Below are 110,567 nucleotides of genomic sequence, written 5' to 3'. Positions count from 1 at the left end.
CGCAGGCGCTGTCGCAGGTGGCGCCCGGCCCGACGGCGGTGCCCATGCCAAGGCCTGCCACCTGCCGCGCGATCTCCAGCGCCGCGCCATAGTCGCCGCCGGGACTGTCGAGGCAGAGCCTGCGGGTGCCGTAGACCTCGGCCTGCCAGCCCTGCTCGGCGGTAAAGGCGGCGAAGGCCTGCGCGCTCTCCGGGGTCAGCGGGCCCGAGAGGGTCGCGGTGCAGCCCATGGGCCCGGGCTCTTCGGACAGCGTCACGGCGGCGGTGACGGGGGCCGCGAGCGAGGCGGCGGCCAGCATCAGGGCAGGGAACAGGCGCATCACAGGGATTTCGCCTGCCCGCGCAGTTCGAACTTCTGGATCTTGCCGGTCGAGGTCTTGGGCAACTCCTGGAAGACCACCACCTTGGGGCACTTGAAGCCCGCCAGCCGCTCACGCGTGTAGGCGATCAGGTCCGCCTCGGACACGTCGTGCCCGTCCTTCAGCTCGACGAAGGCGCAGGGCACCTCTCCCCATTTCTCGTCGGGCTTGGCCACCACGGCACAAAGCAGCACCGCGTCATGCCCCATCAGGCAGCCTTCGACCTCGACAGACGAAATGTTCTCGCCGCCCGAGATGATGATGTCCTTGGCGCGGTCGGCGATCTGCACGTAGCTGTCGGGGTGCTGCACGGCGATGTCGCCGGAATGGAACCAGCCGCCCGCAAAGGCCTCTTGCGTGGCCTTGGGGTTCTTCAGGTAGCCCTTCATCACGCCGTTGCCGCGAAACATGATCTCGCCCTTGGTCTGCCCGTCCATGGGGATCGGCTGGCCCGCTTCGTCATGCACGGCGAGGCCTTCCATGAAGGGCATGGCGACCCCCTGACGGGCCTTGACGGCGGCGCGCTCGGCACCCTGCAACGGCTCCCACTGGGCCTGCCATGTGCATTCCGTGGCGGGGCCGTAGACCTCTGTCAGGCCGTAGACCTGCGTCACGTCGAAGCCCATGGGCTCGATCTTGGCCAGAGTCGCGGGGGCCGGGGGCGCGCCCGCGGTGAAGACGCTGACGCTGTGCGAGAAGGGGCGGCGCTGGTCCTCGGGCGCGTTCACCAGCATGTTCAGCACGATGGGAGCGCCGCCGAAATGGGTCGCGCCCTCGTCGGCGATGGCGTCGAAGATCGCCTTGGCGGTGATGTCGCGGCAGCAGACCACGGTGCCGCCGAGGGCGGGCATCATCCACGTGTGGCACCAGCCGTTGCAGTGGAACAGCGGCACGATGGTCAGGTACTTGGGATGCAGGGTCATGCGCCAGGACAGCACCTGCCCCATGGCGTTCAGATAGGCGCCGCGATGGTGGTAGACCACGCCCTTGGGCCGCCCCGTGGTCCCAGAGGTGTAGTTGAGCGCGATGCTCTCCCACTCGTCTTCGGGCAGCACCCAGCCGAAACCCGGATCGGCGCCCGCCAGAACGTCCTCGTATTGCGGATAATCCGAGTGCCGGTGCACGCCCGCGAAATCGTCGGGCACCTCGATTACCTGCGGGGACGTGCCCTCCATGCGGTCCATGGCCTCGGCCAGAACGGCCACGAACTGCGAGTCGCAGAGCACCACCTTCGCCTCGCCGTGGTCGAGGATATAGGCCACCGTATCGGGGTCGAGCCGGGTGTTGATGGCGTTCAGCACCGCGCCGCAGGCGGGCACACCGAAATGCGCCTCTGCCTGCGCGGGGATATTCGGCAGGATCGTGGCCACCACGTCGCCGGGCTGCACCCCCATCGCCGCCAGAGCCGAGGCAAGACGGGTGACGCGCTCGATATACTGCGCATAGGTCTTGCGGTGCGGGCCGTAGACCACCGCGGGGTGATCCGGCCAGACCTGCGCCGCGCGGGTCAGGAAGGACAGCGGTGTCAGCGGTACGTGGTTGGCGGCTGTCTTCTCCAGCCCGGTTTCGTCCTTCAGCCAACCCATCGCATACCCTCCTGCCTTGTGGTCGGCGCGATAATGGACAAGCTTGGGCGGGGTGAAAAGGGGCGTCGGAGGCGCGCATGATCATCTCGCCCGGGCGCGGCTATGTCTTTGTTCACATTCCCAAGACCGGCGGCACCTCGATGGCCGCCGCGCTGGAGGCGCGGGCGCATCGCGACGACATCCCGATCGGCGATACGGAAAAGGCGGTCCAGCGCCGGGGGCGGGTGGCGAAGCTGCGCGGGCAGGCAGCGGGGCGGCTGTGGAAGCACTCGACGCTGGCGGATATCGACGGGGTCGTGACGGCGGCGGACCTGGACCGGATGCTGTGCTTTTGCCTCGTGCGGAACCCCTGGGACCGGGTTGTCAGCTATTACCACTGGCTGCGCGGGCAGAGTTTCGACCACGCGGCGGTGCGGATCGCCAAGGCGGTGGATTTCGCGGCGTTCCTGCGCCACGCCCACACGCAAGAGAGCCTGCGCGCATGGCCCTACGGGCGTTACATGCGCGATGCTTCGGGGCGGGAAAGGGGGCTGTTCCTGCGGCTGGAACACCTTACCGAGGACTGGGCCCCGCTGGTGGACCATCTGGGCTTCACGCCCGGGATCGGACACCGGAACCGCTCTGACCGGGCGGCGGGTTGGCGCGGCTACTACGACGATGCGACGCGGGCCATCGTGGCGGATCTCTGCGCCGAGGATATCGCACGCTTCGGCTATCGCTTCTGACGGCTGGGGCCGGAACGATAATCGCCCCGCCTGAGTGAGGCGGGGCGGAAGAGGCGCAGGATCCCGGTTTAGGGAATGAATGGCGACCCCGCGCCCCTACCTCGTGCGGGCTTACATGTCCGAAGAGACAGCGAAGCCCGAGAAGCCGCCCATGCCGAGATCGCTCAGCATCGTCGCGGCGCCGGTTTCGAGGTCGATCATGTAGAGGCCCGCGCTCTCGGCGCCTTCCATCTGCAGGATCGCATAGGCCTGGTTCTCGTCTTCGGCGGGCGACAGGATGTCGAAGCCGCCCATGCCGGAGAGGTCGACCTCTTCGCCCTCGACCGTGACCTTGCCGATGGTTTCCAGCGTGCCCGCGTTGTTGGCGAGGCTCACCAGCGAGTCGGTGCCCGCGTCCAGCGCGTATTGGAAGGTGCTGCCCGCGACCGCGCCGTTGATGGCGTTGGTATAGGCATTGGCGAAGATCATCGGCGTCGCACCGGCGTTGGCGTCACCCTCGGCATAGGCGAGGTCGGTGAAGCGCATGACCTTGCCGGCCTTCTCGTCGCCGTCGCCGAAGCCCTCGGGGAAGTAGACGAGGTTGTCCCCGGTCGAGGACACGGCGCGCACGGCGTCGATGGCATTGTTGAAGTCGAAGGCGACCATGGCGTCGGCGCCGATCGTGGCATCCTCGGCGAAGGCCGCGCCAAGGTCGGTCATCTCGCCCGACATCGGGTCGAGGGTGTAGATCATGCCGTCGGCGAAGCCCAGAAGCGCGCCGGTCACCGGGCGGAAGGCGATGGCGTCGAGGGCGGAGTCCAGCGGGTAGGTCTGTGCCTCGCCGGGGGCCGCGATGTCGGCCATCACCACCAGCGTGGCGCCGTCATCGGCCAGAGCGTAGCCCATGTTCCCGGCATGGCCCATCGCCAGAAGCGGCGAAGCGGACAGGGTTGCAAGGGCGGTGGCGGTCAGGAAACGCTTGGTCATTGTAAGCCTCTCTGTCGGTTGCGGGGGCGTCGCGCCCCTCGATGCAACGGAAGACACGAAGAGGCCGCGAAAACGGTTTCACCGCGTGGTGCAAAAGTTTTGCCTGACCTTGCGGCATGGTGGTCTGCGGTGCCCCCGGGCGCCCGGCACCCGCAGGCCCGGTGCCCCCGTCGCGCCGTCGAGGGGGCTCTGTCACGGTATGCGGCAGGGCCTGGGCCTGCCTCGCAGGCCAGTCTCTGCGCCGTCCTGACGCGCCCGCCCCGGCCGTCCCGCCCGCGCTATTCCGGCAGAGCAGGGAGGCGCGCGCTCTTGCTGCCCTGCGGGTTTCGCAGGGGGGAGGCGCGGCGGGCTGGTCGCGCTGCCGGGTCTCTGGGGCCGCGCCTAGCGCAGCGGCGTGAACAGCGCGTCGGTCATCGTGCAATCGCGGATCGTGTCGCGCCCGCAGGGCACCGGGATCAGGTCGCGCGACAGGCAGACCCGCGCCTCCTGGATCATGCCGTCGCGGCAGGTGATGGTCAGCATATCGGCCTTCAGCCCCGGGTTGGCCTTCAGAAAGGCCTCTTCCACCACCGCCGCGGGCAGTTTCACCGCCTTGTCGAGGCTGCGGAAGACCTCGGGCCGGGTGATCGAGCCATAGGCCTGCCGCGACAGGTCGTAATAGGCCCGCGCCGAAAGCCCCGAACAGGCGCCGTGTTTCTTCCACTGGTGCCACGCCAGCCCGCCCGAGCCCATGATGTCCGCCATCGCGCCGGTCATCTGCCGCGAGGGCGCGCGTTCCACCGTCGGGCAGTAAGAGGGCCAGCCGCGATGGTACTGCGGCCAGAGCCCGTGCAGCACCCAGCCCGCGTCGGTGTCGCATTGCTCGGCCTCGCGGGCGTCGCCTTCCAGCCTGCACCAGTTCGGCGACCACGACAGCGCCATGACGTAGTAATCGAACGCGCCCGCCTTCTCGCCATCGGCAAAGGCCTGCGCGGGCAGGGCGGTCAGCAGGGCGGCGGCAAGGGTCGCGAGGCGCATTTTCTCTTCCTTTTTGGGTTCGGCGTCACTATATAGCGGCCAAGTTTCCCGACAACGGCAACCCGTCCCGGAGATCATCCGGGGCCTCCCGCGGCCCTCACCGGCCCGGGGTACGCGGAAGATTTGCCGTTCGCCAGACCGAGAAGGAGAAGAGAAAGATGTCCAAGCTGCTGCATCCCAAGGCGACCGCCGTCTGGCTGGTGGACAACACGACGCTGTCGTTCAAGCAGATCGCCGATTTCACCGGTTTCCACGAGCTCGAGATCCAGGGCATCGCCGATGGCGACGTGGCCACCGGGGTGAAGGGCTTTGACCCGGTCGCCAACAACCAGCTTGTGCAGGAAGAGATCGACAAGGCGGAGAAGGATCCGCTGTATAAGATGAAGGTCAAGTTCAACCCCGCCGCCCGGGACGAGGACAAGCGCCGTGGCCCGCGCTACACCCCGCTGTCCAAGCGGCAGGACCGCCCGAACGCGATCCTCTGGCTGGTGAAGTTCCACCCCGAGCTGACCGACGGCCAGATCTCGAAGCTGGTCGGCACCACCAAGCCGACGATCCAGTCGATCCGCGAGCGCACGCACTGGAACATCCAGAACATGCAGCCCATCGACCCCGTCGCCCTTGGCCTGTGCAAGCAGACCGAACTGGATGCCGCCGTTGCCAAGGCCGCGAAGGCCGTCGCCAGCGTCATGACCGACGACGAGCGCCGCAAGCTGGTCTCGACCGAGCAGAGCCTCGACATGGACGGAAACGAACCGCGCCTGCCCACCGCCATCGAGGGGCTGGAGACCTTCTCGCTGTCCGATCCGCGCGAGGATGACGAGGACGAGGACAAGAAGAGCGACGCCGATTATTCGGATGCCGACAGCTTCTTCAACCTGCCGGACAGCAGCGACGACGACGACGAAGAGGACGACGATCCGCGCGGCTGATCAGGCCCGGACCGACCCCAGTATGGCGCCCCGGTGGAGAGATCCGCCGGGGCGTCTTGCGTTTCGCACCGGACCTGTCGGGCCCACGGCCCCGGACCATGCGGCGACGGTCCCTGCGCCGTTCCGGGGGGCGCCTGCGTGATCCGGCACGGGGGGCGGTGCCGCGCGTGGCAGGTTTGCCCGTCCCGGCGTCCGTTCGCACCCTTTCACGGCAGGGGCAGGGGCAGGGGCAGGGGCAGGGGCAGGGGCAGGGGCAGTCCTGCCGGGCGTCAGAACCGTTTGCGCGCGTTCAGCGCCGCCGTGATGGTGCCGTCGTCGAGGTAGTCGAGTTCGCCGCCGATGGGCACGCCCTGCGCCAGCGAGGACAGCGCCACGCGCCCCTCCAGCCGGTCGGCGATGTAATGCGCCGTGGTCTGCCCGTCGACGGTGGCGTTCAGGGCAAGGATGACCTCGGTCACGTTCTCCGCCTCCAGCCGGGTCAGCAGTTGCGGGATGCGCAGCTGGTCCGGCCCGACGCCGTCCAGCGCCGAGAGCGTCCCGCCCAGCACGTGGTAGCGCCCGGTAAAGACATTCGCCCGCTCCATCGCCCAAAGGTCCGAGACATCCTCGACCACGCAGATCAGCCCGTTGCCGCGCGCCTCGGACCGGCAGATCTCGCAGATGTCCTCGGTGCCGACATTGCCGCAGTTCAGGCATTCGCGGGCGCTGTCGGCCACCGCCATCATGGCCTCGGCAAGGGGGCGCAGCAGGGCGGCGCGCTTGCGGATCAGGTGCAGCACCGCGCGCCGCGCCGAGCGCGGACCAAGGCCGGGCAGCCGCGCCATCAGCGCGATCAGCGCGTCGATGGGATCGTTGGGGCGGCTCACGGGGTCTGGACCTCTCCGGGGACGGCGACCCGCTCGACCCGGTAGCCCCGGTCGCGCAACAGCGCCACCATGCCCGCCTCTCCCGGCAGGTGAAAGCTGCCCACGGCGACAAAGGCCCCGCCTGCGTCGAGGGCGGGTGCCGCCGCCTCGACAAAGTCATGGTTGCGCTCGTCCAGAAGCCAGCTGTCGAGCGCGTCGAGCTGTTCCAGCCCGGCCTCGCCGAAGAGGGTCTCTATCCGCGCGCGGTCCTGCATCATGGCAATGGCGGAACGGCCCTGAAGATACAGGGCAAAGCCGGTGGCGCGGCCCTTCCAGTCCTCGACCGGGGCCAGATAGCTGCCGTAGATCGTCAGCATCGCCGCACCCATCGACCGCCCGCCGGTGCCGTCCAGCTTCTGGCGGATGCGCTGCGCCGGTTCCAGCCCGAGGATCCGCGCGCCCTTGATGTGGCCCAGCGTCTGGATCAGCGTGTCCTGCGTCGGATAGGTGCCCGAGGCGAAATCCTCGCAGGGTGACCAGAGCAGCACCTCCATCAGCGCGCCGAGGGTCAGGTAGTCGGTCGCCTCGCGCCCCCAGCCGATGCCGTCCAGCCGGTCGCGGATCCAGCCGTCGACACGCGGATCGAGCGAAAGCGTGTTGTACGCCGAGGGCTGGCCGTCGGCGATGTAGCGGCCCTGGTGGGTGACATCGGCGTAATAGGCGGCACGGCTGGGATAGACCGGGTCGATCTCCAGCGCGACGGTCTTCGCGCGCGCGATCTCGGCCAGCACCATGTCGGGCAGGTCCAGAACCTCGCGCTGGGTGCTGTGGAAGGTGCCCCACAGATGCGAGACGGCGCCGCCCGGCGCGGTGATCCGCCAGAACCGGCCAAGGCCGTTGGGGATCTCCGCGGCCTGCCGTTCCAGCTCTGCCAGCGGCGCGTCCAGCGTATCCTCGTAGAGCGCGACCTGCGGCACGTCGCAGACGTCGCGCGTGGCCCAATCCTGCGCCAGCGCGGGCCCGGCTGCCAGCGCGGCAAGGCCGACGGCAAGGGCTTTCAGGGGGAAGCGGGCAAGGGACATGGCGCGGGTTTCCTGCTCAACGACCCGCTTGCGGGGCCTGTTGCCGCCACTCTAGGGCCTTTTCGCACGATGCTGTATCGCTTTTCACAGCGGGCGGCGCCGGACCCGCAGCGGGGCCGCCGGTGCCGCGTCCCCAAGGCCGGTGGCCCGGGCAGGGCGCGGCGACCCAAGGGCCGCCCGCACAAGGGTCAGAACGGCAGCTTCATGTCCGCGGGCAGGCCCATCGCTTCGGTCAGCTTGCGCATTTCCTGCTCGGACCGCTCCGAGGCCCGGCTCTGCGCGTCCTTGATGGCGGCCAGGATCAGGTCCTCGACCACCTCTTTCTCGTTCGGGTCGAAGATCGTCGGAGAGATGTCCAGCGCGGTCAGCTCACCCTTGGCGGTGGCCGTCGCCTTGACCAGTCCCGCGCCGCTTTCGCCGGTGACTGTGATCGTGTTCAGGCTTTCCTGAAGCTCGGCCATCTTGGCCTGCATCTGCTGCGCCTGTTTCATCATCTTGGCCATGTCGCCAAGGCCGCCGAGACCTTTGAGCATTGGTATTCTCCGCTAGGGCTGAAGTTGCGGGTTTATCGCAGGGCTGACGAGAGGGGGCAAGGGGCGGGCTGCCAGGGCCATTGCCCGCCCGGACCTCATGGCGAAATCTGCGCGGTTTCGATACGTTCGATCAGGGCGTCGAGGTCATGCGAGAGGCTGCCGGGATCGCAGGTCAGCGTGGCGACTTCGGTCGCGCCCTTCATCACGGTGATCCCGCCCGTCTCGCCCGAGGACCAGACGTCGTAACGATAGTCGCCGCCCGGCGCGTTGAAGGTGACGCTGGACCACGGCTCGCCACCCATGCCGTTCCAGGGGGTATAGTAAAGCGACGCCAGATCCTGCGTGATCGCCAGTTCCGGAGGCTGCCCGGGCCGGAAGAAGCCGTACTGTGCCTGATCGCCGTCCAGCCAGAAGGCATCGCAGACCTCTACCGCCTTGGCACCGCCATCGAAAGTGCAGGCAAACCGGACGGATTCGTCCAGCTCGCAGAACTGTTCGGCAAGAAGGGGCAGGGCGCTTGCAGCCAGCATGGCCGCAGCCAGAAGGGGGGGCTTTGTCATGGTCTTTCCGTGTCTCATCATCATTCCCGCGACGCCAGCCGTCCGCAGAAGGGTCACTCTTCCTCGAAGGGATCCCATTCGTCCTCGACCTCGGGCAGGGCGTCCAGTTCCGCCTCGACCTGCGCCTCTTCGGCGGTCTTGACCGACTTGATCCGCGCCTTGGGGAAGGCCATCAGCGCGGCCTGCACCAGCGGGTGCTGGCGGGCCTCTTCCTCGATTGCCAGCCGCGCGGCGTCGCGCCGCTCGAAGACCGTCTGCGCCTCGCAGCCGTTGACCACCGAGACGCCCCAGCGGTTGCCGGTCCAGCGTTGCAGGGCGGTGCCGAGACGCTGGGCAAGATCGGCGGGCGCGGTTTCGGTCGGGGTGAACTCGATCCGGCCGGGCTGGTAGGCGGCAAGGCGCAAGCCGCTTTCGACCTCGACCAGAAGCTGCACGTCGCGGTTGGCGCGGATCAGGTCCAGCACATGCTCGAAGGTCGGATAGCGCGCCAGCGCCTGATCGGCGGCCAGCGCCACCACGGTGTTGCCATAAGACGCGGAGGGACCGCGCGGGCCGGGATGCGTGGGCTGGGGCACGCCCTGCGCCTGCACCTCGCCGCCGTGGCCATGGGCCATGCCGCCGCCGCCGCTGCCGGGAGCGGGCGGGGGCGGGCTGTCCTGCAACCGGCGCAGCAATTCCTCGGGCGAGGGCAGTTCCGCCACATGGGTCAGCCGGATCACCGCCATCTCGGCGGCCATCATGGCCGAGGGCGCGTTCGCGACCTCTTCGATGGCCTTCAGCAGCATCTGCCAGGCCCGGCTGAGGGGCCGCATCCCGAGACCATCGGCAAAGGCCAGCCCGCGCGCGCGTTCGTCCGGCGAGATCGTCGGGTCCTCGGCGGCGTCCGGGGTGATCTTCACCACGCTCACCCAATGGGTCAACTCGGCAAGGTCGCGCAGCACCGCCAGCGGGTCGGCGCCGTCGGAATACTGCGCCGAGAGCTCGGTCAGGGCGCCCGCCGCATCGCCGCGCATGATGCGCTCGAACAGGTCCATGACCCGGCCCCGATCAGCGAGGCCCAGCATGGCGCGCACCTGGTCGGCGCCGGTTTCGCCTGCGCCGTGGGAAATCGCCTGATCCAGAAGCGAGGTCGCGTCGCGGGCCGAGCCTTCGGCGGCGCGGGTGATCAGCGCCAGCGCCTCGTCGGTGATCTCGGCCCCTTCGGCGCCCGCGATCTTGCGCAAGAGACCGATCATCACCTCGGGCTCGATCCGGCGCAGGTCGAAGCGCTGGCAGCGCGACAGGACCGTCACCGGCACCTTGCGGATTTCCGTCGTGGCGAAGATGAATTTGACGTGGGCGGGCGGCTCTTCCAGCGTCTTGAGCAGGCCGTTGAAGGCCTGCGTCGACAGCATGTGCACCTCGTCGATGATGTAGATCTTGTAGCGCGCCGAGGCGGCCCGGTAGTGCACGCTTTCGATGATCTCGCGGATGTCGCCGATGCCGGTGCGGCTGGCGGCGTCCATCTCCATCACGTCGACGTGGCGGCCCTCCATGATGGCCGTACAGTGCTCGCACTGGCCGCAGGGTTCGGTTGTCGGGCCGCCGTTGCCGTCCGGGCCGATGCAGTTCATGCCCTTGGCGATGATCCGGGCGGTCGTCGTCTTGCCGGTGCCCCGGATGCCGGTCATGATGAAGGCCTGCGCGATGCGGTCGGCCTTGAAGGCGTTGCGCAGGGTGCGCACCATGGCATCCTGCCCGACGAGGTCGGCGAAGGTTTCCGGGCGGTACTTGCGGGCAAGCACCTGATAGGCGGGCGAGTCGGTCATGGGCTGTCCTCGGTCGGGCAGGCGCAGGGTATCGGCTGCATGGCATCGGGTGCAAGCCGAAGGGCGTGACGGCCCCGCCGTTGCCGGGCAAGGCCGGGCGGGCCGGGAACCGCTCGCGGGAATGTGACGTTGGGGCATCATGCGCGGCATGGAGGGCAGGCGATGCGGTTGAGGAACATCCGGGGCAGCCGGAACGTCGAGGATCGGCGCGGACGCGGGGGCGGCGGCGCTGCCGTGGGAGGTCTGGGCATCGGCGGGGTGCTGCTGGTGCTGGCCATCGGCTATTTCACCGGCATCGACGTGACACCGCTGCTGAACGGCGGCGCGCCCCAGTCGCAAGGCGCCCCGCGCGAACTGACGGAGGCCGAGAAGCAGGCCGGAGAATTCAGCGCCCGCGTGCTGGCCACCACCGAAGAGGTCTGGTCGGACGTCTTCCCCGACAGTTTCGGCGGTCCCTACGATCCGCCCACGCTGGTGTTGTTCTCGGGTGTGACCTCCAGCCCCTGCGGCGGCGCCTCGGGCGCCACCGGGCCGTTCTACTGCCCGGCGGACGAAAAGGCCTATCTGGACACGGAATTCTTCGCCACCATGCGGTCGCAGCTTGGCGCCGGGGGCGATTTCGCCGCCGCCTACGTAATCGCCCACGAGGTCGCCCACCATGTCCAGAACGAGCTGGGCATCCTCGGCGAGGTCAACGCCCTGCGCCAGCGGGCGGGCCAGCGCGAGGCCAATGCGCTGACGGTGCGGCTGGAGTTGCAGGCCGATTGCCTGTCGGGCGTCTGGGCCAGCAAGGTGCAGGGCCTGATGGAAAAGGGCGACCTTGACGAGGCGCTGAACGCGGCCCGGCAGATCGGCGACGACACGCTGCAACGGCGCGCCGGGCGGGTGCCGCAGCCGCATACCTTCACCCATGGCACCTCGGAGCAGCGGCAGCGCTGGTTCGCGACGGGCTTCGACAGCGGCGATCCGCAGGCCTGCGATACCTTCGGGACCGATACCCTGTAGGCCACACGCCGCGCTTGTGTGAGAGGCGGCGCTGCGCAGCTTCGGCTTCGCCCCATCCCGGGCGCTCCGCGGTATCTTCCAAATCAAAGGAGGGCAGGGGCCTGTGGTCCTGTCGTGCCTCTGGCGGGTGTGCGGTTGCGTGGCACCGGCAGGCGCGCGCGGGGCTTGCGCTGCGGGCGCGATTCGTGGTCTTTGGCGGCAAGGGCCATCGCAGGGGGCCTCCTGATCCGCGGAAAGCGTGATGCACCTGCCCAAGGACGACCGACAGCATTCTTCGGTTCTCTCTTGCCCGACAGGCGGATCACGGGCGTTGACGGAGGAACCCTCATGCCCGACCTTTCCCTCGATTCCCTGCGCCGAGAGGCGAAGCTGTTGCAGCGCGCGTGGATCGCGCGCGACCCTCAGGCCGTGATACGGCTGAAAGAGCACCCGCCGCGCGGCAGGCAGGATCTTGTTCGCGCGGATTTTCTGCATGTGATCGCGCAGGAAAACGGCTTTGCCAGCTGGCCCCGGCTGAAACTGGCGGCCGAGACCATGGGCCTTGACCGGGCCACCGCGCTGCAACGGCTGAAGATCGCGCTTTTTCACGGCCGCAACGCGCTGGTGGAAGAGTTGCTGTTGCAGTGGCCGGATCTGGCGGACGGGATGTTCGGTCTGGAATGCGCGCTCTACCGGCGAGAGGCCGTTGCGGCGGCCCTTGCACGGAACCCGGCGCTTGCGGTGACAGAGGCGGGCGGACGGCGCCCCATCCTGCACCTTGCCTTCTCGCGCTGGTTTCAGGGGCGGCCCGGCGTGGCGGCGGAGATGCTGGCGGTGGCGGAACTGCTGCTGGCGCATGGCGCGGATGTGAACGACGGCTTTGCCATGACCCCGGGCGAGCCGCATCTTCTGTCGGCGCTCTACGGCGCCGTGGGGCACGCGGGCAACATGGTGCTGGCGCGCTGGCTGCTGGATCACGGCGCCGATCCGAACGACGGCGAGTCGCTGTATCACGCCACGGAACTGGGCCACCGCGAGGGACTGCGCATGCTGCTGGAGGCAGGCGCCGACCCGCGCGGGACCAATGCGCTGCTGCGGGCGATGGATTTCAACGATCACGAGGCGGTGGCGCTTCTGCTGGCCCATGGCGCGCAGGCCGATGACTTCAACGATGCGACGGTGGCGGGCGAGGCACCGGTGGTGGTGCCTGCGCTGCATCAGGCGGCGCGGCGGGGGTGCGACCGGCGCATGGCAGAGCTGGTGCTGACGGCGGGCGCCGATCCCGACCGGCGGCACGCGGGCGTCACAGCCTATGCGCTTGCGCGGGTCTTCGGCTCGACGGCGGTGGCAGAGGCGATCGCGGATGCGGGCGGCAGCACCGAGCTGACCCGCGAAGAGGCGCTGATGGCCCGGGCGGCAGAGGGGCAGGACTCTCCGGGCGCCTATATCGACCCGGCGCGGCTGGCCCCGGCCTACGCCGACCTGATGCGCGAGCTGGTGCATCTGCCGGGGCGGCTGGCGCAGATGAAGCGGCTTGTCGACCTTGGCGTTCCCTTCGACAGGCCCGATCCGCATGAGCAGGTCACGCCGACCCATGTGGCGGGCTGGGCCGGGAAGGCCGAGGTCCTGAAGTGGCTGCTGACCCTGCGGCCCGACCTGAGCCATGTGAACGGCCATGGCGGCACCCTGCTGGGGACCATCCTGCACGGGGCCGCGAACAATCCCGACCGGGCGGCGGGGGATTACCTCGGGTGCCTCGAACTGGCCCTGCGGCAGGGCGTGGCGCTGCCCCGGCGCGAGATCCCGCTGGCCCCCGAGCCCCTGCGCGACTTCCTTGAAGACTGGGCCGAGGCGCGGCCCGGGCAGGTGGTCTGAGGCGCGGGCGTCGCCCGGCTGCCTGGCGTCCTGCGCTCTCTGGGCGCTGCCGCGCAAGTGTGTATCATCGGGCGATTCGTGTTGGATGGCCGGAAGGGACTGCATGGCGGAAGCGGAACAGAGGGGCGCGGCGGTGCTGCATGTGCTGCCGGTGGGCGGCGGGATCGTGGCCCTGTCGCCGCTGCCGGGCGCCGCGGGGGATTTCCGGGGCAATCTGGAGCATGTCACCAGCCTGCGGCCCGCTTTCGTGGTCTGTCTCGCCACCCAGGCCGAGATGGAAGAGGTCGGCGCGCGCAGCCTGCCGCAGGCGGTGCAGGACAAGGGCACGCGCTGGCTGCATGTGCCCGTGATGGCCGCAGAGGCGCCTTCCGCCGAGACCCTGTCCGCCTGGACCGAGGCCAGCGCGGCCCTGCGGCGCGCGCTGGCGGGAGGCGGGCGCGTGGTTGTCTACAGCCGTGCGGGCGCCGGGCGCGCCGGGATGCTGGTCTTGCGGCTGATGATCGAGGCCGGAGAGGCGCCGGACGAGGCCGAGACACGGCTTGTGGCGGTGCATCCGGGGGCGGTGGTTCCGGGCCCGCAGCGGGACTGGGCGCTGGCGGCCCCGCGCGAGGCGGTGGAGTTCCGCAGGCACCCGGACGAGGCGCGGCGCGCCGGGCCGGGCAGCGGCAAAAAGCCGTGAGTGAGGGGGCGATTCACAGCGCGGCCCGCTGACGAGCGCGTTGCGATGTATAGGAGAGGGCTGACCGCTTTAGGCAGCTTTCCTGCGGAAAGCGCCTGTCGCTTTGCGACTTGTGCAAGGCACAAATCGCTGGGTGAGAGATTGCAACGACCCAAGCGGGGCTCGTTACGGCTGCTTCCTTCCGGACCTGACCGGGTTGGCGAGGCGCTTGCCCGCACAACCTCTCAAGAGGGCATGTAGGACAGACGAGCGGCTTTTGCAATGGGGGCAGGTGCGCTAAGGGCTGCGGATGGACACGCGTTTCGAGATATTCCTGAGCGCCCCCCCGGGGCTGGAGCCGGTGCTGCTGGATGAGGTGGCCGAGGCGGGCTTTGCCGAGCCGCAGGCGGTGCCCGGCGGTGTGACCGTCATGGGCGGCTGGCCCGAGGTGCGGCGCGCCAACCTGGTGCTGCGCGGCGCCGGGCGGGTGCTGGCGCGGGTCGGTGAATTCCGCGCCTTCCACCTTGCGCAGCTGGACAAGCGGGCGCGCAAGTTCCCCTGGGCCGGGGTGCTGCGCCCGGATGTGCCGGTCCGGGTCGACGTGACCTGCCGGAACTCCAGGATCTACCACGATCGCGCGGCCCGGCAGCGGGTCGAACGGGCGATCACCGAGACGCTGGGCTCCCCCATCGAGGCAGAGGCGCCGCTGCGCGTCATGGTGCGGATCGAGGACGACCTCGTGACCATCTCGGTCGATACCTCGGGTGAGCCGCTGCACCGGCGCGGCTTCAAGGAGGCGGTCGGCAAGGCGCCCATGCGCGAGACCCTTGCCGCGCTGTTCCTGCGCCAGTGCGGCTACAGCGGGACAGAGCCGGTGGTGGACCCGATGTGCGGCTCGGGCACCTTCGTGATCGAGGCGGCAGAGATGGCCGCGGGGCTGGCGCCGGGGCGCGGGCGGGGCTTTGCCTTCGAGACGCTGGCAGGCTTCGATGCCGCAGAATGGGCGGCGGAGAAGGCCGGGTTGCCGCGGCGGGAGACGACGCTTGTCTTTCGCGGATCGGACCGCGACGACGGGGCGATCCGGGCGAGCCTTGCCAATGCCAAGCGGGCCGGAGTGGCCGGGATCTGCGCCTTCGACCGCCACGCCGTCAGCGACCTGAAGCGGCCCGACGGGCCGCCGGGACTGGTGATCGTGAACCCGCCCTACGGCGCGCGGATCGGCGACCGCAAGCTGCTCTTCGCGCTCTACGGCGCGCTTGGCGCGCGGCTGCGCGAGGATTTCGCGGGCTGGCGGCTGGGCATGGTCACCAGCGACGGCGGGCTGGCCAAGGCCACCGGGCTGGCGCTGGAGGCCGGGCCGCCGGTGGCCTTCGGCGGGCTGGCGGTGAAGCTCTACCAGGCGCGTATCTAGCCTGTCGGCGTGGCGGCTCTGTTTGCGCTTCGCGCAAAGGCGCCCGCCCGCCGACCCCGAGCCGGTGCAATGCCGGTCCGGGCCCTGCGCTGCGCGGCCGCGTCGGAATGGATATTTGTAGACAGAAGAAACAGGCACGCGCTCCTTGTTTCTTCTGTCCGGAAATATCCCGGGGAGCGCGAGGGGCTGGCCCCTCGATCCCGTCCGTGAAACCAGGTCCGGCGGTGAGGCCGGGGCGCCATGCGCCGCCGCTCCCCCCCCCGGACCGTCAGAGCGTCATGCGGAAGAGCGCGAAGCCGTTCTCCCCCTCGCCGGCGTCCTCGATCCGGACCGCCTTCACATCGGCCGCATGGTTGCGCGCGCTGGGGCCGGTCTCGAAGAGCACCGTGGTGTCCTTGTCCATCGGGGCGAAGGACCAGTTGGCATCCGCCGCGGGGTTGATCGTGCCCTGATCGACAATGAAGCGCACGATGACGTCGCGGTTGGTGTCGGGGGCCTCGAAGATGATCGTGTCGCCTCCCGCGCCGGGGAAGCTGCCGCCGCCCGAGGCGCGGTAGTTGTTGGTGGCGATGACGAACTCCTGCCCCGGATCGATCGGCGCGCCTTCGAATTGCAGGTTGACGATGCGATTGGCCCCGGGGTTCATCTCTTCGCCCTTGGGCCCGTATTTCGACGGCTGCGAGAGGTCGATCTGGTAGGTCACCCCGTCGATCACGTCGAAGTTGTAGGAGGGGAAGTCCGGGTTCAGCAGGGGCGCGTCAGAGGCGCCGGGATCGACCTGGTTGAACATGCCCGCCGAGCGTTCCAGCCAGTCCTTGACCTGCGCGCCCGTCACCTTCACCGCGCGCACCGTGTTGGGATACAGGTACAGGTCGGCGACGTTCTTGATCGCCACCGGGCCGGGCGCCACGTCGGTGTAGTAATCCGGCCCGCCGCGACCGCCGGCCTTGAAGGGGGCGGCGGCGGACAGCACCGGCAGGCCCGCGTATTCGGTCCCGGCCAGCATCTCTTCGATGTACCACTTCTGCGCCTGCGACACGATCTGCACCGAGGGGTCGTCGGCCACCAGCGCGAAGTAGCTGTGCAGCGGGGCCGCGGTCTCGCCGACGGCGCGGCGCACGTAGTCCAGCGTCTGCTGGTGGATGTCCTCGACCGAGGCCAGCACCTCTGCGTCGTCCTCGACCAATGCGGTGATGGAGCGGTCTTCGCCGCGCTCGTAGATCGGGCGCGCCTCGCTGGTGGCGCTGACCACGCGCCAGGTATTGCCGTCGCGTTCCAGCAGCAGGTCGATCAGCCCCATGTGCGACCCCCAGAAGCCGCCCATCACGGCGGGCTTGCCCTGCAGCGTGCCCGCCGCCAGGTCGACGCCCGCGACATCCGCGTAGGCGGGCGAGGGGAAGACGAGGTGGCTGTGCCCGGTGGCCAGCGCATCGATGCCCTCGACCCCGGCCAGCGCGGTCGAGGCGTTCTCCATCCCGTCGCTGGCCTCGGCGGCGCCGATGCCGGAATGCGACAGCGCGATGATGATCTCGGCGCCCTCTTCGCGCATCTGCGGCACATAGGCCTTGGCCGTTGCGACGATGTCGCGCGCGGTCACGTTGCCCTCGAGGTGCTTGCGGTCCCAGTTCATCACCTGCGGCGGGGTGAAGCCGATCACGCCGATGCGGATGGGGTGGGTCTCTCCGGCGCCGTCGGTCAGCTGGCGGTCGAGGATCACGTAGGGCTTGAACAGCGTCTCGTCCTTCGTCGGGTCGGCGCCCTCGGACTTGGCCACGTTTGCCAGCACCAGCGGGAAGTCCGCGCCCGCCGCCGCCTTCATCAGGAAGTCGAGGCCGTAGTTGAACTCGTGGTTGCCGATGGTGGCCACGTCGAAGCCCACGGTGTTCATCGCGGTGATGACCGGGTGCATGTCCCCCTCTTTCATGCCGCGCTCGTAGGCGATGTAATCGCCCATCGGATTGCCCTGCAGGAAGTCGCCGTTGTCGACGGTCAGCGTGTTGGTCGCCTCGGCGCGGATCCCGTCGATGATCGAGGCGGTGCGCGACAGGCCCACGGTGTCGACGGGTTTGTCGGCGTAGTAGTCATAGGGGTAGACATGCACGTGCAGGTCCGTCGTTTCGAGGATGCGCAGATGCGCCTGATTGGCGGCGGCGCGGGCCGAATAGGGGTGCAGCGCGATCAGGGCCGCCCCGGCGGCGGTGGTGGTCAGGAACTGGCGGCGCGAAAGGCCTTGGCGTGTCTTCTGTGGCATGGGGTTCCCCTGTCGGTTCGAGTGCTTGGCGCAGCATGGACTTGTTCGGCGACGGTAGCATGACAGCGACACGACTCGGCCCCTGCGCCGGGACAGCATAGCACCGGAGCGGGTCCCGCAACCCACGAGTTGATTGCATCGCCCCGGCGGGCGGGGCATTGCTGAGGCTCCGGGCAGGGGAGGGGCCATGAAACATGCGGAAGAGGTGACGTTCGGCGGGTCTGCGCTGGACCGCGCGGCAGAGATCCGGGGCGATATCCCGGCGCTGGCCGCCGCCCTGCAGGACCCCCGGGCGCGGGTGATCGTGCTGTGGCGGGGCAAGCCGCTGATCGCGGGCGAGGACCCGCTGGCCCTGCTGCGCCTGCCGCTGACCCATCCGATCCTGTCCGAGGCCCGCGCCGCGCCGATCCTGCTGGGCCGCGAGGACGGTGCGGCGGTCTTTGCCCATGACCTCTCTGCATGGGCGCCCGAGACCGGCGAGATGCCGGAGGCAGGCTTCAGCGACGCGACAGAGCAGGTCCACCCCGGCTGCCCGGAGGGCCGCTTTGCCGAGCTGCGGCGCGTGATGACGCGGCTCTCCGCCCGCGATGCGGAACTGGCGGCGACCGCCAAGGCGATGCAATCGTGGCACGCCAGCCACGGGTTCTGCGCGCGCTGCGGCGCCGCCTCCGAGATCCATCAGGCGGGCTGGCAGCGCATCTGCCCGGCCTGCGGGGCGCATCACTTCCCGCGCACGGACCCGGTTGTGATCATGCTGATCACGCGGGGCAACCGCGCGCTTCTGGGCCGCTCTCCGGGCTGGCCCGAGGGCATGTATTCCTGCCTCGCGGGCTTCGTCGAGCCGGGCGAGACCATGGAGGCCGCCGTGCGCCGCGAGGTCATGGAAGAGGCGGGCGTGCCGGTTGGCCCGGTGCGCTACCTGGCCAGCCAGCCCTGGGCCTTCCCCTCTTCGCTGATGATGGGCTGCCATGGCGAGGCGCTGGCAGAGACCGTCACCGTCGACCCGATGGAGCTGGAGGACGCGCGCTGGTTCACCCGCGAAGAGGTGGCCGAGGCCTACGCGGGCCTGAACCCGGCGCTGATGCCCGCCCGCCGGGGGGCCATCGCGCAGTTCATGCTGCGCAACTGGCTGGCGGACCGGCTGGACTGACGGCGCGCGGCCCGCGACGGTGTCGCGGGCGCATCATTGCCGCTCTGCGCGACCGGCGGCGCTAGGATCGGCAGGGGCTTTCCTGTAGCTTCCGCCGGGATCGCCCCGGGGCGGTCGAGGCAAATCAGGCAGGAACAGGCAGAGACCCGATGCAACTGACCGCAACCGAAGACATTGAGGCCCCGCTCGACCGCGTGTTCGCCGAGCTTGCCGATTTCGAGACGCTGGAACGGCAGGCGATGCGGCGTGGCATCGAGGTGCGGCGCACCGGCGATCATAGCGCCCCCGCGCCCGGCATGGGCTGGCATGTGACCTTCCAGTTCCGGGGCAAGACGCGCACGGCAGAGATCGCGCTGACCGAATACGCCCCATCCGAGCGGATCGCCTTCCACACCGTCTCTGGCGGGCTGGAGATCGACACCGGGATTGACCTGATCGCGCTGGCGCGGGCGCGCACCCGGATCAACATGGCCGCAGAGCTGAAGCCGAAGACCCTGTCGGCGCGGCTGCTGGTGCAATCGCTGAAGCTGGCCAAGGGCGGCATCGACAAGCGCTTTCGTCACCGGATCGCGGGGCTTGCCACGGATCTCGAAGGGCGGTTGCAGCGCAGCGCGTGAATGCTGGCCTGCGGGCGCGGCTGGGCTATGCTGTACCGGTGAGGGCGTCGGGAGGACTGTGCTTGAGACTTTCGGGAATGGCATTCGTGCTGGCGGCTCTGGTGGCGCCGGGGCCCTTGGCGGCGCATGAGTTCTGGATCGAACCGCAGGCCTTTGCGGTCGCGCCCGGGGCGCCGCTGGTCGCCGATCTGCTGGTCGGCGAGAGGCTGGAGGGCGCGCGCTACGGCTACGTGCCGCCGAATTTCACGCGCTTCGACGTGCTGCTGGGGGGCGCCGCGCATCCGGTCGAGGGCCGCCCCGGCGACAGGCCGGCCCTGTCCATGGCGGTCGAGGGCAGCGGGCTGGCCGTGGTGGTGCATGTCACCCGCGACTACAAGCTGACCTACAACAGCTGGGACAAGTTCGAGAGCTTCCTTGCGGACAAGGATCTTTCCTGGGTGGCGGCGCGCCATGACGCACGCGGCCTGCCGCGCGACAGCCTGCGGGAGCGCTATTCGCGCCACGCCAAGAGCCTGATCGCGGTGGGCGACGGGCAGGGCGCCGACCGCGAGGCGGGGCTGCTGACAGAGATCGTGGCGCAGGCCAATCCCTACACCGACGACCTGTCCGGAGGCCTGCCGGTTCGTGTGCTGTACCGCGGCGCGCCCCGGGCGGACACGCAGGTCACGGTCTTTGCCCGCGATCCCGGCGGCGCGGTTTCCGTCGCGACCTACCGGACCGACGCCGGGGGCCGCGCGGTGATCGAGGTGGCGCCGGGGCATGTCTACCTCGTCGACAGCGTCGTGATGCGCGAGCTGGAGGTTGCCGGCCCGAACGATCCGGCCTGGGAAAGCCTTTGGGCCTCTCTGACCTTCCGGGTGCCGGAATGAGTGTGATCCAGTCCCTGCGCGGGGCGCTTGGCGAGGACCGGGTGCTGACCGGAGACGACATGGCGGCCTGGTCCACGGACTGGACCGGGCGCTACCGCTGGACGCCGCTTTGCGTTGTCCGGCCCGGATCGACCGAGGAGGTCTGTGCCGTGATGCGCATCGCCCATGCGGCGGCGGTGCCCGTTGTGCCGGTCTCGGGCCATACCGGGCTGGCGGGCGGCACCCATGGCGACGGCGCGGTGATGCTGTCGCTGGAGCGGCTGAACGCCATCGAAGAGATCCGCCCCGAGGCGCGCGTCGCGGTGGTTGGCGCGGGGGTGGTCCTGTCCGCGCTGCACGAGGCGGCAGAGGCGCAGGGCCTGAGTTTCCCGATAACCTTCGGCGCCCGCGGCTCTGCCCGGGTCGGCGGCCTTCTGGCGACCAATGCGGGCGGTTCCAACGTGCTGCGCTACGGCAATACGCGCGATCTGGTGCTGGGGCTCGAAGCGGTGACGGCGGAGGGGCGCGTGCTGGACCTGATGACGGCGCTGCACAAGAACAACGCGGGCTACGACCTGCGCCACCTGCTGATCGGATCGGAAGGCACGCTGGCGGTGATCACCCGGGCGGTGCTGAAGCTGGTGCGTCAGCCCCGTGCCCATGCCACCGCAATGGTGGCCGCGCGCTCGGTAAGCGAGGCGCTGGTGCTGCTCAACCGCCTGCAGGACGTGACGGGCGGCGCGGTGGAGGCCTTCGAATACATGCCCGCCGCCTATATGGACACCTATCTTGCCCTGCACCCGGAGGCGCGCGCGCCCTTCGACAGCCCGCAGGCGGTGAACATCCTGCTGGAGCTTGGCGTCACGTCACCGCGCGACAGCACCCCGGGCGAGGACGGCCTTGTGCCGGTGGTTGCTGCCCTCCAGGAAACGCTGATCGACCTGATGGAACAGGGGCTGGTGCTGGATGCGGTGGTGGCGCGTTCCGAGGCGCAGCGGGCCGAGATGTGGGCGCGCCGCGAGGCGGCGGCCGAGGTCTCGCTGTCGCGGGGCGGCGCGCTGGTCAATGACGTCGCCGTGCCGCTGGACGCGGTCGAGACCTTCCTGACGGAGGCGGGCGCGCGCTGCCGCGCGCTCGACCCGGATGTGCAGGAGATGGTGGTCGCGCATCTGGGCGACGGCAATGTCCACTACACGCTCTGGCCCTCTGGTGCGGCGGAGGGCGGGGCGCTGATCGAGGCGGTCGAAGAGGTGGTGCGGGCCCTGGGTGGCAGCTTTTCCGCCGAACATGGCATCGGGCTGCACAAGAAGGCCTCGATGGCCCGGCACCGCGATCCGGTGGCGCTGGAGGTGATGCGCGCGGTGAAGACGGCGCTCGATCCGAAAGGCATCCTCAACCCGGGCAAGGTCCTGCCCTGAGCAGGGGCCTTGCGGGGGCGGCGTCGCGCCCTCTGGTGGTGTCCGCCCTCTGGTGGCGCTGCTCGCCGCGACGGGGCGCGGTGCCAGGAGGCCCGCTGCGTGATCCCGGCAGAGGCGCCCGTCCGGGGGCGTGCAGGCAGGTGTTTGCGGTGGCAAGGCGGCGTTCCGTTGCCATGGGGCCGCGCAGGTCGTCCCTTTGGCCGGGTTCCCTGCGGGCGCGGGCCGAACCGCAGCGCCTGCCGGGACAGGCGCGGCCACGGGGGCGCATCCGGGAGGGTTCAGTCGCTACCGTCGCGCGGCTGGTAGTCCTTCGGGTCGAAGATGGCGAAGAACTGGTAGCCGCACCAGCCCCCGATCGCGGCAAAGACCAGCGCCCAGAGCGGATTGCCCAGAACCAGCTCCATCAGGGCCCAGCCGCCGCAGAGGGCAACCAGGGCAACCCGCCGCCAGAGCGGCAGGAAGAAGGGGTGGCGGACGTCGAGTATGCTTTGCAGGGACATGCGGAACCCGGTGTTGCGAGAAGGCCCTTGTGCCACGCCGCCGCCGTCGGGGAAAGGGGCGGCGGCCCGCGCTCAACCGAGGCCGGGATCCTCTGCGGCCTGTTCCAGCTTGTCGAGGGTTGCGAGGAAAGCCCTGACCTCTTCCTCGTCGAGCCGGTCGCGCAATGCGTTCTGGCGCGCCTGCATGCGGGGCAGGGTGCTGTCGAACAGGGCGCGGCCCTCTGCGGTCAGTTCAAGGTGCTGCAGGCGATTGTCCTCGGTGTCGCGGATGATCCGCACGAGGTTCTCTTCGCCAAGCGCCTTGAGGTTGCGGCTGATCAGCCCCTTGTCCATCGCGGCGTAGCGCGACAACTGGGCCGCCGTGCTGCGACCGGTGGCGCCGATCAGGGCGATAAGCCGCCACTGGGTCAGCGTCAGTCCTGCGCAGTCCTTCACGAGGCGGTTGGCCTGTGCATTCAGTTTGGCCTGTACCCTGGCCAATCGATACGTCAAAAACTGTCCGATGGGGGTATCGGGCGGACGTGGTGTCCCGATGTTGTCTTTCATCTTGTCTCCGTACTGAGGGTGCCAATCAAGTGGTTGCTTTGTCAACGTTTGAAAATTTATCAACCTCAGGGATGAATGTGAGGCTCCCGTCTTGTCAAGAAAATCGGCCTATCCGAGGCGCCGCCAAGAGTCGCAGGCGGCCTAAAACCGCCGGTCTTTTAAGCCTATGCATGTCTGCGCGTACGGGGCGCAACCTTTAGGGGAAAAGAAAGCGCCGAGGGCCGCGCCCGTGTCGGATCGCAGCCGGAGGTCTTCGGGTCGTTTCCCGGCTGGAGCGCGGTGGGGGCGGGATCCTCGGGCCGTCACCCGACTGGCGATTCTGCCCGGCGGTGCGGGAATTCGGGCGCCTGATCCGACGGCGCGCCTTGCGGCGCAGAGGGTCGATTTGCGTTCAGGCCACGCAGGCCCCGGGGAGGGCGCTGCCCTCCCCGAACCCCACCCGCGGTATTTGCAGACCAGAGAAGGACGGGGCGGACCCCCTGCCCGAGGGCGGGGGCGGGCCGGGTCATGGGCAGAGGGCGCTGACGGTCTGCTGCACCGCGCCCGGGCTGTCGGGCATGCGCAGGAAGGTCACGCGGCGGTGTTGCGGCGCGCGGGGGTCGTATCCGGGTTTCAGGACCTGTTCGCCGAAGCCCACCGGGTAGAGCGGCAGGGTGACGGCGCTGGTCTGAAGCATCCGCGTCACGGACGCGGCGCGGCGCACGGACAGGTCGCAATTGTAGATATCCGACCCGATGGCGTCGGTATGGCCGATCACCGCATAGGCGGTGCCCGCCAGCGCCGGATCGCGCAGCGCCGCCACCAGCTGGTCGATCTTGCCGCGCTGGTCGTGGCGCACCCGGTCGCTGTCGTAGTCGAACTCGATGGTCACGGCCACCGAGGGATAAGCCACCGTGCCATGCCGGGCGGGCTGCGGGTCGTCGTATCGCGGCGGCGCGGGGGGCGGCGTCTTGGCGACGGTCACCGTCTTGGTGTCGAGGTCCAGCACAAGCGTCTCGAACTGCACGTCGGAGGCCCCCGGCACCGCGCTTTCCAGCGCCAGCCCGTCCGGGTCGACGGTGACGCCGCCGCAGGTGCCGGCGTTGGGGTTGAGCAGACATCCGGCCAGCCGGTTGGCGGGCTGCGGTGCGCGCTGCACCGCGGGGGTGTCGTCGGCCCCGGGGATGAAGATCTCGCCCTGCGCAAGGCCTGCATGGGGCAGGCCGAGGCAGAGAGCGAGGGCAAGGGGTGCGGTCAGTCGCATCGCTCTCTCCTTTCTCAATACTGTTCGTTGTGGACGACGACCGAGATCTGGGCCTTCGTCACGTCGGGATTGTGGTCGCTGACGGCGCGGTAATCGGCGCCCGACAGGGTGGTCTTCCTGTCCGGCGCGCCGCCGTTCAGGTCCAGCACCAGCGTCTCGTTCACCACCGCCTCGTAGTGGTCCTTCGAGATCGGCTTGTGATCCGCCGCGCAGGAGACCTGCGTGGTGTCGCGGGTCACGGTGTCGATGGCCTTCTGGCCGCCGTTGCAGATCGCGAGGATCGTTTCCAGCCCCGGCTCGGAGGTGCGCAGCGATCCCTGCGGCGGGAAGACATACTGCGTGCCGCCCCTGATCACCACGTCGTCCAGTCCCGGGAAGGGATAGAGCACGCAGCTGTCGTGGTCGTCGTCGATCGAGATCAGCGTCAGGCGGCAATCGTGGCGCGGCTCGACGAAGATCTGCATACCCTCACCCACCTTGTAGGCCGGTTTGTCGGTATAGACCGTCAGGTGGCTTTGCGCCGGGACCGAGTGCTGCGTGGGCACGTAGTCGTTCCTGGCCGGGGTCCTGGCCAGATCGGCATGGGTGGTGGGCGCGGCGTGGGTCTTGGCCGGGGCGGGGGTGTCGTAGACATCCGCAGGCGGTTCGTGGGCGGTGCCCTTCACGACCTGCTTGACCGAATGCGGCAGCGCCGTCGTCACCCTGTAGTCGGTCTTCAGCGGGCGGTAGTCGGTCAGCTTCTCCAGCAGCACCGGGTAGGCCGCGTTCCATTCGTCCCGCGCGATGGGCGAGATGTCCAGCCGGGTCAGCAGGCTGGCGTTCTCGTGGCCCGCAAAGGCCATGCGCCCGCGCAGGTCCTCTTCGGTCAGGCCCAGTTCATTGGCGGCCTGCTCGAAGTCGATGAAGTAGTCGACGTGGTAGACGAAGAGCCCGCGCACCGGTTCCAGCCCGGCGGCCTTGGTGTCGGGGTCGATGCCCGCAAGGGTGAGCGTCTCGAAGAAGGCATTCATGTCCTTCTCGAAGAAGCCGTTCACCACATCCTTGCCCGGGTAGATCGCGTCGATGGTCTGTCGCGCCGAGGGCGGCAGAGACAGGTTGTTCATCGCGACCTCGCGCACCGAGTCGTCGTTGAAGCGCATGCCCTTGATGTGGCACGAGATGCAGGAGATCCCGTTGACCACCTCGCCGGTGCCGTCGGGATAGTCGGTGTCGCGCACGATGGCGGTGGGGCCGACGTTCAGCCGCGCGCCGTCGGCGGTGTTCAGGTAATAGGCGTGGAAGCCGTTCGGCAGGGTGAAGATCGACTCGCCGCCGTCATGGTGAAAGGCAAGCTCGTCGCCATAGGCCGAGGTCGGCCCAAGCGGATATTCGAAGAAGCTCTGCCGCCCCTTCGATCCGGCGAAGTCGTAGGAGGTCCAGAAGAACCCGGTTCCCAGCGCGTGCCGCTCGATCAGGCGGTTGTGGGTCGAGACGCCCGAGTCCTGGAACCCGGCGCGCACCACCTGTTCGTTCAGGATGTTGCGGTTCATGTCGAGGCCAAGCTGGCGTTCCAGCCCCTGCACCGTATCCGCCAGCCCCAGCATGTCGTAGTAAAGCGGCGAGACAGAGGCGGTGGCGGTGAACCAGTCGGCCCGGATGACCGGCACCCTGGTGCCCGACAGGTGCTGAAGCGGCCCGAGATAGGGGTCGGTGTCGCTTTCCATGGCGTAGGGATACTCGGCCTCCAGCAGGCTCCAGCGGTCGTGCGACCATTCCAGGTCGGGCAGGAAGACGCGCAGCAGCACGCCGTGCTCGTCGACCTTTTCGTACTTGTAGACATTGGGGTTGAAGCTGAGCGCGTTCATCAGCTTGACCGTCGCGGCGAGATAGGCCTCGTAGTTGGCGTCGGTGACCTCGCTGTCGTTCCACAGTTCCCGCATCGAGAAGTAGCGGATGCGGTCGCGGCGGTTCGTGGGCTGCTGTTGCAGGTCTGCATGGGCCATGGCGAAGAGGTCCGACAGCGGGATGAACTCGCGCGGCTCGGGCGCGGTCTCGCCCAGCTTGACGATCCATCTGTCCAGCGCCGCCAGTTCCTCTGCAGAGGGGGTGCAGGAGGGGTCCCAGCAGTTGTCGGGCATGGCCGGCGCGCCGCCCGCGATGACGTTGTAGAGCTTTGACTTCGCGCTGTCGCCCGCGACCACGAACTTCGGGTCGTTGGCCAGGCGGCGCATGTCCAGAACGTGGCCGAAGCCGGATTTGGGTGTGGTCAGCCCCTCTTCCAGCCGGCCCTCCTGGTGGCACTCGGCGCAATACTTGTCGAGGACCGCGTAGGCGGCGCTTTCCTCGGCGGTGGCATCGGCGGGCAGGGGCATGCCCCCGGCGGCTTCATCCTGGGCCATGGCGGGCCCGGCCAGCGTGGCCGCAAGGGCCAGGGCGCTCACCTTGATCAGATCACTTGGGGTCATAATGCGTTTCCTCTGCAAATGATGTCCTGTTCGGGCGGTGTCCGTGCCGCCGGGTTATTGGCACCTGATCGACAGGTATGTCTTCGAGGCCCAACCCGTGGCACCGCCGGTGCCCCGGTAGGGAGAATTGCATAGGCCCGAGATGCAGCGGACCCGGGCCCAGCTGCCCTTTTGCGCCAGCACCTTCAGCTGGTCGCCAAGGTAGGCCTCTGACAGGATGCGCGAGCGGGGGCTGTCGTCGGCGCGGATGTTCAGAAAGCCCTGCCCGTTGGCGCGCGAGGCGTTGGAATATGGCTGCAGGTTCACCACCCGGGCCGTGCACTGGCGGACATGCGGCGTCGCGCTGGTCAGCAGCGGGCGGTAGACCCAGCCGGTCTGGCCGTCGGGCAGGCGGATGTTCGACCAGTCGCCCTGATCGCGCAGCACGGTCACCTGCGTGCCCGGCGCGATCTCGGTGAAGTCGCCGTAGTTGGTGCCCGGCCCGCGCCGCACGTTCAGCCCGCCCGAGGCATTGTTGTCGACATACATGGTGTAGCTGCCCGGCGCAGGCGCGCTGTCGCCGCGCAGCACTTCCAGCACGTAGCGGCTGCCGGTCGAGCAATAGCTGTCCGCCGGCACCTGTCGCCCGCTGACAAGGCTGGCGATCCGCGCCTCGGCAGAGCCGCGCGGCGTCGTGCCGATGATCACGCCGTAATAGCCGTTGTCAGAGCCGAAGATGCGGATGCCGCGGCGGTTCGGGAACCACTCTTGCGCAAAGGCGATGGCGGCCTCGACCGAGGGGCGCGAGGCGGTGACGATGTAGCACTCGCCATTGGTCAGCGCGTGGTTGCCCCGGACGATGCGGTAGCCCTTGCCGCTGTCGGGCCGGGGCGCGGGGGGTGTTTCCAGATAGGCGATGCGGTCGATCATGGCGCGGCTCAGGCAGGACGCGTTCGACCCGCAGGCGTCGCGCGTGCCGGTCCGCCAGGCGTTTTGCTGCGACGCGGTGCTGACACCGGACTGGCTGCCGTAGGCGCGTTCCAGCTTTTCGTCCAGACCGGCAAGGTAGGCATCGCCGCAGATCGTGCGCTCGGCGGTGTTCAGCACCGAGGCGTTGCACCACGGGCGCAGGGGGCCATGGTCCACGACCGGATCGTTGCCCGGGGGCGGGGCGATGGGGTCATCGGCCGGGTCCGAGCATTCCGCCGTCACGTAGGATCGGGCGAAGATGGCATAGCTGTGCTGGGCGCAGGTTTCCAGATAGGCCTCGTAGGCGAAGCATTGACCGAAGGCCTTGGCCTCGTTGTAGAGCGCATCGCACAGCCGGGCCGCCTCGATCACCGGGTCGGTGGTGTCGATGGGATCGACCGGATCCACGGGATCGGCCGTGTCGACCGGGTCGGGCGCGGTGTTGGGGCCGGGGTCCTCGACGGGCCCCTCGACAGGCGCGTCCGCCAGCGCCGCCTTCAGCACCTGCGACTGTTCGAGGATCGCGGTCATCGGGATGGCGAAGTTGACCGAGTCCTTCTTGGACCCGGCGTGGTGCAGCCCCACGACCATCTGAAGCCCCGCGTCGATCACCGGAGAGCCGGAGTTGCCCGGCAGCGTGTCGCAGGTGTGCAGCAGCCGCTGGTTCGAGATCGCGGGCGCATTGGCGCGGCACTTCTCTCGGCTGATCCGCTGCGCCTCGCCCATCGGGTGGCCGATCACAAGGTAGGGGTCGTTGTCGTGGTGCTGGGCAGAGGCCAGCCGCAGGTGCCCGAAGTCCGCGCTAGGGTCGCCGATGACCTCGAGCACCGAGTAATCCAGGTCCTTCGAGGTCTCGACCGGCGTCGGGATCACGGTGTAGCGCTGGGTGCCTTCCTCGACGCCCTGCTGAACGTAGCCCGCCACGAACATGACCGAGTCGATGCGCGTGGCCTTGGCCCGCTCGTTGTCCAGAATGCCCGGCACGCAGTGGTGGTTGGTCAGCAGGTGCTTTTCGTCGACGATGAAGGCGGTGCAGGGAAAGACGCCGTTGTCGGTCAGGATGTCCAGCCGCCCGACCGACAGGCCCATCTTGCGGAAGATGCTGGTGGGCGAATAGGTCTGGATCGGCTCGTTGTTGTAATCGCCGACCGAGAGCTCGAACTCGATATCGTCGATCCCGGCGGATTCCGTGCGGTTCAGTACCACCCGGCCAAAGCTCGCCCGGTCGAAGCCCACGAAATCCTGCGCGTGCCCGGGGTCGGGCAGGCCGATCGAGGTTGCCAGAATTGCCAGTGCCGCCAGCGCGCGCATCGGAAGTCCCTTTCGGAAAAAAGCATTGTCATTAAGATGCTTTCATGTTCCCCGGCGGATGGTTTTGAGTCAACGTGGGAATACCGGACCAAGGAATACCCGACCCCGAAGGGGCGGGTCTGCGCAACCCGTGCGGTGTCTGGGTGGTCTTACAGCACGCGAGAGAGGAACACGCGCGTCCGCTCCTGCTGCGGGGCGCCAAAAAGCCTGTCCGGCGGCCCCTGTTCCAGAATGCGCCCCTGATCGAGGAAACACACCGTATCCGCCAGATCGCGGGCAAAGCCCATTTCATGCGTGGCAAGAACCATGGTCATGCCCTCGGCGCGCAACTGGCGCAGCACGTCCAGCACTTCGCCCACCAGTTCGGGGTCGAGCGCCGAGGTGATCTCGTCGAAGAGCATCAGGCGCGGTTGCATCGCCAGCGCCCGCACGATGGCGACGCGCTGTTGCTGCCCGCCCGACAGCTGGTCGGGGTAGTGATGCATCCGGTCGCGCAGCCCGAACCGCGCAAAGAGTGCCTCGACCGGGGGCAGCAGGGCGGCCTTGGACAGGCGCTTGATCCGGCGCGGCGCCAGCAGCGCGTTGTCCAGCGCGGTCATGTGCGGAAACAGGTTGTAGCTTTGAAAGACCATGCCGATCTGCTGGCGGACCGGCTGCGGGTTCAGTCCCGGCTCGGAGATATCCGTGCCGTCCAGCAGGATCTGCCCGTCGTCGATGGGCTCCAGCAGGTTCATGCAGCGCAGAAGCGTCGATTTGCCGGACCCAGAGGCGCCGATCAGGCAGACCATCTGCCCGGCCTCCACGGTCAGGTCGATGCCCTGCAAGACGGAGGTGCCGCCAAAGCTCTTGCGGATGTCGCGCAGCACCAGCATCAGGCGGTGCGCCGGTTCTGCCGCGCCATCAGGTGGTCGGCGTAGCGTGTGGCGGGAATGGTCAGCGCAAGGAAGATCAGCGCGGCGCCAACATAGGGCGTGAAGTTCGCCATCAGCGATTTGTAGACGCCCGCCTGCCGGAAGATCTCGACCGGGCCGATGAAGGACAGAAGCGCCACGTCCTTCTGCAGGGCGATGAAGAGGTTCATGTTTGCGGGCACGACGCGGCGGATCGCCTGCGGCAGGATCACGAAGCGCATGCTGTCCGAGGGTGACAGACCCAGCGACAGCGCGGCGGAGCGTTGCGAGGCGTGGATCGACTCGATGCCCGAACGCAGGACCTCTGCCACATAGGCGGAATAGACGAGGATCAGTGCCAGAGACCCCCAGAGGTAAGGCGAATTCCACGGGCGCGGCAGGCCGAGACCCGGGATGCCGAAGCCGATCAGGTAGATCACAAGGATCACCGGCAGGCCCCGGAAGATGTCGGTAAAGGCCACCGCCGCCAGCCTGAGCGGCGTCAGCGCCGGGTTGCGCAGGTCGCGGGCGATGGCCACGGCCAGCCCCAGCGCGGCGATCAGCGGCGCGCACCAGAGGAAGATCGCGATATCCAGAAGGAAGGCGTTCAGCAGCCCCGGAAAGGTCTTGGCGAAGACCTCTGCGTTGAAGAACACACGCTTGACCGCGGCCCAGCCGGGCGCCAGCGGGATCAGCACGTAAAGCGCGATGACAACCGCCGCCGTCGATCCGGCGGCGATCAGGTTGGCCCGGCGGCGCTGCCGGGCCTCGTAGATCTGTCTGCGGGTGGTCATGCCTGCGCGGTTACTCGATCACCGGTACGCCGGTGGTTTCCTGCAACCACTGGGCCTCTAGCTCTGCCAACCTGCCGCTGTCCTTCAGGGCCGTCAGCGCAGAATCGACGCAGTCCTTCAGCGGGCTGCCGTCTTCCATCAGGATGCCGAACTGGTCCGGGTTCTCGGTCCGCTCGGGCGGGAACTGGCCCAGCAGCACCCCGTCCGGGACCGCCACAGCAGCAAGGTACAGCGCCGTCGGCAGGTCGAACAGCGCGGCGTCGATCTGGCCCGCCTGCATGGCCGCCGTCACGTCGACATTGTCGTTGTACAGCATCGGCTGCGTCTCGGGCCCGATCAGGTCGGTCAGCATCGGCACGGCGGTGGTGTTTGCATCGGCGCCCCAGACCAGCCCCTTCAGGCTGTCGAGCGCCGGTGTCGCGCCCGCCTCCACCACGCGCTGCGTCGTCAGCACCGCCATGGCCGAGGTGTAATAGGGTGCCGAGAAATCCACGATCTGCTCGCGCTCGGGGGTGATGGAAAACTGCTGCATGTTCAGGTCGAAATCCTTCGCGCCGGGCTGGATCGCCTGATCGAAGGAGGACCGGACCCAGGTCACCGCCTCGGCGTCAAAGCCCATCTCTGCCGCCAGCGCATAGGCCACGGCGGCCTCGAAGCCTTCGCCCGATTCCGGGTTGTCGTCGATCACCCAGGGAAAATAGGCCGGGTTGCCGGTGGCGATGGTCAGCGTGCCTTCTGTCAGGGTCTTGCCCGCGGCACAGTCCTGGGCGGCGGTGGCGGCGGAGGCAAGCGCAAGAAGGCTGGCGGCGGTTGCGAGGCGAAGCATGACGGGGGCCTTTCGGAGGAGTGACGGCGCCAGAGTTGCCGCCCGCGCGCGGCTTGTCAATTTGCCGCCCGCAGGTGGGCGGGAATTGTTGCGCTGTCGTATCCCCGTGACAAAATCCGTCTAGGCTGCGGCAGAGTCGCATGAAAGGGACGCGGACGTGAAGTTCATCCATATGTCGGACATCCATCTTGGCGTGCCCGGTCGCCTGATCGAGGGGATCGACCCGCATGCCCGGCTTGCCCGCGCCTTCGGCCATATCGCCGAGCATCATCGCGACGCGCAGCGGCTGGTGATCACCGGCGACCTGACCGACCGCGCCGATCCCGAGGCCTATGTCGCCCTGCGGCAGGCTCTGCAGGTTCTGCCGATGCCGGTCCGGCTGATGATCGGCAACCACGATTGCCGGCCCGGCTTCCTTGCCGCCTTTCCCGGCCATCCGGTCGATGCGCATGGCTTCGTCAACCACGCCGAGGACCTGCCCGAGGGCCGCTTTGTCTATTGCGACACGACCCGCGCGCAGACCCATCGCGGGCATTTCTGCGACAAGCGGCGCAGCTGGCTGGCGGCCCAGCTTGAGGGGGCAGAGCGCGCCTTCCTGTTCTTCCACCACAACCCGCTGCATCTTGGCGATCCGGCCACGGACCTGCTGTCGGTGGTGGACGAGGATCAGGCCCCGCTGCGCGCGATCCTGAAGGCGCACCGCGACCGCATCGCGCATATCTTCTTCGGCCACGTGCACGAACCGCTGTGCGGGACATTGGCGGGCATTCCCTTTTCGGGCGTGCCCTCGACGGTGCACCAGACCATTCCGACGCTGGCCAATGCCGATGTCAGCCTGTCCGGCCCGCTGGAGCCGTCCTATCGCGTCGTGCTCATCCGCGGCGAGGATGTGGTCATCCATCAGGTGCCTTTCGCATGGGACGGCGAGGTGGTGGAGCACGGCTGCGACTGGGAGGCCTGGGCCAGGCTGGCCTGAGCCCGTCGGCGCCCCGCCGCAGGGGCCGATCCAGCAGATGGGGGCAGCGCGCGCGCTCCCGGTCCGGCCGGGACAAACGCCGGTTTCACGCGGCGGCTCCGCCTTATCCGCCCCCGGCATGGCGTGAAGAGGCAGGCCGCAGTTGCCCCGGACCGGCCCCCTTGGCGGATGGATCAATCGTCAATCACTCGGGCGGGGCGGGTGGTCATGACGGTTGACCCCCGGCCAAAGCTTTTCCACACTCTCCCCAAGACCGGCCGCTGGGGCGGCACGACCAACCGGGAGGAGATACCAATGACTTTCATGCGCGCGGGCGTGGCCGCGTCGGTTTCGACGCTTGCCCTGCTGTCGGCTTCGGCGGGCTGGGCGGTGGAGATCGACCTGATGATCTCGGACGTCGACGGCAAGGCCGCCATCGTTCAGGAGTTCGCCGACCGCTACCAGGAACAGAACCCCGAGGTGGCGATCACGCTGAACGCGGTGGGCTACAACGTCATCCGCGAGCAGCTGCCGATCCAGCTGGAGGCCGGGACCGGCCCGGACCTGTCTTTTGTCACCAACCTCGGCGGTTTGCAGCCCTATTACGTCGACCTTACGCCCCATGTCGATGCCGCCGCATGGGAAGAGGCCTATGGCGCCGTCCTGCCGTGGTATCGCGCGGGCACCGAGGGCGGCATCTACGGCTTCCACACCGAGATGACGGTCACGGGGCCCTACGTGAACCTCACGATGTTCGAAGAGGCGGGCGTCGATCTGCCGGAACCGGGCGCGACTTGGGAGGACTGGGCCGAGGCGGCGCAGGCGGTGATGGATGCGACCGGCAGCTATGCCGGGATGGTCATGGACCGCTCGGGTCACCGCATGGCGGGCCCCGCCATGTCCTACGGGGCGGCCTATTACGACGATCAGGGGCATCTCGTGGTCGACGAGGGCTTTCGCAAGTTTTCGGAAATGATGATCGGCTGGCACGAAAGCGGGCTGATGCCGCCCGATATCTGGCCCGCCGCCTCGGGCGCCAAATACACCAACGGAAACGAGCTGTTCTTCAACCAGGAAGTGCCCTTCTACATGTCCGGCTCGTGGAACACCGCGAATGTGCACGACAACGTGGGCGATGCCTTCGACTGGGCCGTGGTGCCGGTGCCCTGCGGCCCCGAGGGCTGCGGCGTGATGCCGGGCGGGCAGGGTTTCGTTGCCTTCAAGTCGGGCGATGCCGCGCAGGAAGAGGCGGCGGCGCAGTTCGTCGCATGGATGGCCGAGGAAGAGCAGGCGCGCGAGTGGTACACCCGCACCTTCGCCATTCCCGCCCACGCGGGCCTGCAGGCCGAGGGGCTGGATTACCAGTCGGCGGGCGCCTCCGAGGCGGTGGCCAAGGCCCTGGCGCGCTTCACCGAGATGGCGGCGGCGGCAGCCGAACAGACCCCGCAGGCCTATGACCTGCAGGGCGACAAGTTCGGCTTTGTCATGTACAACGCCACGGTCCAGTACCTCTCTGCCGCGATGAACGGAGAGCTGACGCTGGACGAGGCGATGGACAAGATCGGCGAAGAGCTGGAAACCAACGCGCGCTGAGGCGTGAGGCGGCGGGCCGGTTTCTCCGGCCTGCCGTCACAGGGGGAGGGTCCGCTTGGCCGGTCTATTGTTGGCGGTGTTGGGGGCGGTCTGGCTGTTGGGCGGGTCGCTGTGGTTGCTGTCGCGCCGCCGCTACGGGCTGCGACAGACGCCGCAATTCGCCATGGACCTGCTGGGCGTCCCGGTCGACCTCGCGCAGCGGGTCTTTGGCCGGGGCGGGGTGCCCTATGCGCTGCTTCTGCCGAACCTGCTGATCTTCGGCTTCTTCACCTTCCTGCCGATGATCCTGAACCTCTACGTCTCGATGACCGGGGGCTCGTCCATCGCGCTCTTCGACCGGCCCTTCGTGGGCCTGCAGAAATTCGCGGAACTCTTCGACTGCGACAACCTGCTGATCCCCAAGACCTGCACGAATGCGGGCTATAACTTCTGGACGGGGATGTGGAACACGCTGCTGTTCGTGGTGGTGCAGGTGCCGGTGATGGTCGCGGCGGCCATGGTCACGGCGCTGGTGGTGAACCGCGACATAAGGGGGCGCGGCTTCTGGCGGGCGATGTTCTTCTACCCGGTGATGCTGTCGCCGGTGGTGATCGCCAACATCTGGAACTGGGTGCTGCACCGCAAGGGCGCGCTGAACGCGGTGGTGGGCGAGGCGCAGGGCGGCCTGACGGCGCTGGCCGGTATGGCCGGGTTCGATATCGTGATGACGGTGCTCATGGGCATCCTGCTGATGGTGGTCACCGAACGCGCCCTGCGCGCGGGGCAGGGGCCGTCGCTGGCCTGGGCGGCGGTCTTCGCGGGGCTCTTCACTCTGCTGGCGGCCTGGGCGCAGCCGCTGAGCCTGCTGGGCCTGCCGGGTTCGACGCTGGCCGGCGCGGTGCTGGCAGCCGGGCTGCTCTGGTGCGTGGCGGGCGAGCGCGCCGCGCGCTCGGCGCTGACGGTGGCGGCAGTGCTGGCGGCGGCCATGCTTCTGGCGATCCAGTTCGACGCGGTCTTCGACTTCGGCCGCTACCGCCCGACCAACTGGCTGGTCACGCCCAACACCGGCTGGCCGTTCTTCTGGCTGGTCTTCGTCTTCTGCTGGTCGCACATGGGCTTCTACATGCTGATCCTGCTGGCCGGGCTGCAGGCCATCCCCCGCGACCTCTACGAGGCCGCCCGCATGGATGCCACGACACCGTGGCGCGCCTTCTGGCGGATCACCCTGCCGCTGGTCATGCCGACGCTGACGGTGGTGATCGTGCTCAGCCTGATCCGCAGCTTCCAGATCTTCGACGAGGTCTACCTGCTGACCGGCGGCGGCCCGGGGCGCGAGACCTTCATGGTGGTGCAGAACATCTACGAGACGGCCTTTTCCTCGAACAATCCCGACTACGGGCAGGCGGCGGCGGGCTCGATCCTCATGGCGCTGGTGATCGCGGTCTTCACCTTCGTCCAGTTGTGGCTGACCAGAAGGCAATCCGAGCTATGATGGCAGGACGCGTAGAAGCCGTTTCGAAGCGCCTTTCGAAAGCGGCGTCGACGCCGCTTGAAAGCCGTTTCGAAACGGCTTCGGGGCGCCCGGCATGAGCGTCGCGCGCTTCCTCACCCGGACCGCGGGCAACTGCGAGACCGCGCAGCGCTTCGGCCTGCAGGATGTCCTCGCCTACGGCTACCTCGTCCTCGGCGTGCTGATGATCCTCGTGCCGGTGCTCTGGACGCTGTTCTCTTCGATCAAGTCCGAGACCGCCGTCGACAGCTTCGACACCCGCCTGCTGCCGCTGAGCCAGGTCACCGCAGAGATCGAGGGCGCGGGGGAGAAACCGCTCTGGGTGCTGACCGAGGAGGGGCAGGAGCGGCTGGTCTTCAAGGCCGGGCCGACGCGCAGGATCACCGAGGTCTCGCCGCTGGACGATCCCGACACCGTGCTCGAAGTTCCGCGCGACCAGCTGCGCCCGCACGAGGAAATCCGCATCGCGACGGAGAACTACCTGGACCCGATCCTGAAGCGGAACGGCCAGACCACCTTCGACTTCTTCACCTACCTCTGGAATTCGGTCTTCGTCACCGTCGCCGCCACGCTGATCACGCTGCTGATCAATGCCATGGCCGCCTTTGCCCTGTCGAAATACCGCTTTCGCGGGCGGCTGACCTTCACCATCCTCATCGTCGCGACCCTGCTGATCCCGCCTTCGATCATCCTCGTCTCGCTGTTTTTCGTGGTCTGGTCCTTCGGCATCTTCGGCAGCCTCTGGGGCGTCATCATCCCCGCCGCCGCCACGCCCACCGGCGTCTTCCTCTTGCGCCAATACATGCTGACCATCCCCGACGAGTTGCTGGAGGCGGCGCGCATGGATGCCGCCAGCGAATGGCTGATTTTCTGGCGCATCGTCATGCCGCTCTCGCTGCCCGCGCTGTCGGTGCTGGCCATCCTCAGCGTCATCTGGCGCTGGAACGACTTCCTCTGGCCGCTGATCGTGCTGATCTCTGACCCCACGAAACACACGCTGCAACTGGGGCTCACCCAGTTCGCCGGAGAGTTCAACTCCGACTTCCACTACATCCTTGCGATGACCGTGGTGACGCTGATCCCGATCACCCTCGTCTTCGTCTGGCTCCAGCGCTTCATCACCACCGGGATCGCCACGACTGGACTGAAATGACCCACGCGCTGGAACTTCGCGACATCCGCAAGAGCTTTGGCGATGTCGACGTGATCCACGGCATCGACCTGCATATGGAGGACGGCGAGTTCGTCGTCTTCGTCGGCCCCTCGGGCTGCGGCAAGTCCACGCTCTTGCGGCTGATCGCGGGGCTGGACGATCCGACTTCGGGGGACATCCTGCTGCAGGGCAGGCGGGTGAACGGTGTGCCCGCGTCCGAGCGCGGGCTGTCGATGGTCTTCCAGAGCTACGCGCTTTATCCGCATATGACCGTCCGGCAGAACCTGTCCTTCGGGCTGGAAAACATCCGCATGCCGCGCGCCGAGATCGACAGGCGTGTCGAGGATGCGGCAAGGCTGTTGCAGATCGACCAACTGCTGAAGCGCCGCCCCGGCCAGCTGTCGGGCGGCCAGCGCCAGCGCGTCGCCATCGGGCGGGCCATCGTGCGCGAGCCGGTGATCTTCCTCTTCGACGAGCCGCTGTCGAACCTAGACGCGGAACTGCGGCTTCAGATGCGGGTCGAGATCAGCGAGTTGCACGCCAAGCTGGGCAATACGATGATCTACGTCACCCACGACCAGATCGAGGCCATGACCATGGCCGACCGGATCGTCGTCCTGCGCGCCGGGCGGGTCGAGCAGGTGGGCAGGCCGCTGGACCTCTACAACCACCCGGCCAACCGCTTTGTCGCGGGCTTCCTCGGGGCGCCGCAGATGAACTTCCTTTCCGGCACGCTCGACGGCACCAGCCTGACGCTGGACTGCGGGCTGGTGCGGCAGGTGCCTGTCACACCCGCGCCCCGGCCCGTGCAGGTGACCTTCGGCATCCGGCCAGAGCGGGTCGCGGTCTCTCTCGACGGCGAGGGGGACATGACCGTGACGGTTGAGAACTACGAGCAGCTGGGCGCCGTGACCTACATCTACTGCGCCTTTCCGGGCGGCGAACGCCTGACCGTGCAGCATGCCCAACAGATCCCGCTGAGGCGCGGTCAGATCCTCGGCGTCCGCTTTCCGCCGGACGCCCTGCACCTCTTCGGCCCCGACGACACAGCGATGGAGATGACGCCATGAAATGCGCCCTGATCGGGCTGGGCATGGTCTCGAAGACCTATGCCGATGCCATTCGGAACAGCAAAGGCATCGACCTCTCGCTGGTCCACGCCCGCTCCGCCGACAGCCGCCGCGCCTTCCTGAACGCCTTCCCAGACCTCGGCGCGCGAGAGGCAACATGCGTCGAGGAGACCGCCGCCTCTGACGTGGATTTCGTCATCGTGACCACGCCGCCCAACGCGCGCGAGACCATCGTCCGGGCGCTGGTGGCGGCGGGCAAGCCGATCCTCATGGAAAAGCCCGTCGAGCGCACGCTGGCGGCGGCGACCGGGCTGGTGACGCTTTGCGAGGAGGGCGGCGTGCCGCTGGGCATCGTGTTGCAGCACCGCGCGCGGCCCGTGGTGGCCGACCTGCGCGCGCGGCTCGACGCGCTTGGCCCGTTGCACATGGTCGAGGCCAATATCCCGTGGTGGCGCCCGCAGGCCTACTACGACGAACCGGGCCGGGGCACCTACGCGCGTGACGGCGGCGGGGTCATGATCTCTCAGGCGATCCACACCATGGACCTGATGCTCTCGCTCACCGGGCCGGTGACAGAGGTCAGCGCCATGGCCGGGACCACCGCGCAGCACAGCATGGAGTCCGAGGATTTCGTCACCGCCGGGCTGCGCTTTGCGGGTGGCGCCCTGGGCAGCCTCTTTGCCACCACCGCCAGCTTCCCGGGCCGGGGCGAGACGATCACCCTGCATTGCGCCAGGGGCTCCGCCCGGCTTGAGGCCGACATGCTCGAGATCCACCGCCACGACGGCACCACCGAGACGGTCGGGCAGGCGGCGACCTCGAGCTCGGGCTCGGGGGCGGACCCCATGGCCTTTACCAGTGACTGGCACCGCTGGGTGATCGAGGATTTCGCCGCCGCTTTGACAGAGGGCCGCCCGCCCTTGGTGTCGGGCCGCGCGGCGCTGGAGGTGCACCGGCTGATCGCGGCACTGGAACGGGCGGGGGCCGAGGGGCGCACCGTTGCCTTGGACGAGGTCTGAGCCATGGCATTGAAACTGGGCATCCTCGGGATCGACCACGGCCATATCTTCGGGATGCTGGCGGGGATGATGGCCGAGGGCGCGACCTGCGCGCAGTACTGGACCGACGGCCCCGCCGTCACCGAGGCAAAATTCAACGCGACGCATCCCGGGGTGACCAGGGTCGCGGACCGTCGCGCGGTGCTGGAGTCCGACGTGGACATGATCCTGATCGCCGCCGTGCCGGAGGACCGCGCGGCGCTGGCCATCGAGGCGATGGAGGCGGGCAAGGACGTCATGGTCGACAAGCCCGGCTGCACCACGCTGGAGCAGTTGCAGGCGATCCGCGACTGCGTGGCACGCACGGGCCGCATCTGGTCGGTGAACTTCTCGGAACGCTTTCAGGTGCGCGCGGCGGCGAAGGCGTCAGAGCTGGTGGCCGAGGGCGCGGTGGGCCGCGTCGTGCAGGTGGTCACGCTGGCGCCGCACAAGCAGAACCTGAAGACCCGGCCCGACTGGTACTTTCAGCGCGAACGCTACGGCGGCATTCTGTGCGATATCGGCTCTCATCAGATCGACCAGGTGCTGCATTACACCGGCTCGACCGAGGCCACGATTGCCCATGCGCTGGTCGAGAACACCACTCATCCCGAATACCCGGGCTTTCAGGACTTCGGCGAGGCGACGCTGGTGGGCAACCGGGGCCATGGCTATGTGCGGCTGGACTGGTTCACGCCAGACGGGCTGCCGACATGGGGCGACGGGCGGCTCTTCATCCTCGGGACCGAGGGCAGCATCGAGTGCCGCAAGTACACAGAGATCGGGCAGGCGCATCGGACCGACAACCTGTATCTCGTGAACGGGACCGAGAACCTGCATATCGACTGCCGCGATGTGGCGCTGCCCTATTTCGCGCGGCTGGCGGCGGATGTTCAGGACCGGACAGAGACGGCGGGCAGGCAGGCGCATAGCTTCCTGACGATGGAGCTGGCGATCCGCGCCCAGATGAAGGCCGAAGGCATTGCATAGGGTCGCCATCGTCGGCGCCGGGATCGGGCGCGAACACCTTGCCGCCTACCGCACCCTGCCCGGGCGGTTCGAGGTCAGGGCGATCTGCGACCGCGACAGGGCCCGCGCCGAAAGCATTGCTCGGGGCATTCCGGTGACCGGGGACATGGCCACGGTGCTGGCCGATCCGGACATCGACCTGATCGACATCTGCCTGCCGCCGCACCTGCATTTCGAGGCCGTCATGGCGGCGCTGGAGGCGGGCAAGGCGGTGATCTGCGAAAAGCCGCTGGTGGCCTCGCTGGCCGAGGCCGATGCGCTGCTGGACAGGCTCGCGCAGGGTGGTCAGCTTTTCCCGGTGTTCCAGTACCGCTACGGCGTCGGCACCGCGCAGCTGCGGGCGCTGATCGAGGCGGGCCTGGCCGGGCCGCTGTTTGCCGGCACGATAGAGACGCACTGGAACCGCGACGCCGCCTATTACGCGGTGGACTGGCGCGGCACTTGGGCGGGCGAGCGGGGCGGCTGCATCCTCGGCCATGCCATCCACATCCACGACTTCCTGCCCGCCTTCCTTGGCCCCGTCGCACGGGTGCATGCGGAACTGGCGACGCGCGTGAACGAGATCGAGGTCGAGGACTGCGCCGCGCTGGCGATCCGCATGGAAAGCGGCGCGGTGCTGACCTCTTCGGTCACGCTGGGGGCGGCGCAGGACATGACGCGGATGCGGCTGGTGTTCCGGGGCTTCACCGCCGAAAGCGGGCTGGCGCCCTATGCGCCCGCCGCCAGCCCCTGGAGCTTTACCGCCCGCGCGCCGGTGGCACAGGCCGAGGTGGACGCGGTTCTGGCCGGGGTCGGGGCAGTGCCGACCGGCTTCGCGGGGTTCCTTACCGCGGTTTCAGAGGCGCTGGACGGCAGGCCCGGGGATGAGGTCACGGCGCTGGACGGGCGCCGGTCCATCGAGTTCGTGACGGCGGTCTATGCCTCGGCCCGCGCGGGCCAGCCGGAGGCGCTGCCGCTGGGCGAAGACCACCCGCTTTACCGCGGCTGGATGCCCTGACGCCGACCGGGTTCAGGCGACCCGTGCGGCGCCGTCACCCGCGCGCCCGTCCGCAGGGCCGGGCCCGTCGAGGTCAGCGCCTTTGGCCGGGGCAGGGGCGGGATCGGCCTGCGGCACCCTGAGGCTGCCAAGCTGCGCCATCAATCCCCTTGCCTCCTGGTTCATGCGGTCGGTCGCGGCGGTGGTTTGCTCGACCATGGCGGCGTTCTGCTGGGTGACGATGTCCATCTGCGCAATGGCGGAGTTCACCTCGGAGAGGGCGGTGGACTGTTCGTGGCTGGCCGCCGCGATCTCTGTCGAGAGATCCGCGACCTGATCGAAATTCGCCACGATGGCGCGCAGCGTCTCGGCGGCATGGTGGATCAGGTCGACACCGCTGGAGACCTCGCCCGAGCTTGCGTTGACCAGTTCCTTGATCTGGCGCGCGGCGTCCGAGGCATTGCCCGCAAGCTGGCGCACCTCTTCGGCGACCACGGCGAAGCCGCGCCCGGCGGCTCCGGCGCGCGCCGCCTCGACGCCGGCGTTCAGCGCCAGCAGGTTGGTCTGGAAGGCGATGTCGTCGATCATGCCGATGATCTGCGTGATCTTCTGCGACGAGGTCTGGATGCGCCCCATGGCATCCGAGGCCTCGGCCACCGTGCCGGCCCCGGCCTCGGCGGTGCGCGCCGCGTCAGAGGCCACGTCCCGCGCCCGCCCGGTATTGGCCGAGGATTGTTCGACGTTCCTGGTCAGTTCCTGCACCGCGGCGGCGGTTTCCTCCAGCGAGGCGGCCTGACTGGCGGTGCGGCTGGACAGGTTGTCGGTGGCACCGCCGACTTCCGCGATGATGCCCAGCAGCTGCTCCATGGTTCCGGTGACCGTGGCCAGCAGCGCGCCCAGCTTCCCGGTGGCGCCGTTCAGCTTGCGGCGCACCGGCTCGAACGAGGCGGGAAAGTCGCTGTCGTCGGGGGCGGGGATGACATGGGTCAGGTCGCCCTCCGCAAGCCGGTCGATGGCGCGGTTGATGTGGTCGAAGGCGCGGGTCTGCTCTTCGGCCTGCACGCGGAAGGTCGTGTCGACGACCCGCTCGATATCCATCGAGAAGGCCCGGTTCAGCGTGCAGACCTGATCGCGCACGCGGTCCATGTCAGAGGGCAGAAACCCGCGACGGCTTTTCTTCAGGAACAGCGTACTGAGGTCGGAGGCCGCCAGAGAATAGGCCGACATATAGGCCTCGATCGGCAGGGCGATGCGGGCGTGGACCCGACCGATCCGCTCTACCGAGGCAAGATATTCCTCGTCGAAACTGGCGGTCAGGATGCGCTTCCAGTGGGTCTTCTGCGCGCTGCGGGCGAAATCCATCCGTCCGGGACCGTCGAAGAAGGCGGCGAGTTCCGGCACCGCCGTGGCCCGCTTGTAAAAGGCGTCGAGCACCCCGTCGAGTTCCGGGATGAGGATGGCGCCGGCTTGTTTGAGAAGCTCTGTATTGGCGCCGTCCAGTTGATAGCTGTGCAGTTTCCTGCTGAGTTCGTCCGACATGTTCGGGTCCCGCTTTGCCCTTGGTTCCGCCGGGTGATGCTGCGGTGAAAGAGTAAAGAAACCGGTGACCTCTGCGGAGAGCAGCGGCGATTTATGCCGGGCATTTGTCACAAATCGCGGGCAGCAGCCGCCCCGAGAGACCCGGCGCGGCTGCTGCCGCCCGGCCTGTCAGACAAGGCATGGGGTCACGGCGGCGGCGCGTGCCGGGAAAGGCTCAGACAGAGACCTTCCCGAGCAGCAGCTCCCGGGGCGTGTCGGCGCGGGGGGCGTCATGGATCACGCGCCCGCGTTCCAGCGCCACGAAATGGTCGCCCAGCTCGAAGGCGAAATCGAAGAACTGTTCGACGAGGATGATCGCCATGTCGCCCCGGGACCGCAGGTATCTGATGACCTCGCCGATCTGCTTGATGATATTGGGCTGTATGCCCTCTGTCGGCTCGTCCAGCAGCAGCAGTTTCGGCTGGGCGATCATGGCCCGCGCGATGGCCAGCTGCTGCTGCTGCCCGCCTGACAGGTCGCCGCCGCGCCGGTTGAGGAAGTCCCTGAGGATCGGGAAGAGGGTGAAGACCTCGTCCGGGATCGTCCAGTCGCTTTTGGGGATGCAGGCGAAGCCGGTCATCAGGTTCTCGCGCACGGTCATCAGCGGAAAGATGTCGCGGCCCTGCGGCACGTAGCCGATCCCGGCACGGGCCCTGGCATGGGCCGGGGTGTTCGGCGCGATGTCCCGACCGTCGAGCACCATGGCGCCGCCAGAGCGCGGATGCGTGCCCGAGATCGCCTTGAGCAGGGAGGTCTTGCCCACCCCGTTGGTGCCCATCAGGCAGGTCACGGCGCCGGGCCGCGCCTCCATCGAGATGTCGTGCAGGATCTGGCTGTGGCCATAGTGCAGCGTCAGGTTGGACAGGCTCAGCATGGGCGGGTTCCTCTGCGCCGTTGAGGGTTGGGGCAGGCCGGGCATTTCGGTATTTGGACCAAGAAGAAACACAGGGGCATCGCCTTATCTCCCGAGGTAGACTTCGATGACCTGCGGGTCCGAGGTCACGTGGTCGATGGAGCCTTCGGCGAGGACGGAGCCCTCGTTCAGCACGGTGACCCGGCAGTCCAGGCGGCGGACGAATTCCATGTCATGCTCGACCACGACGACGGCGCGGGTCTTGGCGGCCTCGACCAGCATCTCCGTGGTCTTCTCGCGCTCTGCGGGGGTCATCCCGGCGGCGGGCTCGTCGACCAGCAGCAGGCGCGGTTCCTGTGCCAGCAGCATGCCGATTTCCAGCCATTGCTTCTGGCCGTGGCTGAGTTCGCCCGCGATGCGGGGCAGTTCACCCAGAAGGCCGATCTGCGCGGCGAGGGCCTCGATCTTCTCGGCGCCCTGCCTGGTCTTCCTGTGGAAGAGCACGTCGAAGGGGCCGCGGGGGTTCTTCAGCGCCATGGCGAGGTTCTCGCGTACGGTCTGGGCCTCGAAGACCGTGGGCTTCTGGAACTTGCGCCCGATGCCTGCGCGCGCGATGCGGCTTTCCGAGAGGCCCAGCAGCGAGATGCCGTCGTCGCCCCAGAGCACGCGACCCGCGTCGGGCCTGGTCTTGCCGGTGATGATGTCCATGAAGGTGGTCTTGCCCGCGCCATTGGGGCCTATGATGGCGCGCATCTCGGGCTCTGCGATCTGGAAGGACAGGTTGTTGATCGCCCTGAACCCGTCGAAGGAAACCGAGACACCGGACATTTCCAGCAGGGTCGGTTTCCGCCTGCGCGTCTCGGGGGGCTTTTGCGGCGTGGTCGCGGCGCTCATGTGCGGCTCTCCTCTTCGCGCGGGGCGCCGGCGTCGGGGCCTGCCTCCGCGCCGTGGCGGGCATGGGCGCGGCGATCGGTGATCAGGTCGACGAGGCCCCCGATGCCCTTGGGGGCGAACAATGTGACCGCGACGAAGCTGAGGCCCAGCAGCACCAGCCACCAGTCGGTCCACTGGAGGGTGTAGGACCCGAGGGTGATGTCGGGCGCGCCGCCGCCGGTGAACCAGCTGCTGAGCAGGGTCACGAAGACCGTGCCCAGCACCGCCCCATAAAGCCGCCCGCGCCCGCCGATGGCGACCCAGACCGCAAGGTAGATCGAGGCGATGGGCGCGATTTCCGCCGGGTTGATGATGCCCGCCTGCGGGTAGTAGAGCGCGCCCGCGATGCCCGAGACGACCGCCGTCAGGGTGAAGACGAAGAGCTTGTAGGCCTCGACGTCGTACCCCAGAAAGCGCACGCGGGTCTCGTTGTCGCGGATGGCGCGGATCACGCTGCCCATCTTGCCCGAGGTGACGAAGGCGAAAAGCACGTAGCCCAGGGCCAGCGCCAGCGCCGAGGCCCAGAAGAACCGGATCGAGATCAGCGCTTGCGGCACAGCCTCGGCGCCGGGGATGTTCTGCAGGCCGGAGAGGCCGTTGTTGCCCCTGAGCCCGCTGTCGTTCTGGAACAGGTAGAGCGACAGGGCCAGCGTCATCGCCTGCGTGAGGATCGACAGGTAGACGCCGGTGACGCGCGAGCGGAAGGCGAGCCAGCCGAAGACCAGCGCCAGAAGGCCGGGCACCAGCACCACCATCAGCAGTTGCAGCGGCAGCGAGTGGGCGAAGGCCCAGATCGGCGGAAACTCGGACGCGCCCACCACCCCGAAGATCTGGCTGGCAATGGCGTCCGAGACCTCCTGCGCGGTCGGCGGAATGATCTGGTTCGACAGGCTTTGCGCCACGATGGTCTCGGTCCGCGCATACATCAGCCACATGCCGACCGCGTAGCCGCCGATGCCGAAGAAGGCGAAGTGACCGAGGCTGAGGATGCCGCAGTAGCCCCAGACCACGTCCATGGCGATGGCGATCAGGCACAGGCACAGCGTCTTGCCCAGCGTCTTGACGAAAGAGGTGGAAATCGCGCCCGTCCCCGTCGCCTCTGCCAGCAGCGTCACCGCAAGGGTAAACAGCGCGAGGATGGCGATGAACCACAGGACAGAGGGGTTCCGGGCGAAGAAGCTGCGTCTCATGAGCGGTCTCCCGTCGGTCCTGGGGGCGGGCCGGGCCGGGGGCTCTGCCCCCTCTTCGCATGCGCGAATTCACCCCCGGGATACTTTTGGACAGAAGAAGCCGGGCGCGGAGTGCCGGTCGGGGCGAGGCGGCCTGTCTTCTTCTTGGTGAAAATACCTTCGCCGAAGGCAATCCCGAAGCCGATACCCGCGCTGGCGCGGCAGAATAAGGCGTGCATGGTCTCAGTCTCCCGCGGCGCGGCCCTTGAGGGCGATGATGCCCTTTGGCCGGACCTGGATGAAAAGGATGATGAAGAGGATCATGTAGGTCTGCGCCGCCAGCGTGTTGGACGGGTTGAACCACTCGATGCCCTTCTGCAGGACGCCGATCAGCGTGGCGCCCGCCAGTGTGCCCCAGACGTTGCCGACGCCGCCCACGACCACGGTCATGAAGCTTTGCACGATATAGTCCTGCCCCATTTCCGAGGTCACCTTGGCGTAAAGTCCGATGGCGACGCCCGCGATCCCGGCGATGCCGGATCCAAGGCCGAAGGTCAGCATCTTGATCCTGTCGGGGTTGATCCCCATCGAGGCCGCCATGCGCGGGTTCTGCGTCACCGCGCGCACTTCCAGCCCCAGCCGGGTCTTCTTGAGGATGAAGAGCAGCAGGCCGAGGAACAGCAGCGCCAGCACGAAGATCGCCACCCGGATGTAGCTGATCGAGATCACCTCGTTGAAGGCGAGGGTGCCGTCCAGCCAGGCCGGAGAAGTCAGCGGACGCGCCTGCGTGCCGAAGATGTTCTTGGCCAGCTGTTGCAGGGCGATGGACACCCCGAAGGTGGCCAGCAGCGTTTCCAGCGGGCGGTCGTAGAGCCAGCGGATCACCAGCCGCTCCATCGCCACACCGGCGCCGAAGGTCACGGCGAAGGCCAGCGGCAGGGCGACCATCAGCGACAGGGTGTAATCGGGGATGAACAGCTGCACCACGTAGCCGGTATAGGCGCCCATCATGATGAACTCGCCATGCGCCATGTTGATGACGCCCATGACGCCGAAGGTGATGGCAAGGCCGATGGCGGCGAGGAAGTAGATCGAGGCCAGCGACACCGCGTCCAACGCGAGGTCGGCGGTCTGGCTGAGGCCCACGCGGGTCTGCACCGCGCCCTGCGTGCGGCGGGCGGCCTCGGTGATGGCGGGGTTGTCCTCTTTGTAGACCTCGAAGATCGTATAGGCGGCGAGCGTCTCGTCGATGGTCTGCGCGCTGGCGCGGGGCGGCAGGGTGCCCGCGGCGGCGAGGCGGTCGTAGGCCTCGGCCCGTGCCTCCTGCGTGTCCAGACGGGCGATGGGCAGGCCCGCGATGACGCCGCCCTCGACGGTGGCCTCCAGCGCGGTGCGGATCCGGGCGGGCGACAGCACCGGCGGCGCGTCTGCCTCTGGCGCGACCAGGGCGTAGGCCTCGGCCCGGGGCAGGTCGCTGCCCGGCTCCAGCACGCGGGCCAGGTTGGCGCCCTCGGGTGCGGCCTGCGCGACCACGACATCGGTCGAGAGGATCTGCGACAGCACCGCGCGCCCGTCGACGCTGAGGTCGGTCGACAGCGCCTCGATGGCCGTGACGCGCTCTGCGGGCGTTTCGCCGAAGCGGGCCATGAGGTAGTTTGCCAGCCGCTCCTTGCGCAGCCGCAGGGCCGGGTCCTCCTCGTCCGCGATGGAATTGCGCAGCGGGCCGAGCTGCGCGGGGTCCAGATTGCGTGAAATCGCGTCCAGCGCGGCGCGGCGGCTGTCGATGTCGGGGTCCGACAGCTGGAACTGCACCAGCGCCTCGCCGATGACGCGGCGGACGCCGCCGTTGGGGCGGATCTGGGAGAGGGTCGCGGGATCGGCGCCTTCTTCGACGGGCTCCAGCGTGCCGGGATGCAGCAGGGTGACGGTGTCGCCGGTGCGTTCGATGCGGAAGAACAGGCCGTCCTCGTCGCGGATATAGAGGCCCTTGTCCTGCCAGGCCTCGAGGAAACCCTGCACGCCGGGCAGGCCGGAGGACAGCAGCGCCTCGATGGCCGGGCCGACCTTGGTGCGCGAGGGCCGGGCGATCTGCGCCTGATGCTCTTGCAGGACCGCCTGAAGGTCCGGGCCGACCTCCTGCGCGGTGCCGGCAGGTGGCAGCAACAGCAAGGCTAGGGCCGTGAGAAGGGCACGGAGCATGGGCAGACCTGTCGTGTCGATGAAGGAAAGGGGAAGGCGGGCGCTGCGGGCAGGACGGGGCGAGGCCCGCCCTGCCACAGGTGCGTCGTGCCGGATCAGTAGTTGGATTTGATCTGGACGCAGGTCGAGGTCTGGGTGTTGTACATACCGCAGTCGAGGTCCTTCCAGTCAGAGGTCAGCACGGCGGATTCCGGCAGGAAGTCGGTCCATGCGTCGCCCGGGACCGGGTCGGTCTGGCTGATAATGTCGAACTGGCCGTCGGCGCGGATCTCGCCGATCAGCACCGGCTTGGACAGGTGGTGGTTCACCAGCATCTCGGCGGTGCCGCCGGTCAGGTTCGGGAAGGTCTGGCCGTACATCGCGTCGCGCACGGCGTCGACATCGGTGGTGCCCGCTGCCTCGACCGCCTGCACCCACATGTTGAAGCCGATGTAATGGGCTTCCATCGGGTCGTTGGTCACGCGCTTCTCGTCGCCGATGAAGGCATGCCACTTCTCGATGAACGCGGCGTTCTCGGGCGTGTCGGCGGACATGAAGTAGTTCCACGCGGCGAGGTGGCCGACGAGGTTCGAGGTGTCGAGCCCCGACAGCTCTTCCTCACCGACCGAGAAGGCCACGACCGGGATGTCGTCAGCGGAGATGCCCGCCGCCGCCAGCTCCTTGTAAAAGCCGATGTTGGCGTCGCCGTTGATGGTCGAGATCACGCCGACCTGCTTGCCGTCCTCACCCAGCGCCACGACATCGGCGACGATGGTCGCCCAGTCGGAATGGCCGAAGGGCGTGTAGTTCACGAAGATGTCCTCTGCGGCGATGCCCTTCTCCTGAAGGTAGCTTTCGAGAATGTTGTTGGTGGTGCGCGGGTAGACGTAATCGGTGCCGAGCAGGGCGAATTTCTCGACGCCGAGCTCTTCGAGGAAGTAGTCGGTGGCCGGGATCGCCTGCTGGTTCGGCGCGGCGCCGGTGTAGAAGACGTTCTTCGAGGATTCTTCGCCTTCGTACTGGACCGGGTAGAACAGCAGCCCGTTCAGTTCCTCGATGACCGGCAGAACGGATTTGCGCGACACCGAGGTCCAGTTGCCGAAGATCACGTCGACCTCGTGCACGGTCAGCAACTCGCGCGCCTTCTCGGCAAAGAGCGGCCAGTCCGAGGCCGGGTCGACGACAACCGCCTCGAGATCGCAGCCCAGAAGGCCGCCGGCCTCGTTCTGGCTGGCGACCAGCATTTCCATCGTGTCCTTCAGAGTGGTTTCGGAAATGGCCATGGTGCCCGACAGCGAGTGCAGCACGCCGACCTTGATCGGGCCGTCCGCGCAGTCCTGCGCCTGTGCGGCCCCGGCCACCAGGGCGGCGACAGCGGCGCCCGACAGCAGTTTGGTGAAGTGTGTCATGATCTCTCCCCGCGGGTCTGATGCGTGACGCACAAAAAGGGCCGCGCGCCGGATCGTCCCGCAACCTTGGTGTTGCGTCCCATGCGATACGCGCGACGATGTCCAATCACCGGCGGCCGCATTGCTTCTTGATGTGCCCCGGACAGCCTGGCGTTGATCGCATCGACAGCCCCCCGTGCGGCCCTCAGATCTAGGCGGCGCGGTTGCCGATGGGTCAACGATCCGGCCTGCGCGGGTGGGGTCGCGGCGTGCGTGGCCTATTTATTGGGCCGCTTTGCGCAAGCCTGATGAAATGTTGTGCGAACTTGCGGGCGATCGGGCCGGAGAAGCCGGGAATCATTGGTGTCGCCGGGCCGAAGGGGGAGGAAAGAGGCAGGACTGCGAAAGGAGGCGCGGGCGGTGACGCGGCACATGCGCGAAGAACCGGCAGGGACGGAAAGGCGGGTGGTGCCCGTGCAGCCACGGGCCGAGGGGCATCTGAGCCTCGCGACCAAGGCGCGCGGCCGGACCTCTGCCATCGACCGCCTGCGCGCGCAGGGGGCCATGCAGGCGCTGTTTCCGCGCCGGGCGGATCGGGGTGTCGAGGCCATCGTCATCAACACCTCCGGCGGGCTGACCGGCGGCGACCGGCTGACGGTCGAGGCCCGGGCCGGGGCGGGCTCTTCGCTGTGCCTGACCTCGCAGGCGGCAGAGCGCGCCTACCGTGCCGCCTCTGGCGTGGCGCGGGTCGAGACGGTGCTGGCCGCCGAGGCGGGGGCCGAGATGCTCTGGCTGCCGCAGGAGCTGATCCTCTACGAGGGTGCGCGGCTGGAGCGGCGGCTGCGCGTCGCGCTTGCGCCCGACGCGCGGTTCCTGCTGGTGGAGCCGGTGATTTTCGGCCGCGCCGCCATGGGCGAGGTGCTGCGTGACGTGCGGTTCCGCGACCGGATCGAGATTTTCCGGGCCGGGCTGCCGCTATATGCCGACGGGCTGTTCCTGCGCGGCGACGTGGCGGCGCAGATGGCGCGGCCCGCTCTGGGCGGCGGCGCCGGGGCCATGGCGCAGGTCGTCTATGCGGCCCCCGACGCCGGGGCGCAGCTGGCGCCGGTGCGTGCGCTTCTGCCGGCCTCCGGCGGGGCCAGCCTGCCGGGGCCCGATCTTCTGGTGGTGCGCCTGCTGGCCGGGGACGGCCACGCGCTGCGCAGCACCCTTCTGCCCATCCTGGACCGGCTCAGCCGGGACCGGCTTCCGACGTCGTGGAGACTGTGACGAGATGAACCTGACCCCTCGCGAGAAAGACAAGCTGCTGGTGGCCATGGCCGCCGTGGTGGCCCGCAAGCGGCTGGAACGCGGCGTGAAGCTGAACCACCCCGAGGCGATCGCCCTGATCACCGACGCGGTGGTTGAGGGCGCGCGCGACGGGCGGTCGGTGGCCGACCTGATGCAGGCGGGGGCCGAGGTCGTCGGCCGGGAGCAGTGCATGGCGGGCATCGCCGAGATGATCCACGAGGTGCAGGTCGAGGCGACCTTTCCGGACGGAACCAAGCTGGTGACGGTGCACAACCCGATCCGGTGACGCCTGTTGCGGGCGTCGGAGCAGGTATTTGGACCAAGAAGAAGCACGAAAGGGGTGACAGGATGAGAACGGGTTTGATCGCGGCGGCTCTGGCGATGGCGGCTTCGGCGGCGGTGGCGCATGAGGGCGCGCATCTGCATCCGCATGGTGCGGGATCGTGGCTGACCTTGCTGGCGGCGGCGGCGCTGGTCGTGGTGGCGGTGGTTGTGGCGAGGACGGGCCGGTGATCCCCGGTGAGCTTCTGCCCGCCCCGGGGGTTCTGACGCTGAACGAGGGCCGCGCCGCCCTGACGCTGATGGTCGCCAATACCGGCGACCGCCCGGTGCAGGTGGGCAGCCATTACCATTTCGCCGAGGCCAACCCGGCGCTGGATTTCGACCGGGGTGCGGCGCGGGGCATGCGGCTGGACATCGCCGCCGGGACGGCGGTGCGCTTTGAACCCGGCCAGCGGCGCGAGGTGGTGCTGATCCCGATGGCGGGCGCGCGCCGGATCCATGGCTTCAACCAGCAGGTCATGGGCGCGCTCTAGACCTGCCGGCCCTTCCGGTTCCGGCGCGCGGTGCGGCGGGGCCGTCTTTCCCGAGGACCCGATTGCGATGACCAAGACACAGACCCGGGACCCCTTTGCCGTCATGCGGCTGTCGACCGACCTTGCCTGGATGACCGTCGAGGCGGGCGCCGTCATCTGGATGCGCTCGCTGGGCATGGTCGGCCTCTGGCGCATGTCCGAGAGCGAGCCGTTGCGCATGGTCGCCGAGAAGCAGGGCGCCTTTGCCGAGGCCGGGCGCGCGGCCTGTTCCGCCGCCTGGCGTGGCGCGGCGCCGGAGGCGGCGCTGGCCGCCGCCCTGCGTCCCTTGCGCATCGTCACCCGTTCCAACGCCCATCGGCTTGCCCGCCGCGATCCCGCGCCCCACGCGCCCCAGTAGAAAGGCCCCTGCGATGCCAGCCACGATCAAGCGTTCCGATTATGCCGCGATGTTCGGCCCCACCACCGGCGACCGGCTGCGGCTGGCGGATACGGAGCTGATCATCGAGGTCGAGCGCGATCTGACCGCCGAGGCGGCGGGCGGCTACGGTGAAGAGGTGAAGTTCGGCGGCGGCAAGGTGATCCGCGACGGCATGGGCCAGAGCCAGGCCACCCGCGCCGAGGGCGCCGTGGACACGGTCATCACCAACGCGCTGATCGTCGACTGGACCGGGGTCTACAAGGCCGACGTCGGCCTGCGCGACGGGCGGATCCACAGGATCGGCAAGGCGGGCAACCCGGACACCCAGCCGGGTGTGACCATCGTCGTCGGCCCGGGGACCGAATGCATCGCCGGCGAGGGGCGTATCCTGACGGCGGGCGGCATGGACAGCCACATCCACTACATCTGCCCGCAGCAGATCGAGGACGCGCTGCATTCCGGCGTGACCACCATGCTGGGCGGCGGCACCGGCCCCGCGCATGGCACGCTGGCCACGACCTGCACGCCGGGGCCCTGGCACATCGGGCGCATGCTGCAGGCCGCCGATGCCTTCCCGATGAACCTCGCCTTCGCGGGCAAGGGCAATGCCTCGCTGCCCGCCGCGCTGAAAGAGCAGATCCGGGCGGGGGCCTGCGCGCTGAAGCTGCACGAGGACTGGGGCACCACCCCCGCCGCCATCGACTGCTGCCTCTCGGTGGCGGATGCCTGGGACGTGCAGGTGATGATCCACACCGACACGCTGAACGAGAGCGGCTTTGTCGAGAACACGGTGAAGGCCATGAAGGGCCGCACCATCCATGCCTTCCACACCGAGGGCGCGGGCGGCGGTCACGCCCCCGACATCATCAAGATCTGCGGCGAGAGCTTTGTTCTGCCGTCCTCGACCAACCCGACCCGCCCCTTCACGGTGAACACCATCGAGGAACACCTCGACATGCTCATGGTCTGCCACCACCTCGACAAGTCGATCCCCGAGGACGTGGCCTTTGCCGAAAGCCGCATCCGGCGCGAGACCATCGCCGCAGAGGATATCCTGCACGATATGGGCGCCTTCTCGATCATCGCCTCCGACAGTCAGGCCATGGGTCGCGTCGGCGAGGTGCTGATCCGCACCTGGCAGACCGCCGACAAGATGAAGAAGCAGCGCGGGCGGCTGTCCGAGGAAACGGGCGACAACGACAACTTCCGCGTCCGCCGCTACATCGCCAAATACACGATCAACCCGGCCATCGCGCACGGGATCGGCCACGAGATCGGCAGCATCGAGGAAGGCAAGCGCGCCGATCTGGTGCTGTGGAACCCCGCCTTCTTCGGCGTGAAGCCCGAGATGGTGCTGATCGGCGGCACCATCGCCTGCGCGCAGATGGGCGACCCCAATGCCTCTATCCCGACGCCGCAGCCGGTCTATTCGCGGCCCATGTTCGGCGCCTACGGGCGCTCTGTCGAAAACTCGGCGGTGATCTTCGTGTCGGAGGCGGCGCAGGCCGAGGGGGTGCGGGCGCGGCTTGGCCTGGCCAAGCAGACGGTTGCGGTGACCAACACCCGCGGCATCGGCAAGGCGGACCTGAGGCTGAACGACGCGCTGCCCCGGGTCGAGGTCGACCCCGAGACCTACGAGGTGCGCGCGGACGGCGAGCTGCTGACCTGCCAGCCGGCGACAGAGCTGCCGATGGCGCAGCGGTATTTCCTGTTCTGAGCGATGACGGAACGGCTGCATGATGGCGATGGCCTCCACTGGTCCGCAGGCGGGGCTTTGGGCTTGCCGCACATGGTGAAGGACCGCGCGGAGGCCGCAGATGACCCGGCCATCCGGGTTGGCAAAACCCGCGCCGGGCAGGCTTGCCGGATGACCAGCCGGAATGCGGCGCCGTCGACCGGGATGATCCGGCCCGACGCCCGAAGGATCGGCAGCCGCAGGGGGCGCTTTCCTGTGCACCGCGCCCCGGGCCGGGTGCAGGGGGGCAGGACGCCGGGCAAGTCCGGGCAGGGCATCGGCTGGCGTCACGGGCAATTGGCTATCGAAGCCCGCGTGATCCGCGGTTAAGCTTTTCGTGAAGAACAACAGGGAGACCCCGCCATGAGACCGCTCATCCTGATGGCCGCGATGATCGGCACCGCCGCCTCGGCGCAGGCCTGCCCGACGCAGGCCGATCTCGACCGCGGCATCCGCTTTGGTGTCGATGGCGACAGCACAGAGGTCTTCACCCGGGGCGAGGGCCCGGGCATCGTGACGTCGATCTTCACCAATGGGGCGGGCGAGCGGACGCAGAGCCTGCTGGCGCAGGGGGTCTACCTGCTCGAAGCGCGCAGCCTCGAAGAGGGGGACGCGTGGCGCAGCGCCTATGCCTTCGAGATCAACGCCGACGAGATGCCGCTGCCCGTGCCCGGGGGGCAGGCCAGTTTCACGGTTATCTTCAGCGGCGACGGCAGTTTCTCGCAGGAGCGGCAGGTGTTCCGTTTCGGCCCGGCGACCCAGACGCAGATCGGCGCGTGCCGCTACGGGATGATCCCGGTCGAGGTCGAATACGGGTCGGACGAGGGGCTGACGGATGTCCTGCACTACCTGCCGGACCTCGGGCTCAGCCTGTTTGTCGAAAGCCGCTACGACGGCGGCGTGGATACCTACGATTACAACAGCGTGGAGGCCGTGGAATGAGCGGATTGCCGGTGGCGCAGGTCCTGCATCGCGCCGGATCATGGAGCGGCGCGGCGCAGAGCGTCGTGCTGGATTACGAGGCGCGGTTCCTGCGCCGCAAACGGCTGGTGACAGAGGCGGGGCTGTCCTTCGTGGTGGATCTGGCGCAGACGACCTCTCTGGACGAGGGCGACGCGCTGGAGCTGGCGGGGGGCGGCCTTGTGGCGGTGCGCGCGGCGGAAGAGCCGGTGCTGGAGGTGCGTGGCCCGCTGGCGCGGCTGGCATGGCATATCGGCAACCGGCACACGCCCTGCCAGCTGCTGGACGACTGCCTGCTGATCCAGCGCGACCCGGTGATCCGCCACATGCTGGAGCATCTCGGCGCCGATGTCACGGAGGCCATGCGCGCCTTCAGCCCCGAGGGCGGCGCCTATGGCCACGGACGCACCCATGCGCATGAACACGGCCACACGGCCCATGCGCAGGACCACGGGTCGGACAAGCCCGCGCAGGATCACGGCCACGACCATGGGCAGGCGCATCGTCACGGGCCTGCGCAGAGCCATGACCATCCGCACGGCCAGGGCCATGCGGAGGAGGGCGACGACCCCGCGCACCGGCATCGCCACGATACCGACCATGCCCATTGACGCCCGCCTGCTGACGCTGACGCAATGGCTTTCGCCGGCCTACCCGGTGGGGGCCTTTGCCTTCTCTCACGGGCTGGAAGCGGCGGTGGCAGAGGGCCGGGTCACAGAGGCCGCCTCGCTGGCGGCCTGGCTGCGGGATATTCTGGAAGAGGGCTCGGGGCGGACGGATGCCATCCTGATCGGACTGGCCGCCGAGGCCGGGGACATCACGACGGTTGAGGCTCTGGCCCGCGCATGGCAGCCTTCGGCGGAACGGCTGCGCGAGGCCGAGCGTCAGGGCGCGGCCTTCGCGCGGGTGACCGCAGAGGTCTGGGCACTGGACCTGCCGCCGCTGCTGCTGCCGGTGGCTTTGGGCCGGGCCGCGCGCCTGCAGGGGCTGGACACGGAGGCGGTGACGGCCTTGTACCTGCAGGCCTTCGCGGGCAATCTCGTGTCGGCGGCGCAGCGCCTGATGGGGCTGGGCCAGACCGGGGCGCAGGCGGTGCTGGCCGGTCTTGCGCCGCTCTGCCTGATGGTGGCGCGGCAGGCGCGCGGGCAGGGTGCCGGGGATCTGTGGTCGAACGCCTTTGCCTCGGACATCGCCTCGATGCGGCACGAGGTTCAGGAGCCGCGCCTGTTCCAGTCGTGACGGCTGCGGCGGGGGCGTTTTCCGTGACGGAAAACGGCCCGAATTCTTTGGAAGAATTCGGCACCGGCGGCGGTCGGGCCGGAAGGAAGGACAACGAGAGATGACAGGCATGAACGGCCCGCTCCGGATCGGCATCGGCGGACCGGTCGGCGCGGGCAAGACGACGCTTACCGCCCGGCTGGCGGAGCGGCTGAAGGATGCGTTTTCGATCGGGGTGATCACTAACGACATCTACACGCAGGAAGACGCAGAGGCGCTGATGCGCATGCAGATCCTGCCCGCCGACCGGGTGATCGGCGTCGAGACCGGCGGCTGCCCGCATACGGCGATCCGCGAGGATGCCTCGATCAACCTTGCCGCCGTGGCCGAGATGGTCCGGCGCCACCCCGAGGTCGAGATCGTGCTGATCGAGTCGGGCGGCGACAACCTGTCGGCCACCTTCAGCCCCGAGCTGGCCGACCTGACGGTCTACGTGATCGACGTGGCGGCGGGCGAAGAGATCCCGCGCAAGGGCGGACCGGCGATCCGGCGCTCGGATATCCTTGTCATCAACAAGACCGACCTTGCGCCGCATGTGGGTGCCTCGCTCGAGGTGATGGAGCGGGACGCGGCGCGGGTGCGCGACGGGCGGCCCTTCCTCTTCACCGCGCTGCGCGCCGGAGAGGGCGCCGACCGGGTGGTTGCCGAAATCCGCGCGCAGGCCGGGCTATGAGCGGGCCGCGGATCGTCGTCATCGGCGGAGGCATCGCCGGGATCAGCGCCGGGGCGGCGCTGGCCTCTGACGCGCAGGTGACCGTGCTCGAGACAGAGCCGCAGCCGGGCTATCATTCGACCGGGCGCTCGGCGGCGCTGTACATTCGCAACTACGGCAACGCGGTGCTGCGGGTGCTGAACGCCACCGCCGGACCGGCGCTGGAAGGCGGGCTGCTGGGCGAGAGCGTGCTGGGCCCGCGCGGCGCCCTGATGCTGGCGGGCCCCGAGGAGATGGCGGCGCTGGAGGACTATGCCGCCGGGTCCTCGGGGCTGGAGCGGATGACGGCGCGCGAGGCGGCCGAGATCGTGCCGATCCTGCGTGTCGAGCGGATCGAGGCGGTCGTGCTGGAGCGCGACGCGCAGGACATCGACGTGGACCGGCTGCTGCAGGGCTGTCTGCGGCTGATGCGGCAGCGCGGCGGCACGCTGATGACCGGGGCGCCGGTCACGGCGCTGGCGCGCGACGGCGCGGGCTGGCGCATCGAGGCGGGCGGCGAAGTGCTGACCGCCGATATCGTGGTCAACGCGGCGGGCGCCTGGGCCGACCGGGTGGCGGCGCTGGCCGGTCTTCCGCCGGTCGGGCTGGTGCCGAAGCGGCGCTCCGCCGTGCTGATGGCGGTGCCGAACCCGGCGGAGGAGGTCGGGCGCTGGCCGCTCTTCGGGTCGGTGGCGGACACCTGGTACGCCAAGCCCGACGGCGGGCGGCTGATGATCTCTCCGGCGGACGAGGACCCGGTGGAGCCGGGCGACGCCTGGCCCGACGACATGGTGCTGGCCGAGGGGCTGGACCGGTTTTCGCAGATGGTCGATGTGCCGCTGGTGCGGCCCTCGCATTCCTGGGCCGGGTTGCGGAGCTTCGTGGCCGACAAGACGCCGGTGGTGGGCATGGACCCGCTGGCGCCGGGGTTCTTCTGGCTGGCGGGGCAGGGCGGCTACGGGGTGCAGACCGCGCCCGCGCTGGCGGCGCTGGCGGCGGCGCTGTGCCTTGGCGGGAGGCCCGCGCTGGATGCGGACACGCTGGCGGCGCTGTCGCCGGAGCGCTTCGCCCGCGGCTGAGGGGGCGTTTCCGGGCGCAGGGCCACGCCCGGGGCCGCTGTCGGATTTCGGTATTTGGGCCAAGAAGAAACGCAAGGGGGTGGGCCGGGCGGCGATCCCTGCGCCTGGGCCGCGGTTGCGGGGGGCAGGGCATGCCGAGGCCTGCGCGTCTTTGCGGAGAAGAGGCCCGGAGAGGGGGGCGATGCGGTGGATTGGGCGGTCTGCGGGCGCCCTGTCCGGCGGGGCCGCGAGGGTTACTCCTTGATGAAACGCTGCATCATCCGGACCTCCTGTCCGCGCATCAGGCCCCAGGCGGTTTCCATGTGGGCGGTCATGATCGCGCGCGCCGCGCCGGCGTCGCCTGCGCGCAGCGCCATGACGAGGCGGGTCTGGTAATCGGTGCCGCGGCGCCAGAGTTCGGCATTGGGTGGCTCGTAGAGGTGGCGGTGCACGGTCAGGTCCGAGAGCAGGTTCACCATGAAGTCGATGATGAAGCCCAGGAGCGGGTTGTCGGACTGTTCCGCCAGCAGCGCGTGGAAGCGCAGCGAGGCGACGTGCTGGGCGGCCTCTTCCTCGAGCGTCTGCGAGGGTTCGGCGTATTCCGAGATGTTCTCTTCGAGCCGGGCCAGCGTGTCCTCGTCCAGCGTTCCGGCCAGCGAGGCGGCAAGTTCCGGTTCCAGCGCGAGGCGCAGGCGGTAGATGTCGCCGATGGTCAGGTCCTTGAAGTAGAAGTAGTTCCCCAGCAGCGCCTTGGCGCGGGCGCGGCTGACCTCGTGCACGAAGTTGCCGCCGCCGGGGCCGGTGCGGGTCTTGATCAGCCCCTGTGCCTCGAGGATGCGCATGGCCTCGCGGATGGTGCCCTTGGCCATGCCGAAGCGGGCCATCAGCTCGGCCTCGCCCGGCAGCCGGTCGCCCGCCGTCAGGCCCTGTTCCACCACCCAGGACTTGATCGCCTCGGCCACCTGCGCGGGGCGGCTGCGTTTCGGTTCACGCCTCTTCGGGGTGGTGGCAGGCGGCAAGGTGGTCCTCTCCCATGTCTCTCAGTGCCGGGTCCTCGGTGCGGCAGAGGTCGGTCGCTTTCGGGCAGCGCCCGGCAAAGGCGCAGCCCACCGGCGGGTTCAGCGGGTCGGGCAGTTCGGTGCCCTTCTGCTCGGGCGGGGCCAGGGGGCGGCCCACGACCGGCGCGCTTGCCGCCAGAAGTTTCGTATAGGGGTGGCGGGGCGCCTTGAAAATGCGTTTCGCATCGCCGATCTCGACCACCGCGCCGAAATACAACACCATGACCCGGTCGCTGACCGCCTCGATCACGGCGAGGTCGTGGCTGATGAAGAGGTAGGTCAGGGTGTATTCCTCGCGCAGCGCCGCCAGCAGATTCAGCACCTGCGCCTGCACCGAGACATCCAGCGCCGAGACCGGCTCGTCCAGCACCATGATGCGGGGGCTTGCGGCCAGCCCCCGGGCGATGCCGATGCGCTGCGCCTGCCCGCCCGAGAACTCGTGCGGATAGCGGTCCAGAAAGGTCTCGCGCAGGTTCACGCTGTCGAAGATCTCGGCAATGCGGGCCTCGCGCTGCGCCTTGTCCATGCCGTGGAGGCGCTTCAGCGGCACCTCCATGATCTGGCGGATCGACTTGCGCGGGTTCAGCGAGGAGATCGGGTCCTGAAAGACATACTGGATGAGGCGTCCGAAGGCGGCGGGGTCGGCGGTGTCCAGCGCCTTGCCGGCGATCTCGATCTGGCCGGTCGAGGGCTCCAGCAGGCCCACCAGCATCCGTGCCAGCGTGGACTTGCCGCAGCCCGACTCGCCGACGATGCCGAGGGTTTCGCCTTCGGCCACGCTGAAAGACAGGGGCCGGACGGCGCGCACCCCTGCGCGGGAGCTGCCGAAAAGACCGGTGCGCTGCGGGAAGGTCTTGGAGAGGTCGGTGACCTGCAGGGCGATGGTCATGTCACGGCCTCCTCGGGGTGGATGCAGCGGACCCTGCGCGTGGTGCCCGCCAGCGGGATCGGGCTTTCGGTGCAGGCCTCTGTGCGTTTGCGGCAGCGGGGCGCAAAGGCGCAGCCCGGCGGCAGCTCGTCGACCGAGGGCGGCAGGCCGGGGATGGCCTCCAGCGCGCGCTGGCCGCCGCCCAGTTCCGGCACGCAGGCGATCAGGCGGCGTGTGTAGGGGTGGGCTGCGGCCTCCAGCACCGCCTGCGTCGGGCCTTCCTCGACGATCCTGCCCGCATACATCACCGCGACCCGGTCGCAGAGCTGCGCCACCACGCCGAAGTCATGGGTGATGAAGACGATGGCCAGCCCGCGTTCGCGCCGCAGTGCATCGAGCAGGGCGAGGATCTGAGCCTGAACGGTCACGTCCAGCGCCGTCGTCGGCTCGTCGGCGATGATCACGTCGGGGTCGTTGGCCAGCGCCATGGCGATGCCGACGCGCTGGCGCATGCCGCCCGACATCTCGTGCGGATAGTCCCTCAGGCGGCTGTCCGGGTTGGGGATGCGGACGTCCTTCAAGAGGCCAAGCGCCCGCTCCATTGCCTCGGCCTTGGGAATGGCGTGGTGCACCAGGATCGCCTCGGCCAGCTGGTCGCCGATCCGGTAGAGCGGGTGCAGCGTGGCCAGCGGGTCCTGGAAGATATAGGCGACGTTCTGACCGCGCTTCTGCCGCAGCTTGCGGAAGGGGGCGTCCAGCAGGTCCTCTCCGTCGTAGCGCACCGCGCCGCCGGTGATCACGCCGGGGGGCGAGGCGACAAGGCCCATGACCGACAGCGCCGTGACCGACTTGCCCGATCCGCTTTCGCCGATGATGCCAAGGCATTCGCCCTTCTCGACATGCAGGGTGACGCCGCCGACCGCCTCGTAGACGCGGGGGCCGACGTGGAACTGCGTCTGCAGGTCTTGCAGCGCCAGCAGCCCCCTGCCATCGGCGGCGGGCACGGGGCCAGAACGGGCGACCCGCGTGCGGGGCAGGGGGCGCGACAGCGCGCCCGAACGCAGGCGCGGGTCCAGCGCGTCGCGGATGCCGTCGCCCAAGAGGTTGATGCTCATGACGATGAGGAAGATCATCACGCCGGGCACGATCGAGGTATGCGGCGCGGTGATCATCGCCGCCCGCGCCTCGCCCAGCATCGAGCCCAGATCGGCCTGCGGCGGCTGCGAGCCAAGGCCGAGGAAGGACAGGCCAGCGGTTTCGAGGATCATCCAGCCCACGGTCGTGGACATGGCGATGACGATGGTCGACAGCACGTTGGGCAGCAGTTCCGTCAGGATGATCCGCGTGTGGCCGAGGCCCGCCAAACGCGCCGCATCGATGAATTCGCGCCGGGCGAGGCTGACGGTCATCCCCCGGATATTGCGCGCGAAGAAGGGGATGTTCACGGCGGCCACGGCGATCAGCGCGTTCATCAGCCCGGGGCCAAGCGCCGCGACGATGGCCAGCGCCAGCAGGATGTAGGGAAAGGCCATCAGCATGTCGACGCCGCGCATGATGATGTTGTCCACCCGTCCGCCGAAGTAGCCTGCGACGATCCCGATGGCCGAGCCGATGGTGGCCGCGATCACCGCCGCCGCGACCCCGATGGCAAGGCTGAGGCGCGTGCCATGCAGCAGGCGCGCCAGCAGGTCGCGGCCAAGGTGGTCGGTGCCCAGAAGGTGACCTTCGGAGAAGGGGCGCAGGAACTTGTCGGCGGTGGCGGTTGTGTCGGGGTTCTGCAGCGGCAGCACCGGCACCAGCAGCACCAGCAGCAGGATCACCCCCAGGACAACGGCCCCAAGCGCGGCCAGACGGTTGCGGAAGACGAGGCGCGCGAAGCTCATGTCTTGATCCTCGGATCCAGGAGGCTTTGCGCCACGTCCACCATGATATTGAACAGCACGTAGCAGGCGGCCACGAAGACCACGCCGCCCTGCACCAGCAGGATGTCGCGCTTGAGAATCGCGTCCACCAGCATCCGCCCGACACCGGGCCACTGGAAGACGATCTCGATGTAGACCGCGCCTGACAGGACAAAGCCCGCCTGAATGCCCAGCACCGGGATGATGCTCACCATCGCCGCGCGCAGGGCATGGCCGTAAAGCACCCGGCGCTCCGGCACGCCCTTGGCCCGCGCGGTGCGGATGAAGTCCTGCCGCAAGACCTCCAGCATGGCAGAGCGCGACAGCCGCGCGATCACGCCGGTGGCCACGGCGGCCAGCGCCAGCGCGGGCATCACGAGATGTGCCAGAAGGTCCGGCAGGTCGCCGCCGCCATAGATCGCGTACATGCCCGACACCGGCAGCCAGCGCAGCTTCACCGCGAAGAGCAGGATCATCATCATGCCAAGGAAGAAGGAGGGGACCGAAATTCCGATCAGCACCGTGAAGGTGATCGCCTTGTCGGCCCAGCCATACTGCCGCGCGGCGGAAATCACCCCGGCAAGGACGCCCAGCACCGAACACAGCACAAAGCTCGTTCCCGCCAGCACCAGCGTCGCATTGAACCGGTCGAGGATCTCGTCCAGCACCGGGCGGTTCAGGCTAAACGACCGCCCGAAATCGCCGGTCAGCATATTGCCCAGCCAGATGAAATACCGCTGCACCATGGGCTTGTCCAAACCCAGATCCCGGTTCAGCTTTTCGACGTTGTCGGGTGTCGCGTAGGACCCAAGGATCGCCGTCGCCGGGTCGCCCGGGATCATCGCCATGATCAGGAACACGATCACCGTGATCCCCAGAAGCACCGGCACCGCCGACACCAGTCTTTTCAGGATATAGGAACCCATGCCTGGACCTCCGGCTGGGGTGAAGGACCACCAAGCCGCCCATTCGGGCGCCCCTGCTTCTCTGGTCCGAAAATACCTGCGGGGGTTGCCATTGTCGCGCCATTGGTCCGAGAGACAATGGCGACGGGGCGGCAGCCCCCCGGCGGTCGGGCGCGTCAGCGCCCGAAACTCAGTTCTTCACCACGTCCGAGAGCATCAGCAGGAAGGACGGCTCCAGCGAGAAGTTCTCGACCCGGGCGCTCGTCACCGCATTCTGCTTCCAGTTCGCCACGAAGACCCAGGGCGCGTCATCCTGCACGATCTCCTGCATCTGCTTGTAAAGCTCGGCGCGCTCCGCCTGATCGGTCGAGACGCGGGCCTGTTCCAGCAGGTCGTCCACCTCGGGGTTCGAGTAGTAGCCCGAGTTGAAGCCGCCCGCCTCGGGCCATGCGTCGGTGCGCAGCGCGAGATAGGGCAGGGTGTCGGGGTCGTTGGTCATCCAGGCCATCTCGGCCATGTCCGCCTTGCCCTCCAGCCCCGGGTTCACCTCGCCGAGGAAGGTGTTCCACTCGTAGGTCTCGATGCTGACATCGAAGCCCACCGCTTCCAGATCCGCCTGGATGGCGGTGCCCATGGGGATCGGGTCCAGCATGCCGGAGCCGCCTTCGGTCACGTAGAAGGTCAGTTCCGCACCCTCGGCCCCGGCCTCGGCCAGCAGCTCCCTGGCCTTCTCGGGGTCGTAGGGGTAGGGCTCCAGCGCGTCGTTATAGGCCCATGCGAAGGCGGGCGGCGTCGGCCCCGCGGCGACCTCGGCGGTGCCTTCCAGCACGTCGTTGACCAGCGCTTCCTTGTTGATCGCGTAGTTGGCGGCCTGACGGACCAGCTTGTCGGCGAAGGGGCCTTCCTTGGCGTTCAGGATCAGGAACCAGACATGCGGTCCGGCCTGCTCGATCACCTTGTACTGGTCGCTCTCGAACTGGCCCAGCGAGTTCGGCGGCACCTCGACCATCATGTCGATGCCGCCCGCCAGCATCTCTGCCACGCGGGTGTTGGCGTCGGTGATCGGGCGGAAGACCACCGCCTCGGTGCCCGCCGTCTCGCCCCAGTAATCGGGGTTCTTCTCGATCACCACCGCCTCGTTCGAGCGCCACTCGGCGAATGTGAAGGGCCCGGTGCCAACCGGCGCGCGCCCGAAGTCGGCGCCGCCCGCCTCGACGGCGGCGGGCGAGATCAGCAGGCCGGTCGGGTAGGCGAGGTTCGACAGGAAGGGGGCGTAGGGCTCGGAGAGGGTGAATTTCACCGTCAATTCGTCCACCGCCTCAGTCGAGGCCACCGAGCCGAAGAAGAAGGCCAGCGGGAAGGGGCCGGTGTTGTGGAAGGGGTGATCCTCGTTCAGCATCCGGTCGAAGTTGAACTTCACCGCCTCGGCATTGAAGGGCGTGCCGTCGTGGAAGGTCACGCCCTCGCGCAGGGTGAAGGTGTATTCGGTCCCGTCCTCGCTGACCTCCCATCCGGTGGCCAGCTGCGGTTCCACCTCCAGCGTGCCGGGCTTGTAGCGCACCAGCCCCTCGTAAAGGTTCACGAGGATGCGGAAGTCGTTCACCGCCGTCACCGCCGCCGGGTCCAGAGATTTCGGCTCTGCGATCTGGCCGACGATCAGCACGCCGGGCGGGGTCTGGGCCAGGGCGGGCGCGGCAAGCGAGCCAAGCGCCAGTGTCGACGTGGCGGCGGCAAGCAGCGTCCGGCGCGTCAGGCTGAGGATGGTCATGGAAGGGCTCCCTGTTTTTATATGGATTCGAAATTATCATGATAATTTGCACCGGTCAATTTTTCATGATAATTTCAGAATGGCTTTCAGGAGACCTGTATGACCTTCTCGCTTCTTGCCCGGGATCCGGGCACCGGAACCCTTTGCGCCGCCGCCGCGACCGGATCGCTTTGCGTGGGGGGCTGGGTGCTGCGGGGGCGGCTTGACGCGGGTCTGAGCGCAAGCCAGGGCGCCGCGCCCTCGACCTTCTGGGGAGAGGAAGTGCTGGACCGGATGGCCGGGGGGCAAGGCGCCTCGACCGCCGTGGCCGAGGTGACCGGCGCGGATAGGGGGCGCGCCTGGCGGCAGCTTGCGGCCCTTGATCCGACGGGGCGGGCGGCGGCCTTCACCGGCGACGAGAACACCCCGCAGATGGGCGCACGGTCTTTTCCCGGCGGGATTGCCTCGGGCAATATGCTGGCCGGGCTGGAGGTGCTCGACGCCCTGTCGGAAGCCTTCCAGGGCGCGGGCGGTTCCCCGGCAGAGCGCCTGATCGCCGCGCTGCGCGCCGCCGACCGGGCGGGCAGCGACAGCCGGGGGTTGTTCTCTGCGGCGCTGCTGGTCCTCAGTCCGGCCCATGCGCCCCTGACCCTGCGCATCGATTACCATGACAGCGACCCCATCGGCGCGCTGCAGACGCTGCATGCCCGCGCGACCAGTGGCGGGTATGGTCGCTGGGCGCGGCAGGTGCCCTGCGCCGAGGACCCCGAGCGCATCCTCTCCGAGACCGATTTCCGCGACTGACCGCACCGGCGCCGGCCTGCCCGGGTTCATCCGACTAAAATAATCGGAATTGACATTCCCGACTGTAGTGGTCAGGTTTCCCGCAAAGCAACGGGGATTCTGGAGACCGCCATGGCTCTGCATCGGGACAGCGACAGCGAGACCGGCCGCGCCGCCGACCTTGCGTTTTGCGCGGCAGAGGCGCGGGCCCTTGCGATGCGCCTGACGCCGCCGGGGGCGGGTCTTCTGGACCGGCTGATCGACGGGGCGCGGTCATGAGCCTGCACAACCCGCCGCGCGGCGGCTCTCCGGTCGGGCGCCTGTCGCAATATGGCGCCGTCGAATCCGGCGCGATCCTTTACCTGCGCCTCTGCCTTGGGTCGCATGGCGCGATCGACCGCGCCCGGTCCGGGCTGATCGAGGCGCTGGGGGATGCCGCCGGCAGCCGGGCGACCGAGGCGCTGACGGACCTCGTGACGATCCTCTCCGACCATGGCCGCCGCCCGATGGCCTGCCACGGGCTGGCCTGCCAATGCGTCGGCGCCGACGAGGCCTGCCTTGCGCAGATGGTCGGATGTGCGGCGGAAGGCGCGATGGAGGATGCCACCCTGATGGCCACGCTGATGGTCCGGGCCGACCTTGCCCCGGCGCTGGCCGGGGCCGCGCAGGCCTTCGGGCTGTGGCTGAACCAGATGAACCGCCGCGTGATGGCGGCCCACCGGGCCGACGTCCATCGCGGACGCCTGCATTGACCCACAACTGACTGACTGACGAAGGGAACAGACCCCATGAAGACGACAGCGACAGCCATGGCTCTGGCACTGACCGCCGCCCTGCCCGCGATGGCGGACAAGGCCGCCGTGCTGGACACCTACGCCGATATCGCGCAGGCCGGATACGAGGACAGCCTGAGCAAGGCGCAGGATCTTCAGGCCGCCGTCGCGGCGCTGATCGCCGATCCGTCCGAGGCGACGCTGACCGCCGCCCGCACCGCATGGCTGGAAGCCCGCGTGCCCTACCAGCAGACCGAGGTCTTCCGCTTCGGCAATGCCATCGTCGACGACTGGGAAGGCAAGGTGAACGCATGGCCGCTGGACGAGGGCCTGATCGACTATGTCGATGCATCCTACGGCGGGGCCACGGACGAAAACGCCTATGCGGCGCTGAACGTGGTGGCCAACCCGACCTTCACCCTGTCCGGCGAAGAGGTCGACGCGACAGAGATCACCCCGGCGCTGCTGGAAGAGACCCTGCAAGAGGCCGATGCGGTCGAATCCAACGTTGCCACCGGCTATCACGCGGTGGAATTCCTGCTCTGGGGGCAGGACCTGAACGGCACCGATCACGGCGCCGGTGAGCGTCCCTGGACCGACTACGCGACGGGCGAGGCCTGCACCGGCGGCAATTGCGACCGCCGTGGCCAGTACCTGAAGGCCGCGACCGACCTGCTGGTGTCCGATCTGGAATACATGGCCGCGCAATGGGCCGAGGGCGGCGAGGCGCGCACCACCGTGACCGGCGACGAAGACGCGGGCATCGTGGCGATGCTGACCGGCATGGGCAGCCTGTCCTACGGCGAGCAGGCGGGCGAGCGCATGAAGCTGGGCGTCATGCTGAACGACCCCGAGGAAGAGCACGACTGCTTCTCGGACAACACCCACAACTCGCATTTCTATGACGGCATGGGCATCCGCAACGTCTACTTCGGGGAATATGTCCGCATCGACGGGTCGGTGGTGAGCGGCGAAAGCCTGTCCTCGCTGGTGGCGGCGGCCGACGCGGATGTGGACGCGGCCCTGCGCGCCGACATCAACCAGACCATGGTGGAACTGGGCCAGATCAAGGCCGCCGCCGAGGCGGGCTTCAGCTACGACCAGATGCTGGCGCGCGGCAACGCAGGCGGCGAGGCGCTGATCATGGCGGCGGTCGACGCATTGGTGCAACAAACCTCTGGTATCGAGCGGGCGGTGACCGCGCTTGGCCTCGACCGGATCGGCTTTGAGGGCTCCGACAGCCTCGACGACCCGGACGCGGTTTTCCAGTAACGCCACCCCGCCGGGGCGTCGCGGGCGCCCCGGGCCATCGCCCGTCCAGAAGGAACCGGCCATGATCGTCTGCCACTGCATGAACATCTCGGACCACGATATCCACGCCGCCGTGGACTGGATGCGCGCCTCGGACGAGGCGACGCTGATCACGCCGGGCAAGATCTACCGGGCGCTTGGCAAGAAGGCCGACTGCGGCGGCTGCCTGCCGCTGTTCATGAAGACCATGCAGGCCAACGACAATTTCGAGGTGCCGCTGGAACTGCGGCACCTGCGCCGCCTCGAACGTAGAGGACGCGGCTGACCGCGCCCTTGCAGGACCCAAGGCAGAAGACCACACTAACGCCGGTAGGTAAGCAAAAGGATTCCGACCATGAAGGGTGATGCGAAGGTCATCGAATATCTCAACGCGGCACTGCGCAGCGAGTTGACGGCGGTCAGCCAGTACTGGCTGCATTATCGCCTGCAGGAAGACTGGGGTTTCGGCAAGCTCGCCGACAAGTCGCGTGAGGAAAGCATCGAAGAGATGCACCACGCCGACAAGCTGATCCAGCGGATCATCTTCCTGGAAGGTCATCCGAACCTGCAAAAGCTGGACCCGCTGCGCATCGGCCAGACCCTGAAGGAAACGCTGGAGTCGGACCTCGCCGCGGAACATGAGGCGCGCACCCTGTATATCGAGGCCCGCAACCACTGCGACTCCGTGGGCGACTACGTGTCGAAGAACCTCTTCGAGGCGCTCATCGCCGATGAGGAAGGCCACATCGACTACCTCGAAACGCAGCTGGGCCTTTACGAGACCCTCGGCGCATCCAGCTACAGCCAGCTTCAGGCCAAATCCTCGGACGAGGCGGAATAAGCGCCCAAAGAGACCTGTTATGAAAAAACTCATGCTGCCGCTGCTTCTGGCGGCAGCCTTTCCCGTCGCCGCCGAAATGCCGGTTCTGGAGGACCTGCACCTGCCGGTGGTGCCCCGCACCGCCGACGAGGCCGCGCGCATCGCCCGCGTCACCGCCGCGCCCACCGATTTCACCGCACCAGAGCGGTTCGAGGCCAAGCCCGGCGGCGCGGCCACGGTGCGCCGGCGGTCCAGCGCGGATGCCTTCTCGCAGCCGTCCGCCAATATCGGCTTCGACGGCGAGCTTGATTTCAAGATCGGCAACGGGTTGTTCAAGAAGCTCTGGGTCTCGTCGCCCTCGTCGACGCTGGCCTCGGACGGGCTGGGGCCGGTGTTCAACGCCCGATCCTGCCAGCGCTGTCACCTGAAGGACGGGCGCGGCCACCCGCCCGAGGGGCCGGACGACAACCGCGTGTCGATGTTCCTGCGCCTGTCGGTGCCCTTCGACCAGACCGACATGACAGAGGTCGAGGCCTACCTCGCGACGCTGGGCGGGGCGCTGGCGCGGCCCGAACCCACCTACGGCGGACAGTTGCAGGACGTCGCCGTCCTTGGCCATGCCGCCGAGGGCCAGATGCAGATCACCTACGAAGAGGTGCCGGTGGCGCTGTCGGGCGGCGAAGAGGCGTCGCTGCGCAGGCCGACCTACAGTGTGACGGACCTTGGCTACGGGCCCATGGCCGATGACGTGATGCTCTCGCCGCGCGTGGCGCCGACCATGCTGGGCCTCGGCCTGATCGAGGCGATTCCCACGGCGGACATCCTCGCCCATGCGGACCCCGACGACGCGGACGGCGACGGCATCTCTGGCCGCGCGCAGGTGGTCTGGTCGCAGGAATACGACGCGCCGATGCTGGGGCGTTTCGGCTGGAAGGCGGGCAACCCCACGGTCCGCGAACAGTCCGCCGGGGCCTTCGCGGGCGACATCGGCATCTCGAACCCGTTGCACCCCTTGCCCGGCGGAGATTGCACCGAAGCGCAGACCACCTGCCTTGCCGGGCCGCATGGCGACGGCGACGCGCGCGGCGCCGAGATCGACGCCGAGGGGCTCGACCTCGTGACCTTCTACAGCCGCAACCTCGCCCTGCCGGAGCGCGTGGCGCTCGACGACCCCGAGGTGTTGCGCGGCAAGCGGGTGTTCCACGAGACCGGCTGCGCGTCCTGCCACGTGCCGAAGTTCGTCACCCATCGGCTGGCGGATGAAAGCGCGCAGAGCTTTCAGCTGATCTGGCCGCACTCCGACTTCCTGCTGCACGACATGGGCGAGGGGCTGGCCGACAACCGCCCCGAAGGGCTGGCCACGGGCCGCGAATGGCGCACCGCGCCGCTGTGGGGGATCGGCCTGACCGAACAGGTCAACGGCCACACCTATTTCCTGCACGACGGTCGCGCGCGGTCGCTGCTGGAAGCCGTCCTCTGGCACGGCGGCGAGGCGCAACCCGCCCGCGACCGTGTCGTCGAGATGCCGCCCGAAGACCGCGCCGCCCTGATCCGCTACCTGGAGAGCCTCTGATGCGCCTAGCCCTTGCCCTGTGCTGCCTTGCCTCGCCCCTTGCCGCCGGGGTCGCGGAGGCTGTCGACGACCACATCCTGCCCGCCTTCGATGCTTTCGTGGGGGATACGCAGGCGCTGAATGAGGCCGCGCAGGCCGATTGCACCGCCGAGGCGGTGAAGCCCGCCTACCAACGCGCCTTCGATGGCTGGATGGGCATCGCCCACCTGAACTTCGGCCCGCTGGAGGCCGACGGGCGCGCGCTGGCCATCGCCTTCTGGCCGGACAAGCGCGGTATCGTGGCCAGGACGGTTGCGGCGCTGCAAGGCGACGAGGATGCGGCGGTGAACGATCCCGCCACCTTCGCCGAGGTCTCTGTCGCCGGGCGCGGGCTGTTTGCGCTGGAGCGGCTGCTGTACGAGACCGACTACACCGCCGGGGATTACGCCTGCCGCTACGTGCAGGCCGTCAGCGCCGATCTTGCCCGGATGGGTGCCGAGATGCGCGCCGGGTGGACGGAACACGCCGGGCTGCTGACCACGGCGGGCGACAATGCCACCTACCTGACTGGGCGCGAGGCGGCCTCGACCCTCTACACCGCGCTGCTGGCGGGGTTGGAGTTCACCGCCGACCAGCGGTTGGGGCGGCCCCTGGGCACCTTCGACCGGCCCCGACCGGAACGCGCCGAGGCGCGGCGCTCGGACCGGCCGCTGCGGAATGTCGTGCTGTCGCTGGAGGCGACGCGCGGGCTGGCCCGGACCCTTGCCGAGGGTCCGATCCCGGTGACCGAGGCGGCCTATGACGAGGCGCTTCGGCTGGCCGCCGATCTGGACGATCCGCTGTTCGCGGGGGTCGACGATCCCGCGGGCCGTCTGAAGGTCGAGATCCTGCAACAGCACGTCCGCGCCCTGCGCACGGTGATCGCGGCAGAGATCGGCGCCGGGCTGGGCCTGTCCGAGGGGTTCAATTCGGCGGACGGAGACTGAGATGCGGCGGCGGCACTTCCTGACGGCTCTGCTGGCCTCGGCGACCCTGCCGCAGGTGACATGGGCGGACGCGGGCAACCCCGCCTTCCTCGCCGCCGCGCAAGAGCCCGACGGCACCTTCGCGCTGTTCGGATTGTCCGAGCAGGGGCAGGACCTGTTTCGCATTCCCTTGCCGGCCCGGGGCCACGCGGCGGCGGCCCATCCCCTGCGCCCCGAGGCGGTGGCCTTCGCGCGCCGTCCGGGCACCTATGCCCTTGTGATCGACTGTGTCTCGGGCCGGGTCGCGCATCGGCTGGAGGCGCCGGAGGGCCATCATTTCTACGGCCATGGCGCCTTTGTCGACGGCGGCGCGGTGCTGGTGACGACGGAAAACCACATCGACAGCGGCGTCGGGCGGCTGGGCCTCTGGGCGCGCGATGAGGGTTATCGCCGGATCGGGTCGCTGGCCTCGGGCGGCATCGGCCCGCACGAGATCCTGCGTCTGCCCGGTGACGTGCTGGCGGTGGCGAACGGCGGCATCCTGACCCATCCCGACCGGGGGCGCGAGAAACTGAACCTGGACAGCATGCGCCCCAACCTGTCCTACGTGACGGTGACCGGCGGCCTGCAGGAAAGCGTGGAGCTGTCGGAAGACCTGCACAGGGCCTCGATCCGGCACCTCGCGCATCGCGACGGCCTTGTGGGCTTTGCCATGCAGTGGCAGGGCGACCTGTCGGAGCCCGTGCCCCTGCTGGGGCTGCACCGCAAGGGCGGGCGCGTGACGCTGTGTGAGGCCGATCTGGCGGAGCAACTGGCGATGCAGGGCTACGCGGGCAGCGTGGCCATGGACGCGGGCCGCGTGGGGATCACCTCGCCCCGTGGCGGGCGGCTGCATCTGTTCGGCCTCGACGGGGAGTTCCTGACCGCGCTCAGCCGCTCGGACATCTGCGGGCTTGCGGCGGGGGCCGAGGGTCTCGTGGCCACGGATGGCCACGGCGGCATTCTGTCCTGCACGGACCGGCTGGCGCCCCTCTCGGTCGCGCGCCGCGCCTGGGACAATCACCTGGTCCGGCTGGGTTGAGACCTCAGAGGCAGGCCCAGTCGGTGAAGGTGTAGCGGCGCGGCCTGGGGGCACCGGGCTGGGGCAGCGGGTGCTTGTCGCGGGGCGTGCGCTTCGGTTTGGTCATATGTTCGGTCATATCCAGTACCTCCTGAAGCGCCGGGCCTTATCCTTGAAACAGGATGGCCTTGCCGCGCCCTGGGCGTCTTGGGGCAATCCTGTCACGGCGTGAACCACGTTAAAGGCCGGACGCTGTAGATGTCCCAATGGTGCTACGCGGCAGAGGTTCCGAACAGTGTGGGAATCCGGAGGGTCGGGTATCCCGGACCGTTGCGCCCCTGCAACAGTGCCGGTCGGTCGGGGGGCCAGCCGGGCGGCGGTTGCCCGTTGCATGCCCCGGGCACGCAAGGCAGAGTGCGCGCAACCATGGGAGGGATGGATGGGCGTGATCCTTGCGGGCGTATTGATGGGCCTCGGCGGCACTCTGGCGATGGACCTCTGGGCGCTGTTGCTGAACCGGCTCTTCGGGTTGCCGCTGGCGAACTGGGCGCGGGTCGGGCGCTGGGTTCTCAACCTGCAAGAGCGGGTGTTCCACGACGATTTCGACCGGGTCGCCCCGGCACAGGGCGAGCTGGCGGTGGGCTGGGTGTTTCACTACGCGGTCGGCGTGGTCTATGGCGTGGTCTTCGCGGTGCTTGCCGGACGCGACTGGATCGCGGAGCCCAGCTTCGTTCCGGTCTGGATCTTCGGCATCCTGACCATCGCGGCGGGCTGGTTCCTGCTGCAACCGGCGATCGGCGCCGGCTGGGCGGCCTCGCGCACCCCAAGCCCGGCCCGGACCCGCGTGCTGGGCCTGCTGGCGCATACGGTTTTTGCGCTGGGGATGTGGGTCACGGCCCTGCTGTTCTACTAGAAGGGCGCATGAAAAAGGGCGGGATCAGACCCGCCCTTCGTATTCAGTCGCCTGTGAACCGCTCAGAGCAGTTCGAGGTTGCCCGCGGACTCTTTGCCGTCGCGGCCGGACTGCAGTTCGTAGGAAACCTTCTGGTTGTCCTGGAGGCCGGTCAGGCCCGAACGCTCAACGGCGGAGATGTGCACGAACACGTCTTTGCCGCCATCTTCGGGCTGAATGAAGCCGTAGCCTTTGGTGGTGTTGAACCATTTCACGGTGCCGGTGGCCATCGTGAGAACTCCTGTCTGTGGTCCGCACGCGGGATGCTGCGGGTCGGCGTAGGTCAGAGCAAAATCGGAGCTCTGTCGCCGTGAAAGGCAGACAGGAAGGCGAATCTGGTAACGTAGCGGTGTGGTATATCGCAGGTTCCGTGATTCGGAGCAAGGGTCAAGGTGCGGCGCCGATCACACCCTTGGTGAGGATCAGGTTGCCGTAGAGCCGGAATTCGCCGGTCTGCACCACGGCAAAAGCCTTTTGGGCGCGTTCGTAGAAGGCGAAGCGTTCCAGCCGCGCGATCGGCGCGGGATTGTCGGCTGCATCCACAAGGGCCTGAAACTCTGCGAAAATCGGCGGGCTGGCCGTCGCGTCGCCGACCACCTGCATGACATGCGCATTGGCCTCGACAAAGCTGTCGAGCGGCAGCAGGTGGAGGATCGCTTTTGCAGCTTCGGTGGCGGAAATTCCGTCCATGCGGTGAACGCGCCGGCCCATGGCGTGGGCGGGGAAATTGGCGTCTCCGATGACGATCTCGTCGCCGTGGCCCATCTCGGCCAGGGTTTTCAGGAGATCGGGGGAGAGCAGGGCGGGGATGTGGTGCAGCATGGCGGCATGTGAACGCGGGCGGCGGCGTTAGGCAAGGGATAAAGCGCCGGGCGGGCGGGTCCAACCTTCTGCGTGGGCGGCGCCCGGCAAGGATCGAAGGCGCGTTCCGCCCGGTGGCCTGCGGCAGGGCGACGGGCGGCCCTGGCCTTGCATCTCTGCCGCAGGGGGCTGGCCCGATCCCTGTCCGGGTCGGGCCGCTTTTTTGCTCAGCGCGTGAACTTCTTGTGCTTCAGGCGCTTGGGTTCCAGGGCATCGGCGCCCAGGCGGCGCTTCTTGTCCTCTTCGTAGTCCGAGAAGGCGCCCTCGAACCATTCCACATGGGCCTCGCCCTCGAAGGCGAGGATATGGGTGCAGATCCGGTCGAGGAAGAAGCGGTCGTGCGAGATCACCACGGCGCAGCCGGCGAAGTCGACAAGGGCGTCTTCCAGTGCACGCAGGGTTTCCACGTCGAGGTCGTTGGTCGGTTCGTCGAGCAGGATGACGTTGCCGCCTTCCTTCAGCAGGCGCGCCATGTGGACGCGGTTGCGTTCACCACCCGAGAGCAGGCCGACCTTCTTCTGCTGGTCGCCGCCCTTGAAGTTGAAGGCGCCGCAATAGGCGCGGCTGTTCTGCTCGGCATCGCCCAGCTTGATCACCTCGGCGCCGCCGGAAATCGCCTGCCAGACGGTGTCGTCGGGGTTCAGGTCGTCGCGCGACTGGTCGACGTAGGACAGCTGCACCGTGTCGCCCAGTTCCACCGTCCCGGCGTCGGGTTCTTCCTTGCCGGTCAGCATCTTGAACAGCGTCGACTTGCCCGCGCCGTTGGGGCCGATGACGCCGACGATGCCACCCGGCGGCAGCGAGAAGGACAGGTCCTCGATCAGAAGCTTGTCGCCCATGGCCTTCTTCAGACCCTCGACCTCGATCACCTTCGAGCCCAGGCGCTGGCCGTTGGGAATGATGATCTGGGCGCGCGACAGCTTTTCGCGCTCGGACTTCGAGGCCATCTCGTTATAGGCCTGAATACGCGCCTTGGACTTCGACTGGCGCGCCTTGGCGCCCTGCCGCATCCATTCCAGTTCGCGCTCCAGCGTCTTCTGCTTGGCCTTGTCCTCGCGGGCTTCCTGTTCCAGCCGCTTGGCCTTCTGTTCCAGCCACGAGGAATAGTTGCCCTCGTAGGGGATGCCGCGACCGCGATCCAGTTCGAGGATCCAGCCGGTGATGCTGTCGAGGAAGTAACGGTCGTGGGTGACGATCAGGATCGTGCCCTTGTAGTCGATCAGGTGCTGTTGCAGCCAGGCGATGGTCTCGGCGTCGAGGTGGTTGGTCGGTTCGTCGAGCAGCAGCATGTCGGGCGCTTCGAGCAGCAGCTTGCACAGCGCCACGCGGCGGCGTTCACCGCCCGAGAGGGTCGCGACGTTGGCGTCGTCCGGCGGGCAGCGCAGCGCCTCCATCGAGACGTCGATCTGGCTGTCGAGATCCCAGAGGTTCTCGGCGTCGATCTTGTCCTGCAGCTGGGCCATCTCCTCGGCGGTCTCGTCCGAGTAGTTCATCGCCAGTTCGTTGTACTTGTCGAGGATCGCCTTCTTCTCGGCGACGCCCAGCATGACATTTTCGCGCACCGTCAGCGTCTCGTCGAGATGCGGTTCCTGCGGGAGGTAGCCGACCTTGGCGCCCTCTGCGGCCCATGCCTCGCCGGTGAAGTCCTTGTCCATGCCGGCCATGATCTTCATCAGGGTCGACTTACCCGCGCCGTTGACGCCGACGACACCGATCTTGACGCCGGGCAGGAAGCTTAGGCGGATGTTTTCAAAGCACTTCTTGCCACCCGGATAGGTCTTGGACACCCCGTCCATGTGGTAGACATACTGGTAAGAGGCCATGATATCGCTCCGCAAATCTGTGCCGGTTTGCTGCGGAGTATCTCAAGGGCTGTGCGGGCGCAATGCTGCGGCGGGACCGAGCCGCTGCCGGGGCCGTCTTTGGTCCTGATTTTGCGAGGAAAGCCAGGTGCTTGACGGTCGTTCGGGGCAGTTGGGCAGCGGCCCTTGCCGACCGGCTGGCCGGGATCGCAGCCGACATTGTCCTCTGCCATTGCGCCGGGGGCAAAGCGCGGCGCGCCCGGACGCGCAACCCCGGGACGCCGGGTCCATGCTCTGTGCTTGCCTTCGGATGCGCGGCTTCGTACCCAAGGCACCGGCCTTGCCCGGTTCAATGACGTCCCGGACGGCCCTTGAGGAGACGTCTTGTGCGCGAAGGCCTTGCAGCTGGGGTACTGGCACCGGGTATGACCGTCGGTCTGCTTGGCGGCAGCTTCGATCCCCCCCACGCGGGGCACCTGCACCTGTCACGCGAAGCCCTGAAACGCTTCGGGCTGGACCGTGTCGTGTGGCTGGTGTCCCCGGGCAACCCGCTGAAGCCCGATGCCCCCGCGTCGATGATGCGCCGCATGCAGGCCGCCCGGGCGATGATCGACCACCCGCGAATCGCCGTCAGCGACTTCGAGGCGCGCAACCGCACCCGCTTCACGGCGGAAAGCCTGTCTGCGCTGCGGGCGCGGCACCCGACGGTGCGGTTCACATGGCTGATGGGGGCCGACAATCTTGTGCAGATCCACCGTTGGGAGGATTGGCACAGCATCTTTGCCAGCGTGCCGGTCGGTGTCCTTGCCCGACCGGGCATGCGCCGCGCGGCGCGCAATTCCGTCGCCGCCCGGATCTATCGCGCCGCACAGCTTCCGGCCCATGCGGCACGGCGCCTGCCGACCAGCGAGACCCCGGCATGGTGCTTTCTCAACATGCCGATGCTGGACGTGAGTTCTTCGGCGCTGCGGGCCTCGGGGCTGTGGAGCCGGGACGAGGGCGCCCTTGCCGAGAAGTGATCGGGCCCCCGCAAGGATCGGTTGCCGTATGGCGCGGGAATCGCTTAGATCGGCGGTATGAGCGACGGGATATCTAGACGCGGCATGCTGGGTGGGGCGCTGGCCCTGATCCTTACCGCAAACTCTGTGCGCGCGGAGTCTGCCGCGCCTGCGACCTCGCTGCGTCCGGTCGGGCGCGCGGACGATCTGCTCAGGCGCAACCAGGCCACTGGTGAGGAACTGATCGCCAAGGCGCGGCTGGGGGCGAATGCAGAGGTCAGCTATGCGGTGGCCAATATGCAGACCGGGCTTCTGCTGGAAGAGCATTCCCCCGCGACGGGCCTGCCCCCGGCCAGCGTGGCCAAGGCGCTGACGGCCTCTTATGCGCTGGACGTGCTGGGCCCGGAGTACCGTTTCGAAACGCGGATCCTTGCAACCGGCGGGATCAAGGACGGCATCGTTCAGGGCGACCTGATCCTTGCGGGCGGCGGCGACCCGACGCTTGACACCGACGGCCTTGCGGCGCTGGCGGCCAGCATGAAGGCGGCGGGGGTCACCAGCGTGCTGGGAGAGTTCCGGGTCTGGGGCGGGGCGCTGGCCTTTGCGCCCGAGATCGACACCGAACAGCCGCCGCATGTGGGCTACAGCCCGGCGGTCTCGGGGCTGAACCTGAACTACAACCGTGTGCATTTCGAGTGGCGCCGCAACGGGTCCGGCTACGTGGTCAACATGGATGCGCGGACGGCGGCGCATCGGCCCTCTGTACAGTTCGCGCGGATGGACGTGGTGGCCCGCAGCCTGCCGGTCTACACCTACGACGACCACGAGGGCCGCGACGACTGGACCGTGGCCCGCGGCGCGCTGGGTGATGGCGGATCGCGCTGGCTGCCGGTCCGCAAGCCAGAGCTTTACGCCGGCGAGGTCTTCCAGACCTTCGCGCGCACGCAGGGGATTTCCCTGAACGCGCCGGTGCCGGTGACGGCCCTGCCCGAGGGCGCCGAGGTCGTGGCCACGCAGGACAGCGCGCCGCTGCGGGTGATCCTGCAGGACATGCTCAAGTGGTCGACCAACCTGACGGCGGAGGCCGTCGGCATGGCGGCGAGCAAGGCGCGCCTGGGGCAGGTGCCCGAGACGCTGAAGGCCTCGGCGGCAGAGATGAACGCCTGGGCGAAAGAGCGGATCGGTGCCGTCGAGGTCGCGCTGGTCGATCACTCGGGCCTTGGCGGCGACAGCCGGGCCAGCGCGCTTGACATGATGCTGGCGCTCAAGACGGTGCGGCCTCTGCTGGAGCTGAAGCCGCTGCTGAAGCCCTTCACCATGCGGGACAGTCAGCGGCGCGTGGTCGAGGACCATCCGCTGAAGGTGCATGCGAAGACCGGCACGCTGAATTTCGTCAGCGGTCTTGCGGGCTTCGTCGATCTGCCGGACGGGACAGAGCTGGTCTTTGCGATCTTCTGCGCCGACGTGGCGCGGCGCGAGGCGCTGCCGATGGCGCAGCGCGAGCGTCCCGAGGGCGGGAACTCGTGGAACGTGCGGGCGAAGACCCTGCAACAGGCGCTGATCGAGCGCTGGGGCGTGATGTACGCGGCCTGAGGCCCCGCCTGACGCCGGATGTGACGAGGCGGGCCGCTGCCCGTCCCGATGGGGTCAGTTCTGTATCACCACGCGCATGTTGTTCTTGCCGACCTGCTGGGTCAGGCCGAAGAGCACGGCGGCATGTTCCGGGTGCAGGCGCACGCAACCGGCAGAGGCCGGGCGGCCAAGGCCGCTGATCTGGTTGGTCCCGTGGATCGCGTAATTGCCGTTGAAGAAGATCGAGTAGGGCATCGGCGCGTTATTGTAGAGCGATGACTTGTGGTAGCGCGACAGCCACTTCGCCGACCAGGTCCCGCGCGGCGTCCACTTGCCCGACCGCGCCGTCGAGACCGGCCAGCGGTAGGCGATCTTGCCATTGTGGATCACGGTCATGGTCTGCGAAGAAATGTCGACCTTGGCGACAAGCGCCGCAGCGTCAGAGGCGTCCGGAGACATCACCAGCATGGCCGCGCCGAAGGCGGCGGCGATCAGTCGTTTCATATCTGTCCCTCCAGGGTTTGCGTCGATGTGGCAGCATCGGCGAAAAAGTGCCTAGGGGAGAGTACAGCGCGAAAGCCCGCCGGTCAGTCCGGGATTCCGGACCTTTCCGGCCACAAATTGCTACGGTGTTGAAATCCTGCACCGATCCGGTCCGGGAATCGCCCCGGAATCATGCTTGTCAAGCCGGCAGGTGCCGTGCGCGTGCCCCACGTTCGATCGCGGCAGCGTGAAGCCGGTCGATGTCCAGTTCGTAGCGAATCTCTTCCAGCAGGCGCAATTCCGATTCGTTCAGGGTGCCATCGGCGGCGGCGACGTCGCAGGCCATCGCGTAGGCGGTTTCGAACAGGCGCGTGGGCAGGTTGTCGCGGATCAGGCCGAAAAGGGTGTCGAGGCCGTCCTCCTGCTCGAACAGGTCGAAGACCAGGCTGGCCATGCTCTTGACCCGGTCCGCGTCGTATTCGGCGAAGATCGGCAGAAGGTTGACGGTCGAGTCGATCTTGACCAATTCGGCGGTGCGCAGGTTCTCATCCGAGGCCGATACGGCGATCATCAGCGCGACAAGGCAGTCCTGCGGGCTGAGCGGGTGGGCGGTGTCGGTCATGGTCTCGGGCCTTTGGGTCTTGTGTCCTTGCCCCGCAATTTATTGACGCCGCACCCCTGCCGCAATAGGAAGCGCGCGCAATCCCCTATGGAGTTTCAAGAGATGTCCGATCTGCGCGACGCCGCGATGACTGCGAAAGCCTGGCCTTTCGAAGAGGCGCGCCGCATCCTGAAACGCTATGAAAAGGCGCCGCCCGACAAGGGGCACGTCCTGTTCGAGACGGGCTATGGCCCCTCTGGGCTGCCGCATATCGGCACCTTCGGCGAGGTGCTGCGCACGACGATGATCCGCCGCGCCTTCGAGCTGCTGTCGGATATTCCGACGCGTTTGATCTGTTTTTCCGACGACATGGACGGCATGCGCAAGGTGCCCGGCAACGTGCCGCAGCAGGACATGCTGCGCGAGCACCTTCAGAAGCCGCTGACCAAGGTGCCCGATCCCTTCGGCACACATGAGTCCTTCGGCCATCACAACAACGCCATGCTGCGGCGCTTCCTCGACACCTTCGGCTTCGACTACGAGTTCTACTCGGCCACCGAGTTCTATGCCTCGGGCCAGTTCGACGAGATCCTGCTGCGCGCCGCCGAGCGTTATGACGACCTGATGAAGATCATGCTGAAGTCGCTGCGGGACGAGCGCGCGGCGACCTATTCGATCTTCCTGCCGATCCACCCGGAAACGGGCCGCGTGCTTTATGTGCCGATCAAGCACGTCGATGCGGCAAAGGGCGAGATCACCTTCGACGACGAAGAGGGCCGCGAGTGGGTGCTGCCGGTGACCGGCGGCAACGTCAAACTGCAATGGAAGCCGGACTTCGGTGCCCGCTGGGCGGCGCTTGGCGTCGATTTCGAGATGTACGGCAAGGATCACTCGACCAATACGCCGATCTACGACGGCATCTGCCGGGCACTGGGCGAGAAGGCGCCGGAACATTTCACCTACGAGCTGTTCCTCGACGACAAGGGGCAGAAAATCTCGAAGACCACGGGCAACGGCATCTCGATCGACGAGTGGCTGACCTATGCCTCGACCGAGTCGCTGTCCTATTTCATGTTCCTCAAGCCGAAGACGGCGAAGCGGCTGTATTTCGACGTCATCCCCAAGGCGATGGACGAGTATCACCAGCAGCTGCGGGCCTATCCGACGCAGGATCTGGCGGCGCAGCTGAACAACCCGGTCTGGCACATCCACAACGGCGACGTGCCTGAATCGAAGATGGTGGTGCCCTTCTCGATGCTTCTGAACCTCGCCAGCGCGGCGGGGGCCGAGGATACCGAGGCGATGTGGGGCTTCATCCGGCGCTACGCGCCCGATGCCACGCCCGAGACGCATCCCGACCTCGACGCGGCGGCGGGCTATGCGGTGAAGTACTACGAGGACTTCGTGAAGCCCGCCAAGGTCTTCCGCGCGCCCGACGAGAAGGAGCGCGCGGCGATGGAGGATCTGGCCGCGCGCCTGACCGCGCACGAGGGCGAGACCGACGACGAGACCCTGCAATCGCTGGTCTTCGCCGTGGGCAAGGACCACGGGTTCGAGCCGCTGCGCGACTGGTTCAAGGCGCTTTACGAAGTGCTGCTGGGACAGTCGCAGGGGCCGCGCTTCGGCGGGTTCATCGCGCTTTACGGCGTGACCGAGACCGTCGCGCTGATCGGCAAGGGGCTGGCCGGCGATCTGGTGACGGAGACGCCGGAAGACACCGCCGGCTGAAACTCTGACGCGTCGTCAGGCGTGCCTTCTGGATCGGGGCGGAAAGCGGGCTAGCTTTCCGCCACCAGACAGGAGGACACCGCATGAGACGTCTTTTCCTTGGCACCCTTGCGGGGGTGATACTGGCCGGGGCGGCCTTCGCACAGGATGTGCTAAAGCCCGACCCCGCCATTCGCGACACCATCCAGGGCCAGCTTGACGCCTTCATGGCGGATGACGTCGGCGCGGCCTTCGAATTCGCGGCGCCCAACATTCGCCGGATGTTCCGCACGCCCGAGACCTTTGGTGCGATGGTGCGGCAGGGCTACCCGATGGTCTGGCGGCCCGGCGCCGTGGAATACGGCGATCTGCGCGAGATCGGGGGCTTCCTCTGGCAGCGTGTGCTGGTCACGGACAGGGCCGGGCGGCAGTTCGTGCTGGAGTACCAGATGCAGGACCTTCTCGGGGACTGGCGCATCGCCGGGGTGCGGGTGGTCCCGGCGCCCGGCATTTCGGCCTGAGCGCGTAGGGTCCGGCCCTCCCCTGACGCTCGCCCGCTTTGCGTGGCATCGACCCCGCGCCCTGCCTGTGCGGCCTGCGCCATCGCTTTCATACTGACCTGCGGGACCGGCAGCCCTGTCGCGCCGCTTGCCATGGGCGTTGCGTGCCCATCCGGGGCGCCGCGCGGTCCGGTTCAGGAGCGTTAACAACCCGTTGATACTTCCCCGTCCCGACCGGGGCCTCCGCGCCCCTTCTTGGGAAAGGGATCAGGATGAACAAGGCGATCACCGACGGGCTGGTCTTCATGCCTCAGGCGTTTTCAGGCACCAACCTTGGCCAATGGTCGCGGGGCGACGGGGTGCCGGGGTCCGACACCTACGCCAGTCTCGCCACGGCGGCCTTTGTCCCGGCGGACGCGGATTTCGGCGGCTGCCTCGAAATCCAGAAGACCGCGTCGGTGCAGAAATTGCGCTTCATGGGGCAGACACCGCTGCCCACCGGCTGCTACCTGCGCGTGACCGCGCGGGTCAAGGCGGTGGCGGGCGCGCTGCCCTCTGTCCGGATCGCGGGCTATGCGGCGCGGTCGAACGGCTCTGCGGTGCCCGGCGTCGACACCACCGGCGACGCGGTGGCGCTGGCCAGCTATGGCGCGGTGGTCGAGGTCAGTGCCATCGTCGGCGCGGGCAACCGCGAGGGCGTCGACCTGGTCTGGGGCTCTGACGCGGCCTATGGCCATTTCGGCATCGACCTGACCGGCCCGAACGGCGGCGTGGTGCGGGTCGACGACATCGTCATCGAGGACGTCACGGGGGCCTTCCTGCGGAGGATGATGAACTGGGTCGACGTGCGCGATTACGGCGCCGTGGGCGACGGGACCACCGACGATTCGGCGGCCTTCGAGGCGGCGGACGCGGACGCCAACGGGCGGCGTATCCTTGTGTCGGCAGGCACCTACCGGCTGGCCGAGACGGTGTCGATCTACAACCCGATCACTTTCGAGGGCACGGTCAGCATGCCCACCGCCGCGGTGCTGAACCTGACCAAGAACTTCGACATCGCCACTTATATCGAGGCCTTCGGGGACGAGGAACTTGCCTTCAAGAAGGCGGTGCAGTCGCTGATGAACGGCGCCGATGCCGAAAGCCTCGACCTTGGCGGGCGGCGGATCTCGGTGACCGCGCCCATCGACCTTGCCGCCTGCGTGCCCAACCGCACCAGCTATGCGCAGCGCCGTGTCATCCGCAACGGCCAGTTGCGCGCCGAGAACACCGGCAACTGGACCCCGGAGGTGGTGACCAGCACCGCGACCTATTCGGCCAGCAACAACTGGCGCCTGACCAATGTCACGAATGCCGCCAACGTACCGGTCGGGGCGCTGATCACCGGGGCCGGTGTCGGCCGCGAGGTCTACGTGCGGTCCGTCAACGTCGCCGCGCAGGAGATCACCCTGTCACAGCCGCTGTCCGACGCGGTCGGCACCCAGAGCTACACCTTTACGCGCTTCAAGTACCTGTTGGATTTCACCGGGTTCGAGCGCATCAACGTCTTCGAGCTGGAGGGGTTGGAGTTCCAGTGTCAGGGCTATGCCTCGGGTCTTGCTCTGGCGCCCATCGGGGCGGTCAACGTGATCCGGAACTGCGTCTTCAACCGGCCCGCGCAGCGCGGCATCACCTCGATCGGGGACGGCTGTCAGGGCCTTCTGGTCGACCTCTGCCAGTTCATCTCGACCGAGGGCGGGGCCGAGGTGCAGGACCGCACCACCGTCGCCATGAACGTCAACGCCAACGACGTGAAGATCCGCTCCTGCCGGGCCTCGCAGTTCCGGCACTTCGTCGTCATGAGCGGCGCGCATAACACGATCATGGGCAACCACTTCTTCCAGGGCGGCGCGTCCAACAACGGCGGGCGCACGGCGGGGATCGTGCTGACCCTGCGCGCCTGCAACACGCAGATCACCGGCAACTACGTCGACAATTGCAGCATCGAATGGACCAACGAGCGTGAGCCCGAGCCGGATTTCAGCGGCGGCTTCGGCTTCGCGGGCCTGTCGATCACCAACAACGTGATGCTGTCGTCGGATTGCGCGCCATGGTTCAGCCATATCGTCGTGAAGCCCTACGGCACCGGGCATTACATCAACGGCCTGAACGTCTCGGGGAACACCTTCCGCTGCGTGGGGACCTACATCAACCGGGTCGAGCGGGTGGATACCTCTTACGCGCCGCTGGACTTTGCCAAGATGCGCAGCGTCAGCTTTGCGGGCAACACCTACCACAATATCGAATACGGCGCGAAGAACCCGCTGCGGGTGGATCACGACCAGAACACCCATGCGACTGTCTGGGAGGTCGATACCGACAACCGCCTGCCGTTCAACGGCTACGCGATGGGGGTCGAAGGCCTTGTGACCACCACCCGTCCGCGCGACTCGGCCAATATCTCCAGGTACCACATGCCCTACACGCAGGCGGAACAGGGCGCGGGCAGGGACAGGGTCAACGTGGTCTGGCCGGAACCGATGCTTGGGGACGTGACCCTCAGCATCCGCGTGGACCGCTGACGGCAGCGTATCGGGACGGGTCCGGCGGCTTTGCGCCGGGCCCGGTTGCGCAGCCGCGCGGCGCCGGACTGTTGCCCTTGGCGCGGGGGCCGCTGCATGGCGACGGGGGGCGACGGCTCCACGGGGGCCGGGCGCGGTCCGTTCTGTGTCGCGCCCCGGCGAACCTGTCCGGCGGCACACCTCAGAACACTTTCCACAGACCCAGTTTCACGCCCAGGTTTTCGTCGGTGTGCAACCCCCATGTGACGCCGGCCTCGACGCTGAGCTGCCCTCGCAGGGGCACCACCACAGAGGTCGCGGCGCGGGCGAATTCCTCCGAAGCCCAGGGCCGCCCGGTCTGAAGCTGCATGATCCACTTCGTGCCGCTGTCGAAGGTCACCCCCCATGTCAGATCAAGCTTCAGGTCGGTCAGGCCGCTGTCGGTGCGGATCTCGGCGACGGATTCGGCGCTGAGCCAGCCCTTCGGCAGCTCCCAGCCGAGTGCCAGCCCGGGCCGGAGGACCGTCTTTCCGGAGATCTTGCCAAAGCCGAGTTGCGCGGTGGCCTGAAGGCCACGCTCCCGGTTGCGCAGCGGGTACTGCAGGAAGACCACCGTCTTGCCATCGCCGGAAACGGAGCGCCCAAGATCCAGCCCCAGCGTCCAGCGGTCGGTCAGCCCGTATTCCACGTATAGGGTGTAATACTGCTGGAACGCATTCTCGTGCCAGCGGTGCGCCACGTCCTGCGGCCAGGACAGCCGGGCATCGGCAGAGGCGAAGCCCGCGCCGCGCTCGCGCGGCCATGCGCCGGGCAGGGCGGATGTGGTGGAAAGCATAAGAAACAGGCAGGCGGCAAGCAGTCGCATGGGGGCGGCCCCGCGGTCCGGGTGGGCCATCATTGTGGGGTCATCCCGGTTAACGCAGGGTTAAGCATCGATCACCCGGTTGCGCCGACAGAAGTGCCGCGGCGCCGAAGGCCCGGTGTCGTGTCACGGGGGCTGGCAGAGCGGGGCAGCTCGGTGCAAGGTGACGCAAGGACTGGCGAGGGGTGCAGCATGGCAGGACGGGTGATCACGGTGGCGCAGCAGAAGGGCGGCAGCGGCAAGACAACGCTGGCCGCACATCTCGCCATCGGATTTCGGGCGCGGGGCCTGACGGTTGCGCTGGTGGACCTTGATCCGCAGGGCAGCCTTGGGCGCTGGTTCATGACCCGGGTCGAGGCCACGCCGGAGGCCTGCGAGGGGCTGGACTTCGCCACCTCCTCGGCCTGGGGCATCTCTTACGAGTGCCGCAAGCTTTCCGCCGCCAATGACATCGTCATCATCGACACGCCGCCCAAGGCGGACAGCGATCTGCGCCCCGCCCTGCGGGTGGCGGATCTGGTGGTGGTGCCGGTTTCCGTCAGCCATGTCGACCTGTGGGCGACCGAGGGCGTGCTGGATCTGGCCAACCGCGAGGGCCGCGACACGCTGCTGGTGATGAACCGCACCCGCAGCGGCACGCGGCTGGGGGCCGAGGTCACCGAGGCGGCGACCAAGCTGGGGGCAGAGGTGGCACAGGCCTCGCTGGCGCATCGCGTGGGCTATGCCGAGGCACTGGGCAAGGGGCTGTGCGCGCAAGAAGGCGCGCGGACCCCGGCCCGCGACGAGGTGGCTGCGCTGGTTTCCGAGGTGGCGGAGCGGCTGGGGCTGGGGTAAGCCCCGAAGCCAGGAAAGGCCGGTGCGGACCGGTCCCGTGGGCTGCGGTGAAGGCAGACGGGGCGGGCAGGCCGGCGAAGGAGAGCTGACATGACGGACCTCGATGCGCTTGCCGCGCTGATCCGCGCCGACAGCGCGGCGCGCGGGCAGACCATTTCCCGGCTGGGCTACTTCTGCGCGCCCTTCCGGCCCGCCGAGGGGCCCTTCAGCGACCGGGTGATCAAGGTCTACCGGGGCCTGACCGACCGCGCCATGGCCGAGCGCCTGCGCGACTGCCACGAAGATTACGTCGCCGCTCTGCTGGCCGGTGGCGTGCCGATGCCGGAAACGGCCTTCCACCTGCTGGAGATGGAGGGCGCCTCGGTCCCCGTCATCGTGCAGGAGGCGCTGCCGGTGGACAGCCTGATGCGCCCGCTGATGCAGGCGCAGCCTTTGCCCGAGACGCTGGCGATGATGGAGGCCGCCGGTCAGGTCATCGCCCGCTTCTGGCACTGGGCCGAGGGGCAGGAGACGCGCATCGGCTTCCATCCCTCGATCCGCAACTTCGCGATCCGGGACGGCGCGGCGGTCTTCTTCGACACCTTCCCGCCGCTGATCCATTATTCGCGCGACGAGATGGGGCGCATGTTGCTGACCTTCTCGGAAAAGCGGCTGATGCGGGTCGTGGGGCCGCTGATGCGCGCCCGCGTGACCGGCATTCAGGACGAATGGTACTCGCCACCCGAGACGCTGGTGGGGCTGGTGGGATCGGCCTGCCGCCTGCGGCCCGGGGATGCGCAGGCCTATCTCGACTGGGGGCGCGATTTCGCGCGACGCGAGATGGCGCCCTGGGCCGAGGAGGCGCTGGCGGGCATGACCGAGACGCCGAAGCTGCCGGGATACTGGACCGGTTTCCGCAAGCTGCTGGGGCTTCAGGGCGAACCCAACGTCTGAGGCGCGGCGTTTTCTTGGAAAGAAAACGGTCCGAAATCTTTGCAAGATTTCGGCGCCCCGCTCGGCGCCCCGCTCGGCGCTTGGATTCGCGGGCGCGCTGGCGTACCCCTTTGGTCCAAGCTTCGTGGACCGCTGCCCGTGACCTCCTACTTCGACCCCGGTGCGCTGATCGGCGTGCTGACCACCCAGCCGCTCGACCGCCCGCTCGACTACCGCGCGCCCGAGGGCGGCTGCCATCTGGGCGCCTTCGTCGAGGTGCCGCTGGGGCCGCGCAAGGTGCTGGGCGTGGTCTGGGGGCCGGGGCGCGGCGATTTCGACCTGTCCAAGGTGCGCTCGGTGATCCGGGTGCTGGATGCGGCGCCGATGCGCGACGAGATGCGCGCCTTCCTTGAAAAGGCCGGGGCCTACACGCTGACCCCGATGCCCGCCATGCTGCGGCTGGCCACGCGGGCGCCGGGGCTGGGCGATCCGCCCTCGATGCGCAGGGTCTACCGGCTGGGCCAGGGCACCCCCGACCGCATGACCGACGCCCGCACCCGGGTGCTGGAGGCCGCCGCCGAGATGGGCGGCCTGTCGCTGACCCTGAACGAGCTGGCCGAGGCGGCGGGGGTCACGTCCTCAGTGGTCAAGGGGCTGGTGAAGTCCGGCGCCATTCTCGAGGAGGAAAGCCCGCGCGACACGCCCTTTCCGCTGCTCGACCCCGACCACGGCGGCAAGGCCCTGACCGACGACCAGTCCGCCGCCGCCGAAAGCCTGCGGGCGGGGCAGCGGGCGGGCGGTTACGAGACCGTGCTGCTGAAGGGCGTCACCGGCTCCGGCAAGACCGAGGTCTACCTCGAGGCGGTGGCGGAGGCCCTGCGGCAGCACCGGCAGGCGCTGGTGCTTCTGCCCGAGATCGCGCTCTCGGCAGAGTTCCTGACCCGGGTCGAGGCACGGTTCGGCGCGCGGCCTGCCGAATGGCATTCCGGCGTCACCCTGACCGAACGCCGCCGGGTCTGGAAGATGGTCGCCGAGGGGCAGGCGCAGGTGGTGGTCGGCGCACGCTCGGCGCTGTTCCTGCCGTTCCGGGACCTCGGGCTGATCGTCGTCGACGAGGAACACGACACCTCTTACAAGCAGGAGGAGGGTGTCCTTTACAACGCCCGCGACATGGCGGTGCTGCGGGCCTCGATCCTCGGCGCGCAGGTGGTGCTGGCCTCGGCCACGCCCTCCCTGGAAAGCTGGGCCAATGCCGACGCGGGCAAATACAAGCGCCTGACCCTCAACGCCCGCTTCGGCGCCGCCGTGCTGCCCGAGATGCGCAGCCTCGACATGCGGGCCGAAAAACTGCCGGCGAACCGCTGGATATCCACCGCTTTGCAACACGCGATCAAGGCGCGCATGGCGAAGGGGGAGCAGGCGCTTTTGTTCATCAACCGGCGGGGCTATGCGCCGGTGACGCTGTGCCGGGCCTGCGGGCAGCAGATCGGCTGCGACCACTGCGACGCGCGCATGGTCGAGCACCGCTTTCTGAAACGTCTCGTCTGCCACCAGTGCGGGGAGAGCAAGCCCGTGCCCACCACCTGCCCGCATTGCCAGGCCGAGGACACGCTGGCCGCCGTGGGGCCGGGGGTGGAGCGGCTGGCCGAAGAGGCGGCGGAGCATTTCCCCGAGGCGCGGATCGCGGTGCTGTCCTCGGATCTCTACGGCACGGCGCGCGAGCTGAAGGCGCAGATCCTGAGCATCGCCGAGGGCGGGGCCGATGTGATCATCGGCACGCAGCTGGTGGCCAAGGGGCACAACTTTCCCAAGCTGACGTTGGTGGGGGTGATCGACGCGGACCTCGGGCTTCAGGGCGGCGACCTGCGCGCCGCCGAGCGGACCTTTCAGCTGATGCGGCAGGTGGCGGGCCGGGCCGGGCGGGCCGAGGCGCCGGGGGCGGCGCTGTTGCAGACCTACCAGCCCGAGCACCCGGTGATCCGCGCCATCCTTGCGGGCGACGAAGAGGCTTTCTGGGCCGCCGAGGCGCAGGAGCGCCGCGCCGCCGGGATGCCGCCCTACGGGCGGCTGGCGGGGATCATCCTGTCGGGCGAGGACATGGGCCGGGTCTTCGACCTGGGCAATCACCTGGCGCGGAACGATGGCGCCCTCCGGCGTGTCGGCGCGCAGGTCTTCGGCCCCGCCGCCGCGCCCATCGCGCGGGTGCGCGGGCGCCACCGGGTGCGGCTGCTGGTGAAGGCGCCGAAAGGGGTGGCCTTGCAGGCCGCGCTGACGGAATGGACCGGGCAGGTTTCGCTGAAGGGCGACCTGCGCATGGCCGTGGACATCGACCCGCAGAGCTTTTTCTGAGGCGCTGACCCTTTCGGATTGAGCGCCGGTGGCGCGCATCCCCTCTTGGGGACTGCGTCCCCAAACCCCTGTCGGGGGCGCTGCCCCCGCGCGCGGCGCGCGCCCCCCCGAGGTATTTTCGGGACCAGAGAAGTCCGGGGCGGGGCGGTTTTCGGCGGGCTTGGGCCGGCTTGCCCAAGGGGGTGACGCGAGGTGTGCGGGCCACAGGGGCGGGTCTTTTGGAGGGGTGCCTTGTTTCGCCCGCGGGGCGTCTCTACATCGCAGGGCATGAAGAAATGGATCCCCTTCGTGAAATCCGGGCCGCGGGTGCATGTGGTGCGCCTTCAGGGTGCCATCGGCATGGCCGGACGGTCCTCGATGAGCGACCGGTCGGTGGCGCATTCGCTGGAAAAGGCGTTTCGCGGCAAACCCGACGCTGTGGCGCTGGAGATCAATTCTCCGGGCGGGTCGCCGGTGCAGTCCTCGCTGATCGGAGCGCGCATCCGGCGCCTGTCCGAGGACAAGACGGTGCCGGTCTATGCCTTCGTCGAGGATGTGGCGGCCTCGGGCGGCTACTGGATCGCCAGCGCGGCGGATGAGATCTGGGCCGATCCCAGTTCGATCCTCGGCTCGATCGGGGTGATCTCGGCGGGCTTCGGGGCGCATGTCTTCCTGCAGCGGCAGGGGATCGAGCGACGGGTGCACACCGCCGGACGGTCGAAATCCATGCTGGACCCCTTCCGCCCCGAGCGCGAAGAGGACGTGGCGCGGCTGAACCGTCTGCTGGGGCAGCTGCATGAGACCTTCATCGCGCAGATCCGGGCGCGGCGCGGCGACAGGCTGGCCGAGAACCCCGACCTGTTCACCGGCGAGGTCTGGATCGGGCAGGCGGCGGTCGAGCAGGGGCTGGCCGATGGCGTCGGGCATCTCGTGCCGCAGATGAAGGCGCGCTTCGGCGACAAGGTGCAGTTCCGCCGTTTCGAGCACAAGAAACCGCTGCTGTCGCGGGTCGGGGCGCGGGCCCTGCAGGGCGCCATGGGCGAGATCGAAGAGCGCGCGGAATTCGCGCGTTTCGGGCTGTAGCGCGTGCTGGCAAAGATCGTTGCCCTCTTCCTTGTTTTCATTGCGGTGATCGCGATGTTCGGCAAACTGCGCGTTCCGGGACAGAAGCATATCGACCGTTTCCGCACCCGCCGGCTGAGCGCCGCCCCCTGCCCCGCCTGCGGGCGACACAAGATCGGCAAGGGCCCTTGCCCCTGCGGCAAGAAAGGCTGACATGGTATTCCTCTACGCTGTTCTGGGACTGCTGATCCTGCTTCTGGCGGGTGACGCTTTGGTGAAGGGGGCCGTGAACCTCAGCCTGCGCGTCGGGATCCCGGCGCTGATCGTGTCGCTGACCATCGTCGCCTTCGGCACCTCGGCGCCCGAGCTGCTGATCTCGACCCAGGCCGCGCTGATGGACGCGCCGGGCATCGCGCTGGGTAACGTGATCGGCTCGAACACCGCCAACGTGCTGATGGTGCTGGGCATTCCGGCCCTGATCACGATCATGCACACCTCGGGCCACAACACCCGGAAAAGCTATCTTCAGATGCTGGGCGCCACGGCGCTGTTCTGCCTTCTGGCGCTGCGCGAGACCTTCGACTGGATCTCCGGCCTGATCCTGCTGGCGGCGCTTGCGGTGATCCTCTTCGACCAGATCGGCCAGGCCCTGGCGCATCGCCGCGCCGGGCAGCTGGAAGAGGATCTCGAGGAACCCGAAGGCGCCGACCCCAGCATGCCGGGCTGGAAGATCGCCCTGTTCCTTCTGCTGGGCCTGATCGGCCTGCCGCTGGGCGCCGACCTGCTGGTCGATGCCTCGACAGAGATCGCGCGCATGTTCAACGTCTCGGACGAGGTGATCGGGCTGACGCTGGTGGCGGTCGGCACCTCGCTGCCGGAGCTTGCGACCACCGTCATGGCGGCCATCCGCAGGCAGGCGGACGTGGCATTGGGCAATGTCATCGGCTCGAACATGTTCAACCTGCTGGCGATCATCGGCATTGCCTCGCTGATCGCCCCCATGCCCTTCGAGCTGCCCGAGCTGGCCTTCGATCTGGGTGTCATGGTCGCGGCGGCGCTGCTGCTGGTGCCCTTCGTCTTCCTCAAGCGCGACCTGACGCGGCTTTGGGGCGTGGTCTTGTCAGCGCTTTATCTGGGCTATGTCACCCTCGTACTGATCTGAGGAGTGACGATGACGGGACGGGCGCTTGTCACCGGCGGGGCGCAGAGGCTGGGCCGCGCCATGGTGCTGGATCTGGCGCGGCGGGGCTATGACGTCGCGGTGCATTACCGCGGCTCGGAAGAGGCCGCGACGGGGCTTGCGGCAGAGATCGGGGCCATGGGGCGGCGCGCCGTGGCGCTGCAGGCCGACCTGCTGGACGAGGCGCAGGTCGGCGCGCTGGTGACGCGGGCGGCGGAGGCCCTGGGCGGGCCGCTGACGGTGCTGGTCAACAATGCCTCGATCTTCGAACATGACGATCTTGCAAGCGGCACCCGGGCCAGTTGGGATCGCGCGCTGGAAAGCAACCTGCGCGCGCCGGTGGTCCTGACGCAGCGCTTTGCCGCGCAGGTGCCGGACCCCCTGCGCGACGCCGGGGGCGAGCCGGTGGCGCAGGGGCTGGTGGTCAACATGATCGACCAGCGGGTGCGCAAGCTGACGCCCGAGTTCATGAGCTACACCATCGCCAAGACCGGCCTCTGGGCCTTCACCCGCACCGCCGCGCAGGCGCTTGCGCCGCGCGTCCGGGTCAATGGCATCGGCCCGGGTCCGACCCTGCGGGGCGGGCGGCAGAGCGAGTCCGACTTTGCCCGCCAGCGCGCCGCCACGGTGCTGGGGCGCGGCTCGGACGTCGAGGATATCGTCGGGGCGCTGGGGTATTTCCTGGGGGCCAAGGCGGTCACGGGCCAGCTGCTGTGCGTCGACGGCGGCCAGCATCTGGGCTGGGAAACGCCGGATGTGACGGGGGTGGAATAGGCCGCCCCCAGCGGTCGCGCAGGGCGCGGCGCGCGACACTTCTGCACCGGTCACGGGGCTGACGCAAAAGCGTTACGGAAATGTTAAGAAACTCAAGGGCTTGTGTCGGGACAGAATTAAACCCAGAAAAAACAGGTCTTTATGAACGTGATTAAATTTTGTGCAGTGCCCTGAAGTATACGAGATTCCATGGAAATCCGGACTTGCCAGAGATTTGCCTACAGAGTTGTCCACAGTTTCCGTGGATGTAATCCTGCTTGAACCCTGCGCCGAGCCGGGGCAGCCAGAGGGCAGAATCACGAAGGCCGGAAAGGGCGGGCGATCATGACCGAACAGACCGAAACCGGGCATGCGGTGATTCAGTCCTACCTGAAGACGCTGCAGAGCTCTCCCGGCGTGTACCGCATGCTCGATGCGCAGTCGCGGGTGCTCTATGTGGGCAAGGCGCGCAACCTGAAGGCGCGGGTGTCCAGCTATGCGCGGCCCACCGGGCATTCGCGGCGGATCGAGCGGATGATCGCGGATACCGCCTCGATGATGTTCCTGACGACGCGGACGGAAACCGAGGCGCTGCTGCTGGAACAGAACCTCATCAAGCAGTTGAAACCGAAGTTCAACGTGCTGCTGCGGGACGACAAGTCCTTCCCGAACATCCATGTGACCGACCACGCCTTTCCGATGATCCACAAGCATCGCGGCGCGAAGAAGGCGGGCGGCAGCTACTACGGGCCCTTCGCCAGCGCCGGGGCGGTGAACCGCGTGCTGAACCAGCTGCAGAAGGTCTTCCTGCTGCGCAACTGCTCGGATTCCATGTTCGAAAGCCGCACGCGCCCCTGCCTGCTGCACCAGATCAAACGCTGCTCGGCGCCCTGCGTGGGCCGTATCTCGGAAGAGGACTATGCCGCCAGCGTGCGCGACGCGCAGCGCTTCCTCTCGGGCAAGTCGACCGACATCCAGGGCCTGCTGGCGGCGCAGATGGCCGAGGCCTCGGAGGCGATGGAGTTCGAACGCGCCGCCGCGCTGCGCGACCGCATCCGCGCGCTGACACAGGTGCAGACGGCGCAGGGCATCAACCCGGCGGGCGTGGCCGAGGCGGATGTCATCGCGCTCTACATGGAGCACGGGCAGGCCTGCGTGCAGGTCTTTTTTATCCGGGCGAACCAGAACTGGGGAAACAAGGACTTCTACCCGCGCGTCGGCGAGGATGTCTCGCCCGCCGAGGTGATGGAGGCCTTCCTCGGCCAGTTCTACGACACCAAGGATCCGGCGCGGTTGCTGATCCTGTCGCACGGGATCGAGGACGAGGACCTGATGTGCCAGGCGCTGTCGGAGAAGCTGGGGCGCAAGGTGGAGATCACGGTTCCACAACGCGGTGAGAAGGCCGAACTGGTCGAGGGGGCGGCGCGCAACGCGCGCGAGAGCCTCGGGCGGAAGATGTCCGAAAGCGCGGCGCAGGGCAAATTGCTGGCCGGGCTGGCCGAGGCCTTCGGTCTGGAGACCCCGCCGCAGCGCATCGAGGTCTACGACAACTCGCATATCCAGGGCGCGCATGCGGTGGGTGCGATGATCGTCGCGGGCCCCGACGGCTTCATGAAGAACCAGTACCGCAAGTACAATATCCGGGGCGAAGACCTGACCCCCGGCGACGATTTCGGCATGATGAAGGAGGTGCTCAAGCGCCGCTTCACCCGGCTGCTGAAAGAGGACCCGGACCGCGACAAGGGGCTCTGGCCGGACCTCCTGCTGATCGACGGCGGCGCCGGGCAGGTCTCGGCGGTGGCCGAGATCATGCGCGAGCACGGCGTCGAGGACGTGCCCATGGTGGGCGTCGCCAAGGGCGTCGACCGCGACCACGGCAAGGAGGAATTCCACCGCAGGGGCCAGCGCCCCTTCGCCCTGCGCCGCAACGACCCGGTGCTCTATTTCGTCCAGCGCCTGCGCGACGAGGCACACCGCTTCGCCATCGGCACCCACCGCGCCAAGCGTTCCAAGGCGGTCTCCGCCAACCCGCTGGACGAGATCGCGGGCGTCGGCGCCGCACGCAAGCGCGCGCTGCTGGCGCATTTCGGATCTGCCAAGGCGGTGAGCCGCGCCAACCTCTCGGACCTTCGCGCCGTCGAGGGGGTCAGCGAAGCCCTGGCAGAGCGCATCTACGCCTTCTTCCACGAAAGGGCCTGAGCGGTCCGTGTGTGGAAAAGGTGGACGGGGGCTTTGCCCCCTCTGCCTGCGGCATTCACCCCCAAGGGTATTTGGACCAAGAAGAAGCCCGGGACGGGCGCTCTTTGGTTTCTTCTTGGGGAAAATACCTCGGGGGTTTGGGGGCAGAGCCCCCTTACACGGTTGGCGGAAGAAGGGTGGTCAGGGCCGCGCGAAGCCGATCCGGCAAGGCGGTCGGGCGGCCGTCGGCATCGGTCAGGACCATGGCGAAGAAGGCCTCGGTGCAGGCGCGTTCCTCAGTGTTGCGGAACAGGGCGAGCTCGAACCGGAAGGCGCTGCGGCCCAAGTGCCCGAGGCGCAGGCCCGCGTGAAGGGTATCGGGAAAGCCCGCTTCCGCGAAGTAGCGGCAGCCGTTTTCGACCACCACGAAGCGCAGCGCCTCCGGGCCGGTGATCGCGATGCCGTTCTCGATCTGCCACAGGCTGATTGCCGTGTCGAAGAGCGAGAGATACTCGGCGTTGTTCATGTGGCCGAGCGCGTCGTTGTCCTTCCAGCGTGTCTGCAGCGGGCGCAGGCCGGGCCAGTCGGCGCGGCAGGACGGGCCGGGGCGGCTCATTGGTGACGGATTGCCCGGAAGGCCGCGGAGGCGCCCCAGCCCGCGGCGATGGCGAGGGCCAGCGACATCAGCCCGTAGACCAGCGGTTGCTGGCGCGAGAGCGCGTGCAGCCAGCGTTCCAGCCCGACCTTGCGGACCTCGATCGTCGTGGCGAAGCTGGACACCACCGCCCGGTTGCGGGTCAGGAAGACACGGGTGTTGTAGGTGCCTTCGGTCAGGTTGGCCGGCAATTGCACGGATGTGTCAAACAGCGTCTGTTCGCGCAGGCCGACGCTGCTTTCGAGCACCTTGTAGGTGCCCTCGAGGGTGCGGACACGGATCACCGCCTCGGTGAAGCTCTGCGCGTCCGGCACGGTTTCCGGCGCCCCGACAGAGCGGATCGCCCGCGGGATCGAGATGCGGTGGCGCAGGTCCTCGGTGTCCGAGATCACCTCTGCCCAGGGTCCCGAGGTCGCCACCGCGTAGAACGAGGGGGCGGCGTCCACGAAGACCGAGTCGGTGTTGATCCAGATGCCGAAGCGGCGTTCCTTGCGGCGCACGGTAAGCGGCTGGAACGGTCCGCTGACGGTGACGATGACCTGCAGCGGCGCTTCGGCGATGGGGGCCTCGCGCTTCACGGCGCCGTAGATCAGGATGTCGGAGCCGTCGAAATCGGTCGAGATCGCGACGGTGTCGCTGCTGAGGCCCAGCACCACCTCTTCGGCCTGCGCGGGCAGCGCGGCCAGCGTGACGAGGAGACCCAGCAGCCAGCGCATCAGTGGCTGCCCACGGCGGTGATGTTGTACAGCTCGGCGGGCCGCAGCAGCAGTTCCAGCGCCAGCTTGCCGCAGACCAGTAGCACCATCGAGGCCAGCAGGATGCGCAGTTGCTCGGCCTTCATCCGGGTGCCGATGATGGTGCCGAACTGCGCCCCCACGACGCCGCCGAGGATCAGGAGCACCGCCAGCATCACGTCGACGGTGTAGTTGGTCGAGGCGTGCAGCACGGTGGTGAAGGCGGCGACGAAGATGATCTGGAACAGCGAGGTGCCGATCACCACCTTGGTCGGCATCCCCAGCAGGTAGATCATCGCGGGCACCATGATGAAGCCGCCGCCGACGCCCATGATCGCCGCCAGAACCCCGACCGACAGGCCGACCAGCACCGGCGGGATGACCGAGATGTAGAGGCCCGAGGTGCGGAACCGCATCTTCAGCGGCAGGCCGTGGACCCAGTTGTGCTTTTTCCGGGTGGGCGGGCCGCCGCGGCGGGACTTGCGCAGCGCCCGCAGGCTTTCGACGAACATCAGCGCGCCGATGACCCCCAGGAAGACCACGTAGAACAGCCGCACCAGCAGGTCGACCTGCCCCATGGTCTTGAGGTAGTTGAACAGCATCACGCCCAGCGTGGCGCCGACGATGCCGCCGGCCAGCAGCACCCCCCCCATGCGGAAATCGACGGTCTTGCGCTTCAGGTGTGCCAGCACGCCGGAAAAGGACGAGGCGACGATCTGGTTGGCCCCCGTGGCCACGGCCACCGAGGGCGGGATGCCGATGAAGAACAGCAGCGGCGTCAGCAGAAAGCCCCCGCCGACGCCGAACATGCCCGAAAGCACGCCCACGAGGCCGCCCAGCCCCAGCAGCATAAGCGCATTGACCGAAACCTCGGCGATCGGAAGATAGACCTGCATGGTCTCAGCTAGACCCAAGCCCGCGCGTTTTGCAAGTGCAGCGGCGGGGGCGGGCGGCAGGGGGGCGGGACAGGATCATGTCTTCAGAACCTCCGGCGGGATATTGGTGAAGTAGCGGTCCCGCCCGGGGACGTCCAGCGCGCGCAGCCCGAGGCTTTCGGCAAGGGTGGTCAGCCGCTCCGCATCGGCCCCGGTTTCGATCTGCCAGAGGCAGAGGTTCTCGGCCAGGGTGCGGCTGGCACCCTCGAGAAAGCCGGTGGCGTCTTCGCGCGCGTCGATGGCGCCGATGATCAGGCGCCCGCGCCAGCGGATCACCGCATCGAGCGGGCGGATCTCGACGCTTTGCCGCCGCCCGCGCGGCGGGTCCAGCGTCAGCACGGTGCCCAGGGCGCCGCCGTCTTCGGCAAGGCGGCGCCGGTCGCGCCCGGCACTGCCGCCGATGGCAAGCGGCAGCACCTCGATCCGTCGCGACAGCGCGTTCAGGAACAGCTGCGCGCCCAGCTGGTTGCGGTTCTGGATGTCGGCTTCGAAGGCAAGGATATCGCCGGCCCGCTCCTCCTGTGCCGCCAGCATCGCGAAGAGCCCCTTGCGGCTGCTGGCATCGAGCACGTCGAAGGGCTTGCCCAGCCGCTCGGCGGCGCGCCGGGCGAGCGGAAACAGCCGGGCGATCCGCTCGGCATCGGCCCTGTTGCGGCGGGCGAGGCGGCGATCCACCGCAGAGCCTTCGTCGATCACCAGAAGCAGGCCGTGCAGGCTGCGGATCATGTAGTAGGGCGTCCGGAAGATCTGTCGGAACAGCGCCCGGATCAGCTTGTGCCGCCGTGGCGGAAAGAACGCCATGCCAGATCTCCCTGTGCCGGGCCGGGCCCGACCCGTCTTGTCCCGCGCCCGGCGGGGGCGGGGGGCGTGCTGCGCAAACCCGCCGCCCGCCTGCGCCGCGCCGGGCGGCCGCGCGCCTACCGTTCCTTGACGTAGGGCTCGCCGCCCGCCCGGGGCGGGATCGCCTTGCCGACGAAGCCCGCAAGGATAACCACGGTCAGGATGTAGGGCAGGGCGTCCATCACCTGCACCGGCACCACGAAGAGCCCGAGGTCGAGGTTCTGGTAGCGCAGGGCCACCGCCTGCAACAGCCCGAACAGCAGGCAGGCCCAGAGCGCGTACCAGGGCCGCCACTTGGCGAAGATCAGCGCCGCCAGCGCGATATAGCCCCGGCCCGCCGTCATTTCCCGGACAAAGCCCGCCTGCAGGCCGGTGGCGAGATAGGCGCCCGCCATGCCGCAGAGCACGCCGGTGATCACCAGCGAGGAATAGCGCAGCCCCACGACAGAGACCCCGGCGGTGTCCACCGCCTCGGGCGCCTCGCCCACGGCGCGCAGGCGCAGCCCGTAGCGGGTGCGGAACAGCACCCACCAGGTCAGGGGCACCGCCAGCAGCGCCGCATAGACGAGGATCGAGTGGCCCGAGATCAGGTCGGCATAGATCGGGCCCAGAATGGGCACGCCGCGCAGGGTCTCGGCCAGGGGCAGGGTGATGTTCTCGAAGCGGCCACCGGACAGCAGCGAGGGCGTGCGCCCGCCCTGTCCGAACCAGACCTGCGCGATCAGCACCGTCAGGCCCGAGGCGAGGAAGTTCAGCGCAACCCCCGAGATCAGCTGGTTGCCGCGGAAGGTGATCGAGGCCAGCCCGTGCAGCGCCGACAGCGCCATCGACGCGGCGATCCCCGCCAGCAGGCCCAGCCAGACCGAGCCGGTGGAAAAGGCCACGGCGGCAGAGAAGAAGGCGGCGATCAGCATCTTGCCTTCCAGCCCGATGTCGATGATCCCCGAGCGTTCCGAGAACAGCCCCGCAAGGCAGGCCAGCAGCAGCGGCGTGGCAAGGCGGATGGTGCTGTCCAGGATCTGGATGAGGGTGTTCAGGTCCATCTCAGCGCGCCCCCTTGCCGAAAGCCATGAAGATGCGTTCCAGCGGGATCCGCACCATGTTGTCCAGCGCCCCGGTGAAGAGGATCACCAGCGCCTGGATCACGGTGATCAGCTCGCGCGGGATGTTGGTCCAGAGCGCCAGCTCCGCCCCGCCCTGGTAGAGGAAGCCAAACAGCAGCGCGGCAAGGAAGACGCCCACCGGGTGGCTGCGGCCCATCAGCGCCACGGCGATGCCGATGAAGCCCGCGCCCTCGGTGGCGTTCATCACCAGGCGCTCGGCCTCGCCCATGGTGGTGTTGAGCGCCATCAGCCCCGCCAGCCCGCCCGAGATCAGCATGGCAAGCACGGTGATGCGCACCGGCGAGATGCCCGCATAGCGCGCGGCGGATTCGGAATGGCCGAAGGCGCGGATCTCATAGCCCAGCCGGGTGCGCCAGATCAGCAGCCAGACCAGCACGCAGGCCAGAACGGCGATGAAGAAGGTGATGTTCGCCGGAGAGCCGCGGAACAGCGGGTTCTCGGCACTGGCGAACATGTCCTGGAAGGTCGGCAGGTGGGTGGCGGCGGGAAAGCCCGCCGTGGCCGGGTCCATGGCGCCCGCCGGGCGCAGGATGTTGACCAGCACGTAGTTCAGCACCGCGGCGGCGATGAAGTTGAACATGATCGTGGTGATCACGATGTGGCTGCCGCGCTTGGCCTGCAGGTAGGCGGGGATAAAGGCCCATGCCGCGCCGAAGGCCGCCGCCGCCACGGTCGCGCCCAGCAGCGCCAGCGTCCAGTGCGGCCAGGGGATGAAGAGGCAGGCCAGCGCCACGCCCAGCCCGCCGATCATCGCCTGCCCCTCGCCGCCGATATTGAACATCTTGGCGTGGAAGGCGACGGCGACGCAGAGGCCGGTGAAGATGAAGTTGGTGGTGTAGTAGAGCGTGTAACCCCAGCCCGAAGAGCGCATCAGCGCGCCGTCGATCATGAGGCTCAATGCCTCGACGGGGTTCTCGCCGATGGCAAGGATCACCAGCGCAGAGACCAGCGCCGCGAGCAGGATCGAGATCAGGGGAACGAGGACCGCGTCGGCCCATGCGGGCATTCTATCCATGGAGGGCTCCGGGGGTCGTGAAGGGTCTGGCGGTGGCGCCGGTGGCGCGGAAGGATGCCTCCGGCGGGAGGTATTTGGACCAAGAAGAAGACCGGGTCGCTGTGCCGGGTCTGGCCGGGAGGCGAGCGGCGCGGAGGGATGCCACCGGCGGGGATAGTTCGGGACGGAAGGCGCCGGGGGGCCTGTCCCGGCGGGGGCGGGGGGCCGGGTCAGTCATGGTTCTCGGCCTCGCGCCGGTCCTGAGCGTGGAGCGCGGCGTCGACCGCCTCGATGGGGCTTTTGCCCCCGGTGTCCGTCACGCCCGCCATCAGGAGGCCCAGTTCGGTCTGGTCGGTCTCGGCGGGCAGGCGTTCGCCCATGATGTGGCCGTCGAACATGACGGCGATGCGGTCGGAGAGCGAGAGGATCTCGTCCAGCTCGACCGAGACCAAGAGGATCGCCTTGCCCGCGTCGCGCAGGCGCAGAATTTCCTGATGGATGAATTCTATGGCGCCGATGTCGACGCCCCGGGTGGGCTGGCCGATCAGCAGCACGTCGGGGTCGCGCTCGATCTCGCGGGCCAGCACGATCTTCTGCTGGTTGCCGCCCGAGAAGTTCCGGGCGGCAAGGTCGGGATCGGGCGGGCGGACGTCGTAGCGATCCATCTTGGCCGCCGCCTCGGCCCGGATCGCGGCATTGTTCATCAGCGGCCCGGACTGGATCGCCGGGTCGTGGTGGTAGCCGAAGACGGTGTTTTCCCAGGCGCTGTATTGCAGGATCAGCCCCTCGTGGTGGCGGTCCTCGGGGACATGGGCGATGCCGCGCTTGCGGCGCGACTGGCCGTCCGAGCGCTGGCCCGTCAGGTCGATCTCTTCGCCGTTGACGCGCACCGTTCCGGTGGCGTCGGCATAGCCGCCCAGCACATGCAGCAGTTCCGACTGGCCATTGCCCGAGACGCCGGCGATGCCGACGATCTCTCCGGCGCGGACGTCGAGGGAGATGCCCTTGAGGCGTTCCACCCCGTGGCGGTCCACGTGGTGCAGGTTCTCGATCTCGAGGATCTTGGCGCCGGGCTGCGCGGGTTTCTTGTCGACCCGCAACAGGACCTTGCGGCCCACCATCAGCTCGGCCAGTTCCTCGGGCGAGGTCTCGGCGGTCTTGACGGTCGCGGTCATTTCGCCGCGCCGCATGACGCTGACCGTATCGGTGATCTCCATGATCTCGCGCAGCTTGTGGGTGATCAGGATGATCGTCTTGCCCTCGGCCTTCAGCCCTTCGAGGATGCGGAAGAGGTGGTCGGCCTCGGCAGGCGTCAGCACGCCGGTGGGCTCGTCGAGGATCAGGATGTCCGCCTCGCGGTAGAGCGCCTTGAGGATCTCGACCCGCTGCTGGTGCCCGACCGAAAGGTTCTCGATCAGCGCGTCGGGGTCGACGTTCAGCTGGTATTCCTGCGCCAGATGCTTGAGCACGCCGCGGGCCTTCGACAGCGAGGGTTTCAGCAGCCCGCCGTCCTCGGCGCCGAGGATGACGTTTTCCAGCACGGTGAAGTTCTGCACCAGCTTGAAATGCTGGAAGACCATGCCGATGCCCGCCGCGATGGCGGCCTGACTGTCGGGGATCTCGGTGCGCTGGCCCTTGATGAAGATCTCGCCCGCGTCGGCCTTGTAGAAGCCGTAGAGGATCGACATCAGCGTCGATTTGCCCGCGCCGTTCTCGCCGATGATGCCGTGGATGGTGCCCGGCATGACGCGGATCGCGATGTCCTTGTTGGCCTGCACGGGGCCGAAGGCCTTGGAGATGCCCTTGAGCTCGATGGCGGGGGTGTCGGTCATGTCGGTCCTATGGCTGGGGCGGATCAGGACGGGGTCACGATGACGGTGCCGCCGCGGGTCGGGACCGCGCAGCTGTCCGGCGTCAGCGGCGGCATGCCGCGATCCACCAGCACCGCCGGTTTCTGCGACGCGCGGCAGGCCGGAAGGCTGACGGGGCGGTAGCCGAGGCGGGCCATGCACTGGGTGACGACATCGTCGCGGAGCGGAGCATTGGCGTCGTAGCTGTAGCGCTGGCCGCCGTAGATCCGTCCGGGAACCGTGTGGCAGCGCAGCTTGTCGCCCTTGCCGTAGCATTGCGTCCGGGGCGGCGTGCTGCGGATCGGCGTGACGCCGATCTGGGTGTTCGCGGGCACGGTCCGCACGGCCTGCACCCGGCAGGCGGTCAGATCCGCCGTCGACTGACCGGCGGTGCCTCCGGCCTTGTACCAGGTCTCGACCGGGGCGCAGGCCGACACCAGAAGCAGGGCGGCGGCGATGAGGGGCTTGCTTGTCTGGGTCACGATCTGTCCGGGACTTCGGGGCGCACCTGCCGGATGGTCCGGCAGGTGCCATGTGTCGGATCCCTGGCGGATCAGAACTGCAGGGCCGGGCAGCTGTCGTTGGCGTAGTAGCTGACCACCTCGATCTCGCCGTCGATGATCTTCTGCTTGGCCTCTTCCGCTGCGGCGGCCATCTCTTCGGTGATCAGGGACTCGTTGTTCTCGTCCACCGCGTAGCCGACGCCCTCTTCGGCAAGGCCGAGGGTGACGGTCTTGCCGGTCTCCAGCCCTTCGCCCGCCGACATGGCGTCGTAGACCGCGACATCGACGCGCTTGAGCATCGAGGTCAGCACGGAGCCGGGGTGCAGGTGGTTCTGGTTGCTGTCCACGCCGATCGAGTAGATGCCCTCGTCCGCGGCGGTCTGCAGCACGCCCACGCCGGTGCCGCCGGCGGCGGCGTAGATCACGTCCGCGCCCTGGCTGATCTGCGCCTTGGCCAGTTCCGAGCCCTTCACCGGGTCGTTCCAGGCGGCGGGCGTCGTGCCGGTCATGTTGGCGACGATCTTGATGTCGGGGTTGACCGCCTTGGCGCCCTGCGCGAAGCCGCAGCCGAAGTGGCGGATCAGCGGGATGTCCATGCCGCCGATGAAGCCGACGGTGTCGGTTTCCGAGGCCATCGCCGCCAGCATGCCCACCAGGTAGGAGCCCTGATGCTCCTGGAAGGTGGTGATCAGCACGTTGTCCGGCACCTCGGGCAGGAAGCCGTCGACGTTGACGAATTTCGTGTCCGGGTAATCCGCGGCGACCTTGCCCATGATGTCGGCGATGGCGAAGCCGGTTGTGACGACCGGGTTGAAGCCCGCCTCGGCAAAGCGGCGCAGGGCCTGCTCGCGCTGCGCCTCGGACTGGATCTCGATGTCGCGGTAGCTGCCGCCGGTTTCGTCGGCCCAACGCTGCGCGCCGTTGTAGGCGGCCTCGTTGAAGGATTTGTCGAACTTGCCGCCGAGGTCGTAGATCAGCGCCGGGTCGGCCAGAGCGGCCCCGGCCGAGAGGGCCAGCGCGGCGACGGTGCCGAGGGTCTTCTGCATGAAGGTCATGGAATGCTCCCAGTTGCATGTGCGGACAGAAGACCTGCCCGTCTGATTGTGACAGGCCAATCAAAGCCGCAGGGGCCGGGACGGGTCAACCGGTTTTTGCAGGCGCAGCAGTGACGTCAGGGAAGTGCGCGGTCCATCAGGACGGCATCGTCGGGAGGCTGGTCCGGACGCCGGTAGTAGCCCCGGCGCAGGCCGATCTCGCGGTATCCGTGCCGACCGTAGAAGGCGCGGGCCGGGGTGTTGGCGGCGGCAACCTCCAGCAGGACACGGGTGGCATCGCGGGCGGCGGCCGCTGCGTGGAAGCCTGTAAGCGCGGCACTGGCGGCGCCCTGCCGCTGGTGGTCCGGGTCGGCGGCGAGGGCGAGGATTTCGGCCTCGCCCGCCACCACGAGGCCCAGCACGAAGGCGTGCTCGGTCGTGATCAGCAGCGCATGGGGGCGGGCGAGCGTCTCGGCGAAGGCCTGCGCGCTCCAGGGGGCCATGTGGCGGTAGGCGCGGGCCGAGAGCGCGGCGAGGGCCTCAGGCGTCATCGGCGTCGAGGATCACCGGCGGCGGGTCGCTGGCGGGCGCGGCATCGGCGGGTTTGACGTAGAGCGGCGCGGGCCGGGGACCGGGGGTCTTGGCGGCGGCGATCCGGGCGAGCGTCGCGATATTGGCTTGCCAGTCATCGCCCAGGCAGGCCGCCCTGGCCGGATCGGTGACCATGGGGCCGAAGGCGATGCTGCCGTCCGGCTGCTCGATATAGGCCTGCTCGCGCGGGCCGGGCACCACCGCCAGAAGGGCCCCGGTGACCGTGCCGGCGCCGTGCACCGGCCCGTGGCGAATGATCTCGAAGCCGGACACACCCAGCGCGGGCACCTTCAGCGCCAGCGCCAGCCCGCGCGCCGCGCTGACGGCAAGGCGGATGCCGGTGAAGTTGCCGGGTCCGATGCCGACGCCGATGCGGGTCAGATCGGCCCAGGCGGCCCCGGTTTCGGCCAGCAGCTCTTCCAGAAGCGGCATCAGGCGCTCGGCCTGGCCCTTCTTCATGGCTTCGACGCGGGCGGCGAGGATGTGGTCGCCGCCCAGCAGGGCAGCGGCGCAATGCGGACCGGAGGTGTCGAAGGCGAGGATCATGGGCCGCTTATGCCGTGGGTGCGGGGTCTGTGCAACGCGGGGAAGCCGGTTGGAACCGGCTTCAAAGCGCCTGTGGAGGCGCTTTTGAAAGGCCCTTCGAAGGGCCTTACACGCTCAGACCGCGACGGGGCGCACCTCGGAGACCTCGGGGATGTAGTGGCGCAGCAGGTTCTCGATGCCCATCTTCAGCGTCAGCGTCGACGAGGGGCAGCCCGCGCAGGCGCCCTGCATATGCAGGTAGACCACACCCCGGTCGAAGCCGTGGAAGGTGATGTCGCCGCCATCCTGTGCCACCGCCGGGCGCACGCGTGTGTCCAGCAGTTCCTTGATCTGGTTGACGATTTCGCCATCTTCGCCGTCGTGCTGGGCATGGCCGCCGGCCTGAGCCGCACCCTCTGCCATGACCGGCGCGCCGGACTGGAAATGCTCCATGATGGCGCCGAGGATCGCCGGTTTCAGGTGGTCCCAGTCGGCGCTTTCATCCTTGGTCACGGTCACGAAATCGGTGCCGAAGAACACGCCGGTCACACCCTCGACCGCGAAGAGGCGCTGCGCCAGCGGCGACTTCTCTCCGGCCTCGGGGGTCGGGAAATCGGCGGTCCCCATCTCCAGCACGGTCTGGCCGGGCAGGAACTTCAGCGTCGCGGGGTTCGGGGTGGATTCGGTCTGAATGAACATCGGTTCTGCACCTTTTCTGGCCTGACCTCCTATATGCGCTTCCGCGCCCGAGCCGTCAAGGATTGGAACCGTTCTAAACTGTGGGCGCCGGTCGACGCGGGCGCGCAGGGCGCTGGCGCTCATCCTGCGGTCCATGGGCGCGGGATGCAGCGCCACGGCGCAGGGGCCGCGCTGGTCGGGCAGCGGGCGGCGGCGAGGGCCGCGGAGTCATGGCGAAACCGGAGATAGCCTGATGAAACGGCTGGGCGTCGGTTCAGGTGATGGCTTCCAGCCGTTCCTTGGACAGATCGCCGGGCACGATGGTGACCGGGATCGGCAGAGAGCCGGAGTTGCGGGTCATCTGGTTGACCAGCGGGCCGGGGCCCTTCTTGTCGATCGAGGCGCCCAGCACCAGCAGGCCGATCTCGGGATCGTCGGAGACCTGCGCGAGGATCTCGGTCACCGTGTCGCCCTCGCGGATGACCAGTTCCGGGTCGACGCCCTGCTTGTCGCGCATCCACTTGGCGAAGACTTCGAAATGCGCGTGGATGCGTTCGCGGGCCTCTTCGCGCATGATGTCTCCGACGCCGATCCAGTGGTTGAACTCGTCCGGCGGGATCACCGACAGGATGGCCACGCCGCCGCCTGACTTCGCCGCGCGCATGGCGGCGAACCGCATGGCGTTCAGGCATTCTCGGGAATCGTCGAGCACGACGAGGAACTTGCGCATCGGGGGCCTCCTGTTCCGGGACAGTGGCAGAGGGTCGCGGGCCTGTCCAGCGCGGCAGGCCGGCGGGGGCGGCGGATGCGGGGCGGCGGGGTGCCGGGGGGCGGTCGCACAGCAGCGGGCAGAGCGTGGCGTGGCCCGGCGGGGCCGTCGGGCGGGTGCGGGTCAGGCCTTCGGGTCGCGGGGCCCGGGCGGGGGGCTGTCCGCTGCCCCGGCGCCGCTGTCGGTGCGCGCCGCCGCCTGCCGGGCCGCGCGGCGCGCGGCCTGCTCGCGCTTGTGGTTGCGGTGGATCACGGCGATGGCGCCGCCGAAGAGCGCCAGCACGATCAGGATGACGATCAGCTTTTCCATGGCCGTGCCCTACGCAGAGGCGGCCCAGTCCCAGTACATCTCGCGCACGCGTTTCGTCAGCGGCCCCTGCTGGTAGGACACATCCTCGAAGCCGCTGACCGCCGTGACCTTCTGCATGTTGCCGGACAGGAAGACCTCGTCCGCCGCCTCGAAATCCGCGAAGGACAGCACGCTTTCGACCACTTCGATGCCCTCGGCCTTCATATTGCTGATGTGCCTCGCGCGGGTGATGCCCGCAAGGAAGGTGCCGTTCGGGATCGGCGTGAAGACCACCCCGTCGCGCACCATGAAGACATTGGCCGTGGCGCTTTCGGCGACATTGCCCATGGCATCCGTCACCAGCGCGTTGTCGAAGCCGCGCGCCCGCACCTCTGCCAGCATCCGGGCGTTGTTCGGGTAAAGGCAGCCCGCCTTGGCGTTCACGACCGCGCTTTCCAGAACCGGGCGGCGGAACCGCGTCTTGCCCAGCGTGACGCTGGCGGTGTCGGGCGCCATGGGGATGCGTTCGAGGCAGATGGCAAAGCCGGTCTCATCGGACTGCGGCACGATGGCCGTGACGTCGCCGTTGATGCCCCAGTACATCGGGCGGATGTAGACGGCGGCGTCCTCGGGGTAGGCCTTCAGCCCCTCGCGGACCATGTCCACCATGTCCCCGGTCGAGACGGTGGGCCTCAGCATCAGCGCCTCGGCAGAGCGGTTGACCCGGGCGCAATGGGCCTCGAGGTCGGGGACCATGCCGTTCACCGCCCGGGCGCCGTCGAAGACGCCAGAGCCCAGCCACGCGCCGTGGTCGGCGGCGCGGATGATCATGGCATCGGCATCGTGCCACTGGCCGTTGAAATAGGTGCGGATGTCGGTGCCGGTCGCCATGGGTCTCTCCTCTTTGCGGCGGAGCCTAGGGGCGCCGCCGCGCAAGGTCCAGCCCGTGTGGCGCAGGGGGGCGGGATGGCCCGCAGGTGCCGCGGCGCGCCGGGGCCGGGCCGCCCGCCCCGCGCCCGGGTCAGGCGCCCGCGACCGGACAGGCCGCCCTGGGGCGCGCCCGCTGGTTTCAGGCCAGCTCGCCCAGCAGCGCCTTCAGGTCCAGCGGGCGGTTCGACATGACCAGCTCGCCCTCACCGTTGCGCGGCCAGTCCGCCGGATCGCGGTCGCGGTACAGCTCGATCCCGTTGCCGTCGGGGTCCGAGAAATACAGCGCCTCGGAGACGCCGTGGTCGGCGGCGCCTTCCAGTTCGATGCCATGGTCCAGCGCCAGCTGGAACGCGGCGGCCAGCGCCTTGCGGTCGGGATAGAGGAAGGCGGTGTGGTACAGGCCCGGGGCGCGCGGATCGGGGCGGGGTCCGCCTTCGCTGTGCCAGGTGTTCAGGCCGATGTGGTGGTGGTATCCGCCAGCGGCCAGAAACGCGGCCTGAATGCCGTATCTCTGCGTGACCTCCAATCCGATCACATCGCGGTAAAAGGCGATGGAACGGTCGAGGTCTGTCACCTTCAGGTGAACATGGCCGATGCGGGTGTCGGGATGGGCTTTCATGGCAGGTCTCCTTCTTTGCCCCGGAATATAATGGGCGTGGCAGAGGCTGATAATCCGGATGGGCGCGCGGGATTGGTGCGCAACCGCACATTGCGGGGTGCCGAGAGACGAATTCGCACACTTGCAGGGCAGGGTGGCGCCAGCCCTTCACGCGAGGCGCCCGCCCAGGGCCGCCGCGGCGCCGCCCCCCGATGCGTCGTGCAGCCCATGCGGCCGCCGATACCGCCCTGCATCGCGCCGCCCAATCTATCATGATAAATTGACAGTTCCCGCCCGGCGGCGCATCCTGCGCCGAAAGGAGGCCCCGTCATGATCCCAGTCCAGCCCGACCGTTTCCTCGCCGACCTGCACGCGCTGCGCGCCATCGGGGCCGCGGGCAGCGGCAAGGGCGTCGTGCGCACCGCCTACAGCGCGGCGGATGTGCAGGCGCGCGACTGGCTGGCCGGGAAATATGCCGAGGCCGGGCTGAGCCCGGTCTTCGACCCCATGGGGTCGGTTTTCGGGCTGGCCGAGCGGCCCTCGCTGCTGATGGGCAGCCACTCCGACACCCAGCCCGAGGGCGGGTGGCTGGACGGCGCGCTGGGGGTCATCGCGGCGCTGGAGATCGCGCGGGCCGCGCGGGAAAGCGGCGGCCCGGCGCTGTCGGCGGTGTCCTTTCAGGACGAAGAGGGGCGCTTTGGCGTCACCACCGGCAGCGCCTGCTGGGCGGGTGTGATCGATCTTTCCGCGGCGCTGGAACTGACCGACCGCCACGGCGAGACGCTGGGTCAGGCGCGCGCCGCCATGGGCAGCCGTCCCGGCACATGGGTCGATCCGGCGCGCTTCACCGGCTATCTGGAAATGCACATCGAGCAGGGGCCGGTGCTGGACCGCGCCGGAGAGGCCATCGGCGTCGTCGAGGCTATCGTGGGCATCCGCGACATGGTCATCCGCCTGACCGGAGAGCAGAACCACGCGGGCACGACGCCGATGCACCTGCGCCGGGACGCCTTTCAGGCGCTGGCGCGCTTCAACGCCCGCATCGAAGAGCGTTTCGGCAATGTCGTCACCCCGGCAACGGTCTGGACCATCGGCCATGTCAGCCTGCATCCCAACGCGCATTCCGTGGTGCCGGGCCGGGTCTCCTTTTCCATGCAGTGGCGTGACGGCGACGAGGACCGGCTGGACCGGATGGAACGGATCATCCGCGACACCGCGACAGAGATCGCGTCGGAGGCGGGCATGGCGCTGGAATTCGGCCCCATGCTGGGCGTGGCGCCGGTGGCCATGGACGAGGGCTTTCGCCGCGCGCTGGAAGAGGCCGCCGCCGAAGAGGTGCCGGGGCGCTGGCGTACCATGCCCTCGGGCGCGCTGCACGATGCCTCGAACATGGCGCGGCTGATGCCCTCGGCCATGCTTTTCGTGCCCTCGATCGGCGGCGTCAGCCACACCTTCGACGAGGATACGGACGAGGCCGACCTGGTGACCGGCCTTCGGGTCATGGCAAATGCGGTGGCGCGCATCGCGGGGTGACGCAGGGGCAGTGCCGCGCTATCCTGCCGTTGCAAGGCAAGGAGGCGGCGATGGATCCGGTTTCGCTGGGGTTCTATGCAACGGTTTGCGGCGTGCTGGGGCTGGCCGGGCCAAGGCTGGGACGGGCGCCGGTCCGGCTGGCCATCGGCGCATTGGTCGGTGTGGTCGCCGTGACGGTCCTGCCGCATGTCAAAACGCTTCTGGGCGCGGCAGAGATCTATACCACGGTGCAGCCGTAACGCATGGGGCGCGCCGGGCTCGGGGCCGTGCACCACCATCGGCGTGTGGTTCCCCGGGGCCAGCGGGCAGGGCCTTGCGGAGGGACCAGCCGACAGGACGATCCTGCCCGGCGCAGCCGCGACAGGGCATCGCGGAAAGCCCGGCGACGATCCCGCGTGCCCGCGCGGTTATTCCCAGGCGACCTCGCCCAGAAAGATATAGCCGGCGCCGTAGATCGTCTTGATCAGGCGCGGGTTGCGCGGGTCCTCGCGCAGCTTCGTGCGCAGGCGGGAAATCCGCACGTCCATCGCCCGGTCAAAGCTTTCCCCCGCCGCGCCGCCAAGGCTTTCCTGCATCTGCGCGCGCGAGATCAGCCGCTTGGGGCTTTCGAGGAACAGCCGCAGGACTTCGCCCTCGGCATGCGAGAAGGGGGTCTCTGTGCCGTCGTCCGCCTCCAGCGCGTAGCGGTCGAAATGGGCGGTCCAGCCCTCGAAGCGGGCGGTGTTGCCGGTGGCGCTGCGGCGCGGGCCGCGCAGGCGGGCGCGGATGCGGGCCACCACCTCGGCGGGATCGAAGGGCTTGATGATGTAGTCGTCGGCGCCCAGTTCCAGCCCGGTCACCCGGTCCTGCACCTGCGCGCGGCCCGAGATGATGATGATCGTCGCGCCCTGTTCCAGCGCCAGCCGATGCACCACCGACAGCCCGTCGCGGTCCGGCAGGCCAAGGTCCACAAGGCAGACATCCGGCGTGGTCCGGCGCAGCGCGGCCTCGAACTCTGTCGCCCGGGCGAAGGCCTGGCAGCGAAAGCCCGCCTCGGTCAGCGTTTCTGACAGAAGCGCGCGAATGGCGGGCTCGTCGTCGAGGATGGTCACAAGGGCTGTCATGGGTACTGGATACTGCGGGCAGGGCGGCGTGGGAACCGGCTTCGGGACAGGGGGCGCCGTGATGGGGTGGAACGCGGCGTCAAGGCCCGGCAGGACCGGGGGCGGCGGCCTGCAGCGCGCGGGCCGCTGCGCCAGGTTCGGAGGTCTTCGCCCAGGGCGCTGCGGGCGGGATCGCGGGGCGCGGCGCGAGGGGAAAGAGGGGGTGCCCCGTCATGGAACCGCCTTGCAGGGCGGGCGGAGCCGTCGGCGGCTGCGACAGGGCGGCCGGTCCGGGGCGTTCCGCGACGGCCAGGGCCGGACCGGGCGGGCCGCCGGGTCATGGCAGCGCCATGCGGGGGGCGGCGGCCTGCAGCGCGTGGGACAGGGCCGCCGGTCCGAAGGGTTTCGCCAGCACCGGGGCCAGGGCGGCGGCGCGGCGGTGCAGCGGGTGCCCGGCGGGCAGCGAGGTCATCAGCACCACTGGCAACCCGGGCAGCAGCCCGACAAGATCGGTGCCGGGCTGCTCGCCCTCCAGATCGACGTCCGACAGCACCAGCGCCACATCCGGCAGGCCCTCGGCCAGCGCCCGCGCCTCGGCGACAGAGGCCGCCTCGACCACCGCATGGCCCATGGCGGTCAGCATCTCGCGCACCGGTTCGCGCAGGTCGGGGCTGTCCTCGACCAGCAGCACGAGGCCGGAGGCGGGCAGGGCGCCACCCCGCCGCAAGGGCAGGCGCAGGGTGACGCGGGCGCCGGTGCCGGGGTTTTCCAGCCGCACCGACCCGCCCGCGAGTTTCGTCATGTCGTAGACCATGGCCAGCCCCAGCCCGGTGCCCGCATCGCCCTTGGTGGTGAAGAAGGGCGCCAGCCCCTCGGTCAGGGCGCGAGGCGAAAAGCCCGGCCCGGTGTCGGAGACGGTCAGTTCCAGCCATGTCTCCTGTACCTCGCGGGTGGCAATGCGGATGGTCCCGGCGGGGGACACGGCGTCGCGCGCGTTCAGGACGAGGTTCAGCAGCGCGTCCTGCATCTGCCCGGGGTCGAGCATGAGCAGGCCGGTGGTGTGGTCCTCGATCTCCAGCGCGATGCCGGTGGGCAGCACCGGGGCGGCCAGCGTGTGCAGGTCGTCCAGCAGGCCGCTCAGCCGCAGCGGGCGCGGCTGCCAGCGGCGCTGGTCGGTGATATCGGCGATCCGGCCCAGCAGGTCGCCGCCCCGGCGCGCGGCCTGAAGCGTGGCGGCGATCAGGCGCTGCGCCTCGGGGTCGTCGGTCAGCCGCGCCAGCTTGGACTGCATCCCGAGGATGATCGTCAGCAGGTTGGAAAAGTCATGCGCCATGCCGGAGGTCAGCTGCGCCGCCATCTCGCGCCGCCGGGTCTGTTGCAGGGCGGCGCGGGTCTGGGTTTCCTCTGTGACGTCCTGGCTGAGGATATAGGCCCCCGGTTCCAGCGGATCGGGGGTAAAGCTGGCGCGGATGCGCCGGGACGAGGTCTCGTCGGTGAACTCGAAGGTGCTGGCGCGGCCGTCCAGCGCCGCCTCCAGATGCGGGCGCACCCGGTCGTAGGCCTGCGCGCCCAGCGTATCGGCGATGTGCATCCCGAGGACCGAGGACGGTCGCCCCGGCATGACGTCGGGCAGGCGGTTGTTCGAGAAGGTATAGCGCCGGTCGGCCCCGACGCGGGCGATATGGGCGGGCACCATCTCTGCGGTGGTGCGCGTGCGGGCCTCGATCTCGACCAGCTCGCGGCGCGCCTCTTCAAGCGCGGAATTGGCCGAGGCGAGGCGGCGGTTGGTGGCGGCCAGTTCCTCGGAGCGGGTCAGAACCTCTTCGGAGAGCAGCTCTGACCGGGTGCGCAAGAGCTGTTCCTGCGCGCGGACATCGGTGATGTCGGTATAGACCGTGACCCAGCCGCCCTGCGCCAGCGGCGCGCCCTCGACGCTGATCGTCCGGCCATTGGCGCGGGTGCGCTCCATGTAATGCGGCTCGAAGGCGCGGGCGGTGGTGACGCGGTCGCGGATGGCGGCCTCTATGTCGCTGATCGGGCCGTATTCGCCACGGGTGACGAGATGGCGGATGGTCTCTTCGAAGGTGGCGCCGGGGCGGGTGAGATGCTCGGGCAGATCGAACAACTCGGCAAAGCGGGCGTTGCAGACGGCGAGTTTCAGGTCGCTGTCGTAGATCGTCAGCGCCTGCTGGATCAGGTTCAGCCCGGCCTGCGTGAGGGATGCGCGCGATGACATGGGGGCAGGCTATCGTCGGCAGCGGTGCCGCGCCAGAGGCTTGCCGGGG

Annotated in this window: 107 protein-coding genes and 1 other RNA gene (1 of these 108 cut by a window edge); 54 read left to right on the top strand and 54 right to left on the bottom strand. The window is 68.5% G+C overall.

Annotation, left to right across the window (positions count from 1 at the left end; translation table 11 throughout):
* Both ACN5KJ_RS09460 and ACN5KJ_RS09455 read right to left on the bottom strand, forming a co-directional pair.
* A protein-coding gene (locus ACN5KJ_RS09460; protein ID WP_418593538.1) for a hypothetical protein crosses the window boundary here: on the bottom strand, positions 1-319 show its 5' end (the start). The gene continues 1,070 nt to the left of window position 1, outside the view; only the first 319 of its 1,389 coding nucleotides appear in the window; its start codon is at positions 317-319; its stop codon lies off the left edge, out of view.
* A complete protein-coding gene (locus ACN5KJ_RS09455) occupies positions 319-1,944 on the bottom strand; it encodes an AMP-binding protein (RefSeq protein WP_418593537.1) in 1,626 nt (541 codons plus the stop codon). The genes ACN5KJ_RS09460 and ACN5KJ_RS09455 overlap by 1 nt, the downstream gene beginning before the upstream one ends.
* A gap of 77 nt (positions 1,945-2,021) precedes the next feature.
* Between ACN5KJ_RS09455 and ACN5KJ_RS09450 the strand changes: the two genes are divergently transcribed.
* Positions 2,022-2,669 (top strand): sulfotransferase family 2 domain-containing protein, encoded by a 648-nt coding sequence (locus tag ACN5KJ_RS09450; RefSeq protein ID WP_418593535.1) that lies wholly within the window; start codon positions 2,022-2,024, stop codon positions 2,667-2,669.
* A gap of 111 nt (positions 2,670-2,780) precedes the next feature.
* Here ACN5KJ_RS09450 and ACN5KJ_RS09445 read toward each other — a convergent pair whose 3' ends face one another.
* Both ACN5KJ_RS09445 and ACN5KJ_RS09440 read right to left on the bottom strand, forming a co-directional pair.
* On the bottom strand, positions 2,781-3,635 hold the full coding sequence (locus ACN5KJ_RS09445) for a DUF4394 domain-containing protein (RefSeq protein WP_418593534.1): 855 nt from the start codon (positions 3,633-3,635) through the stop codon (positions 2,781-2,783).
* A 381-nt stretch (positions 3,636-4,016) separates the two neighbouring features.
* Positions 4,017-4,652, bottom strand: a complete 636-nt coding sequence (locus tag ACN5KJ_RS09440) for a ribonuclease T2 family protein (protein ID WP_418593533.1) — start codon at positions 4,650-4,652, stop codon at positions 4,017-4,019.
* 158 nt (positions 4,653-4,810) lie between these two features.
* On the opposite strand from ACN5KJ_RS09440, the gene ACN5KJ_RS09435 reads away from it, so the two are divergent.
* Positions 4,811-5,584: a DUF1013 domain-containing protein gene (locus tag ACN5KJ_RS09435; protein WP_347165912.1), complete on the top strand. Its 774-nt coding sequence runs from the start codon at positions 4,811-4,813 to the stop codon at positions 5,582-5,584.
* A gap of 269 nt (positions 5,585-5,853) precedes the next feature.
* Here the strand turns inward: ACN5KJ_RS09435 and recR are convergent, their stop codons facing one another.
* From recR to ACN5KJ_RS09410, 5 genes are all read right to left on the bottom strand, one after another.
* Entirely contained in the window at positions 5,854-6,450 is a 597-nt protein-coding gene (recR, locus tag ACN5KJ_RS09430; protein WP_347165911.1) for a recombination mediator RecR, read from the bottom strand.
* Positions 6,447-7,511, bottom strand: a complete 1,065-nt coding sequence (locus ACN5KJ_RS09425) for a TraB/GumN family protein (protein ID WP_418593530.1) — start codon at positions 7,509-7,511, stop codon at positions 6,447-6,449. Before ACN5KJ_RS09425 ends, recR begins: the two co-directional genes overlap by 4 nt.
* 188 nt (positions 7,512-7,699) lie before the next feature.
* Positions 7,700-8,044 (bottom strand): YbaB/EbfC family nucleoid-associated protein, encoded by a 345-nt coding sequence (locus tag ACN5KJ_RS09420; RefSeq protein ID WP_418593528.1) that lies wholly within the window; start codon positions 8,042-8,044, stop codon positions 7,700-7,702.
* A gap of 95 nt (positions 8,045-8,139) precedes the next feature.
* Positions 8,140-8,604 carry a hypothetical protein gene (locus ACN5KJ_RS09415; RefSeq protein WP_418593526.1) on the bottom strand — a complete coding sequence of 155 codons (465 nt, stop codon included), beginning with the start codon at positions 8,602-8,604 and terminating at the stop codon, positions 8,140-8,142.
* Positions 8,605-8,657: 53 nt separating this feature from the next.
* Entirely contained in the window at positions 8,658-10,412 is a 1,755-nt protein-coding gene (locus ACN5KJ_RS09410; RefSeq protein WP_418593524.1) for a DNA polymerase III subunit gamma/tau, read from the bottom strand.
* Between the two features lie 162 nt (positions 10,413-10,574).
* Between ACN5KJ_RS09410 and ACN5KJ_RS09405 the strand changes: the two genes are divergently transcribed.
* The 3 genes from ACN5KJ_RS09405 (at position 10,575) to ACN5KJ_RS09395 (ending at position 13,950) form a co-directional block, all read left to right on the top strand.
* Positions 10,575-11,417: a neutral zinc metallopeptidase gene (locus tag ACN5KJ_RS09405; protein ID WP_347165906.1), complete on the top strand. Its 843-nt coding sequence runs from the start codon at positions 10,575-10,577 to the stop codon at positions 11,415-11,417.
* Between the two features lie 327 nt (positions 11,418-11,744).
* A complete protein-coding gene (locus ACN5KJ_RS09400; RefSeq protein WP_418593522.1) occupies positions 11,745-13,271 on the top strand; it encodes an ankyrin repeat domain-containing protein in 1,527 nt (508 codons plus the stop codon).
* 103 nt (positions 13,272-13,374) lie between these two features.
* Complete coding sequence (locus ACN5KJ_RS09395) at positions 13,375-13,950, top strand: protein phosphatase (protein WP_418593521.1); 576 nt, start codon at positions 13,375-13,377, stop codon at positions 13,948-13,950.
* Positions 13,951-14,079: 129 nt separating this feature from the next.
* Here the strand turns inward: ACN5KJ_RS09395 and ffs are convergent.
* Positions 14,080-14,179, bottom strand: an RNA gene (ffs, locus tag ACN5KJ_RS09390) — signal recognition particle sRNA small type.
* Positions 14,180-14,239: 60 nt separating this feature from the next.
* Between ffs and ACN5KJ_RS09385 the strand changes: the two genes are divergently transcribed.
* Entirely contained in the window at positions 14,240-15,340 is a 1,101-nt protein-coding gene (locus tag ACN5KJ_RS09385; protein ID WP_418593519.1) for a THUMP domain-containing class I SAM-dependent RNA methyltransferase, read from the top strand.
* 268 nt (positions 15,341-15,608) lie between these two features.
* Here ACN5KJ_RS09385 and ACN5KJ_RS09380 read toward each other — a convergent pair whose 3' ends face one another.
* Positions 15,609-17,591: a bifunctional 2',3'-cyclic-nucleotide 2'-phosphodiesterase/3'-nucleotidase gene (locus ACN5KJ_RS09380; protein WP_418593517.1), complete on the bottom strand. Its 1,983-nt coding sequence runs from the start codon at positions 17,589-17,591 to the stop codon at positions 15,609-15,611.
* A gap of 187 nt (positions 17,592-17,778) precedes the next feature.
* Between ACN5KJ_RS09380 and nudC the strand changes: the two genes are divergently transcribed.
* From nudC to ACN5KJ_RS09360, 4 genes are all read left to right on the top strand, one after another.
* Complete coding sequence (gene nudC, locus ACN5KJ_RS09375; RefSeq protein ID WP_347165901.1) at positions 17,779-18,741, top strand: NAD(+) diphosphatase; 963 nt, start codon at positions 17,779-17,781, stop codon at positions 18,739-18,741.
* Between the two features lie 149 nt (positions 18,742-18,890).
* Complete coding sequence (locus ACN5KJ_RS09370; protein ID WP_206564217.1) at positions 18,891-19,358, top strand: SRPBCC family protein; 468 nt, start codon at positions 18,891-18,893, stop codon at positions 19,356-19,358.
* A 62-nt stretch (positions 19,359-19,420) separates the two neighbouring features.
* A complete protein-coding gene (locus tag ACN5KJ_RS09365) occupies positions 19,421-20,227 on the top strand; it encodes a DUF4198 domain-containing protein (RefSeq protein WP_418593514.1) in 807 nt (268 codons plus the stop codon).
* Positions 20,224-21,624, top strand: coding sequence for an FAD-binding oxidoreductase (locus tag ACN5KJ_RS09360; protein WP_418593513.1), 1,401 nt, complete (start codon positions 20,224-20,226; stop codon positions 21,622-21,624). The genes ACN5KJ_RS09365 and ACN5KJ_RS09360 overlap by 4 nt, the downstream gene beginning before the upstream one ends.
* A gap of 278 nt (positions 21,625-21,902) precedes the next feature.
* Here the strand turns inward: ACN5KJ_RS09360 and ACN5KJ_RS09355 are convergent, their stop codons facing one another.
* The 8 genes from ACN5KJ_RS09355 to ACN5KJ_RS09320 all read right to left on the bottom strand — a co-directional run bounded on the left by ACN5KJ_RS09355 (position 21,903) and on the right by ACN5KJ_RS09320 (position 31,126).
* Complete coding sequence (locus ACN5KJ_RS09355) at positions 21,903-22,124, bottom strand: hypothetical protein (protein ID WP_418593511.1); 222 nt, start codon at positions 22,122-22,124, stop codon at positions 21,903-21,905.
* A gap of 72 nt (positions 22,125-22,196) precedes the next feature.
* Positions 22,197-22,604, bottom strand: a complete 408-nt coding sequence (locus tag ACN5KJ_RS09350; RefSeq protein ID WP_418593509.1) for a MarR family winged helix-turn-helix transcriptional regulator — start codon at positions 22,602-22,604, stop codon at positions 22,197-22,199.
* A gap of 571 nt (positions 22,605-23,175) precedes the next feature.
* Positions 23,176-23,913 carry an OmpA family protein gene (locus ACN5KJ_RS09345; RefSeq protein ID WP_347165893.1) on the bottom strand — a complete coding sequence of 246 codons (738 nt, stop codon included), beginning with the start codon at positions 23,911-23,913 and terminating at the stop codon, positions 23,176-23,178.
* A gap of 14 nt (positions 23,914-23,927) precedes the next feature.
* Complete coding sequence (locus ACN5KJ_RS09340) at positions 23,928-26,357, bottom strand: DUF4384 domain-containing protein (RefSeq protein WP_418593507.1); 2,430 nt, start codon at positions 26,355-26,357, stop codon at positions 23,928-23,930.
* Between the two features lie 54 nt (positions 26,358-26,411).
* Complete coding sequence (locus ACN5KJ_RS09335) at positions 26,412-28,616, bottom strand: SH3 domain-containing protein (RefSeq protein ID WP_418593505.1); 2,205 nt, start codon at positions 28,614-28,616, stop codon at positions 26,412-26,414.
* Positions 28,617-28,765: 149 nt separating this feature from the next.
* The gene (locus tag ACN5KJ_RS09330; RefSeq protein WP_418593503.1) at positions 28,766-29,488 is read right to left on the bottom strand and encodes an amino acid ABC transporter ATP-binding protein; all 723 of its coding nucleotides are present in this window, start codon (positions 29,486-29,488) and stop codon (positions 28,766-28,768) included.
* Complete coding sequence (locus tag ACN5KJ_RS09325; protein ID WP_347165889.1) at positions 29,488-30,300, bottom strand: amino acid ABC transporter permease; 813 nt, start codon at positions 30,298-30,300, stop codon at positions 29,488-29,490. Before ACN5KJ_RS09325 ends, ACN5KJ_RS09330 begins: the two co-directional genes overlap by 1 nt.
* Before the next feature lie 10 nt (positions 30,301-30,310).
* Positions 30,311-31,126 carry an ABC transporter substrate-binding protein gene (locus ACN5KJ_RS09320; protein WP_418593501.1) on the bottom strand — a complete coding sequence of 272 codons (816 nt, stop codon included), beginning with the start codon at positions 31,124-31,126 and terminating at the stop codon, positions 30,311-30,313.
* Positions 31,127-31,283: 157 nt separating this feature from the next.
* On the opposite strand from ACN5KJ_RS09320, the gene ACN5KJ_RS09315 reads away from it, so the two are divergent.
* The 8 genes from ACN5KJ_RS09315 to ACN5KJ_RS09280 all read left to right on the top strand — a co-directional run bounded on the left by ACN5KJ_RS09315 (position 31,284) and on the right by ACN5KJ_RS09280 (position 40,449).
* Positions 31,284-32,102, top strand: coding sequence for a metallophosphoesterase (locus ACN5KJ_RS09315; RefSeq protein ID WP_418593500.1), 819 nt, complete (start codon positions 31,284-31,286; stop codon positions 32,100-32,102).
* 294 nt (positions 32,103-32,396) lie between these two features.
* On the top strand, positions 32,397-33,674 hold the full coding sequence (locus tag ACN5KJ_RS09310) for an ABC transporter substrate-binding protein (protein ID WP_418593498.1): 1,278 nt from the start codon (positions 32,397-32,399) through the stop codon (positions 33,672-33,674).
* Positions 33,675-33,729: 55 nt separating this feature from the next.
* Complete coding sequence (locus tag ACN5KJ_RS09305; protein ID WP_418593497.1) at positions 33,730-35,145, top strand: carbohydrate ABC transporter permease; 1,416 nt, start codon at positions 33,730-33,732, stop codon at positions 35,143-35,145.
* A gap of 94 nt (positions 35,146-35,239) precedes the next feature.
* Complete coding sequence (locus tag ACN5KJ_RS09300; protein ID WP_418593496.1) at positions 35,240-36,316, top strand: carbohydrate ABC transporter permease; 1,077 nt, start codon at positions 35,240-35,242, stop codon at positions 36,314-36,316.
* Complete coding sequence (locus ACN5KJ_RS09295) at positions 36,313-37,386, top strand: ABC transporter ATP-binding protein (RefSeq protein ID WP_418593495.1); 1,074 nt, start codon at positions 36,313-36,315, stop codon at positions 37,384-37,386. The genes ACN5KJ_RS09300 and ACN5KJ_RS09295 overlap by 4 nt, the downstream gene beginning before the upstream one ends.
* Positions 37,383-38,405, top strand: coding sequence for a Gfo/Idh/MocA family protein (locus ACN5KJ_RS09290; RefSeq protein ID WP_418593493.1), 1,023 nt, complete (start codon positions 37,383-37,385; stop codon positions 38,403-38,405). Before ACN5KJ_RS09295 ends, ACN5KJ_RS09290 begins: the two co-directional genes overlap by 4 nt.
* 3 nt (positions 38,406-38,408) lie before the next feature.
* On the top strand, positions 38,409-39,413 hold the full coding sequence (locus ACN5KJ_RS09285; protein ID WP_418593491.1) for a Gfo/Idh/MocA family protein: 1,005 nt from the start codon (positions 38,409-38,411) through the stop codon (positions 39,411-39,413).
* Positions 39,406-40,449 carry a Gfo/Idh/MocA family protein gene (locus ACN5KJ_RS09280; RefSeq protein ID WP_418593490.1) on the top strand — a complete coding sequence of 348 codons (1,044 nt, stop codon included), beginning with the start codon at positions 39,406-39,408 and terminating at the stop codon, positions 40,447-40,449. The genes ACN5KJ_RS09285 and ACN5KJ_RS09280 overlap by 8 nt, the downstream gene beginning before the upstream one ends.
* A 12-nt stretch (positions 40,450-40,461) precedes the next feature.
* Here ACN5KJ_RS09280 and ACN5KJ_RS09275 read toward each other — a convergent pair whose 3' ends face one another.
* From ACN5KJ_RS09275 to urtA, 6 genes are all read right to left on the bottom strand, one after another.
* Positions 40,462-41,967, bottom strand: coding sequence for a methyl-accepting chemotaxis protein (locus ACN5KJ_RS09275; protein WP_418593488.1), 1,506 nt, complete (start codon positions 41,965-41,967; stop codon positions 40,462-40,464).
* 214 nt (positions 41,968-42,181) lie between these two features.
* A complete protein-coding gene (urtE, locus tag ACN5KJ_RS09270; protein WP_418593486.1) occupies positions 42,182-42,880 on the bottom strand; it encodes an urea ABC transporter ATP-binding subunit UrtE in 699 nt (232 codons plus the stop codon).
* Positions 42,881-42,964: 84 nt separating this feature from the next.
* Positions 42,965-43,753 carry an urea ABC transporter ATP-binding protein UrtD gene (gene urtD / locus ACN5KJ_RS09265; protein WP_418593484.1) on the bottom strand — a complete coding sequence of 263 codons (789 nt, stop codon included), beginning with the start codon at positions 43,751-43,753 and terminating at the stop codon, positions 42,965-42,967.
* Entirely contained in the window at positions 43,750-44,982 is a 1,233-nt protein-coding gene (gene urtC / locus ACN5KJ_RS09260) for an urea ABC transporter permease subunit UrtC (protein WP_347165875.1), read from the bottom strand. The genes urtD and urtC overlap by 4 nt, the downstream gene beginning before the upstream one ends.
* Positions 44,983-45,204: 222 nt before the next feature.
* Positions 45,205-47,160: an urea ABC transporter permease subunit UrtB gene (gene urtB, locus ACN5KJ_RS09255; RefSeq protein ID WP_418593482.1), complete on the bottom strand. Its 1,956-nt coding sequence runs from the start codon at positions 47,158-47,160 to the stop codon at positions 45,205-45,207.
* Positions 47,161-47,255: 95 nt separating this feature from the next.
* Positions 47,256-48,548, bottom strand: coding sequence for an urea ABC transporter substrate-binding protein (gene urtA, locus ACN5KJ_RS09250; RefSeq protein WP_418593480.1), 1,293 nt, complete (start codon positions 48,546-48,548; stop codon positions 47,256-47,258).
* 399 nt (positions 48,549-48,947) lie between these two features.
* Here urtA and ACN5KJ_RS09245 point away from each other — a divergent pair, with 399 nt between their 5' ends.
* From ACN5KJ_RS09245 to ACN5KJ_RS09195, 11 genes are all read left to right on the top strand, one after another.
* On the top strand, positions 48,948-49,796 hold the full coding sequence (locus ACN5KJ_RS09245; protein WP_418593478.1) for an urease accessory protein UreD: 849 nt from the start codon (positions 48,948-48,950) through the stop codon (positions 49,794-49,796).
* Positions 49,797-49,800: 4 nt separating this feature from the next.
* A complete protein-coding gene (locus ACN5KJ_RS09240; protein WP_418593476.1) occupies positions 49,801-50,103 on the top strand; it encodes an urease subunit gamma in 303 nt (100 codons plus the stop codon).
* 62 nt (positions 50,104-50,165) lie between these two features.
* A complete protein-coding gene (locus ACN5KJ_RS09235) occupies positions 50,166-50,330 on the top strand; it encodes a peptidase M23 (RefSeq protein WP_418593475.1) in 165 nt (54 codons plus the stop codon).
* Positions 50,327-50,632 (top strand): urease subunit beta, encoded by a 306-nt coding sequence (locus ACN5KJ_RS09230; RefSeq protein WP_347167951.1) that lies wholly within the window; start codon positions 50,327-50,329, stop codon positions 50,630-50,632. Before ACN5KJ_RS09235 ends, ACN5KJ_RS09230 begins: the two co-directional genes overlap by 4 nt.
* A gap of 67 nt (positions 50,633-50,699) precedes the next feature.
* Complete coding sequence (locus ACN5KJ_RS09225) at positions 50,700-51,029, top strand: antifreeze protein (RefSeq protein ID WP_418593474.1); 330 nt, start codon at positions 50,700-50,702, stop codon at positions 51,027-51,029.
* Between the two features lie 13 nt (positions 51,030-51,042).
* Positions 51,043-52,767: an urease subunit alpha gene (ureC, locus tag ACN5KJ_RS09220; protein ID WP_418593472.1), complete on the top strand. Its 1,725-nt coding sequence runs from the start codon at positions 51,043-51,045 to the stop codon at positions 52,765-52,767.
* Positions 52,768-53,148: 381 nt separating this feature from the next.
* A complete protein-coding gene (locus ACN5KJ_RS09215; protein ID WP_418593470.1) occupies positions 53,149-53,727 on the top strand; it encodes a hypothetical protein in 579 nt (192 codons plus the stop codon).
* On the top strand, positions 53,724-54,356 hold the full coding sequence (locus tag ACN5KJ_RS09210; protein WP_418593469.1) for an urease accessory protein UreE: 633 nt from the start codon (positions 53,724-53,726) through the stop codon (positions 54,354-54,356). The genes ACN5KJ_RS09215 and ACN5KJ_RS09210 overlap by 4 nt, the downstream gene beginning before the upstream one ends.
* On the top strand, positions 54,352-54,984 hold the full coding sequence (locus ACN5KJ_RS09205; RefSeq protein WP_418593577.1) for an urease accessory protein UreF: 633 nt from the start codon (positions 54,352-54,354) through the stop codon (positions 54,982-54,984). Before ACN5KJ_RS09210 ends, ACN5KJ_RS09205 begins: the two co-directional genes overlap by 5 nt.
* Before the next feature lie 100 nt (positions 54,985-55,084).
* Complete coding sequence (gene ureG, locus ACN5KJ_RS09200; protein ID WP_418593467.1) at positions 55,085-55,696, top strand: urease accessory protein UreG; 612 nt, start codon at positions 55,085-55,087, stop codon at positions 55,694-55,696.
* On the top strand, positions 55,693-56,793 hold the full coding sequence (locus tag ACN5KJ_RS09195) for an NAD(P)/FAD-dependent oxidoreductase (RefSeq protein ID WP_418593466.1): 1,101 nt from the start codon (positions 55,693-55,695) through the stop codon (positions 56,791-56,793). The genes ureG and ACN5KJ_RS09195 overlap by 4 nt, the downstream gene beginning before the upstream one ends.
* A 233-nt stretch (positions 56,794-57,026) precedes the next feature.
* Here ACN5KJ_RS09195 and ACN5KJ_RS09190 read toward each other — a convergent pair whose 3' ends face one another.
* The 5 genes from ACN5KJ_RS09190 to ACN5KJ_RS09170 all read right to left on the bottom strand — a co-directional run bounded on the left by ACN5KJ_RS09190 (position 57,027) and on the right by ACN5KJ_RS09170 (position 63,272).
* Positions 57,027-57,791, bottom strand: a complete 765-nt coding sequence (locus tag ACN5KJ_RS09190; protein WP_418593464.1) for a FadR/GntR family transcriptional regulator — start codon at positions 57,789-57,791, stop codon at positions 57,027-57,029.
* Complete coding sequence (locus ACN5KJ_RS09185; RefSeq protein ID WP_418593462.1) at positions 57,760-58,719, bottom strand: ABC transporter ATP-binding protein; 960 nt, start codon at positions 58,717-58,719, stop codon at positions 57,760-57,762. The genes ACN5KJ_RS09190 and ACN5KJ_RS09185 overlap by 32 nt, the downstream gene beginning before the upstream one ends.
* The gene (locus ACN5KJ_RS09180; RefSeq protein WP_418593460.1) at positions 58,716-60,581 is read right to left on the bottom strand and encodes a dipeptide/oligopeptide/nickel ABC transporter permease/ATP-binding protein; all 1,866 of its coding nucleotides are present in this window, start codon (positions 60,579-60,581) and stop codon (positions 58,716-58,718) included. Before ACN5KJ_RS09180 ends, ACN5KJ_RS09185 begins: the two co-directional genes overlap by 4 nt.
* Positions 60,578-61,525: an ABC transporter permease gene (locus tag ACN5KJ_RS09175; protein ID WP_418593458.1), complete on the bottom strand. Its 948-nt coding sequence runs from the start codon at positions 61,523-61,525 to the stop codon at positions 60,578-60,580. The genes ACN5KJ_RS09180 and ACN5KJ_RS09175 overlap by 4 nt, the downstream gene beginning before the upstream one ends.
* A gap of 169 nt (positions 61,526-61,694) precedes the next feature.
* Positions 61,695-63,272 (bottom strand): ABC transporter substrate-binding protein, encoded by a 1,578-nt coding sequence (locus ACN5KJ_RS09170; protein ID WP_418593456.1) that lies wholly within the window; start codon positions 63,270-63,272, stop codon positions 61,695-61,697.
* Positions 63,273-63,371: 99 nt separating this feature from the next.
* On the opposite strand from ACN5KJ_RS09170, the gene ACN5KJ_RS09165 reads away from it, so the two are divergent.
* The 10 genes from ACN5KJ_RS09165 to ACN5KJ_RS09120 all read left to right on the top strand — a co-directional run bounded on the left by ACN5KJ_RS09165 (position 63,372) and on the right by ACN5KJ_RS09120 (position 71,407).
* Positions 63,372-64,055, top strand: coding sequence for a DUF1028 domain-containing protein (locus ACN5KJ_RS09165; protein WP_418593454.1), 684 nt, complete (start codon positions 63,372-63,374; stop codon positions 64,053-64,055).
* Between the two features lie 111 nt (positions 64,056-64,166).
* Positions 64,167-64,313 carry a hypothetical protein gene (locus tag ACN5KJ_RS09160; protein WP_023847847.1) on the top strand — a complete coding sequence of 49 codons (147 nt, stop codon included), beginning with the start codon at positions 64,167-64,169 and terminating at the stop codon, positions 64,311-64,313.
* Positions 64,310-64,786: a hypothetical protein gene (locus tag ACN5KJ_RS09155; protein WP_418593453.1), complete on the top strand. Its 477-nt coding sequence runs from the start codon at positions 64,310-64,312 to the stop codon at positions 64,784-64,786. Before ACN5KJ_RS09160 ends, ACN5KJ_RS09155 begins: the two co-directional genes overlap by 4 nt.
* 36 nt (positions 64,787-64,822) lie before the next feature.
* The gene (locus tag ACN5KJ_RS09150; RefSeq protein ID WP_418593451.1) at positions 64,823-66,079 is read left to right on the top strand and encodes an imelysin family protein; all 1,257 of its coding nucleotides are present in this window, start codon (positions 64,823-64,825) and stop codon (positions 66,077-66,079) included.
* Positions 66,080-66,140: 61 nt separating this feature from the next.
* Positions 66,141-66,383 carry a (2Fe-2S)-binding protein gene (locus ACN5KJ_RS09145; protein WP_347165857.1) on the top strand — a complete coding sequence of 81 codons (243 nt, stop codon included), beginning with the start codon at positions 66,141-66,143 and terminating at the stop codon, positions 66,381-66,383.
* Positions 66,384-66,452: 69 nt separating this feature from the next.
* Positions 66,453-66,938 carry a bacterioferritin gene (gene bfr / locus ACN5KJ_RS09140; protein WP_418593449.1) on the top strand — a complete coding sequence of 162 codons (486 nt, stop codon included), beginning with the start codon at positions 66,453-66,455 and terminating at the stop codon, positions 66,936-66,938.
* A gap of 31 nt (positions 66,939-66,969) precedes the next feature.
* Complete coding sequence (locus tag ACN5KJ_RS09135) at positions 66,970-68,490, top strand: di-heme oxidoredictase family protein (protein WP_418593575.1); 1,521 nt, start codon at positions 66,970-66,972, stop codon at positions 68,488-68,490.
* Entirely contained in the window at positions 68,490-69,455 is a 966-nt protein-coding gene (locus ACN5KJ_RS09130; protein ID WP_418593447.1) for an imelysin family protein, read from the top strand. The genes ACN5KJ_RS09135 and ACN5KJ_RS09130 overlap by 1 nt, the downstream gene beginning before the upstream one ends.
* A 1-nt stretch (position 69,456) precedes the next feature.
* Positions 69,457-70,515, top strand: a complete 1,059-nt coding sequence (locus tag ACN5KJ_RS09125; RefSeq protein ID WP_418593446.1) for a DUF1513 domain-containing protein — start codon at positions 69,457-69,459, stop codon at positions 70,513-70,515.
* A 418-nt stretch (positions 70,516-70,933) separates the two neighbouring features.
* On the top strand, positions 70,934-71,407 hold the full coding sequence (locus ACN5KJ_RS09120; protein ID WP_418593444.1) for a DUF2938 family protein: 474 nt from the start codon (positions 70,934-70,936) through the stop codon (positions 71,405-71,407).
* A 62-nt stretch (positions 71,408-71,469) separates the two neighbouring features.
* Here ACN5KJ_RS09120 and ACN5KJ_RS09115 read toward each other — a convergent pair whose 3' ends face one another.
* From ACN5KJ_RS09115 to ettA, 3 genes are all read right to left on the bottom strand, one after another.
* A complete protein-coding gene (locus ACN5KJ_RS09115; RefSeq protein ID WP_023847837.1) occupies positions 71,470-71,676 on the bottom strand; it encodes a cold-shock protein in 207 nt (68 codons plus the stop codon).
* A gap of 157 nt (positions 71,677-71,833) precedes the next feature.
* Positions 71,834-72,268, bottom strand: a complete 435-nt coding sequence (locus ACN5KJ_RS09110; protein ID WP_418593442.1) for an RbsD/FucU family protein — start codon at positions 72,266-72,268, stop codon at positions 71,834-71,836.
* Between the two features lie 206 nt (positions 72,269-72,474).
* On the bottom strand, positions 72,475-74,130 hold the full coding sequence (ettA, locus tag ACN5KJ_RS09105; RefSeq protein ID WP_418593441.1) for an energy-dependent translational throttle protein EttA: 1,656 nt from the start codon (positions 74,128-74,130) through the stop codon (positions 72,475-72,477).
* A gap of 404 nt (positions 74,131-74,534) precedes the next feature.
* On the opposite strand from ettA, the gene ACN5KJ_RS09100 reads away from it, so the two are divergent.
* Together ACN5KJ_RS09100 and dacB are read left to right on the top strand one after the other, a co-directional pair.
* Positions 74,535-75,128, top strand: a complete 594-nt coding sequence (locus ACN5KJ_RS09100) for a nicotinate-nucleotide adenylyltransferase (RefSeq protein ID WP_418593439.1) — start codon at positions 74,535-74,537, stop codon at positions 75,126-75,128.
* A 57-nt stretch (positions 75,129-75,185) separates the two neighbouring features.
* Entirely contained in the window at positions 75,186-76,700 is a 1,515-nt protein-coding gene (gene dacB, locus ACN5KJ_RS09095; RefSeq protein ID WP_418593437.1) for a D-alanyl-D-alanine carboxypeptidase/D-alanyl-D-alanine-endopeptidase, read from the top strand.
* A gap of 54 nt (positions 76,701-76,754) precedes the next feature.
* On the opposite strand, the gene ACN5KJ_RS09090 is transcribed toward dacB, so the two are convergent.
* On the bottom strand, positions 76,755-77,183 hold the full coding sequence (locus ACN5KJ_RS09090) for a L,D-transpeptidase (protein WP_418593435.1): 429 nt from the start codon (positions 77,181-77,183) through the stop codon (positions 76,755-76,757).
* A 178-nt stretch (positions 77,184-77,361) separates the two neighbouring features.
* Positions 77,362-77,784, bottom strand: coding sequence for a tellurite resistance TerB family protein (locus tag ACN5KJ_RS09085; RefSeq protein ID WP_347165846.1), 423 nt, complete (start codon positions 77,782-77,784; stop codon positions 77,362-77,364).
* 102 nt (positions 77,785-77,886) lie between these two features.
* On the opposite strand from ACN5KJ_RS09085, the gene ACN5KJ_RS09080 reads away from it, so the two are divergent.
* The 3 genes from ACN5KJ_RS09080 (at position 77,887) to ACN5KJ_RS09070 (ending at position 82,531) form a co-directional block, all read left to right on the top strand.
* Positions 77,887-79,491, top strand: a complete 1,605-nt coding sequence (locus ACN5KJ_RS09080; RefSeq protein WP_418593433.1) for a lysine--tRNA ligase — start codon at positions 77,887-77,889, stop codon at positions 79,489-79,491.
* Between the two features lie 83 nt (positions 79,492-79,574).
* Positions 79,575-79,991: a DUF4864 domain-containing protein gene (locus ACN5KJ_RS09075; RefSeq protein WP_418593432.1), complete on the top strand. Its 417-nt coding sequence runs from the start codon at positions 79,575-79,577 to the stop codon at positions 79,989-79,991.
* A 251-nt stretch (positions 79,992-80,242) separates the two neighbouring features.
* Positions 80,243-82,531 carry a glycosyl hydrolase family 28-related protein gene (locus ACN5KJ_RS09070; protein ID WP_418593430.1) on the top strand — a complete coding sequence of 763 codons (2,289 nt, stop codon included), beginning with the start codon at positions 80,243-80,245 and terminating at the stop codon, positions 82,529-82,531.
* Between the two features lie 181 nt (positions 82,532-82,712).
* On the opposite strand, the gene ACN5KJ_RS09065 is transcribed toward ACN5KJ_RS09070, so the two are convergent.
* Positions 82,713-83,375, bottom strand: a complete 663-nt coding sequence (locus ACN5KJ_RS09065; RefSeq protein ID WP_418593428.1) for a hypothetical protein — start codon at positions 83,373-83,375, stop codon at positions 82,713-82,715.
* Between the two features lie 189 nt (positions 83,376-83,564).
* Between ACN5KJ_RS09065 and parA the strand changes: the two genes are divergently transcribed.
* The 8 genes from parA (at position 83,565) to uvrC (ending at position 92,640) form a co-directional block, all read left to right on the top strand.
* The gene (parA, locus tag ACN5KJ_RS09060) at positions 83,565-84,206 is read left to right on the top strand and encodes a ParA family partition ATPase (protein ID WP_206564155.1); all 642 of its coding nucleotides are present in this window, start codon (positions 83,565-83,567) and stop codon (positions 84,204-84,206) included.
* A 90-nt stretch (positions 84,207-84,296) separates the two neighbouring features.
* Positions 84,297-85,139 carry a DUF6206 family protein gene (locus ACN5KJ_RS09055; protein WP_418593427.1) on the top strand — a complete coding sequence of 281 codons (843 nt, stop codon included), beginning with the start codon at positions 84,297-84,299 and terminating at the stop codon, positions 85,137-85,139.
* Positions 85,140-85,277: 138 nt separating this feature from the next.
* Positions 85,278-87,467, top strand: coding sequence for a primosomal protein N' (locus tag ACN5KJ_RS09050; protein ID WP_418593425.1), 2,190 nt, complete (start codon positions 85,278-85,280; stop codon positions 87,465-87,467).
* Positions 87,468-87,734: 267 nt separating this feature from the next.
* The gene (locus ACN5KJ_RS09045; protein WP_347165839.1) at positions 87,735-88,529 is read left to right on the top strand and encodes a S49 family peptidase; all 795 of its coding nucleotides are present in this window, start codon (positions 87,735-87,737) and stop codon (positions 88,527-88,529) included.
* 3 nt (positions 88,530-88,532) lie between these two features.
* The gene (locus tag ACN5KJ_RS09040) at positions 88,533-88,721 is read left to right on the top strand and encodes a hypothetical protein (protein ID WP_347165838.1); all 189 of its coding nucleotides are present in this window, start codon (positions 88,533-88,535) and stop codon (positions 88,719-88,721) included.
* 1 nt (position 88,722) lies between these two features.
* Complete coding sequence (locus ACN5KJ_RS09035) at positions 88,723-89,670, top strand: calcium/sodium antiporter (RefSeq protein WP_418593423.1); 948 nt, start codon at positions 88,723-88,725, stop codon at positions 89,668-89,670.
* Positions 89,671-89,679: 9 nt separating this feature from the next.
* Positions 89,680-90,462, top strand: coding sequence for an SDR family oxidoreductase (locus ACN5KJ_RS09030; protein ID WP_418593422.1), 783 nt, complete (start codon positions 89,680-89,682; stop codon positions 90,460-90,462).
* Positions 90,463-90,786: 324 nt separating this feature from the next.
* Positions 90,787-92,640, top strand: a complete 1,854-nt coding sequence (uvrC, locus tag ACN5KJ_RS09025) for an excinuclease ABC subunit UvrC (protein WP_418593420.1) — start codon at positions 90,787-90,789, stop codon at positions 92,638-92,640.
* A gap of 154 nt (positions 92,641-92,794) precedes the next feature.
* Here uvrC and ACN5KJ_RS09020 read toward each other — a convergent pair whose 3' ends face one another.
* From ACN5KJ_RS09020 to ACN5KJ_RS08945, 16 genes are all read right to left on the bottom strand, one after another.
* A complete protein-coding gene (locus ACN5KJ_RS09020) occupies positions 92,795-93,235 on the bottom strand; it encodes an acyl-CoA thioesterase (protein ID WP_418593419.1) in 441 nt (146 codons plus the stop codon).
* Positions 93,232-93,990, bottom strand: a complete 759-nt coding sequence (locus tag ACN5KJ_RS09015; RefSeq protein ID WP_418593418.1) for a TIGR02186 family protein — start codon at positions 93,988-93,990, stop codon at positions 93,232-93,234. Before ACN5KJ_RS09015 ends, ACN5KJ_RS09020 begins: the two co-directional genes overlap by 4 nt.
* The gene (locus tag ACN5KJ_RS09010; protein WP_418593416.1) at positions 93,990-94,904 is read right to left on the bottom strand and encodes a sulfite exporter TauE/SafE family protein; all 915 of its coding nucleotides are present in this window, start codon (positions 94,902-94,904) and stop codon (positions 93,990-93,992) included. Before ACN5KJ_RS09010 ends, ACN5KJ_RS09015 begins: the two co-directional genes overlap by 1 nt.
* Positions 94,905-94,979: 75 nt before the next feature.
* Entirely contained in the window at positions 94,980-95,744 is a 765-nt protein-coding gene (locus ACN5KJ_RS09005) for a hypothetical protein (protein ID WP_418593414.1), read from the bottom strand.
* 116 nt (positions 95,745-95,860) lie between these two features.
* Entirely contained in the window at positions 95,861-96,826 is a 966-nt protein-coding gene (locus ACN5KJ_RS09000; protein ID WP_347167947.1) for an ABC transporter permease, read from the bottom strand.
* Position 96,827: 1 nt separating this feature from the next.
* The gene (locus ACN5KJ_RS08995) at positions 96,828-97,922 is read right to left on the bottom strand and encodes an ABC transporter permease (protein ID WP_418593412.1); all 1,095 of its coding nucleotides are present in this window, start codon (positions 97,920-97,922) and stop codon (positions 96,828-96,830) included.
* A 209-nt stretch (positions 97,923-98,131) separates the two neighbouring features.
* The gene (locus tag ACN5KJ_RS08990) at positions 98,132-99,733 is read right to left on the bottom strand and encodes an ABC transporter ATP-binding protein (RefSeq protein ID WP_418593410.1); all 1,602 of its coding nucleotides are present in this window, start codon (positions 99,731-99,733) and stop codon (positions 98,132-98,134) included.
* A 23-nt stretch (positions 99,734-99,756) separates the two neighbouring features.
* Positions 99,757-100,233 (bottom strand): hypothetical protein, encoded by a 477-nt coding sequence (locus ACN5KJ_RS08985; RefSeq protein WP_418593408.1) that lies wholly within the window; start codon positions 100,231-100,233, stop codon positions 99,757-99,759.
* 71 nt (positions 100,234-100,304) lie between these two features.
* Positions 100,305-101,309 carry a BMP family lipoprotein gene (locus ACN5KJ_RS08980; RefSeq protein WP_418593406.1) on the bottom strand — a complete coding sequence of 335 codons (1,005 nt, stop codon included), beginning with the start codon at positions 101,307-101,309 and terminating at the stop codon, positions 100,305-100,307.
* A 116-nt stretch (positions 101,310-101,425) separates the two neighbouring features.
* Positions 101,426-101,839 (bottom strand): GNAT family N-acetyltransferase, encoded by a 414-nt coding sequence (locus ACN5KJ_RS08975; protein ID WP_418593404.1) that lies wholly within the window; start codon positions 101,837-101,839, stop codon positions 101,426-101,428.
* A complete protein-coding gene (gene tsaB / locus ACN5KJ_RS08970; RefSeq protein ID WP_418593403.1) occupies positions 101,829-102,425 on the bottom strand; it encodes a tRNA (adenosine(37)-N6)-threonylcarbamoyltransferase complex dimerization subunit type 1 TsaB in 597 nt (198 codons plus the stop codon). The genes ACN5KJ_RS08975 and tsaB overlap by 11 nt, the downstream gene beginning before the upstream one ends.
* 114 nt (positions 102,426-102,539) lie before the next feature.
* The gene (locus ACN5KJ_RS08965) at positions 102,540-103,103 is read right to left on the bottom strand and encodes a NifU family protein (protein ID WP_347165829.1); all 564 of its coding nucleotides are present in this window, start codon (positions 103,101-103,103) and stop codon (positions 102,540-102,542) included.
* A 253-nt stretch (positions 103,104-103,356) separates the two neighbouring features.
* Entirely contained in the window at positions 103,357-103,812 is a 456-nt protein-coding gene (locus ACN5KJ_RS08960) for a universal stress protein (protein WP_206564135.1), read from the bottom strand.
* A gap of 162 nt (positions 103,813-103,974) precedes the next feature.
* A complete protein-coding gene (locus tag ACN5KJ_RS08955) occupies positions 103,975-104,160 on the bottom strand; it encodes a hypothetical protein (protein ID WP_418593401.1) in 186 nt (61 codons plus the stop codon).
* Between the two features lie 9 nt (positions 104,161-104,169).
* Positions 104,170-105,030: a branched-chain amino acid aminotransferase gene (locus tag ACN5KJ_RS08950; protein WP_418593400.1), complete on the bottom strand. Its 861-nt coding sequence runs from the start codon at positions 105,028-105,030 to the stop codon at positions 104,170-104,172.
* A gap of 178 nt (positions 105,031-105,208) precedes the next feature.
* Positions 105,209-105,688, bottom strand: coding sequence for a VOC family protein (locus ACN5KJ_RS08945; RefSeq protein ID WP_347165826.1), 480 nt, complete (start codon positions 105,686-105,688; stop codon positions 105,209-105,211).
* 309 nt (positions 105,689-105,997) lie between these two features.
* Here ACN5KJ_RS08945 and ACN5KJ_RS08940 point away from each other — a divergent pair, with 309 nt between their 5' ends.
* On the top strand, positions 105,998-107,200 hold the full coding sequence (locus tag ACN5KJ_RS08940) for a hydantoinase/carbamoylase family amidase (protein WP_418593398.1): 1,203 nt from the start codon (positions 105,998-106,000) through the stop codon (positions 107,198-107,200).
* A gap of 50 nt (positions 107,201-107,250) precedes the next feature.
* Positions 107,251-107,439: a hypothetical protein gene (locus ACN5KJ_RS08935; protein WP_418593397.1), complete on the top strand. Its 189-nt coding sequence runs from the start codon at positions 107,251-107,253 to the stop codon at positions 107,437-107,439.
* A 168-nt stretch (positions 107,440-107,607) separates the two neighbouring features.
* Here the strand turns inward: ACN5KJ_RS08935 and ACN5KJ_RS08930 are convergent, their stop codons facing one another.
* A complete protein-coding gene (locus ACN5KJ_RS08930; RefSeq protein ID WP_418593395.1) occupies positions 107,608-108,303 on the bottom strand; it encodes a response regulator transcription factor in 696 nt (231 codons plus the stop codon).
* A gap of 316 nt (positions 108,304-108,619) precedes the next feature.
* Positions 108,620-110,518: a PAS-domain containing protein gene (locus tag ACN5KJ_RS08925; protein ID WP_418593393.1), complete on the bottom strand. Its 1,899-nt coding sequence runs from the start codon at positions 110,516-110,518 to the stop codon at positions 108,620-108,622.
* Positions 110,519-110,567: the final 49 nt, after the last annotated feature.

The organism is Ponticoccus sp. (in: a-proteobacteria) (genome assembly GCF_048381735.1).
This window is presented reverse-complemented; position numbering and strand designations above follow the sequence as displayed.

What these genes read in the sequence shown, in the direction of transcription:
- ACN5KJ_RS09455 (WP_418593537.1), bottom strand. Translation starts at nt 1,944, where the DNA reads ATGGGTTGGCTGAAGGACGAAACCGGGCTGGAGAAGACAGCCGCCAAC.
- ACN5KJ_RS09450 (WP_418593535.1), top strand. Translation starts at nt 2,022, where the DNA reads ATGATCATCTCGCCCGGGCGCGGCTATGTCTTTGTTCACATTCCCAAG.
- ACN5KJ_RS09445 (WP_418593534.1), bottom strand. Translation starts at nt 3,635, where the DNA reads ATGACCAAGCGTTTCCTGACCGCCACCGCCCTTGCAACCCTGTCCGCT.
- ACN5KJ_RS09440 (WP_418593533.1), bottom strand. Translation starts at nt 4,652, where the DNA reads ATGCGCCTCGCGACCCTTGCCGCCGCCCTGCTGACCGCCCTGCCCGCG.
- ACN5KJ_RS09435 (WP_347165912.1), top strand. Translation starts at nt 4,811, where the DNA reads ATGTCCAAGCTGCTGCATCCCAAGGCGACCGCCGTCTGGCTGGTGGAC.
- ACN5KJ_RS09425 (WP_418593530.1), bottom strand. Translation starts at nt 7,511, where the DNA reads ATGTCCCTTGCCCGCTTCCCCCTGAAAGCCCTTGCCGTCGGCCTTGCC.
- ACN5KJ_RS09420 (WP_418593528.1), bottom strand. Translation starts at nt 8,044, where the DNA reads ATGCTCAAAGGTCTCGGCGGCCTTGGCGACATGGCCAAGATGATGAAA.
- ACN5KJ_RS09415 (WP_418593526.1), bottom strand. Translation starts at nt 8,604, where the DNA reads ATGACAAAGCCCCCCCTTCTGGCTGCGGCCATGCTGGCTGCAAGCGCC.
- ACN5KJ_RS09410 (WP_418593524.1), bottom strand. Translation starts at nt 10,412, where the DNA reads ATGACCGACTCGCCCGCCTATCAGGTGCTTGCCCGCAAGTACCGCCCG.
- ACN5KJ_RS09405 (WP_347165906.1), top strand. Translation starts at nt 10,575, where the DNA reads ATGCGGTTGAGGAACATCCGGGGCAGCCGGAACGTCGAGGATCGGCGC.
- ACN5KJ_RS09400 (WP_418593522.1), top strand. Translation starts at nt 11,745, where the DNA reads ATGCCCGACCTTTCCCTCGATTCCCTGCGCCGAGAGGCGAAGCTGTTG.
- ACN5KJ_RS09395 (WP_418593521.1), top strand. Translation starts at nt 13,375, where the DNA reads ATGGCGGAAGCGGAACAGAGGGGCGCGGCGGTGCTGCATGTGCTGCCG.
- ACN5KJ_RS09385 (WP_418593519.1), top strand. Translation starts at nt 14,240, where the DNA reads ATGGACACGCGTTTCGAGATATTCCTGAGCGCCCCCCCGGGGCTGGAG.
- ACN5KJ_RS09380 (WP_418593517.1), bottom strand. Translation starts at nt 17,591, where the DNA reads ATGCCACAGAAGACACGCCAAGGCCTTTCGCGCCGCCAGTTCCTGACC.
- nudC (WP_347165901.1), top strand. Translation starts at nt 17,779, where the DNA reads ATGAAACATGCGGAAGAGGTGACGTTCGGCGGGTCTGCGCTGGACCGC.
- ACN5KJ_RS09370 (WP_206564217.1), top strand. Translation starts at nt 18,891, where the DNA reads ATGCAACTGACCGCAACCGAAGACATTGAGGCCCCGCTCGACCGCGTG.
- ACN5KJ_RS09360 (WP_418593513.1), top strand. Translation starts at nt 20,224, where the DNA reads ATGAGTGTGATCCAGTCCCTGCGCGGGGCGCTTGGCGAGGACCGGGTG.
- ACN5KJ_RS09355 (WP_418593511.1), bottom strand. Translation starts at nt 22,124, where the DNA reads ATGTCCCTGCAAAGCATACTCGACGTCCGCCACCCCTTCTTCCTGCCG.
- ACN5KJ_RS09345 (WP_347165893.1), bottom strand. Translation starts at nt 23,913, where the DNA reads ATGCGACTGACCGCACCCCTTGCCCTCGCTCTCTGCCTCGGCCTGCCC.
- ACN5KJ_RS09340 (WP_418593507.1), bottom strand. Translation starts at nt 26,357, where the DNA reads ATGACCCCAAGTGATCTGATCAAGGTGAGCGCCCTGGCCCTTGCGGCC.
- ACN5KJ_RS09335 (WP_418593505.1), bottom strand. Translation starts at nt 28,616, where the DNA reads ATGCGCGCGCTGGCGGCACTGGCAATTCTGGCAACCTCGATCGGCCTG.
- ACN5KJ_RS09330 (WP_418593503.1), bottom strand. Translation starts at nt 29,488, where the DNA reads ATGCTGGTGCTGCGCGACATCCGCAAGAGCTTTGGCGGCACCTCCGTC.
- ACN5KJ_RS09325 (WP_347165889.1), bottom strand. Translation starts at nt 30,300, where the DNA reads ATGACCACCCGCAGACAGATCTACGAGGCCCGGCAGCGCCGCCGGGCC.
- ACN5KJ_RS09320 (WP_418593501.1), bottom strand. Translation starts at nt 31,126, where the DNA reads ATGCTTCGCCTCGCAACCGCCGCCAGCCTTCTTGCGCTTGCCTCCGCC.
- ACN5KJ_RS09310 (WP_418593498.1), top strand. Translation starts at nt 32,397, where the DNA reads ATGACTTTCATGCGCGCGGGCGTGGCCGCGTCGGTTTCGACGCTTGCC.
- ACN5KJ_RS09300 (WP_418593496.1), top strand. Translation starts at nt 35,240, where the DNA reads ATGAGCGTCGCGCGCTTCCTCACCCGGACCGCGGGCAACTGCGAGACC.
- ACN5KJ_RS09295 (WP_418593495.1), top strand. Translation starts at nt 36,313, where the DNA reads ATGACCCACGCGCTGGAACTTCGCGACATCCGCAAGAGCTTTGGCGAT.
- ACN5KJ_RS09290 (WP_418593493.1), top strand. Translation starts at nt 37,383, where the DNA reads ATGAAATGCGCCCTGATCGGGCTGGGCATGGTCTCGAAGACCTATGCC.
- ACN5KJ_RS09285 (WP_418593491.1), top strand. Translation starts at nt 38,409, where the DNA reads ATGGCATTGAAACTGGGCATCCTCGGGATCGACCACGGCCATATCTTC.
- ACN5KJ_RS09275 (WP_418593488.1), bottom strand. Translation starts at nt 41,967, where the DNA reads ATGTCGGACGAACTCAGCAGGAAACTGCACAGCTATCAACTGGACGGC.
- urtE (WP_418593486.1), bottom strand. Translation starts at nt 42,880, where the DNA reads ATGCTGAGCCTGTCCAACCTGACGCTGCACTATGGCCACAGCCAGATC.
- urtD (WP_418593484.1), bottom strand. Translation starts at nt 43,753, where the DNA reads ATGAGCGCCGCGACCACGCCGCAAAAGCCCCCCGAGACGCGCAGGCGG.
- urtC (WP_347165875.1), bottom strand. Translation starts at nt 44,982, where the DNA reads ATGAGACGCAGCTTCTTCGCCCGGAACCCCTCTGTCCTGTGGTTCATC.
- urtB (WP_418593482.1), bottom strand. Translation starts at nt 47,160, where the DNA reads ATGCTCCGTGCCCTTCTCACGGCCCTAGCCTTGCTGTTGCTGCCACCT.
- urtA (WP_418593480.1), bottom strand. Translation starts at nt 48,548, where the DNA reads ATGACACACTTCACCAAACTGCTGTCGGGCGCCGCTGTCGCCGCCCTG.
- ACN5KJ_RS09240 (WP_418593476.1), top strand. Translation starts at nt 49,801, where the DNA reads ATGAACCTGACCCCTCGCGAGAAAGACAAGCTGCTGGTGGCCATGGCC.
- ACN5KJ_RS09235 (WP_418593475.1), top strand. Translation starts at nt 50,166, where the DNA reads ATGAGAACGGGTTTGATCGCGGCGGCTCTGGCGATGGCGGCTTCGGCG.
- ACN5KJ_RS09225 (WP_418593474.1), top strand. Translation starts at nt 50,700, where the DNA reads ATGACCAAGACACAGACCCGGGACCCCTTTGCCGTCATGCGGCTGTCG.
- ureC (WP_418593472.1), top strand. Translation starts at nt 51,043, where the DNA reads ATGCCAGCCACGATCAAGCGTTCCGATTATGCCGCGATGTTCGGCCCC.
- ACN5KJ_RS09215 (WP_418593470.1), top strand. Translation starts at nt 53,149, where the DNA reads ATGAGACCGCTCATCCTGATGGCCGCGATGATCGGCACCGCCGCCTCG.
- ACN5KJ_RS09210 (WP_418593469.1), top strand. Translation starts at nt 53,724, where the DNA reads ATGAGCGGATTGCCGGTGGCGCAGGTCCTGCATCGCGCCGGATCATGG.
- ureG (WP_418593467.1), top strand. Translation starts at nt 55,085, where the DNA reads ATGACAGGCATGAACGGCCCGCTCCGGATCGGCATCGGCGGACCGGTC.
- ACN5KJ_RS09195 (WP_418593466.1), top strand. Translation starts at nt 55,693, where the DNA reads ATGAGCGGGCCGCGGATCGTCGTCATCGGCGGAGGCATCGCCGGGATC.
- ACN5KJ_RS09185 (WP_418593462.1), bottom strand. Translation starts at nt 58,719, where the DNA reads ATGACCATCGCCCTGCAGGTCACCGACCTCTCCAAGACCTTCCCGCAG.
- ACN5KJ_RS09180 (WP_418593460.1), bottom strand. Translation starts at nt 60,581, where the DNA reads ATGAGCTTCGCGCGCCTCGTCTTCCGCAACCGTCTGGCCGCGCTTGGG.
- ACN5KJ_RS09175 (WP_418593458.1), bottom strand. Translation starts at nt 61,525, where the DNA reads ATGGGTTCCTATATCCTGAAAAGACTGGTGTCGGCGGTGCCGGTGCTT.
- ACN5KJ_RS09170 (WP_418593456.1), bottom strand. Translation starts at nt 63,272, where the DNA reads ATGACCATCCTCAGCCTGACGCGCCGGACGCTGCTTGCCGCCGCCACG.
- ACN5KJ_RS09165 (WP_418593454.1), top strand. Translation starts at nt 63,372, where the DNA reads ATGACCTTCTCGCTTCTTGCCCGGGATCCGGGCACCGGAACCCTTTGC.
- ACN5KJ_RS09160 (WP_023847847.1), top strand. Translation starts at nt 64,167, where the DNA reads ATGGCTCTGCATCGGGACAGCGACAGCGAGACCGGCCGCGCCGCCGAC.
- ACN5KJ_RS09155 (WP_418593453.1), top strand. Translation starts at nt 64,310, where the DNA reads ATGAGCCTGCACAACCCGCCGCGCGGCGGCTCTCCGGTCGGGCGCCTG.
- ACN5KJ_RS09150 (WP_418593451.1), top strand. Translation starts at nt 64,823, where the DNA reads ATGAAGACGACAGCGACAGCCATGGCTCTGGCACTGACCGCCGCCCTG.
- ACN5KJ_RS09145 (WP_347165857.1), top strand. Translation starts at nt 66,141, where the DNA reads ATGATCGTCTGCCACTGCATGAACATCTCGGACCACGATATCCACGCC.
- bfr (WP_418593449.1), top strand. Translation starts at nt 66,453, where the DNA reads ATGAAGGGTGATGCGAAGGTCATCGAATATCTCAACGCGGCACTGCGC.
- ACN5KJ_RS09135 (WP_418593575.1), top strand. Translation starts at nt 66,970, where the DNA reads ATGCTGCCGCTGCTTCTGGCGGCAGCCTTTCCCGTCGCCGCCGAAATG.
- ACN5KJ_RS09130 (WP_418593447.1), top strand. Translation starts at nt 68,490, where the DNA reads ATGCGCCTAGCCCTTGCCCTGTGCTGCCTTGCCTCGCCCCTTGCCGCC.
- ACN5KJ_RS09125 (WP_418593446.1), top strand. Translation starts at nt 69,457, where the DNA reads ATGCGGCGGCGGCACTTCCTGACGGCTCTGCTGGCCTCGGCGACCCTG.
- ACN5KJ_RS09120 (WP_418593444.1), top strand. Translation starts at nt 70,934, where the DNA reads ATGGGCGTGATCCTTGCGGGCGTATTGATGGGCCTCGGCGGCACTCTG.
- ACN5KJ_RS09115 (WP_023847837.1), bottom strand. Translation starts at nt 71,676, where the DNA reads ATGGCCACCGGCACCGTGAAATGGTTCAACACCACCAAAGGCTACGGC.
- ACN5KJ_RS09110 (WP_418593442.1), bottom strand. Translation starts at nt 72,268, where the DNA reads ATGCTGCACCACATCCCCGCCCTGCTCTCCCCCGATCTCCTGAAAACC.
- ettA (WP_418593441.1), bottom strand. Translation starts at nt 74,130, where the DNA reads ATGGCCTCTTACCAGTATGTCTACCACATGGACGGGGTGTCCAAGACC.
- ACN5KJ_RS09100 (WP_418593439.1), top strand. Translation starts at nt 74,535, where the DNA reads ATGACCGTCGGTCTGCTTGGCGGCAGCTTCGATCCCCCCCACGCGGGG.
- dacB (WP_418593437.1), top strand. Translation starts at nt 75,186, where the DNA reads ATGAGCGACGGGATATCTAGACGCGGCATGCTGGGTGGGGCGCTGGCC.
- ACN5KJ_RS09090 (WP_418593435.1), bottom strand. Translation starts at nt 77,183, where the DNA reads ATGAAACGACTGATCGCCGCCGCCTTCGGCGCGGCCATGCTGGTGATG.
- ACN5KJ_RS09085 (WP_347165846.1), bottom strand. Translation starts at nt 77,784, where the DNA reads ATGACCGACACCGCCCACCCGCTCAGCCCGCAGGACTGCCTTGTCGCG.
- ACN5KJ_RS09080 (WP_418593433.1), top strand. Translation starts at nt 77,887, where the DNA reads ATGTCCGATCTGCGCGACGCCGCGATGACTGCGAAAGCCTGGCCTTTC.
- ACN5KJ_RS09075 (WP_418593432.1), top strand. Translation starts at nt 79,575, where the DNA reads ATGAGACGTCTTTTCCTTGGCACCCTTGCGGGGGTGATACTGGCCGGG.
- ACN5KJ_RS09070 (WP_418593430.1), top strand. Translation starts at nt 80,243, where the DNA reads ATGAACAAGGCGATCACCGACGGGCTGGTCTTCATGCCTCAGGCGTTT.
- ACN5KJ_RS09065 (WP_418593428.1), bottom strand. Translation starts at nt 83,375, where the DNA reads ATGCGACTGCTTGCCGCCTGCCTGTTTCTTATGCTTTCCACCACATCC.
- parA (WP_206564155.1), top strand. Translation starts at nt 83,565, where the DNA reads ATGGCAGGACGGGTGATCACGGTGGCGCAGCAGAAGGGCGGCAGCGGC.
- ACN5KJ_RS09055 (WP_418593427.1), top strand. Translation starts at nt 84,297, where the DNA reads ATGACGGACCTCGATGCGCTTGCCGCGCTGATCCGCGCCGACAGCGCG.
- ACN5KJ_RS09045 (WP_347165839.1), top strand. Translation starts at nt 87,735, where the DNA reads ATGAAGAAATGGATCCCCTTCGTGAAATCCGGGCCGCGGGTGCATGTG.
- ACN5KJ_RS09035 (WP_418593423.1), top strand. Translation starts at nt 88,723, where the DNA reads ATGGTATTCCTCTACGCTGTTCTGGGACTGCTGATCCTGCTTCTGGCG.
- ACN5KJ_RS09030 (WP_418593422.1), top strand. Translation starts at nt 89,680, where the DNA reads ATGACGGGACGGGCGCTTGTCACCGGCGGGGCGCAGAGGCTGGGCCGC.
- uvrC (WP_418593420.1), top strand. Translation starts at nt 90,787, where the DNA reads ATGACCGAACAGACCGAAACCGGGCATGCGGTGATTCAGTCCTACCTG.
- ACN5KJ_RS09020 (WP_418593419.1), bottom strand. Translation starts at nt 93,235, where the DNA reads ATGAGCCGCCCCGGCCCGTCCTGCCGCGCCGACTGGCCCGGCCTGCGC.
- ACN5KJ_RS09015 (WP_418593418.1), bottom strand. Translation starts at nt 93,990, where the DNA reads ATGCGCTGGCTGCTGGGTCTCCTCGTCACGCTGGCCGCGCTGCCCGCG.
- ACN5KJ_RS09010 (WP_418593416.1), bottom strand. Translation starts at nt 94,904, where the DNA reads ATGCAGGTCTATCTTCCGATCGCCGAGGTTTCGGTCAATGCGCTTATG.
- ACN5KJ_RS09005 (WP_418593414.1), bottom strand. Translation starts at nt 95,744, where the DNA reads ATGGCGTTCTTTCCGCCACGGCGGCACAAGCTGATCCGGGCGCTGTTC.
- ACN5KJ_RS09000 (WP_347167947.1), bottom strand. Translation starts at nt 96,826, where the DNA reads ATGGACCTGAACACCCTCATCCAGATCCTGGACAGCACCATCCGCCTT.
- ACN5KJ_RS08995 (WP_418593412.1), bottom strand. Translation starts at nt 97,922, where the DNA reads ATGGATAGAATGCCCGCATGGGCCGACGCGGTCCTCGTTCCCCTGATC.
- ACN5KJ_RS08990 (WP_418593410.1), bottom strand. Translation starts at nt 99,733, where the DNA reads ATGACCGACACCCCCGCCATCGAGCTCAAGGGCATCTCCAAGGCCTTC.
- ACN5KJ_RS08980 (WP_418593406.1), bottom strand. Translation starts at nt 101,309, where the DNA reads ATGACCTTCATGCAGAAGACCCTCGGCACCGTCGCCGCGCTGGCCCTC.
- ACN5KJ_RS08975 (WP_418593404.1), bottom strand. Translation starts at nt 101,839, where the DNA reads ATGACGCCTGAGGCCCTCGCCGCGCTCTCGGCCCGCGCCTACCGCCAC.
- tsaB (WP_418593403.1), bottom strand. Translation starts at nt 102,425, where the DNA reads ATGATCCTCGCCTTCGACACCTCCGGTCCGCATTGCGCCGCTGCCCTG.
- ACN5KJ_RS08965 (WP_347165829.1), bottom strand. Translation starts at nt 103,103, where the DNA reads ATGTTCATTCAGACCGAATCCACCCCGAACCCCGCGACGCTGAAGTTC.
- ACN5KJ_RS08960 (WP_206564135.1), bottom strand. Translation starts at nt 103,812, where the DNA reads ATGCGCAAGTTCCTCGTCGTGCTCGACGATTCCCGAGAATGCCTGAAC.
- ACN5KJ_RS08955 (WP_418593401.1), bottom strand. Translation starts at nt 104,160, where the DNA reads ATGGAAAAGCTGATCGTCATCCTGATCGTGCTGGCGCTCTTCGGCGGC.
- ACN5KJ_RS08950 (WP_418593400.1), bottom strand. Translation starts at nt 105,030, where the DNA reads ATGGCGACCGGCACCGACATCCGCACCTATTTCAACGGCCAGTGGCAC.
- ACN5KJ_RS08945 (WP_347165826.1), bottom strand. Translation starts at nt 105,688, where the DNA reads ATGAAAGCCCATCCCGACACCCGCATCGGCCATGTTCACCTGAAGGTG.
- ACN5KJ_RS08940 (WP_418593398.1), top strand. Translation starts at nt 105,998, where the DNA reads ATGATCCCAGTCCAGCCCGACCGTTTCCTCGCCGACCTGCACGCGCTG.
- ACN5KJ_RS08935 (WP_418593397.1), top strand. Translation starts at nt 107,251, where the DNA reads ATGGATCCGGTTTCGCTGGGGTTCTATGCAACGGTTTGCGGCGTGCTG.
- ACN5KJ_RS08930 (WP_418593395.1), bottom strand. Translation starts at nt 108,303, where the DNA reads ATGACAGCCCTTGTGACCATCCTCGACGACGAGCCCGCCATTCGCGCG.
- ACN5KJ_RS08925 (WP_418593393.1), bottom strand. Translation starts at nt 110,518, where the DNA reads ATGTCATCGCGCGCATCCCTCACGCAGGCCGGGCTGAACCTGATCCAG.